The organism is Pseudofrankia coriaricola (genome assembly GCF_001854805.1).
In the GTDB taxonomy this organism is placed as follows: Bacteria; Actinomycetota; Actinomycetes; order Frankiales; family Frankiaceae; genus Pseudofrankia.
Map to the genome: position 1 here is coordinate 1 of NZ_MBLO01000259.1, position 115,343 is coordinate 115,343.

The window sequence follows — 115,343 nt, forward strand, 5'->3', positions numbered from 1 at the left end:
GGTCAGCCAGATCCGCAACGAGATCGAGAAGTCAGACTCGGACTACGACCGCGAGAAGCTGCAGGAGCGGCTGGCCAAGCTCGCCGGCGGCGTCGCCGTCGTCAAGGTGGGCGCGGCGACCGAGGTCGAGCTCAAGGAGAAGAAGCACCGGATCGAGGACGCCGTCTCGAACGCGAAGGCGGCCGTCGAGGAGGGCATCGTCGCCGGCGGTGGCGTCGCCCTGCTCCAGGCCTCGATCAGTGCCTTCGACAAGTTGGACCTCAGCGGCGACGAGCTCACCGGCGCGAACATCGTCAAGCTCGCGCTCGAGGCGCCGATCAAGCAGATCGCCTTCAACAGCGGTCTCGAGGGCGGCGTCGTGGTCGACAAGGTGCGCAACCTGCCGATCGGCCACGGCCTCAACGCGGCCACCGGCGAGTACGTCGACATGCTGGCCACCGGCATCATCGACCCGGCCAAGGTGACCCGCTCGGCGCTGCAGAACGCCGCGTCGATCGCCGGTCTCTTCCTCACCACCGAGGCCGTCATCGCCGACAAGCCCGAGAAGAACGCCGCCCCGGCCATGCCGGGCGGCGGCGGCGAGATGGACTTCTGACGACGGGCTAACCATGCTCGTTGACCTCCGGTCAACTTCGCCGGAGGTCGTCAGAAGATATCTGCTCCGGGGGGGCGACCCCCGGACCCCCGATGTCGCGCTTCGCGCGACGAGGGGTCGGGCTCCCGCCGGGCGGATGCCTCTGACGCGGAAGTTCACAGCAGGACAGCACGTAGGAGGGGCGGTCCCGGGAGGGGCCGCCCCTTCGTGTCTGCTCCGCTCGAAAACCGGTCGACCACAAGAAGTGATCGGGCGCGGGATGTCGCGCGGCCGGCATGGCCTTTGCGACTGGCCAGTGCAAGGCTTGGCGCATGTCGCAGAATTCCCCCACGCCGGGCTGGTACCAGGACCCGTCAGGTGCGCCGGGTCTCCGGTGGTGGGACGGCACCCAGTGGACGACGCACACGCAGCCAGCACCACAGGGCCAGCCGACGCCACCGCACCAGGCGCAGCCGCAGCCCGGCCAGCAAGCGCCGGGTGGGTCCCAGGCCGGCCCATACGCACCCCAGGCTCCTCAGGCACAGCCCCAGCAGCAGCCTGGCGGCTACCCGCCGGGGCCCGGCCAGTCGGGGCCGGGATGGCAGCAAGGGCCCGGGCAGCAGGGGCCTGTTCCGGGGCAGCAGGGGCAGTGGGGGATGGCTCAGGGCGGTCCGGGCGCGCCAGGTGGGTACGCGCCGGCGCCGGTGCAGACGGCCTACACGCCGGACAAGGTCCAGCAGCAGGTCCAGCAGCAGGCCGGGGTCGCTCCGGCCGGCCCGGGCGGAGGCTCGATCTTCTCCGAGCCGGTGCTGGTCGTGAACCAGAAGACCCAGCTCATCGAGGTCACCAACCAGTACGCCGTCTTCGACCAGCAGGGCCGCCAGATCGCCTCGGTGGTCGAGGTCGGGCAGAGCACGGCGAAGAAGGTCGCCCGGGTACTCACGTCGCTCGACCAGTACATGACCCACAAGCTGGAGGTGCGCGACCCGGGCGGCATGGTCCAGCTGGTGCTCACCCGCCCGGCGAAGCTGCTCAAGTCGCGGGTCGTCGTCACCCGGCCCGACGGCTCCGAGATCGGGCAGATCGTCCAGCAGAACGCGATCGGGAAGATCCGGTTCGGCCTGATGGTCGGCGAGCACCAGATCGGCATGATCAAGGCGGAGAACTGGCGTGCCTGGAACTTCGCCATCGTCGACCACAACGACGTCGAGGTCGCCCGGATCACCAAGACCTGGGAGGGGGTGCTGCGCACGATGTTCACGACGGCCGACAACTACGTCGTGCAGATCCACCACCGCCTCGCGGACCCGCTGCTCAGCCTGGTCATCGCCTCGGCCCTGACCGTCGACACCGCGCTCAAGCAGGACTCCCGCGGCTGGAACTAGCGCCGCCACGAGCGTTCGCCCGGCAGCACTCGACTGATTGATCACCACCGGCGTGTCGTCGTGGTCGCGGATCCGACCAGATCCCGACCACAGCGACACCCACAGCGATCATGAATGATCGTGAGTGGGGCGGACGCCTGCTGACGCGGTGCCAGGTGAGTGGTCCGAGCGAGCAGGCAAGACGGCCAGGGCCCGGAAGATCCGGTTGAACCGGAAGATCCGGTTGACCGCCGGTTGCGGGGGGCTGAGGGAGACTCGCGCGGCGGATGCCCACAGCGGGCCGATTGGTTGAAGGTCGCGCGACAGTTGAAGGTCGCGCGACAATAGACGAAACTCGCGCGGCCGGAGGCCCACGGCGGGTCGAAGGCCCGACTTCGGTCAACAACCTCTTAGACAGACGGGCGGGCGGGCGACAGGATGGCCGCGTGATGCAGCAGGCAGTCACACAGGCACGCAAGCACCTTCCCACGGTGATCCTGCCCGCCCCGCCGGTGACGGTGGCCGCGCTGGAGGCGGCCGAGGCTGACGACGGGCGGGTGGAACTCCTCGACGGGCTGTGCGTGCTGCGCCCATGGCCGACACCGCTGCGCACCCGCGTCATCCAGCGGCTCGCCGAGCGGCTCGCCGACGCCGCCCCCTCAGGCGCGTACGTCTACCCGCACGGCGTGAGCATCGAGGTCTCCGCGCGCACGCTGCTCGCCCCGGACATCATCGTCGGCCCAGCCCCCACCCTGGTGTCGGTCCCGTCCCCCACGCCCGTGCCAGGGCCAGGGCCAGGGCTGACGGCCGTGGCGCCGGCGCAGGGCGCCAGCGGGCAGGCGCCCGCGGGCGCAGTCGCGAGGAGCCGGATCGGCGATCTGCCGTTCCTCGTCGTCGAGGTGGCCGACGAGAGCACTCGCCGCTACGACCGGACCCTCAAGCTGGACGTCTACCGGGAACGCGGGATCCCGTCCTGCTGGCTGGTCGACCCGGACCCGGCCGCGGCCACCGCCACCGTCGAGGTGTACGACCTCATCGACGGCGCCTACGTCCGCACCGGCGAGGTCCGCGGCACCGCCCCGCTGACCGTGAGCCGCCCGTTCCCAGTCACGATCGTCCCCGCCGACCTGATCGACCCCCCCGAGTGACCCACGCCCGCAGGGACATCCCATGGGGTACGGCATCAAGCCGCCGGTGGTCGCGATGTCGTTCTGGCGAGCAATGTACGCAACCCAGCCACCGATGGTGACGGCGCATCAGCGCAGCACCCGGGGTCCCTGCCGGATCGACGGACGGGGTCCCTGCCGGATCGGCGAAGCCGATCTGGGAGGTCGTGATCTGGGAGGTCTGCCAGCCACCTCGTCAGCCCGGAGCCAGCCTTACCACCGCCATATGCCAGGACCCGGAACCACGTGGGGAGGGCGCTCAGCGCCCGCGGACCTCCCAGATTGGCTCCGCGAGCTCCGCCAATCCGGCAGGAACCCCGGGCGCTGCCCGGTTGCGGGCGCGGAGCGTCCGGCAACGGGAGCGCCTTAGGCGATGTCGGCGGCGTCGACGATGGTGTAGGCGTAGCCCTGCTCGGCCAGGAAGCGCTGGCGATGGGCGGCGTACTCCTGGTCGAGGGTGTCGCGGGAGACGACCGTGTAGAAGTGCGCGGAGCGGCCGTCGACCTTGGGGCGCAGCACGCGGCCGAGGCGTTGCGCCTCCTCCTGGCGGGAGCCGAACGTGCCGCTGACCTGGATCGCGACGCCCGCCTCCGGCAGGTCGATCGAGACGTTCGCGACCTTGGAGACGACCAGTGTGGTGATCTCGCCGGTCCGGAACGCCTCGAACAGCCGCTCCCGCTCCTTCGTCCGGGTGCTGCCCTGGATGACGGGTGCGTCGAGGTTGCGCCCGAGCGTCTCCAGCTGGTCGAGGTAGGCCCCGATGACGAGCACCCGGTCGTCGGAGTGCTTCCGGACCAGCCGCTCGACCACACCGTGCTTGGACAGCGCCGTCGCGCACATCTTGTAACGCTCGTCGGGCTCGGCGACGGCGTAGGACATCCGTTCGTCCTCGGTGAGGGTCACCCGCACCTCGGTGCATTCCGCCGGCGCGATCCAGCCCTGCGCCTCGATCTCACGCCAGGGCGCGTCGTACCGCTTCGGGCCGATCAGGGAGAACACGTCGCCCTCGCGGCCGTCCTCGCGCACCAGCGTCGCCGTCAGGCCGAGCCGCCGCCTCGACTGGATGTCGGCGGTCATCCGGAACACCGGGGCGGGCAGCAGGTGAACCTCGTCGTAGAGGATGAGACCCCAGTCGCGGGCGCCGAACAGGTCGAGGTGCAGGTATTCGCCACCGCGACGCGCGGTCATGACCTGGTAGGTGGCGATCGTGACCGGCCGGACCTCTTTGCGCTCCCCGGAGTACTCGCCGATCTCGTCCTCGGTCAGCGACGTGCGCCGCAGCAGCTCGCTGCGCCACTGCCGGCCGGCGACCGTGTTGGTGACGAGGATCAGGGTGGTGCTGCTCGCCCTCGCCATCGCCGCGGCGCCGACGATCGTCTTGCCCGCGCCGCTGGGCAGCACGATCACGCCCGAGCCGCCCTCCCAGAAGCCCGCGACGGCGCCCTTCTGGTAGTCGCGCAGCTGCCAGCCTTCCTCACGCAGCTCGATCGCGTGGGCCTCGCCGTCGACGTAGCCGGCCAGGTCGTCGGCCGGCCAGCCGAGCTTGAGCAGCGCCTGCTTGAGCCGGCCCCGCTCGGACGGGTGGACGATGACCGTGTCGTCGTCAACCTTCGCCCCGAGCATCGGCGCGATCCGTTTAGCCCGGGTGACCTCGACCAGCACCGCCCGGTCGATGGCACGCAGCACCAGGCCGTGTACCGGATCGTTCTCCAGGCGCAGCCGGCCGTAGCGGTCCATCGTGTCGGCCACGTCGACTAGCAGTGCGTGCGGCACGGCATAGCGGGAGTAGGTGACCAGCGCGTCGACGACCTGCTCGGCGTCGTGCCCGGCGGCACGGGCGTTCCACAACGCGAGCGGGGTGATCCGATAGGTGTGGACGTGCTCGGGCGAGCGCTCCAGCTCGGCGAACGGCGCGATCCCCGCCCGCGCCTGGGTCGCGAGCGGGTGGTCGACCTCCAGCAGCAGCGTCTTGTCCGACTGGACAATGAGCGGCCCGTCAGCCATATGCTTCCCCACAGATCTGCCAGTGCAGTGGTCCCTGCCCGCCCGTACGTTCCGCCGTCATCCGAACTCGGCAGGCAGATCTGCGGGGACCCCTCGCCTGAACAAACGTCAAAGACGTCATTGGACTTGCGGCCGGGCCTCGGAAAGGCACGCCGACGGGCACGCCGCAGGCTGGGCTGGGCTGGCAAGCATGAGGTCGACGTTACCCGCTCCCGACAACTCGACCGCACGCACACCCTGCGAGGTCGAGGTCGAGAGGCTGGCCACGCACCGAGGGGCGCCCGAGTCCGCGGTGACGCGGCGGTCATGCCCTAGCCTTACGACGTCCAGCCGAAGGCCGCGCGATCGTGGCGAAGCCCGGCGCGACCAGAGGCCGAGATCCATGTCCCGGCCGAAGACCGCGATCGTGGCTAAGCCCCGCGCGGCCGGCGGCCGAGATCCATACCAGCGGACGCCAGCGGAACGGCTGCGTCCTTGACATCGGGAGCCCGCCATCGCTCGCCGAACCGCCCCAGCACCCAGGACCTCCACCGCGGCGAGCGGCGCCCTCGGCAGCGTGCCCGAGGCGGGGCCGCGCCAGCCGTGCCCATGCGGCTCGGGCCGCCGTTACAAGGCCTGCCACGGCGCCAGGACGCGTCCCGCGCCGGTGCTGCGGCCGTTCGTCGGCCGCGCTGACGAGCCGGACCTGGTCGCGCTGCGAGAACTGGTGCCCAGCGCGACCGCGCCGGTGGCCCTGCACCCCGACCACCTCGCCAAGCACCCCGAGCACGCCGGCCGCAAGATCACTATCGGCACGATGCTGCCGCAGGCGGCGCCGGCGCTGGTCCGTGACACCGGCGAGATCCTGCTGGCCACCCAGACCCTCACCCCCGGCCTCGACGCGTCCGCCGACATCGCGGGCGCGCTGCTGGCGGCGCTCGCCGCGGAGCCAGGCACCGTCGTCGACGACGGTCCGGTCTCGGCGCTGGCCGCCGTGGAACGCCTGCCGCAGGGGCTCGCCGGCCTTCCCCGCCTTGTCGACCTGCTCGCCCCGGCCCCGCTGGAGGTCACCGTGCACCCCGGCTTCGGCTGGTGGCTGCCGCCGGCCGAGGACGACTCCCCCGGCCTGTCCAGCGAGGTGCAGGCCAGTCTCGAACGGGCGAACGCCACGGTCGTGCCCACCGCCCGGCTGAGCTCCGTCGAAGCCGCCTACTGGACCCAGCCCGGCGACAAGCGCCACCTGCGCTGGGTGCTGCCATTCCCGGCCGAGGAAGACGGCGGGGCCGGCCTGGCGAGAGCCGGAGCCGAGGAGCAGCTGCTCGACGCGCTCGCCCGGCTCGCCGCCGCCGGCGCGTTGACCGTCGGAGACGGGTCGCGTTTCGTCGGCTCGTTCCGGGCCGACGGGCTGGTCGTCCCGGTCTGGGACCTCGCGCCGGACGCCGACGCGGACAGCTGCGAGGAACCTGCGGCTGCGCTGCGCGCCGCGCTGGACGGCGTGCTGGCCGACCGCCGCCCGCTGACAGGCGAGGAGCGCCGCGTCCGCGCCGGCGTCGTCGGCCGCACCCTGACGCTGCGCTGAGCGCCGTGGTCCCTTGCCGGGGGACGCGAGGATGATGGCGGCGATACCGCCGATGCCGCCGCGACCGAGACGAGGCCACTCCTGATGCCGGACCGTGCCTGATGGCGGACTTCGACGTCGTCGTGATCGGGGCCGGGCCGGCAGGGGCCGCGGCCGCGCGGGTCGCCGCGGCGGCGGGAGCCCGCGTCTGTCTGCTCGAACGCGCCGTGCTGCCGCGTTACAAGACCTGCGGCGGCGGGCTCGTCGGGATGTCCCGCGACCAGATCGCCGCCGCCGGGCTCGACTGGGCCGGCCTCGCGCGCGCCCAGGTCGACGCGCTCACGATGACGCTCGACGGCCGGCTGAAGGTCACCCGGCGCCGCCGCGACGGCCAGCCGATCCTCGCGATGGTGATGCGCCCCGAGTTCGACGCCGCCCTGGTCGACGCGGCCAAGGCGGCGGGCGCCGAGGTGCGGACCGCGACCACGGTCACCGAGGTGCGCGACGCCGGCGCGGACGGGGTCGCGGTGGCGGTGCGCGGCGGGCCCGACCTGGTCGCCTCGGTCGTCGTCGGCGCGGACGGGACGTCCTCGCGCGCGGCCAGCTACGTCGGGGTGCGCTGCGACCAGGTGGACGTGGGCCTGGAAGGCGAGTTCCGGGTGCCGTCCTACCTCGCCGCCCGGTGGGAGCGGCGGATGTTGCTGGACTGGGGCCCGGTGCCCGGTTCATACGGCTGGGTGTTCCCGAAGTTTCGCCGGACAGGGGCCGCCGGAGGTGCGAAGGAAGAGCATTTTCGCACCTCCTTTGGCCCGGAGGGCGACGTCCTGACCGTCGGCGTGATCGGGTCGCGCGACGAGGGCCCCGCGCTGCGCGCCTACTACGAGAAGTTCGTCGCCTCGCTGGGCATCGCGGACCTGCCCCGCCAGCACGACTCCGGACACCTCACCCGGGTGCGCGCCGGCGACTCACCGGTGCGCCGCGGCCGGGTGCTGGTCGCCGGGGACGCCGCCGGCCTGCTCGACCCGTGGACGCGGGAGGGCATCTCGTTCGCGCTGCGCTCCGGCCGGCTCGCGGGCGCGGCGGCGGCCGCGGCGGCGGGCGGCGACCCGGCCGCGCTGGGCACCTACCCGGAGCGGGTCGAGGCCGTGTTCGGCTCAGAACTCGCCGCAGGCCGGGTACTGCTCGGGCTGTACAGCCGCCGGCCGGACCTGATGCACACGATGATGTCGGCCGGCCCAGGTGCGTTCGGCCTGTTCACCCGGATCATCGACGGCCGCTCGACGATCGCCCGCCAGCTGCGCCGCCCCGGCGTCACCGCCACCGTCGCGGCCCTGTCGCGCTAGGGCCAAGGCCACGCGAGACCCGACGCGCGCCGCGCGGGACCTACCAGCATGGCTCGGGCGGTCAGTGGTCGTCGGCGGAGCGCAGCGCTGTGTGTAGCGAGGCTGGGGTCAGGTAGCCGGCGAGGCTGCCGGGGCCGTCGCCGTTCCCGTCGTCGTAGACGGGCAGCCGCGCGTCGGCACGCGCCAGGAGAGCGGTGAGCGCCTCTGAGAGCGTCGCTCCGACGACGATGGGCTGCTCCGGGCGATACGCCGCCGACCCGCCCGCGACCCCGGGGCCGGATCCGCCGGCTACAGCGGCGGCGGACGTGGGAGCCGCCGTGGTCTCCGCGGGCACGGCGCCCGCCGGTTGCGCGGCGCGCGCACCGGCCGCGGGCGGCTCGAGGGCTTCGCGGCGCAGCGGGATGACATCCAGGCGACGCAGGGTGCGTTCGGCGCCGGTGAAGTCGGCGACGAACGGGGTCGCCGGCCGCGCCAGGATCCGAGCGGGGGTGTCGATCTGCTCCAGGCTCCCGCCTTCGGGGCCCGCGCGGAGGACCGCGACCCGGTCGGCGAGCCGGATCGCCTCGTCGATGTCGTGCGTGACGAAGACGATCGTCTTGCTGATCTCCCGGCGCAGCCGGGCGAACTCGTCCTGGAGGCGTGCGCGGGCGATCGGGTCGATGGCGGAGAACGGCTCGTCCATCAGCAGCACCGGCGGGTCGGCGGCGAGCGCCCTGGCGACCCCGACCCGCTGCTGCTGCCCGCCGGACAGCTCATGCGGATAGCGGTCGCCGACGACCGCCGGGTCGAGCCCGACCAGTTCCAGCAGCTCGTCGGCGCGCGCCCGGGTCCTGGCCCGGTTCCAGCGCAGCAGCCTGGGCACGCAGCCCACGTTCGCCCGGACCGTCAGGTGCGGGAACAGGCCCACCTGCTGGATCACGTAGCCGACCCGGCGGCGCAGTTTCACCGGGTCTAGCGCGCGCACGTCCTCGCCGGCGAGCAGGATCCGCCCGGCGGTCGACTCCACCAGCCGGTTGATCATTTTCATGGTCGTGGTCTTGCCGCACCCGGACGGCCCGACCAGACAGACCAGCTCGCCGTCGCCGATCTCGAACGACAGATCCGCGACCGCGACCGTTCCATCCGGGTAGGTCTTCCCTACCCCCTCCAGTACGATCATCGGCTCGGCAGCCGGCACGCGGCCCGCTCCTCAATCCGTGAGGTCGGCGACGGGATCCGCCGACCGCGACGGGACTCGCCCAGACGGGATACGCCCAAGGGAAACAGGCAGTGGCGACGCCGGCCATCCGCTCATTCCGGGCAGGACAGCGGGTATTCGCACCCAGCCGGTCGGATAGCGTGCGGGCATGGCGTCGGCGGGTGGGAACTGCCTCACGCGCAACGAGTGGATCTGCGGCCGGTACCTGAGTACCAGGTCCGACGAGATCCTCGCGGCGCTACGCGAGCACATCGACCTCACGGTCACCTCGGTCGCGCTCGGGGTCGCGGTGGCGGTACCCCTCGTGCTCGTCGCGCGCCGCTGGCGGCCCGCGGTCGGCGTAGTCGGCGGTGCCACCAGCATCCTGTACACGATCCCCTCGCTGGCCTTCTTCGCGCTGTTGCTGCCGGTGTCCGGGCTGTCCACGACGACGGTACGCACCGGCCTGGTGATCTACACGCTCGTCATCCTCTTCCGCGGCTTCATCGCGGGCCTCGACGGGGTCCCGCCGGACGTCCTGGAGTCCGCGCGCGGGATGGGCTACGGCTCGGTGCGGCTGCTGCTCACCGTCGAGCTGCCGCTGGCGCTGCCCGCGATCGTCACCGCGCTGCGGGTCGCCACCGTCTCCACGGTCGCGCTGGTGACGGTAGGCGCGACGATCGGCCACGGCGGCCTCGGCAATCTGATCTACGACGGCCTCGGCAGCACGTTCAGGGCCGAGGTGCTCACCGCCTCGGTCCTGTGCCTGGCGCTCGCCGTGGTCGCGGACCTGCTGCTCGTCGGGCTGGAACGGCTCGTCACCCCGTGGCGGCGGGCGCGCGGCACCCGGCGGCCGGCCGGCGCGGCCACCGCGGCCAAGGCGGCCGCCGCGACGTCCACCGAGGCGCACTCGTGAGCACGGTCGCCGACGCCACCCGCTGGCTGACCGACGGTGCGCACTGGTCCGGCGACGACGGGATCCCGGCGCGCCTCGGCGAGCACCTGATCCTCACGGGAGCGTCGGTCGGGATCGCCGCGGCCGTCGCGTTGCCGGTCGGGATCTGGCTGGGCCACCGTGGGCGAGGCGGGGCACTCGCCGTCAACATCTCGGGCGCGCTGCGCGCGGTGCCGACGTTCGCCGTGCTGGTGCTGCTGGCCATCGGCCCGCTTGGCATCGGTGACCGGACGACGATCGTCGCGCTGGTCATCTTCGCGGTCGCCCCGCTGGTGGCGAACAGCTACGTCGGCGTGCGTGAGGTGGACGCCGGCGCGCGCGAGGCGGCCCGCGGCATGGGCATGTCCGGCTGGCAGCTGCTCACCCGGGTGGAGCTGCCGCTCGCGCTGCCCCTGATCATGCTGGGTGTCCGGCTCGCGGCGGTGCAGGTGGTGGCGACGGCGACCATCGCCGCGCTCATCGGCGGCGGCGGGCTGGGCCGCTTCGTCGTCGACGGCCTCGCCCAGCACGACCAGCCGCAGGTGCTGGGCGGCGCCGTCCTCGTCGCCGTGCTGGCTCTCAGCATGGACGGCCTGCTGCTCGGGCTCACCCGCCTGCTCGCCCCGGCCGGTGCCACCACCCGCCGGGGAGCGAGTCGACGCGGGCATGCCCGCCCGGCCGGCTCCACCGTGAGGTCGGTGACGAACTCGGTGACGAACTCGGTCGCGGGCCCCGCTGTCGGGCCGGCGCCGGCGACCAGGCGTCCGGATCAGCCGTAGGGGCGCCAGCGCACGGTCCGGTCGCCGGTACGCAGGCTCTGGAGGCGGACCCGGAACTGCGCGGCGGCGGTCGGGTTGCTGGAGAGGATCGGCAGCACGCTGGTGACCAGTTTCAGCTCGCGGACGGCCCGCAGCACCGGCCAGCCGTCCCACCGAGTGACGTCCACGCCGTAGGCCGCGGCGAGCTGGGTGTGCGAGCCGGGCGGGTAGGCGAACCGTGTCGCGCCGACGGCCAGGGGGATGAGGTCCCACTCGGCTGGGCCGATGCTCACCGAGTCGAAATCACAGAGCACCACCTGCCCGTCCGGTCGCCTGATGAGGTTGCCGAGATGGGCGTCCCCGTGGATCACCGCGGTCGGCAGCTGGTAGCGGACGGTCCGCAGGCCGGCCTCGACCCGGCCGACCAGCTCTTCGAGGAACACCCGGTCGGCGGCCGGCAGCGCCTCCGCGTCGGACATCCGCCGCCGGACGTCGTCGAGCGGATCCCACCGGGGCAGCGCCGGCCTGGGCGGCGCCAGGGCGTGCAGGCCGCGCAGCGCGGCGCCGAGCTCGGCGGCCGTGGGTGCCGGCGGGGCGCCAGGACCCGCGTCGACCCAGATCGTGGCCTGTGCGCCCCCCGCCGCCACCGGCGCCGGCACCGCCGGCAGCAGCCGGACCGCCGGCACGCCCTCGTCCTCGAGCCAACGGGCGACCTGGACGACCTTGGGTATCCGGTGCGTCATCGCCGCCGAGGTGGCGACACGTACCACGGCGCCGGCCCGCGGCAACCGGTAGACGGAGTTGACGGTGAGCTTGAGCGCGACCGCGTCGGTGTCGTCCAGCCCGGCCACGGCGCAGATCGCCGAGAGGGCCCGGCGGGATGCCTCGGCGGTGAACCGGCCGTCGGCGCCCGGTAACTCGGGATCCCGCTCGGAAGCAGGCGAGTCACCTCGCTCGTCACCCGGTCCGCCCGCCTGCGTTCCCCCCCGGGAACCGCCCGTCAGCCGTTCACTTCCGGGAGCGCCCGAACGGGCATGCCAGGTCCACCGGCCGCCGTGGCGGCACCCGGCGGGCCGTTGCCCGGCCGCTGCTCGGACGCCGAGCGCTGCCATTCGCGGACCAGGGTGGCCAGCTCACGCACCTCCGGCACCTCACCGTGTACGCGGGTCGCCGCCAGCACCTGGTCGGCGCGGCCGGACACCGAGGCGACCGTGCGGCCCCAGGAGATCTGGATCGCCTCGCTGGCCAGCGAGCACACTCGCTCGAGCTCGAGCCGCCCCGCCCTGGCGAGAGCCAGCGACAGGTCGAGGCGGATCACCGAGCGGAAGCCCGGGGCGTCCATCCCGTCCAGCTTCGGCAGCGCCAGCTCGGCATGCTCCTCGGCGGCTCGCGGCCGCCCGAGCAGGCACAGCGCCGTTGTCGCGTTGTACGCGACCTCCACCGGGTTGAACTCGTCGAAGCTTGGGCCGGGCCGTCCCCAGCGGTCCGGCGGGATCTCGTCGGCGAGGTCGTAGGCGTGGTCCAGCGCGCGGGCGGCGCCCTGGACGTCGCCCAGGCCGGCGAGCGCCCTCGCCTCCTGGCAGACCAGCCGGGCGCGCACGGGCCCGCCCGTGGCGTGGCGCTGTCCGTCCCTGGCCAGCCGCAGCGCCTCGTCGGGCCGGCCGTCGTAGAACTCGGCGACGGCGCCGACCTCACGAGCCGAACCGCACAGCTGTCCGTCGCCGGCGGCGAGCCCGGCGGCGTACCCCTGGGCGGTGAGCGCCCGGGCGGCGGTGACGTTGCCCTGCTTGAAGGCGGCGTCGGCGCGCAGCACCGCGACGCGGCCCGCCACCACCCGCAGCCGCTTCCACTGGCCGTCGGCCATCCGGCGGCGAGCCAGCCGCTCCAAGCCGCGGTGCAGCCGCGCGGTCTGGGCGAGGACGTGCGTAGGCGGGATCACCTCGTGCGCGCCGAGCGCCTGGCCGAGGAGGTGCTCGGCCCGATCGAGGGCCAGTTGGACGGGACTGGCGGCGAGCATGCCGGATACCTCCAGGATCTGGCCCTCGAGAAGCAACGCGCCCATGGCCACGCCGACGGCCATCCGATGGAACTGACGGCGATCTGAGGACCCTGTATCGGAATCGTCCTCGCCGCGAGGCGTCGCGACGGCCTCCGACGTGGTCTCACGTGTGGTCTCCGCCGGCGGGTGAGCGGGCGTCCCCTGACGGGGGTCGGTCGTGGGCGCCGGTCGCGGCGCGCTCTCGGCCGGCTGGGATCGCCGACCGCCGGTCAGGCCCGGGTAGTCCCCCGGATGGTCGTCAGGAGACCGCCGGGCGACCGGGATGACCGCCTGCCCGGTGGGGCCTGGCGACGCGGGCCAGCGGGTCGCGCCATCGAGGCCGGCTCCGCCGGCCGCGGCGGGCGCGACGGCACCGTCACGCCCGTCGCGCATGTCGTGCCCGTCGCCGGTGTCGGCCGATGCCGACGGCGCGGCCGCGTCGGCGGCATCGTTCCCAGGGTCCTGGGGCAGTCCACCCGTGGCTTGCGGCATCGGGTGTCCCTCCTGTGAAAGGCCGAATCGCCGATGAACCGGCCGTATGGACTAAAATCGGGCTACTTTTGGGACCTTCGACCCTAGCGAAGAGACTAGATCGCCTTTGTGGCAGCGCATACCTGCTCCCGAGAGGGCCCACGGTCGGACCACGCGCGGCGCGGCCCGGCCGGCCCGACCGCCTCGTGATGCCACCCACGCCATCCCGAGCCATACGGGCCTCGCCGCCCCGCGGAGGCGCGGCCTTGCCTACGGACAGTCAGGAATACTCGCGACGACAGCCGCCGCGGCATCCCCTTCCGGCAGATCGTACGAGCGTCCCTGGACCAGCCTCGCGACCTGTCGATGCCGGACTTGTCCGGCATGGTCCCGACTTGTGACCCGGCAAGGCCGCGTGTGCCCAAGCGGATCCCGTCAGCGAGCCGTTGGCATCCTTCGCATGAATCTGACTACTGAAGGTTATGGGCACGGCCTCTCGGTGGCCGTCGCGGGGCGGCGCGCCCGTTCGGTGCGCCCGATGGCCAGGGCCTGCGCCGCACGCCACAGGCCTCCCAGATCCCGGACGGCGGTGGCCGGCATCACGTCCTCAGCCGCCACCTGGCGGCCGGCGAACCCCGTCTGGCCGAGGGGGTTCTCGGTAGCCTCGGGAGCATGTCGGCTCGTGGGGACGCGGTGAGCTCCGGCCGGGAGCCGGTAGCCACGGACCCACTGGTCGCGCCCCGCCGGTTCACGGATCTCGCCGACCCCGCGGCCGACGCGGCCCTCACCCACACCACCGGGTTCGCGGACCGGGCAGCGCTGGCCGCCCACCTGGAGGTGCTGGCCTTCCGCGGCTGGCCGGCATTACGTACCCAGACGCTCGACGGCTGGGTGCTGCGGGACTCCGCCGGCGCCACCCGCCGCGGCAACTCGGTCTGGACATGCGGCGACGTCGCCGACGCGGCGGCGGCCATCGCCGAGGCCGAACGGTTCTACGCGCGCGCCGGCCGCCCATCGACCTTCCAGCTCACGCCCGTATCGCGGCCCGAAGGGCTGGGCGTCGCGTTGGACACGGCCGGCTACGACGACGACAGCGGCCCGACCGATGTGTGCGTCGCGGACCTGGCCGTCCTCATCGCGGGCGTCGCGGGCATCGCCGAGTACGCGGCCGGCCGGACGCGACCGGGCACGGCCGTCCGGACCTGGCAGGATGACGCGCCGGACGAGAGCTGGCTGGACGTCGGCGCCGCCGGCGGGATGTCGATGTTCGGCCCGTACCGGCCGGCGAGCGTCGCGATCCTGTCCCAGATCACCCTGCCCGTGGTCTACGTCACCGCGGCGCTGGACGGCAGACCGGTCGGGGTGGGCCGAGGCGTCGTCGACGGCGAGTGGCTCGGCATCTACAGCATGGCGACACTGCCGGCCGCGCGCGGCCGAGGCGCGGCTACCGCGGTGCTCGCGGCGCTCGCGCGGTGGTCGGCGGCGCTCGGCGCGCGGCGCGCCTACCTGCAGGTGGAGGAGCGCAGTGCCGCGGCGCGCCGGCTCTACGCCGCCCTCGGCTTCCTCCCGGTCTACCGCTACACCTACCGCCGGCGCCCGGCCGCGCCGATGAGGCCCGCATGACCGGCGCGGAGCGCGATCCGGCCCCCACCGCGGACCTCATGGCGCGGCTGCTCGTGCCGGGGCCGACCCGGGTCATGGGCGTCGTGAACGTCACCCCCGACTCGTTCTCGGACGGCGGCACCTACGCCGACCCGGTCGAGGCCGTGCGTGCCGGGCTGCGGATGGTCGCGGACGGCGCCGACCTGGTCGACGTGGGCGGGGAGTCGACCCGGCCGGGCGCGGCCCGCGTCGACGTGGCGGAGGAGTGCCGCCGGGTGCTGCCGGTGGTCGCCGCGCTCGCCGCCGCCGGGGCCGCGGTCAGCGTCGACACCACCAGGGCGGCCGTCGCCGAGGCGGCGCTAGACGCCGGGGCGGTGCTCGTCAACGACGTGTCCGCGGCGGCCGAGCCCGACCTGCTCGCGCTCGTCGCCGAGCGAAGGGCGTACTACGTGCTCATGCACGCCCGGGGAGCGAGCGTGGACATGGCCAAGCGGGCGTACTACGGGGACGTCGTCGCCGACGTGGTCACCGAGCTCGCCGAGCGCCTGGCCGCCGTGCTCGACGCGGGCGTGCGCCGGGAACGCGTGATCATCGATCCGGGCATCGGGTTCGCCAAGCGCTTCGAGCACAACTGGGCGCTGCTGGCCCATCTCGACGCCGTCGCGGCCCTGGGCCGGCCGCTGCTGGTCGGCACGTCCCGCAAGTCCTTTCTCGGCGCCGTGCTCGCGGCGCCCGACGGCGCGGCGCGCCCGGTGGAGCAACGCGAGGACGCCACCCAGGCGACCACCGCGCTGCTGGCCTACCAGGGCGTGTGGGGCGTGCGGGTACACACAGTGCGGCCGGCGGTGGACGCGGTCCGGGTCGTCGGCGCCTGGCGGGCCGCGGAACGTGACGGTTCGTTTGGCGCCTGACGGCCGAAGGCGTCCGCTCGGGCGAGCCTCCAGCCTCCACTGGCTCACCCGAGGTTCCCGCCGGACCGGCTGCCGCGCGAGGTAGGCGCCAAGTGGACGGGCCGGTGGCCGGACCTCTCCTGGCCGATCGGCGGGGAAGGAAGCGTGGTAGGCATGAGCACGGCCCGCGAGACGTTGAGAGGTGGAGTCCGTGGGCGGGCCGGCGCCCACGGCTTCCGGGTCGGCTTCCGGACCTCCCCGATTGGCTTCGCCGGTCGAGCAGGAACCCCGGATCAGGAAGGAACCCGGGTGCCGACGGCCCTCCAGGCGTGACGCGCACGCCGGGCGCGGGAGGTAGATCAGAGCGGACCGACGAGACAGGTCGGGCCGCAGCGGCGGCACGGGAGCCGGCGACGAGCCGGCGGGAGGCAGGATGGTGGTGCGACGGTGGTGACGGCGCGCGCGGATCAGGCGAACCCGGAGTGGGCGATGGGTCAGCGGCCGGCATGGGCGCTGCCCGCTGACCGGATCGCGCTGACCGGGCTGCGGGTGCGCGGCTGGCATGGTGTCCTCCCGGCCGAGCGTGAGCTCGGCCAGGAGTTCGTCGTCGACGTGACCCTGTGGCTCGACACGGCACCCGCCGCCGCCAGTGACGACGTGACACTCACCGTGCACTACGGCGAACTGGCCGAGGCGCTGGCCCGCGTCGTCGCCGGTGAGCCCGTGGACCTGCTCGAGACGCTCGCGGCCCGGCTCGCGGACGTCTGCCTCGCCGACCCGCGGGTGGAGCGGGCCGAGGTGACCGTCCACAAGCCGGCCGCGCCCATCCCCGTCCCGTTCGGCGACGTCGCGGTCTCCGTCGTCCGGGACCGCCCGTGACCGGTGCTGGGCCGAACGACCCGGCCCGGCCGGAGGTGGAACCCGGGCCGGCCGCGGCGAGTGGACCAGCCGTCCTGGCGCTCGGCTCGAACCTCGGCGATCGAGAGGCGACGCTGCGCGCCGCCGTCGCCCTGCTCGACAAGCGGCTCGGGGTGCTCGCCGTGTCACCGGTCTACGAGACCGTGCCCGTCGGTGGGCCACCGCAGGACGACTACCTCAACGCGGTGCTGCTCGCCGGGGCGGCGTCCCCGCGGGAGCTGCTCGCGGCGGCGCGGGAGGCCGAGCAGGCGGCCGACAGAGTCAGGACCGTGCGCTGGGGGCCGCGCACCCTGGACGTCGACGTGATCGCCTGCGGTCCGGTGGTCAGCGACGATCCGGAGATTCTCCTGCCGCATCCGAGGGCCCACCTGCGTGCGTTCGTCTGCGTGCCGTGGCTGGACGTCGCTCCCGACGCGGCGGTACCCGGCCACGGGCGGGTCGCCGACCTGGTCGCCGGCCTCGCCGCGACCGGGGAGACCGCGGGCCTGCGCCGCACAGCCGTGAACCTCGGCGAGGGCCTCGCGCTCGGATGAGACGTACCCATGGTTCCCGCGCCAGCCGGCCGAGCGGGGCGGCGCGTCTTCGGGGACGGCGCGGATGAGGCCGACGCGGGCACGCGACCTCGTCGGCGCCGCCGTGGTCGCCGGTGTGCTGGCCTACCTGCTGCTGGTCTGGACCTACCGGTCGCTGCCGCAGCTGCCGCGCACCGGCCCGCTGTCGGTGTTCATCGTCGCCCTGCTGGAGGTGCAGACGGCGAGCATCACCCGCCGCAGGCTCGCCGGCAGGCCCGGTACCAAACCCATCATGCCGATCACCGTCGCCCGGCTCGCCGTCCTCGCCAAGGCCAGCTCACTCACCGCCGCGGTCATGGCCGGAGGGTGGGCCGCGCTGCTCGGTTACACCGCGTCCAGGACCGACGAGTTCGGCACCGCCAGCGCCGACCTGGTCACAGCGGGCCTAGGTCTTGGCTCCGCGCTCAGCCTTGTCGCCGCGGCGCTGCTCCTCGAGCACGTCTGCCGCGTCCGCCACCGATAGTCACCACGCACCCCGCCGTCCGGACCAGAACTCGGCCACTTACGCTATGCACTGACTGTGACCGATACGGCCCTGCTCGCCGCGTGCCGCCGAGGTCCGCGCGCGCATGTGGCACCGCCGCCAGGTCGCCGCTTCAGATCGCCGCTTCAGATCGCCGCTGTCACCCGGGCAGGCGGTACGCGTGGACCCAGGAGGTTCCCGCCGTGGTCATCAAGGTCGAGGGGGCTCGGGGCGACAGTTGGGACGACTGGTCGGGTGACGACTGGTCCGACGACCGCCGGGCCGCCGGCCACGCGCCGACGGCCGACCACGCCGCCGGCGGCCGCCGTGGGGACCCGTGGGATGAGCCGCCGCCCTCCTCGCCGGCGGTGCCAGACGCGGCGAACGGCTGGTATGGCTCCCCCAACTGGGACGTGTCCGTCGGCGAAGCTGACGGCGGGTTCGAGCGGCCGCCGTACGCGCCGCCCGGGGAGGACGGGCGCCCGCCGCCCGCCGCCCGGTCCCCACACGCCGACTACCCCGGCCACACCGACTACACCGACTACACGGCCCATGGCGACCATGTCGAGCGCACCGACCGGATCTTGCTTCCCGGCCGCGGGCGCCCCCGCCAGCCCGAGGGCGATGAGTTCCGTGGCGCGGCTGACCGCGACGGCTGGCCCGACCACGGGCGCCAGGCCACCCGGGATGCTCGCGGCGACCAGTCCGACCAGTCCGACCAGTCCGGCTACGGCGGCCGTGGCGGCCGTGGCGGCCGAACCGACGGGTCCACCTGGGACGAGCCTGACGGGAGCGGCGGGACCGGACGGACCGGCGGCACTGGCCGAGCCGGACGAGCTGGCGCGACCAGCCGAACCGAAGCCGCCCACGCCCGCCGCCACGACCGTTCTGAAAGAACCGGGCGAGCCGAGCATGAGGGAACCGGACGGACGGCCGGGACCGGACGAACCGGCGCGACCGGCCGAACCGAAGCCACTCACGCCGACCGCCCGGATCGCTCCGACCGCTCCGACCGCTCCGGGCGTCGTGACAGGACCGGGCGAGCCGAGCGCGAGGGAATCGGGCGGGCGGGACGGGCTGGCGCAACCGGCCGGACCGAAGCCGCTCGGGCCGACCCGGCCGGCGGAACCAGCCGGACCGGACGGACCGGCGGCGCTGGAGGTCCGAGCCGGCCTCGCCGGGCCGACCGCGACGGCCGGGCCGCCCGAGCGAGTGGCGGGGCAGGCGCGCCGGACAACGGGCTGGACGCGGTCAGCGCCACCAACCTCAATCTTTCGATCCGCGGCGACCTCGCCCCGGCGAGGCCGGCCCGTTCGGGCCGTGCGCCGTCGAGCGCGGCCTCGCTCGACGATGCCGAGGCCACCGGCTGGCGGCCCGGAACGGGAGACATGCCGGCCCGGCGGCCCCGGCGCCCGCCTCCCGAGCACCGGCCGATCGCCAGGACGGTGAAGACACTCGTGCTGGTCGGCGTCGCGTCCGTCGGCGTCTCCCTGGGCCGCCAGCTCGCGCTGCCGGGCGACGCGAGCCTGCAGATCCGGATCTCCGACTGGGCCAGGGACCACCGCCTCGGGTTCATCGTCGAGGCGGGTTTCTGACGCGGGCCGTCAGCCCGTGCCGCAGGCCGGGCCGCTGACGACGGGCTTCGACGAGAGCGGCCCGCGGGCCCCACGCCGACGCGCGCCGACGGTCCATAAGGACGCTGGGCTACCGTCGGAGCGTGTCATCGGCGGTCAGGCAGGACGATGAGGAGCCGGCCACGCTCGCGGCGTGGCTGCGCGCCCGCTCTGACGACGAGCTGACCAGGCTGTTCGAGCTACGCCCCGACCTCGCCACCCCGCCACCCCCTGACTTCGACATCCTCGCCGCGCGCCTGGAGATCCGGGTCAGCGTGCTGCGCGCGCTGGACACCCTTGACGCGTTCACCCTCGAGGTCGGCGCCATCCTGACGCTGCTGCCCGCCCCGGTCTCCATTCGGCGGCTGGCCGTGCTCTGCGGTGGCCTCGACGTCGGGCCGTCGGTCGCCGCGCTGCGTGCCCGTGGCCTGCTCTGGGGCCCCGCCGACGCGCTGCGGCTGGTCGCGACGGCGGGCGACGTGCTCGGAGACCGGCCGCTGGGCCTCGGCCGGCCAGCGCGGGACTGCCTGGCCACCTACGGCCCCCCGCAGCTCGCCCGCCTCGCCGCCGCCCTCGGCGTGCCCTCGGGGTCTGACGGCGACGGCCGCGACCGCGGCGCGGCCCGGTCGTCCGAGTCCCGCGGGCCGCTCGTCGCCGCGATCAGCGCCCGGCTCTCGGATGCCGACCTGGTGCGCCGGCTCGCCGCCGAGTGCTCTCCCGCGGCCGGGCGCATCCTGGACCGGCTGGCGCAGGGGCCGGCGCGGGGCGCCACCGCCGACGCGGGCCGCCTGCTCACAGTCTCCGCCGCGCGCACCCCCGTCGAGGAGCTGCTCGCCCGTGGCCTGCTCGTCGGTGTCGAAGCCGAAGAGGTGGAGATGCCCCGCGAGGTCGGGCTGGCCCTGCGCGGCGACACGCCCACCGGGACGCTGCACCCGCATCCGCCCGCCCTGACCGGACGTACCGTCGCCCCGGCCTCCGTCGACCCGGCGGCCGCGCTCGCCGCCGACACGATGGTCCGCCACGTCGCCACCCTGCTGGACGGGTGGGGAACGACGCCGGTGGTCCCGCTGCGCACCGGCGGGCTCAGCGTGCGCGACCTGCGGGCCGTCGCCAAGCTGCTGGACATCCCCGAGCCGGTCGCCGCATTCGTCGTGGAGCTGGCCTCGGCCGCCGGGCTGGTCGACGCCACCGCCGGCGTCGACGTGCGGATCATGCCGACGACCGCGTTCGACAGGTGGAGCGTCGACCTGCCGGCGCATCGGTGGGCGATGCTGGTCGATGGCTGGGTCAGGTCGGCCGCGGTCGCCTCGCTGGTGGGGGAACGGGACGAGCGCGGCCGGCAGATCTCGGCATTGTCGGTCGACGTGCGCCGGGGTGCCGCCGTCACGACCCGCCTGGAGGTGCTGGTGGCGCTGGCGGCCGCGCCGGACGGCGTGGCGCCCGCCCCGGAGTCGGTGCGCGCGCTGCTGGCCTGGCGCGCGCCGAGACGCGGCGGGCCGCTGCTGGACCGGATGGTCGACGCGACCATCCGGGAGGCGGAGCTGCTCGGGCTGACCGGCCGCGGCGTCCCGGCGACGACCGGCCGGCTGCTAGCCGAGCTGCTCACCCCCGCGCGCCCGCCGCTGCCGGGCGGAGCCGGCGGCGCGGCCGGCTCGATCGCGCCTGGTGGCGCGAGCCCGTCGGGGCCGCCGGGGTCGCTCGCCGACGCGCTCGCGGACGCGCTCGCGCCGCTGCTGCCCGAGCCGGTCGAGGAGCTGCTGCTGCAGGCCGACCTGACCGCCGTCGCGCCCGGCCCGCTGGTGCCCCAGGTCGCGGCGGAGCTGGCCCAGCTGGCCGACATCGAGTCGACGGGCGCCGCGACCGTCTACCGGTTCTCGGAGGCGTCGCTGCGCCGTGCGTTCGACGCCGGCCGTGCACCGGCCGACATCCACGACCTGCTCGCCCGGCTCGGCCGGGGCGGCGTGCCGCAGGCGCTCGCCTACCTGGTCGACGACACCGCCCGTCGGCATGGCCGCCTGCGCTCCGGCCCGGCGGAGTCCTACCTGCGCTGCGACGACCCGGTGCTGCTCTCCGAGGTGATGGTCTCCCGGCGCACCCAGGCTCTCGGGCTACGCCGGATCGCCCCCACCGTCGTGATCTCCCGGCTGCAGGTCTCCGACCTGCTGGACGGCCTGCGCGCCGCCGGGTTCGCCCCGGCGGCCGAGGGCCCGGACGGACGGGTCGTCGTCAGCCGGCCAGAGGCGCACCGGACACCGGCACGAGCCCGCGCCGCGGCGGCCGACCCGGCCGCGGTACGCCGCGGCCAGCTGCGCGACGCGGTGCGGCTCGTGCGCCGCGGCGACGAGAACGCGCGGGCACTGCGGCTCGCCGGTGTCGGCCCGGGGGGCACGGGAGGAAGCCAGGTGGACGGCCTGGTCCGGGCCGCGCCGATGATCCTGGTCCGGCTGCAGGCCGCGGTCCGCGACCGGCGCCGGGTGGTGCTCGGCTACGTCGACCAGCAGGGGACGCCGAGCGACCGGATCGTGCGGCCGACCGCGCTCGACGGCGGTTGGCTGACCGCCTGGGACGAGAACAGCGGCGCCCCTCGCCGCTTCGTCCTGCATCGCGTGACCGCCGTCGCCGACGTCGCCGACCCTTTCGCCTTTCCCGACGCCACGGGCTGACCACCACATGCCGCCTCAGCAAGGTGGCCTGCGGATCGTGGACGAGCAGATCTCGGACGCGCTCGCGGCCACGGTTCGGCGTCGCCCAGTCCTACCGACCTGGCCGACCCCCACCGCAAGCCGCCGCTGTCTCAGTCCGGATGCGCCGGGTGGCCCGGGTAGCTGTCCGACAGGGCGTACCGCAGCAGGACGATGTCGTCGATCCTGGTGACCTCGGCGAGACGGGCGGGGCTGACCGGGTTCCACGGGAAGGCGCCGCCGTGGACGAAGCGAGGGGCGCGCGGGTCGCCGACGAAGAACGGCGCGATCGCGAGCTGCAGCTCGTCGGCGAACCCCGCTGTCAGGAACTGGGTGTGGACGGTGCCGCCGCCCTCCACCATGAGCCTTCCGACACCCCTGGACGCCAGGTCGTCGAGCATCCGGCCCAGGTCGGCTGGCTCGCCGACATCGACGATCTCGGCGACCGCGCTGACGCGGTCCCGTGTCTTCTCCAGTGCGGATGTAGTCGCATAGACGACCTTCGGGGCATCTCCGGCCGTGAAGAACAGGGCCTCGGGGTCGAGGTCGCCACGACCGGTGAGAGTTGCCTTCAAGGGGTTCACGGGCCGGCCACGCCGGGCCCGGGCGTCGCGGCGGGCCTGGGAGCGAACGAGCAGCTTCGGGTTGTCCGCCCGGATGGTGCCCGCGCCGATGAGGATCGCGTCGCATCCGGCCCGCGCCTCGTCCACCCGGTCGAAGTCGGCCTCGTTGGACAGCCGCAGCCTGCGCTCACTCGCGTCGTCGATGTACCCGTCGATCGACGCGGCGCAGCTCAACAGCACATACGGCCGGCCGCTCACCCGCGCGTTCCCCATGTCCGCACGCTACGCGGGCCCTGAGCCCTGGCCGCCCGGCCCTGGTGCCCGGCCCCGGCCGGCGGGTCAGGAGAACAGGCGGTCGTTGTAACGGGGCTGAGGAATGGGATAGCCGGCGTCGTCGAGATCTGGTGGGGCGAAGCGCTCGGCGACGGCGGCGGCGAGCTCCTGGTAGGCGCGGCGCGTCTCCCGCTTCAGCTCGTGCAGGTCGATCCGCCCGCCGGTGGCCAGGTGCGGGTCCCATGGCACGCGCACCACCCGGCGAGTGCGCGCGGCGAAGTGCTGCTCGAGCGAGTCGACGTCCACCCCGTCGCCGTTCTGCGGGAACATCGAGATCACCGCGACCGCGTCACGGACCCGGTCGGCGTAGCCGTGCGCGTCCAGCCAGTCCAGCGTGGCGCTGGCGGACGTCCCGCCGTCGGCGCTGGAGCTCGTCACGATGACCAGCGTGTCGGCGAGCCCGAGCACGCCGCCCATGGCGCTGTGCAGCATGCCGGTGCCGCAGTCAGTCAACAGGATCGAGTAGTAGCGCTGCAGCAGATTGTCGACAGCGCGGTAGTCCGAGTCGGCGAACGCCTCGGAGATCTCGGGATCGTCCGCCGAGGCCAGCACGTCCAACCGCGAGTCCGAGCGGGCCATGTACTGACGGATGTCGACGTAGCGATGCAGCCCGGGGGCGTGCTCGAGCAGGTCGCGAACGGTGTACGGAGAGGGCCGTTGCACCTTTGTTCCCAGGGTGCCGCGGTCCGGGTTGGCGTCGATCGCCACGACCCGGTCGTCGCGCAGGTCGGCGAGCGTGGAACCGAGGCCGATCGTGGTCGTCGTCTTGCCGACGCCGCCCTTGAGCGACATCACGGCGATCCGGTGGCAGTCGATCAGCGACGTCCGGATATGCGCGAGCAGCCGATTGTGCCGAGCCTCGTCGGGCGACGGCCCGGGGTTCACCGCGCCGCCGGACATCTGGTAGACGACCTTGCGCCAGCCTCGGGCCGCCGTCTCCTGGGACGGCCCCAGCAGGGCGTCGCTGTAGAGCGCCGCCCCGGGGTGCCCGGTACCGTGCCGGACGCCCGTCCGGCTGGACACGTCGTCGGCGGCGGGTCCGCCCACGTTCCCCGAGCCGTCCGGCATGTTCCGCCGCCGGGGCGGCGAGTAGGGCGCCCCGATGTCGTCCCTGGCCTCCCGGCCCTCTCTGGCGTCGCGGCCGTCCCTGGCCTCCCGGCCCTCTCTGGCGTCGCGGCCGTCCCTGGCCTCCCGGCCGTCCCTGACGTCGCGGCCGTCCCTGACGTCGCGGCCGTCCCTGACGTCGCGGCCGTCCCTGACGTCGCGGCCGTCCCTGACGTCGCGGCCGTCCCTGGCGTCGCGGCCGTCCCTGGCGTCGCGGCCGTCACGGATCGGGCGGCCGCCGCGGTTGTCCGCCGGCGCCGCGCCGGGCCGGCGCCCCGCGACGTCGAACTGGTCCCACGATTCGCGCTGGCCGGGCTGAACCCGGCCGAGGCCTGGCTGAAGGGAGGCCACCGCCCGGCCCGCCTCCGGGTAGCCCGAAGGCTCGTGACCCACCGGCGGAGGGCCGGGCGGCGGCCGGCGCCTCCCGCCGTCGCCCCCGGGGGGCGGGGCCACCGGCGGCCGTGGCGGTGCCACCAAGCCGGCGGCGGCCGCGGTGGGCGGCGGCTGCGCGCCGGGCGGGGCCATGCCCGGTGACGGGGGCGGCGGCTGGGGGAGCGGGCTCGGTGCTGGTGCTGGGAACTGCGTCGACGGTTGGAAGCCGGGCGCCTGGTCGTGCAGCGGGGCGAAGGCGACCGGCGCGCCGGGGACGCTCACCGGCGAGCCGCCCGGCGCGCCAGGAGGCGCCGGCGGCCGCGGTGGGTAGCCCTGGCCCGCCGGCCCATGTGGGCTGGGCGGGACACCAGCGATCCCCGGCTGGGCGCCTGGCGCGCCCGCGCCCGGACGGCCGCCGGCGATGGTCGCACCCGCGGCGCCATACGGGCCGCCCGGCGCCTGGCCGACCGGGAAATCGTCGAACAGTGGGTCGAACGCCTGGGTCGGCAGGCCGGCCGAGGCCGGGCGCTCACCGGGCCCCGGGCGGCCGGCACCGGAACCGGCGCGGTCGCGGCCCGGACTGGCGGGCGGCCTTCCCGCCCTGTCGGCCGAGCCTTCCACCACCCACGGCCCAGCGGCTGGTTGGGGGCGGACGGACGAGCCGGCGTCACCGCCAACGGCGATGCCACCAACGGCGATGCCACCAACCTGGCCCCCGACGCCCTGGCCAGGCCCACCACCGTGCACCAGACCGGCGCCGTGACCCGGCCCGGCCCGGTTGCCCCGCGCGGCTCCGTTGCCCAGTCCGGCGACGGAGCCCAGCCCGGGCCCACGGCCGGCGTTGGAGCCGCCGTCCACACTCATCCCCGGGCCGGCGCCCACGCGCCGCCCGTCATCCGCGCCACCGAAGACGATCGGGCCGCCGGGCTGTGGCGATCCGCCACCGGGACCATCGCCGCGCCCACCGGCTGAGACATCCCAGCCGCGCGGGCGAGCCGGCGGCTCGCCAGGAAACTGGCCGGCGGGCCCGCCGCCGTGCGGCTGGCTCGCGAGCGGCGGCCCGGACGCCGGCCGGCTGCCTGGCGGCGCAGGTGGCACGCCGGGGGGTGAGAAGGCACCGGCCTGCCGGGGGGGGCGCGGCCGGGAAGGCGCGTTGGGGTCCTCCACGGCGAGGCCGGTCGGCCAGGACGGATGCCCCGGCGCGTAGGGAACACCGCGACCAGCGGCCGCCTCCCGCGCCGGCTCACGCGTGCCGGCGGGCCCCCGCCCACCGAGCACGAACGGGTCGCGCGCGGCGACGCCGAACGGGTCGGCGGGCGCCGGCGCCGCCTCGACCCTGGCGGACGACGGGTCTCGGCCCGCGACACGGTCGGCCGGGCCAGCGGGCCTCGCGGCGGGACGGCCTGGCGGTGTGCCGGGAACTGGCGGTGTGCCGGGAAAAGGGTGCGCCGCGTGGTCCAGCTGCCAGTCCTCGACGCGCCCGTCCACGCTGAATGACCCACCGGGGCCCGATGCCGGCACGCCCCGGTAGGGCGACGCCTGGCCAGGCGCGGCGCGCGGCGGGACGGCCGGCCGCGGTGGCGGCGCGGCATGGATGGACGGATGGTCCGGAGCTCCGACCGACCACCCATCGGGCATCGGCCTTGGTGGCCCACTCGGCATCGCCCCCGCGTCGACGGTGAAGCCAGCGAGCGGATCGGGCCGTTGCCCCCGCCCAGCCCCGTTCGGGCTGCCGGCCGCGGGGCCACCGGGCGGCGGGAAACCAGGGCCGGCCGGAGCCGGCGGACCAGACGCGCCAGCCGTGCCGGCCTGGGCCGCGGCCCAGGGGTCGGGGCGCCAGCGGGGGGTGCCCGCCGGCGGGGCGGGCGGATGGCCGGGCATCCTGGAGCCCGCGTCGAGATCGATGGGGCCCTGTCCGGACGCCATCGGGGCAGCCGCCGAGCCAGGCACGAACGCAGGTCGCGCGCCACCCGCGGACGGGAACGGCGCGGGGGGAAGCGATGACGGCCGCGGCGATGACGGCGGCGGGCCGGGCCGCGAGCCGCGAGGGGGCGCACCCCTGGCCTCGTCGGCCGCCGGCCGCCAGCCGGCGGCCCCGGCGCCACCAGATCCGTTCAGCGCCCCCGGTCCGGGTGGGCCGCCGACACCGCCCGGAGCACCGAACCCGCGCGGATCACCATGCCCATCCGGGGCACCGAATCCGTTCGGGGCGCCGTGACCGTGCGACGCGTCGAATCCGTTCGGAGCGTCGAAAGTGCTGGGGGCGCCGAACCCGCCATGCCCGCCCGGCGCCGCCGGTGCCTGCCCGAAGGCGGCGTGCGACGACGGCCACCGCCCGTCCGGGGCGCCGCCAGGCGCGACCGGGCCGGGACCGGCCGGCGCGCCGTACCGCGGGTTCTCTCCGCCGGGCGGCGGAACCGGTGGGGGCGGCGGAGGCTGGCCCGGCAAGCCCACGCCCGGCAGGCGTCCGGCCGGGCGGGTCCCCGGAGGGCCGTCGGCGCCATACGCGCCGGCAACGCCGGTTTCTTGCCCACCAATGGGCTCGCCGGCGGCGGCTCGGCCCAGGTATCCGTCGGCGAAGGGCAGCGCCGTGGGGTCGAGACGGTTCGCGCCCGCGGGCGCCCTGGCGACGTCCACGCGCGGCTGACCGGCGTACCGGGAGGGATACCCGTCGCCGGCGTCGAAGTCCGCGTCGCTCCTCATGATCCCGCCCGGTCCGCCCCGCCATGGGCGGGACACTCACGATCCGGCCTGGCGCCCGCTCGGTCCACAGGAACCCCTTCCGTCGGGGGCTGGACACACCGAGGACTAGAACACCGGTGGGCTAGCCCATGGCGCGGAAATGGCCAAAGATCACTATAAGCACCCACCCCATAGTCCCATGCCACACTCTGGTCGGCCTACCCGAGGGGCTTAGCTCGCCTCGGTTGCGGTCACGGTTGCGGCTTCGCCTTGCCCAGCGCCCCCACACCTTCTCACGGCTCACCCATGCCCACCCGGCCGTGGAGATCACCACCAGCCCGCCCCGCGCCAGCGCCGAGCCACAGCGCGGCCGGCGCGGGGCCAGGTCGGGCAGCGCCGGTCAGGTCGGTGCGGGGCCGCCGTCGGCGGGCTCGGAGACGCCCGACCACTCGCCGCGGTGCGCGAGCGCGTTCGCCGCCGCGAGCACTCGGCGGGCAGGCCAGCCGAGCTGATCCGCGACCAGCGCCACGTCCTCCCACTCGGGCTGGGCCACGCCTCCGGCACCCCGGTCACCGGCGTCCTGGTCCCCGGCACCGTGGTCCCCGGCGCGGGCGCTGGGGAGACCGGGCGAGACCTTGACCCGGATCGGGTGGCCGGCGACCTCGACCACACGCACGCCGCGGGCCAGCGCGCGCTTGCGCACCGCCGTCTCGCGCAGCCCCAGGGTCGAGGTATGCGCGAAGACGGCGGCCCGCACGGCGGGCGCGGCCGCGAGGGGCACCAGTGCGCGCAGGGTGTGCGCCGGGCGGCCCTTCTTCATCAGGATCGGAGTGAGCCACGCGTCCACGGCGCCCGCCGCGAGCAGCGCCGCGAGCACCGACGGCCATACCCGCGGGTCGAGATCGTCGACGTTGGCCTCGAGCACCAGTTCGTCGGTCGCGACGAGATCGCCCGGCTCGCCGGGTCCGCCGGGCTCGCCGGGTCCGCCGGGCTCGCCCAGTCCTCCGGGCTCGCCCAGTCCTCCGGGTCCGCCGTGGTCGGCGATCTCGGCGGCCTGGTCTGTCAGCTCGGGCGCCGGAACGGTATAGCCGCCATGATCGTGGCCGCCACGCGAGTGGCCATCATGATCGTGACCATCATGCGAGTGGCCGTCATGCGCCCGACCAGCGGATGGCGGCACCATGGGCGCGGCGGAGGAGGCGCCGCCCCGCCGGCCACGGCCGCCGTCCGCGTCCTCGAGCGCCTCACCGACGACGACACGGACGATGTTGGGGCGGCCGGGCAGGTCCCGGGTGCCGGCCCCCGCGCCGACGGCGGTGACACGCAGCGGCGGCAGGTAGCCGTAGCCGGTCGCCGCCGTGACGACGATGGCGGCGCCGGTCGGCGTGCACAGCTCGACCTGGGCCGGGCCGCCGGCGGCCGGCGCGCCGGCGGCTCGCAGCAGCTCCAGCACGGCCGGCACGGGAACCGGCAGCACGCCGTGCGCCGTCGCGGCCCGCCCACCGCCGAGCGCGACCGGAGTGGCCACCAGCTCGTCCAGCCCGAGGTGGGCGAGGCCGGCACTCGCGCCCACCACGTCGGCGATGGCGTCCAGCGCGCCGACCTCGTGGAAGTGGACCTCGTCCGGCGCGATTCCATGCACCCGTGCCTCGGCCGCCGCGAGCGCGGCGAAGATGGCCGTCGCGCGGTCCCTGACCGGCTCGGCCAGGGGCGCGCCGGCGAGCAGCGCGCGGATGTCGGCCCAGGTGCGGACGGTGTCGCCCGGGGGCACGACGACGTCGATCTTGGTCGCGGCGAGGCCCGCGCGCCGTACCTGGCGAACCTCGAACCGGACGGGCAGCCCCAGCGTGTCGACGGCGGCGGCGATGACGTCGAGCGGCACCCCGGCACCGACCAGGGCGCCCAGCAGCATGTCGCCGCTCGCGCCGCAGGACAGGTCCAGCCAGCCAACCCGCCGCGTCACCGCGGTCCGATCGGGCCCACCGGCACCGCGACGGCGGCGGCCGTGCCCTCCGGCTCGTTACCGTCACCGGCGGCATCGACGCCGGCGGTATCAGCGCCGGCAGCGGTGACGGCGGTCGCGGCGCGGGCGACGGCGGCGGCGCGGGCGACGCGGGCGGCGAACAGGCCGGCGCCGAAGCCGTTGTCGATGTTGCAGACGGCGATCCCCGGCGCGCATGCGGTCAGCATCCCGAGCAGCGCCGCGATCCCGCCGAACGCGGCGCCGTACCCGACGCTGGTGGGAACGGCGATGAGTGGCACCCCGACCAGGCCGCCGATGACGCTGGGCAGGGCACCTTCCATCCCGGCGACCACCACGAGGCAGTCGGCGCTCGCGAGCACGTCGCGCACCGCGAGCAGCCGGTGCAGCCCGGCCACGCCGACGTCGCGCAGCGTCTCGACACCCGCGCCGCTGGCCGCGGCCGTCAGGGCGGCCTCGTCGGCGACCGGAGCGTCGGAGGTGCCCGCGCAGACGACGACGACCCGGCCGCGCGCCGGCGGGAACTGGCCGACGGCGACGCTCGTGAGCGGGCGGGCCGTGTCGGTCGCCGTGGCGTCCGGCCAGCGGGCGAGCAGAGCGTCGACCGTCTCCCTGCCGGCCCTGGTGACCAGGGTGGGCCGGCCGTCACCGCTCGCCGCGCGCAGCGCGGTCACGATCCCGACCGTCTCGGTCGCCGTCTTGCCGGCCGCGTAGACGACCTCCGGGTCGCCGGTGCGCACGCCGCGGTGGGTGTCGACCCGCGCGTACCCAAGATCGACAAAACCTGCGCCGTCGCCGAGCGGCCCGGCCGCGAGCCGGGCCATCGCCTCGTCCGTGTCGACCCGCCCGGCGGCCACCTCGGTCAACAGCGTGCGCAGCTGCTCTGTGTCCATCGGTGTCAGTCTCACCTCCGCCGCCGATCCGCTGCCGCCTGCCCGGCGCCCGATCGTACGTTCGCTCGCCGGCAGCCGGCAGCCGGCAGCCGGCGTCCGGCGCTGACGGAGTTGACGGAGCTGACAACGTGCCCTCACCCGGCGGCTACTCCTCACCACCGTTCGTCCGCGTCCCGCGACCGCACTCGCTTCTATTACACGAGAATTACAGTTCTGTGGTTCTGCACCGGGATTAGGCAGCATCTGGTTGCGTCGCCTCGGTCTGCCGGACAACGTCATGCGGAACGTTGTCCAGCACGCTCCCACTATGACGAAGCCTGGCCAGCCACCGGCGCGCCAGGCAGGGCACAGGGCGCCCCATACCCAGGAGAGTTACCTGTGGCAGAAACGACACAGTTCGCCGAAGATCCCCGGCCGCGGCGCCGCGACCGCCCACGCCTCGGCCGGCTCCTCGGCCGCGGCATCGGGCCACGCGCTGTCGGTGTCGCGGCCGTGCTGGCAGTCACCCTCGGCGCGGCAGCCTGCGGCGGCTCCGACGGCTCCGGGCAGACCGGCGCCGCCAGCACCGGTGGCCCCAAAGGGACTCTGACGATCGCTGACGCCGGCTTCACCGAGAGCAAGATCCTGGCCGACATGTACGGCGAGCTGCTCACCAAGGCCGGCTACAAGGTGGACCGCACATCGGTGCAGAGCACCGAGATCGCCCAGTCGTCGCTGGAGAGCGGCCAGATCGACGTCATGCCGCAGTACGTCGCCACCTACGCCGACCTGCTCAACTCGCTGGTCAACGGGAAGGACGCGGCGTCGGTCTCGTCGTCGGACCTGGACACGTCGATGGCGGCGCTGCGCAAGCTCGCCACCGGCAAGGGCCTGACCGCGCTGGACCCGGCGGACGCCGTCGACCAGAACGCCTTCGCCGTCAGCAAGGACCTCGCGACCAAGAACAACCTCAAGACGCTGTCGGACCTGGGCGCCAGCGGCCTCGAGGTGAAGATCGCCGCCGGTCCCGAGTGCGCCACCCGGCCGTTCTGCCAGCCTGGCCTGGAGAAGACCTACAACATCAAGGTCTCCGGGATCGTCGAGACCGGCGTCGACACAGCGCAGACGAAGTCCGCGGTCAAGGACGGCACCGCCCAGCTCGGCCTGGTGCTGACCACGGACGCCACCGTCGACGACTACGACCTGGTCGTGCTCGACGACGACAAGAAGCTGCAGAACGCCGACAACCTGGTTCCGATCGTCAACACCAAGTCGCTCACGCCGGAGATCAGCGCGGCGCTGAACGCGCTGGCGCCGGTGCTGACCACCGCCGACCTCGCCGACCTGAACAAGAAGGTCGACTCCGACCGGGAGCGCAGCTCCGACGTCGCCAAGGAGTACCTGAAGAGCAAGAACCTGCTCACATAAGGCGGTCCCGCCGGGCGCCGCCGGTCGGGCGCTGAGCCTAACCTCCCGGATCGTTAACCTCCCAGATCGGCTCCGCCGATCCAGCAGGGACCCTGTCGCCGATCCGGCAGAGACCCTGCTCCCCGCGTGGTGCCGGGCCCTGGGCATATGACGGTGGTCTGGCTGGTCGCGAGGTGGACGATGTGGGTGCGTCCGCGCCAGCGCTGATGCGCGGTCGCCTTCTGTGATCATGTTGCGCGAACAAGTCACTATGGCGACGCACCTTGCCTGGCAGCAAAGCCGGGACAGGGAACGCTAGTCAGTAGGAAGATCGGCCCTGGGCGGCGGCATCGATGGGTGCCGCCGTTCCTCGTTGAGCGGGAGGGTCGTGTCCGAATCGAGGCCGTCCGCCCGCGTACCGGCGCGCGGGCCCCACCGCCGGCGGCGGGCCGGCAGGGTCACGTCCGGGTCGAGGGCGGGCGCCCCGGCGCCCGGCCAGCCGGCACCTCCACCCGGGCCCATGCCGGCCGCCGGCGGCAGGTCCGCGGACTGCCCGGGCTGACCGGGCTGACCGGGCTGGGCCCAGTCCGGTGTCGTCGGTGGCACCCGAACCGCTCCTGGCCGCGTGCGGCCTCTCCATCGCCGGGTGGGCCTCGGCTCGTCCCTGGGAGACGCGACGGTCGGTGACCAGGCGGCCGGCGGCGACTGGTCACCGGGCGGCGGCATCATCGTCGGAAGGACGGCCGGGTCGGCCCGCCAGGACGGGTCGGCTGACCAGGACGGATCGGACGGCCAGTCGCGCGCCGTCTCCGGCGCGGCGGCCCCGGCCCGGCGGGCCGCGCGGACCCGCCGTAGCTCCCGTGCCTGGCCGAACACGGTCGCGCCGGCCGCCACGGCGGCCAGGACGAAGCCCAGCGGGCCGGGCATCTCTATCAGCCCGACCGCGCCGCCACCGACCCAACCAAGTTGCAGGACGGTCTCCGAGCGGGCGAACGCCGAGTTGCGCACGTCCTCAGCGGTGTCCCGCTGGATGATCGCGTCCAGGGCGAGCTTGGCCATCGAGGCGGCCAGCATCGCCAGCAGCGCGGCGAGCAGCGCCGTGAGCTTCGCGTAGGTGACCGCCGCCAGCGCGCAGCCGCCGGTCGTCAGCAGCAGCGCGAGCGTCAGGAGGCGCTCGGGGCGGCGCCGGCCGAGCCGCCCGCCGATGACGACGCCCAGCCCGCTGCCGACCGCCGCCGCGGCGGCCAGCACGCCGAGCCACAGGGAGGTGCCGCCCTCGGCGCGCAGCAGGAAGGCCAGGTAGAAGGTCAGGAATCCCACGATCGTGCGCAGCACCAGGGTCGAGCGCAGCGCCGCCGGCGACCCCCCGAGCACCGCCCTGATCGCGGCGTGCGCCCGGGCCGACCGGCTCTGCTTCCCCGGTCCGGCGAGCATGGGGGCCCGCGGCCCGGTCGCTGAGGCGACCACGTCCCGCAGCCGGCGCTCCCCCTCGCTCGAGTCGACCCTCTTCGGCAGCTTGAACGCGTACGGCACGCCGGCCAGGTAGAGCACCGCGCAGACCCGCAGCACCCATGGGTAGCCGACGTAGGGGATCTGCGCGATGCCCAGGCCGATGGGCGCGGCGACGGTGCCGGCGACGATGTTGACCATCGACAGCCGTGAGTTGACCTTGACGAGTGTCAGCTCAGGCGGCGCTACTCGCGGGATGACCGCGCTGCGCGCGACCCCGAACGCCCGAGAGAGCATGAGCAGGCCGAGCGCGAGCGGGTAGACCGCGATCCCGGTCAGCGAGGTGGCCAGCTGCCAGGCAAGCATCCCGCGCCCGAGGCAGAGGGCGGCGAGCGCCGAGCGCCGCCCGTAGGAGAACCGGTCGAGCACCGGCCCGATCACGGGCGCGAGCAGCACGAACGGAACCATCGTGATCAGCAGGTAGAGGGCGACCTTGGAACGAGCCTCACCCGTCGGGACGGAGAAGAACAGCGCCCCGGCCAGCACCACGGTGACCAGCGCGTCGCCCGCGGCATTGATCACGGAGAGGTCGAGCAGGGCGGCGAGCCCTGACCGGTCCGCGCCATCGCGCCTTGTCGACGCGCGCAGCCGTGTGATGCCCGTGCCCATCCCGGCGCGGGCCTTTCCCACCGTTCGGCCGATCCCGCCAGTGCCCACCCTGCAGAGTGTGCCCGCGAAACAGCCGCAGGGCCACGACCACGCCGGGCGTACTGGTCACGACTAGGCGACAATGTATCCGTGGACGACGTGACAGGCGCTGACAACCAGGCAAGCGCACCCCCGGCGACGCCGGAGGTGGTTTCGGCTACACCTGAGACCGCGCCGCCGGATATGTCGGACGCAACCGGGGCGCCAGACCCCGCTGCCGACGAGGAGGCCCCGGGCACACTCACCGATGAGGCCACCAAGGCGGCCGCTCCCTCGGCCTCGTCTGCTGAGGCACCGACGGGGGATCCCTCGGTTCCCGAGGCCCCGGCCGTTGAGCCCCCTGCCCTGGAAGCCCTACCGGTCGAGCAGCCAACCGCCGACCAGGCTCCGGCTGAGTGGGACACGCGGCCAGCCGGGACGCCGCCGGAGCTGGCCGCCTCCGCGGCGGCCACCGAGGCCGCTGAGGCCGCCGCGCGGCCCGAGCCGGTCGCGGCGGCCACCATCGAACCCGGGCCGGAACCGGCCCCCGCGCCGACGGCCGAGCCCGAAGCACTGCCCGAGCCCGCAACGGTCCCGGAGACGGCAACGGTCCCGGCGACGGCAACGCTGCCCGAGACCGCAACGCCGGCTGGATCCGCAACGCTGCCCGAGACCGCAACGGTGTCCGGATCTGTACCGGTGCCCCAGCCGACCGCCAAGGCCTCCACGGAACCCGAGACGGCCGCGCTGGCCGGACCGGAGTCGGCCACCGAGACCGAGACCCGGGCGGCGGTGGACGACGACGAGACGGTCGACGAAGGGGGCCGCGGTCGCGCGGTGCGGGCCGTCCGGGGGCCCGACCCGGTCTGCGCGGCCGCGGTCGACGTCGCGCGCGAGGCAGCCATCGAGGAGGCCGGCGGCGCGGACGCGGTCGGCGAGCACCTCGGCGTCGAGGCCGAGGGCGAACGGCTCGCGCTGCACCGGTTCGCCTGCCTGACGCCCGCATACCGGGGCTGGGTATGGGCCGTCGTCACCGCGAGGGCGCCGCGGGTCCGCAGGGTGACCATCGACGACGTGGTCCTGATGCCCGGCGAGGGCGCGCTGCTCGCGCCGCCCTGGGTGCCGTGGTCGCAGCGGCTGCGCCCGGGTGACGTCGGCGTCGGGGATCTGCTGCCGACCGCCGTCGATGACCCTCGTCTGGCGCTGCGCCGCAGCGATGTCGAGGAGTTCGCCGACACTGACGCCTTCCTGGAGCTCGGCCTCGGCCGGCCGCGGGTGCTGTCCATCTTCGGTCGCGAGGAGGCCAGCACGCGTTGGTACGCCGGGGATCCCGGCCCGGACGCGCATGTGGCGAAGGTCGCCCCGGCGACCTGCCTTACCTGCGGCTTCCACGTCCGGTTGGCCGGCGGGCTCGGCCGCCTGTTCGGCGTATGCGCCAACGAGCTGGCGCCGGACGACGCCAAGGTGACCTCCATCGACCACGGCTGCGGCGCCCACTCCGAGGCCTTGGTCGCGCCCTCGGCGCATCCCGAGCCGGTTCCCTTCGACGAGGACCCCTCCGACCTGGAGCCCACGGACGTCGAACTGGTCGGCGCGGCGGCGGGTGGCGCAGGCCAGGACGCCGCCGGCGCCGGCCATGGTGGCCGCCCGGAGCCCTACGGTCACGCCTGAGCTGTGTTTCTGGTTCGCTCCGTGCGGGCACGGCGCTACGGCCCCTTACTCGCTTCGCTCCCAAGGGACCTCCGCGCCGTGTCCTCCTCCGCTCACGTGCGCTCCGGCGACCTCCGCTGCGGCCCAACCACTTCGCTTCGCTCGTGGCCGGGCCTCCGCGGAGGCGCGCCTCCGCGCCAGCCCGGGTGCTTGCCGCTGTGACGTCACCAACCCGAAACCGCCATCACGGGGGGCCACTTCGCCGCGCTCGTAGGGCCTTCGCGGAGGCGCGCCGCCGCGGCCAGCTCGGTCGCTCGCCGCTGTGACGTCGCAGTCCACGATCGCCCGCCCGAAACCGGACCTCTGCCTCGGCGACATGACCGCTGCCGCGATTCGAACGGGCGGTGACGACGTGTTCGGGCAGGCGGGCGACCTGTGCGGGTGACGATTCGGGAGCCGGTGGGCGCCCCGCACCCCGCCACGCACCGTCGACGGCGATGCTAAGGTCCGTCAGCAAAGTCCTGTTTGCCCTCCTTGGAAACCCCGTGCTGTCACCGCGCCGTCCGACACGGTGGCGCTTCCCGGCGGGTCTGCTGATTCCTTCGATGGCGCACGGAACCGACCATCGGGCACCAGGCGGGCCCCGGACCGCGAAGGAACCTGACAGGACAGGGCCGACTACATGCTCAAAGCGTAACAATAGTGCAACGCAACGTAACAGCGATACGAAAGCCAGGAACCATGCCTCGGACACGCCGATGAGCCGCACCTTGATCGTCACCGCTGTGCAGGCGGAGGCGGACGCGGTGTGCGCGGGCCTGATGGGTAGCTGGTCGCGCTCCCGCGGACGTTCCACCGAGGCGCCGAGCGCGCCCGTCTCGCCCGACTGGGACCGCCAGCTTCTGACCACGTCCACTCTCGGCCCCTACGTCGGGCGCCGCCGCGGCCCGGTGACGGTGCTCGCCGCCGGCACCGGCGGGCCCGCGGCCGCGGCCGGCACGGCGGTGGCGCTCGCCGTCGCGCAGGCGGCGGGCGACCCGTTCACCCTCGTGCTGTCGATGGGGGTCGCCGGCGGGTTTCGTGGCTGGGCCGAGATCGGCGATCTGGTGGTCGCCGGGCGGCTCGTCGCCGCCGATCTGGGCGCCGAATCCGGCCTCGACGACCTGCGCGAGCCGCAGGGCCAGATCCACGAGATGGACCGCAGCCTCGGCTTCCACAGCACCGGCGCGCCACCGCTGCCACGCACCACCAGCTCGTCCATCGACGGCAAGTTCCTCACCCTGGATGACCTCGGCCTCGGCTCTTCCACGATCGTCCCGGATCCCGAGCTGGTGGAACGGCTGCGCACGGTGCTCGGGCTGACCGGACGGCGGGTGGCCACCGGCCCGGTGCTCACCGTCGCCACCGTCACCGGCACCGAACTGCGCGCGGCAACCCTGACCGCCCGCCTCGACCCGGTCGCGGAGGGGATGGAGGGCTACGCGGTCGGCGTCGCCGCCGCGGCCTTCGGGGTGCCCGTCAGCGAGATCCGCGCGATCAGCAACCAGGTGGGCCGGCGCGACCGGAGCAGTTGGAACATGCCGGGCGCGCTCGCCAGCCTGCGCACCGCGGCGGGCGCCCTGGTCGCCCACCCCGAGGGCCTGCTTCAGCCGCTGCGCACCTGACTGGTTTCTTGGTTCGGCTCCGTCCGGGCGGCGCGCGGAGGTCCCGTGGGAGCGAAGCGAGTACGGGGCCGGAGCGCCGCGCCCGGACGGAGCGAACCAAAATAAACAGCATGACGGCAACCGAGGTGACCCAGCCCAACACGACCGCCGAGCCTCAGGGCATGGCGCCGCTGAGTCTGGCGATCTCGCCGTGCCCGAACGACACATTCGTGTTCCACGCGCTGGCGCACGGTCTGGTGGCGGGAACGCCACCTGTGTCGGTGACGTTTGCCGACATCGACGTGCTCAACACCCGGGCGGCCGACGGCCTGGACCATCTGGTGAAGGTTTCCTATGCCGCGCTGCCGTGGCTGCTCGACGGCTACCGGCTCCTGCCGTCGGGCGGTGCGCTCGGCCGTGGCTGCGGCCCGCTGGTCCTCATGGCCCCCGGCCGCGCCGCCGGCGGCGACCCGGGCGGTGACCGGACACCGGGCGCCACGGGGCCGGGGATCCTGCGTGGCGCGAGGGTCGCCATCCCCGGCATCCGCACCACCGCATACCTGCTGTTCCGGCTGTGGGCGGCCGGCGTCGACGTCGCCTCGATCGACGTGCTCCCGTTCGATCAGATCATGCCCGCGGTCCGTGACGGCCGCTACGACGCGGGCCTGGTGATCCACGAGTCCCGGTTCACCTATCCGTCCTACGGACTGGTCTCGGTGGCCGACCTCGGCGACTGGTGGGAGGGAACCACCGGCCTGCCGATCCCGCTCGGCGCGATCCTCGCCCGCCGGGATCTGCCGGCCGGCGCCGGCGACCTGGGCGCCGCCGTCAGGGACAGCGTCGCGGCCGCCTTCGCCGACCGGACGGCGTCCGCCGACTGGGTGCTCGCGCACTCCCAGGAACTGGCGCCGGAGGTCGCCGAGGCGCACATCAACCTCTACGTCAACGACTTCAGCCTCGACCTCGGTGACGAGGGCTACGCCGCCGTCGAGGAGCTCCTCGGCCGCGCCGCCGCCGAAGACCTCGTCCCCCGCCTCTCCACCCCCCTACGCTGAACCACCATCGACCCGCGCTGGGGCTATGCCATTCCGGTGAGGAATGCGCGCAACCCAGCCACAGCTGGTGACGGCGCCTCAGCGCAGTACCAACTCAGCCACCTCGCCAGCATCGACCCGCGCTGGGGCTACGCCGTTCCGGTGAGAAATGCGCGCAACCCAGGCACAGCTGGTGACGGCGCCTCAGCGCAGTACCAACTCAGCCACCTCGCCAGCTCGGACCCAGCCGGACCACCGCCATATGCCAGGGCCCGGCACCACGCGAGGAGGGCGCTCAGCGCCCGACACGGGGCGAGCGCGCCCAGCGCCTCGCCCCGACAGGCGCCGCCCGGGTGCGGGCGCGGAGCGTCCGGCACCGGGAGCGCCCTAGGCTTCGAACTCGCTGGCTACGGCGTGGACGACCTTGGCGACGCGCTGGGCGACGCGGCGGTCGGGGTAGCGACCGCGTCGCAAATCACGCTGGACCTCGTCGAGCATCTTGATCATGTCCTCGACCATGCTGTGCAGCTCGTCCGGGCTACGCCGGGCGGCCTGTGCCGCCGCCTTCGCGACCGACGGGGGCGCGGCGAGCACCCGGACGGACAGGGCCTGGTCGCCTTTGCGGCCGGCGGCGATGCCGAACTCGACGCGGTCGCCCGCGCGGAGCTTCTCGACACCGGGTGGAAGAGCCTCCTTGTGGACGAACACGTCGCCGCCGTCGTCACGGCTTAGAAAGCCAAATCCCTTGTCGACGTCATACCACTTGACCTTGCCGGTGGGCACGGGCGACCTCGTTCTGCGACACGACGGGATGGAACAGGGCCAAAGAAGGCGCGGCCACACGTACTTGGCCGCGCCTTCGCCGGCCTTCGCCCCAGGAAACCGGGACGGCTCGACCAGCCAACGACGGTCATCAGGCTATAGGGCGAGCGCCCGTCAGGCGCAGAGATTCCTTCTCCCCGCAGATCGGCTGGCCCGCGGCCGGCTCGGCTCGAAGCAGGAGCCAGGAGCCAACGGTCAGGAAAGTAGCTCGTTCATCGCGCCGGAACGGAAGCCACGCCGGTCGACCTCGACGGCGGGGAAACCCTCCACGACGGCGACCAGGTCCGGCCGGTCGGCGAGCACCGCCACCAGCCCGGCGTCCACCTCGATCCGCGCGCGATCGCCCAGGTCGCGCACCCGCAGGTCGCGGACGTCGAGCCCGGCCTCCGCCAGCGCGTGCCGCAGCGCCCCCTCGGCCCGCTCGACCCGCTCGAGCCTGCGGGGCGTCACCTCGATGCCATAGGCGATCCGGCTGGCGAGGCAGGCGGCGGCCGGCTTGTCAGCGGTGACGAGCCCGAGCCGGCGCGAGGCGGCACGCACCTGGCGCTTCGTCAGACCGGCGTCGAGCAGCGGGGTGGCGGCCCCGCGCTCGGCCGCCGCCCGGATGCCGGGGCGGAACCCGGCGACGGCGTCGTCGGCGTTGGTCCCGGTGACGACATGCGCGAGGCCCAGCTCGGCCGCGAACGGCAGGAGAGTCTCGGTGAGCTCCGCCTTGCAGAAGTAGCACCGGTCGGCACCGTTCGCCCGGTAGCCGGGCCGGGACTGCTCGTCGGTCGCGGGCAGTACGTGGCGCACGCCCAGGTCGCTGGCGAGCGCGCGCGCGCCGGCGAGCTCCGCCGCTGGCAGCGACGGCGAGACGGCGGTCGCCGCGACGACGGCGTCCGGACCGAGCGTGCGCGCCGCCCACGCGAGCAGGAAGGCGGAGTCGGCGCCGCCGGAGAAGGCTACGAGTACCGAGCCAAGGTCGGTCAGCCGCGCGGACAGGTCCGCGAGCCGCCGGTCGAGCACGGTGTCGGCCAGCCAGTCGGGAAACTCGGCGAGCGCGCCCAGCACCACGTCGGCGCCCGCGGCCGCGAGGGCGGCCGCGTCGTGCGGCCCAGTTGTCAGCCCGATGGCCAGCGCGCCACCGGCTCGAGCCCCGATCATGTCGCCCTCATGGTCGCCGACGAAGATGTTGACGCCGTATTCGCGGATCGCGTCACCCTTGGCGGTGGCATACCGGTTACCGACGACGACGTCCGGCTCGATGCCGATCGCCGCGAGACTGGCGCGTGCCTGCGGCTCGTTCTTGGCGGTGACCACGACCATCCGGCCGCCCTCCCGGCGCACCGCCTCAACGGCTTCCCTGGCGCCAGGCATCCGCTCGGAGACCGGGACAGCGTGCACCGTGTACAGCTCGCGGTACAGCGCGGCGGCCGCGGCGACCTCGCCGGGCGGGAACCAGTTCGCGAGCTCGTCCTCCAGCGGCGGCCCCAGCCGGCTGACGGCCAGCTCCCCGTCGACCGCGACGCCCGTACGCGCCGAGAGCTCGACGAATGTCGCCACGATGCCGCGGCGCGCGTCCAACAGCGTCAGGTCGAGGTCGAACCCGACAACCAGCGAAGAAGAAGCACCGTCTGACACCCCCTGAGCGTAACGACCGCTCTCCTCGGTCCGACCTGTTCGATGCGGCGGCGGGCGCTGGACGCGCCGCCCGCCGTCGGACGCTGAGCGTCCTCCCAGCGTGGTGCCGGGCACAGGCGTATGGCCGTGGTTCAGGTGGTGCCAGGTTGAGGACGTAGCTGGGTTGACGCAGCGCTAATGGCGCTGTCACGTTCTATGGCTGGTCGCGCGGACTAGTCGCGAGCGAGGCGGATCGCGGGCATGGGGTTCGGTCCGGCGGTGCCTCAGAGCTGGATGGTCACACCATCGCCGAGAAGGCCGTCGTGCAGCTCGAGACGCGATGGATGGGCGTCCGACGGGATGTCGAACACGAGCGTCCCGCTGACCTCCCCGCCCGGCTTGATCGAGTTCCAGAGGCTCTCCAAGAAGTACCAGCGGGAGCCCGAGTAGGCCTCGTGCTTGCCGCCGCTCTGGTCGAACATGAACTGCTGGTTGGCCACCAGACCACGCGCGGTGTTCCCGGTGTTGTGGACGCTCACCTTGACCAGGCAGTACTGCCCGTCCGGATGCTTCTTGATGATCACACCGATCTCGGTCACGCCGCAGCGCAGGTCCTTGATGATGAACTCCAGCGATCCGTCGCGGTAGACCCGCTCGGTGGGCGTCGGCGTCCCGGGCGCCGTCGGCTTCGACGTCCCGGACGAGCCAGAACCGTCGTCGCTGGACGCACCCGGGTTCAGCGCGATCGCGGCGATCGCCGCCGCTCCCAGGACGAGCAGCAGGACGGTGAGCCACAGCCCGACGCGGCTGCCACGGTTGCCCGGCCCACGCCGTCGCGCAGGCGGCGGACCGCCTGGCCCGCCGCCCGGTGGGCCGCCTCCAGGCCAGCGCCGTTCCCCCCCGACGGGGGTCGACGGCCGTCGCGGCGACACGATCTCCCCGGGGGCTCCGGGGTGGGCGGCCTGGCCCCGGTTGGGTGGGACGTACCCCTGGGCCGCTTCCCGGCTGCCCGGTGGGCGCTGACCCGTCGGGCCGTTGTTGGTGGCGCCGTAGCCGGGCGGCGCGACCCGCGTCCTGGGCAGCGCTCGGCCCTGGCCCGCGCCGCCTTGGTCCTGGCCTTGCTGACCGGGGCCTTGCTGACCGGGGCCGTGCAGATCTGGGCCGTGCAGATCTGGGCCGTGCAGATCTGGGCCGGTCAGTGCCGCCACGACGGGACCGGCCATCACGTCCGCCCGATCCGCGGCGAGCCCGAGCAGTTCTTCCCCGGGGGCGAGGCCCGCGCCGCCGGTCGGGCCCGTCTCGACGAGGGCGAGCAGCAGGTCGCGAGCGCTGGGGCGGGCGTCGGGGTCCTTCGCGAGCGCCGCGGCGACCACGCCGTACAGCGGCGGCACGAGGCCGGTCAGGTCGGGTTCGGCCGAGACGGTCCGGTAGGCGAGGTCGATGTCCTGCCCCTCGCCGAAGGGGTGCCGGCCGGTACCGGCGTAGGCCATGAGGATGCCCCAGGTGAACACGTCCGCGGCCGGCCCGATCGACTGCCCGTTGATCTGTTCGGGCGCCATCCAGCCCGCGGAGCCGAACCCCCACGACGTCGGCTTGGCCTTGCTGTCCGCCGCCACCGCCTGGGCGATGCCGAAGTCGATGACCCGGGGACCGGACAGTGACAGCAGCACGTTGCTCGGCTTGAGGTCACGGTGGATCAGCCCGGCCCGGTGGATCGCGGTCAGCGCGGTGGCCACCCCGACCGCGAGGCCGGTCAGCGTCGACGACATGAGCGGGCCGCCCCTGGCGATCGCCTGGTCCAGACGCAGGCCGTCGATGAACTCGGTCACCAGGTACGGCGCGGCCGCGTCGGGGTCGGCGTCGAGCACCTCGGCGGTGCAGAACGGGGCGACCCGGCGGGCGGCGGCCACCTCCTGGCGGAACCGGCGGCGGAACTCCTCGTCCGCCGCCAGGTCAGGCCGGATGACCTTCACCGCGACCAGCCGGCCGGCCGGCCCCCGGCCGAGGTAGACCGTCCCCATCCCGCCGGTTCCCAGCCGGCTGAGCAGGGCATACGGGCCGATCCGGCGCGGGTCGTGCGAGGCGAGATGCTCGCCCGGCACCCCGGAGGCCGGGCGTCGCGCCGCGCCCGCCACGTCCTCCGTCACCCGCGCCCCCGGTCTCCTGGCCCGATGACCCCGGTCACCCTCGCCGTCGTCCCGCCTGTTCTCGCATCCGCCTCGCCACGTCGCCTGCCAGTGAACACCGCCCGACCCGGCGCGACCCGCCAGCCGCAGTCTCCCTCATCACCCCGCTTCTCCGCCCCCCGCGTTCAGGTAGCCGACACACCGTCCCGTCCTCGTCCGCTGTTTCCTCGTCGTTACACGGCCTCTGCCCGTTCAGCCACGACTCCGGTTCGGCCGCCCCTTCGCCGCGGAGGCAACGGAGACTTCACAGAAATCCGAAGATTGGCTCAGGACGCCGGCAGATCGGGCAACGGCCTGTTGGGCTCCTCTGGCGGGAGGAACGAGACACGGCGACCGCAGCCCTCGCAGACAGCGTTCACGGTTCCCGGCTCCTCGTCAGAGGGAACGAGGTGAGCCAGCGGGACGATCCCCGAGCACCAGGGGCAGGCCAGCCACGGGCCATCAGTCAAGCCGTCATGGACCGAACCGCCAGCTGTCATACCTCCACGATCGCACGCGGTAGGGGACACTGGCCTCATGCCGGAGCTGCCCTGACCTTCCTGCCCCTGGGTCCCGTCTCCTGCTTCTGAATGAGTTGCCCGCGGGGTCCCCGCCGATTGGCTGCCGACTGGCACAGGCGCCGAACGCGCCGGCGGGCGCCAAACCCCGACCTAGCCAATCGGTGGGGGAGGTCCCATGCCGGAGCTGCCGGAGATGGAAGCGCTTGCGTCGGTCCTGAGGGAACGCGCGGTCGGCAAGGTGGTCGCGCGGGCGGAGCCGGTGGCGATCAACGCGCTGCGCACCGTATCTCCAGGGCCGGGCGACCTGCTGGACGCGACACTGGTCGACGCCACCCGGCACGGAAAGTTCCTGGATCTGGTCTTCGCCGCGGCGGGCGGCGAGCGGCTCGACCTGGTCGCCCACCTGTCCAGGGCCGGCTGGCTGCGCTGGAAGGAGAACCAACCGGCCGCGCCGGGCCGGGGCGGCCGCGGGGGTCTCGCCTTCCGGCTGGTGTTCACCGACGGGTCCGGCTTCGACCTGACGGAGGCGGGTACCCAGAAACGCCTCGCCGTCTACCTGGTGCGTGACCCGGCCCAGGTGCCGGGCGTCGCCCGGCTTGGGATCGACCCACTCGACGACGCGTTCACCGTCGACGCGCTCGCGGGACTGCTCGCCGCCGCCGGGCGCGCCCAGACAAAAGGGGTTCTCACCGACCAGTCGGTGCTTGCCGGCGTGGGTAACGCCTATTCCGACGAGGCGCTGTGGGCGGCACGGCTCTCGCCGTTCGCGCCGGCGAGCGGTCTTGGCGCCGAGCAGGTCTCGGCGCTGCACGCCGCGCTGGTCGGGGTGCTGCGCGCCGCGGTCGACGCGGCCGGCGGCCTGGGCGCCGCCGACCTGAAGGCGGAGAAGAAGGCGAACCTGGCCGTCCACGGCCGCACCGGGCAGGCCTGCCCGCGGTGCGGCGACACCGTACGCCAGGTCTCCTTCGCGGACCGGAGCCTGCAGTACTGCCCCACCTGCCAGACGGGCGGTCGGGTCCTCGCCGACCGCCGCCTGTCGCGCCTCCTCAAGTAGCGAAGGCCGAGGCACCTCCCCGCGCCATCGGCGGAGTGGCGCGCGGCGGGCCGGCCCCAGTCGCGAGACTGCCGCGGCGGGGTGCGAGGATGGCGACGTGGGATCTGACCAGGTGCCGACCGTCACGGTCGCCGACATTCCACCGGGAACCCCGGGCGAGCTGTTCCTGCTCGACGTGCGCGAGCCGGAGGAGTGGGCGGCCGGCCACATCGACGGGGCGGCCCACATCCCGATGGGGGAGCTCACCGGCCGTCTCGGCGAGGTCCCGCGCTCGGCGCGCGTGGTCGCGGTCTGCCGCTCCGGCAACCGTTCAGCCAGGGTCACCGCCTACCTGGTCGGCGGCGGCTGGGACGCCCACAACCTTGAGGGCGGCATGATGGCCTGGGCCGCGCTCGGCCGCCCGATGACGGCCGACACGTCCGTCCCACCCTTCGTCCTGTAGACGGCGGGTCTGCCCGCCGCGGACGTCTGCCGGCGGCTGCCCGCGTTCTCCCACCGGGCGGCTTACCCGAGCTCGGCGGTGGTCAGGGGCGCACCGGCCAGCTGGGCGAGCGAGACCGGCGGATCGTCGAGGCGGCTGTTGTGGTCGCTGGGACGCAGCGCATCGAGCATCAGGTCGACATAGCGGCGCCACGTGCCCTCGGCCGACGCGTCCGTGAGTTCGAGGATCACCCGCAACGCGCGTAGCAGGACGATCAGGTCCGCCAGCACCACATCCGGGCGCAGCAGTCTGACACGCTGAGCATCGGCGAACATCTCCCCGATCAGCGGCACCACCTCGTCGAAGACGGCCGCGCGGGTGCGTCCGGTCCAGAGCCGGCGGGAGACGAATGCCCAGCGGCAGGCGTCGTCACTCAGCCCGGTCACCAGGAACTCGCGCAGCGCCCGCCCGGGAGGCTGCGCCTCAAGAGCGGCGACGGCGAGTTCGCGCACCCGCGCGACCGCCGTCACGAGCGTCTCCTCCACGAGCGCGTCCTTGTTCGGGAACCGGCGGTACAGCGTTCCCATGCCGACGCCGGCGCGCCGCGCTATCTCGTCCACGCCGACGCTCAGGCCCTGCTCGACGAACAGTTCGCGGGCCGCCCGTAGGATGCGCTCCCGGTTCCGTTCCGCGTCGCGGCGCAACGGCCGGCCTGGCACAACCACCTTGACCACCTGCGAGCCCCCCACGTGCATGCGGCCACTGTAAGGGCCCCAAGCCGGCGGGATCGACCCGTTCGATCACACACCCGAATTCGTGGGTCGCAACCAGCACCAGAGGTGCCAAAGCTCACGATGGGGGCGGCTCGTGCATCTCGTCGGCTACCCGGAAAACTGGACCGATGAGGCAGACTGCCCACGGACGATCGGGCGGCAGCCGCACGGGCGGCGGACAAAGGACAGGCGGGCCTAGATGAGCAAGTTGGTGTCGCGACGAGTGAGCGTGGCGGCCGCCGTGGCATTGGTGGCCAGTGTGGTCGCCGCGATGCTGTTGACCTCGTGCGATGGGGTCCAGCAGGCCGTCGACAGTCTCGCGAGCGCGTCGCCCACGCCCGCGGACGGCGCGGCGACGGGCGGCGGGGGCGGAGTAGCCGCGGATGGCTCGGCGCTGGCGGTGCTGGCCACCTTGCAGGTGCAGCCGCTGAGCACCGAGAAGAAGTACCAGCGCGACGAGTTCGGCACCGCCTGGAAGGACGTCGACCACAACAGCTGTGACACCCGCAACGACATCCTGCACCGCGACCTGCGCTCGGTCACGGTCGGTAAGAGCGACGACTGCATCGTCCTCACGGGCGAGCTGACCGACCCGTACACCAACCGGATCATCCGCTTCAACCGGTCCAGGGACGCCTCGGCGGTACAGATCGATCACGTCGTCGCGCTCGCCGACGCCTGGCGCACCGGCGCGTACGCCTGGACCGACGACACGCGGCTGGCGTTCGCCAACGATCCGCAGAACCTGCTCGCCGTCGACGGCCCGACAAACATCAAGAAGAGCGACCAGGACGCGGGCGAGTGGCTCCCGCCCGCCAAGGGCTACCAGTGCACCTACGTCGCACGTCAGGTCGGCCTGAAGGCCCGCTACCACCTTTGGGTCACCCAGGCCGAGGCCGACGCCATGCGCGGCGTCCTGTCCACCTGCCCCGCCCAGCCCGAGCTCGGCGAATAACCCGAGCCGACGCCACCGGCGGCGCGAAGGATCAACGCCTTCGCGCCGCCCTCGGCCGGATCTCCTCCTCGGACGCACGCGCCGACGGACTGGCTCTCCGTGGTCCATGCGGGATGCGTCGACCAAGGCAGCGAACTCGTCCTTCAGCGGTCGAGACGGCGGCGGCTGGGCGGGTCACGGGTCGGTGTGCTGGTGTCGCCCCGCGCACCGGTGGCGAGCCGGTCCGAAGTCCGCGGACCGCCGTCGGCGCGTGGCGCGTCACGTAGGCCACCCGCGAGGTACCGGCGGTCACCGCCAGCCGTCCTTACCTCGGCAGCAGTCACCCGATTTCGAACACACCCGCAACAACCGCCCTCGATTCCACTCAGGTATCGGCGACGGCGACGAATTCTCCATCCCTGTCATCACGCCTCCCCCACCGGCAGCAATTCCATCCCCGCAATTCGGGATAAACACCCCGACCAGGCCCGTCTCGACAGGCGGGCCCGAATCGAAAGAAAGAAGGAAAGCAGCCAAACCGGCAAAATCGCCGCCGGCTCCACCCATCAGGGCCACCGGCACTCCGACGGCGGAGCCTGGTCCGACCGCCGCCCTTCACCCGTCGGAGATCGCCGGCAACCATTCGGCCGCGATCTCCAACACCCGCCTGGGTCCAGCGTCCCGACGGGTCAGAAACCACAGCCCGCTCTGGCACCCCCCGCGAGCCCGGGACGAACACGGAGCGAAACCCAGGACCGATCTCCGCCACCGCGCCACCACGGCCGACCGCACCCGCGCTGAAAACGGCATCCCAGCCAGGCCCCAGCCTTCTCCACGCCAGCCACTTGGCCGCCCAGCCCGGCGGGACCGGGAGGCAAAGCCCCAGCTCGACGCACGCCGCCCCACGACGACCGCGGGCACTCCACCCGAGAAACCAAGACCACCCACAGCACCGGCACCCGGTAACGCCAGCCTCAGTACCACCCCAATCAATGGACCAGGAGAAACAATCCCTCCACTCAGCCCCTGAACCTCACCCTCAAATCAACACCACAACCAAGACTCGAAGCACAGCAAGGAAGCACACCCAGCCAAACCTCAATTTCCGCAATGCTCAGAAAAACTCATCGCAACCCAAAAATTCAACCTGAACCAGCCACCACAAAAAGGCAAGGAACCAAAAAACGAAACCCACCCAAATCGTTCCGGGGGGTCCAGGGGGACGAAGCCCTCCCTGGCGCGGGGACCGGGGCTCGGCCCCGGAGCAATATAACGCGGGAGCCCGGGAGCAAATCCAAAGGATTCGCGAACAGGGAAGCCCGATCGCGTGGGCGAGGGGGGAGTTGAACCCCCACGTCCTTTCGGACACACGGACCTGAACCGTGCGCGTCTGCCATTCCGCCACTCGCCCGAGTGGTCTTATCTCGTGACCGGAGCTACCGTACCACGTCAGCGTGGGGCGCAGACGTGGGCCGCCCTCGCCGTCGGGCGCCGGGCGCGTGCCGGGACTGGCTGCGGGTCAGGCTGTATGGCGTGGGCGGCTGGGCTCGGGCCGACGCGGGCCGGCGGCGGACCGTGCGCTCCGGGGCGGACCTATGGCACCGGGGTCGGCGGGGTATCGATGAGACGACCTGCGCGAAGCGCCCGAAGACGGTGGCGCCCGGCGCCTCGTCCGATAGCGTCCCCTGCCGACCAGCGTCCCCTGCCGACCAGGCTGGCCACCACCCCGGCCCCAGACCACGACCGGCCCCGCCTACACACTGAACCTGTAACCAGTCCCGTCGGGCGCTCGACACCCGACGACGGGGGCGTTCTCACGCCCCCGTCATACGATCCACAGATCGGGCGAAGGGAGGTCGGGCATGGGCGTGCTGCAGCGCTTCGAACGCCGCCTGGGCGGCCTCGTGGAGGGCGCGTTCGCGAAGGTCTTCAAGGGCGGCGTCGAACCGGTCGAGATCGCGGGTGCCCTGGCGCGGGAGACCGACGACCGGCGGGCGATCAGTTCGAACCGGGTGCTGGTGCCGAACCAGTTCGCGGTGGAGCTGGCGAGCGGAGACTATACGCGTCTGGCGCCCTATTCCCGGGCGCTGTGTGACGAGCTGGCGGAGATGGTCCGTGAGCACGCGGCCGAGCAGCGGTACACGTTCGTCGGGCCGTTGAGCGTGAAGCTGTCGGAGGCGCAGGATCTCGACGTCGGTGTGTTCCGGATCCGCAGCAGCGTGGCCTCGGCCGATCCGGGGGTTGTCGCTGGCCCGCGCGGCGCCGGCCCGCGCGGCGGCGGCCCACGCGCGACGCCAGGTACCCCCCACCTGATGATCACGAGCAAGGATGCGCCGCCGGGGACGGAGCGGGAGTACGCGCTGACGGGCGAGTCGACGCTGATCGGCCGCAGTGTGGAATGCGATATCCGGCTTACGGACACCGGGGTGTCACGCCAGCACGGCGAGATCCGGAGCATGCCGGACGGCCATTTCCTCTATGTCGACGCCGGTTCGACGAACGGCAGCATCGTGAACGGCCGTCCGGCGACGCAGGTGAAGCTGGTCAACGGGGATCTGATCGAGCTCGGCAACGCGCTGATCACGTTCGTTCGGGAGGACGCGCGGCCGGCTCGGACGTCGACGCCGCCACCGGCGGACCCCTCCCGCCGCCCCGGCGGCCAGGAGCCGTATCGCCCACGTGAACGGGATCGCCGCCCCGAGCCGCCCTACGCGGACCGTTCCAACCCGCGCGCGGAGCCCTACCAGGACGCGCCGCCCGCCGGCCGGCCGGACCCGTACGCGGACCGGGATCGTCCCCACCCGCGTGGCGAGCCGTATCGAGACCGTTCCAACCTCCATGGAGAGCCCTTCCAGGACGCACCGACGCCGCCACCGCCACCGGCGGCGGCGGCGGCCCGGTCGGAACGGCCCATCCGGCCCGTCCGACCCGTCCGGCCCGTCCGACCGGATCGGCCAGGTCGGCCGGATCCATATGCCGACCGCTCCAGTCCGCCGCCGCGGGGTGAGCGCCATCGCGAGGACGCCCCCGGAACCCCGTCAAGCCCACGTAACGAGCCGTATCGAGATGCGGGCGGCCGGGACCCGCGCGACGGACGGGATGCCCGGGATGCCCGCTCCCGTCAGGATGCGGACGCCGATCTGTACCCTGATCGGGGAGACAACTATGGCTCCGGTCGCCGTGCCGACGGGCACCCCCGTGGACGCCCGGGCTCTGAACGCTATGGTTCTGAGCGGTTCAGCACCGAACGTCCCGGTGCTGAACGTCCCAGTACGGAACGTCCCGGTGCGCCGCGGGGAGCGAACGGTTTCGGCGGCCCCCCGGCCGACCGAGGTGGGCCCGGCCGCGGTGGTCGCGATGACCGTGCTCCCGACGAGATCTACGATGCCGACACCGAACTGCCCAGCGGGACCCCTGCTCGTCCTCGGCCCGACGACCACCGACGTCGGCCCGGCCCACCCCCTCCGAGCGACCGGAGCTGGTAAAGCCTGATGGATCCAACCCAGCCGAACGAGCTCGTCCTGCTGCTGGTGAAAATCGGTTACCTGACGTTGCTCTGGGCGTTCGTCCTGCTGGCGGTCCGCGCGGTGCGGGCGGACGTGCTCGGCCCGACGCGCCGACAGGCACGGCGTGGCGCGGGCGCGCCTGTCGGCCGTGGCCCCACCCCGCGAGGGCCGGCGAGGCCGCGAGTGGCTCAGCCACGGGCGGGCATACAGGTCCCGTCAGCACTGAACGCACCCAATGCATACCCGCCAAGCAAGCTCGTGGTCACAAAGGGCCCCCTAGCGGGCACAGTGATCCCACTAACTGGCGAACCGATCACCATCGGACGCGCGCCGGACTCGACGTTGGTTCTCGACGATGACTTCGCGTCCGGTCGACATGCGAGACTCGTCCCTCACGACGGGCGGTGGTTCGTCGAAGATCTCAACTCCACCAACGGAACGTTTCTCGAACACACGAAAGTGACCACGCCCATGCCGGTATCCCTCGGCGCGCCGGTCAGGATCGGCAAGACGGTCCTGGAGTTCCGCCGGTGAGCCTTCGGCTTCACTACGCGATCCGCTCGGACGTCGGCCACGTCCGAGAGGGCAACGAGGACTCGGCCTACGCCGGTCCCTACCTGCTTGCCGTCGCCGACGGCATGGGTGGTCACGCCGCCGGTGAGGTGGCGAGTTCGACGGTTATCTCCGCGCTCGCCGACCTGGATACCGAGATCGACGCCGACGACCTCCTCGAGGCCCTCGTCGCCGCCATGCATGACGCGAACGCGCAGCTACGCGCGATGGCTGCCCGGGACGGGACGCTCGACGGGATGGGCACCACGGTCACCGCGCTGCTCGCCTCCGGCGACCAGCTCGGCGTGCTGCACGTCGGGGACTCTCGCTGCTACCTCCTGCGCGACGAGGTGCTCAGCCAGGTCACGCACGACCACACGCTGGTGCAGGATCTCGTCGACCAGGGCCGGATCACTCCGGAGCAGGCGAACACCCATCCGCAGCGCTCGCTGCTCATGCGCGCGCTCGACGGCCGGGAGGTCGAGCCGGACCTCTCGGTGCGCCAGGTCCGGGTGGGCGACCGCTATCTGCTGTGCAGCGACGGCCTGTCCGGCGTCGTCAGCGGCGAGACGATCCTCGAGGCCCTGCTCGGGACGACCCCGCGGGACGCCGTGGACCGTCTGGTCGAGCTGGCGCTGAAGGGCGGCGGCCCGGACAACATCACGGTGGTCGTCGCGGACATCGTCGACGACGAGGAGTCGATGGAGGGCGCGCTGGTCGCCGGCGCCGCCGCGGAGAAGGGCACGGTCCCGGGCGCGACCGCCGCGCGGGTCGGCCCGAACCCCCGCGACCCGGACACCGACTCGGCTGCGGCCAAGGCCGCGCGGATCGGACGAGGCACCCAGCGCGGCGGATTGTCCGCCGAGGACTTCGCCGAGGGAGCGGGGCGGGGCCGCGGCGGGCGGCGCCTCATCTTCATCGGCGTGACGGTCGTCGTGCTGCTGGTCGTCACCGCGGTGGCGGGCCTGGCGTGGATGCGCGACCAGTACTACGTCGGCGTGCAGGACGACAAGGTCGCGATCTTCCAGGGCATCCCGAGTCTCGGCGCGCTGGCCCACCTCCACGCCACCTACGACCCGATCTCCACGATCGCTGAGCCGGACCGCAGCGCCGTGCGGTCCGGGGTGCGCGTGGACGACCTCAACGAGGCGCTGGACAAGGTCCATGGGCTGAAGAAGGTCCAGGACACTGACACCGACGAGTCCAACACGTCGACGTCCCCGAGTCCGAGCCCGACCGCGTCAGCGACCGTTCCGGGCTCCCCGGACCCGAGCGCGGCGGCGGCCTCGGCGGCCGCGTGCGCCACCAACCCGGCCTCCTGCCAGAGCGCACCCGTCTCGTTCCCATGACCCTGCCGCCTCGCCGGCAATGGTCCGCGAACCTCACGTCAGCCTTCGCCCGCGTCCCTTCGCCGCAGGGGGTAGAGCTACCCCCTTACCGGCGGAGCGAGCTGGTTCTGTTGGTGGCCGCGGGCATCCTGACGACCGCGGCGCTCTCCGCGCTGACGCTGGCGCATGACGGCCATCTGACCTACCACATCGCCACGTACGCGCTCGGGTTCTACGTGCTGTGGGGCTTTGTCCACCTGGCGATGCGCCGGTTCGCGCCGGCCGCAGATCCACTGCTGATGCCGCTGTGCGCTGCGCTCAACGGGCTCGGGCTCGTCATGATCTACCGGCTAGACCTGGCCAGGTCCGACGCCGCGAAGCAGGCCGGTCGCGCCATCCCACCCAGCGCGGCGCACACCCAGATCGTCTGGACCGCGCTGTCGGTCATCGTGTTCGCGCTGGTCCTGGCGCTGGTGCGCAACCACAGCACGCTCGCCCGCTACACGTTCACCGCGGGCCTGGCCGGCCTGGTGTTCCTGTGCCTGCCGGCGCTGCCGGGCATCGGCGCGACGATCAACGGCGCCAGGCTGTGGCTGCGGGTCGGCCCGTTCTCCTTCCAGCCGAGCGAGATCTCGAAGATCCTGCTGGCCATCTTCTTCGCCGGCTACCTGCGGACCTTCGGCGCGCTGATGTCGGCGCACGTGGTGACGAAGGCACGCAGGCGCTCGACCGGCAACGCCGCCGCCGCCCTCACCGGCGCGATCAGGCGGCTGCGGCCGGGGGCGCACGGCCCGGGCGAGCCGGCGGCGCCCGCCGACGTCACCGACTCGAGCGGCACGTACACCGGCGTCATCAGCCGGGTGTGGTCGAAGGGGCCACGTTTCTACGTGCCGGCGATCCTCACCTGGGTCGCCGGGCTCGGCGTGCTGGTCATCGAACGTGACCTGGGCTCGTCGCTGCTGTTCTTCGGGATGTTCCTGGTCGTCCTGTACGTCGCCAGCGAGCGGGCCCGGTTCGTCGTCGTGGGCCTTGGCCTGTTCATCGCCGCGGCCCTCGCCGCCTACCACCTGTTCAGCCATGTGCAGGTGCGGGTGGACATCTGGCTGCACGCGTTCGACGGGACGAACCCGAGCAACAAGTCCTACCAGTTGGTCCAAGGCCTTTACGGCTTTGCCGCGGGCGGGATCACCGGCACCGGCCTCGGCCGGGGCCATCCGAACAAGGTGCCGTTCGCGAACACCGACTTCATCATGGCCAGCCTCGGCGAGGAGCTGGGGCTCACCGGGGTCATGGCGATCCTGATGATGTACCTGCTGATCGTCGTGCGCGGGATGCGGGTGGCGCTGACCGCCCCGGACCCGTTCGGCAAGCTGCTGGCCACCGCGCTGGCCGCGACGCTGGGCATCCAGGTCTTCGTGCAGGTCGGCGGCGTGATGCGGCTGATCCCGCTGACCGGGGTCACGCTGCCGTTCGTCTCGTACGGTGGGTCGTCGCTGGTCGCGAACGCCGCGATCATCGCCCTGCTGCTGCGGATCAGCGATACGGTCCGCCGTCGTCAGGCAGAGGCGCAGGAGGTCCTGGAGGTCGAGCCCGACCAGGTCGCGAACGTGCAGACCGAGATCGTCCGCAGGGTCGAGGTTCCGGAGACCCAGGAGACCCATGAGCCAGCCGAGTAGTCCAGGCGACGCGCGGCGGTCCGGTCCGGACCAGCGCGCCGCGCACATGAACCGGCCGATCCGACGGGTCATGCTGGTCTGCGGCGCGCTGTTCGCCGGCCTGCTCGTCAACGCGAACTGGGTGCAGGTCGGCGAGCAGCGCAGTCTCAAGCAGGAGCCCACGAACAGCCGCGAGATCGCCGCCCGCCTGGACCGCCAGCGCGGGATGATCCTCGCCGGCTCCACCACGATCGCGTCGTCCACGCCGGTGGACGACGAGTTCAAGTACCTGCGTCAGTACGCGGACGGCCCGCTCTACGCGCCGTTGACCGGCTATTACGCGCTCTACAGCGCGACTGGGCTCGAGAGCACGCAGAACCTGTTCCTCAGCGGTGACGACGACCGGCTGCTGGCCAGCCGGGTGAGCTCGCTGTTCTCCGGCTCGGAGCGCAAGGGCGGTTCGGTGGTCACCACGATCGACCCGGCGATCCAGCAGGCCGCCTCGCAGGCGCTGGCGGGCCGCAAGGGCGCGGTGGTCGCTCTCGACCCACGCACCGGCGCGATCCTCGCCATGGTGACGGCGCCGACGTACGACCCGAACTCGCTGGCCAGCCACGACGTGGACACCGTCCAGCAGCAGTACAACACCCTCAGCGGCGACAAGGCCGAGCCACTGTTGAACCGGGCCGCGCAGCAGACCTACCCGCCCGGCTCCACTTTTAAGATCATTACTGCCGCCGCGGCCCTCTCCACCGGGAACTACAACCCGGATTCCGTGGTCCCGGCACCGGACCGGCTACCGCTGCCGCAGAGCACCGTCGAGCTGCCGAACTTCGGCGGCGAGCGGTGCGGCAACGGCCAGACCGACACGCTGATTCACGCCCTGGCGATCTCCTGCAACACCGCGTTCGCGCAGCTCGGCATGGACCTCGGCGGCGACAAGCTGCGGGAACAGGCCGATGCGTTCGGTTTCGACACCACGATCGACGGGTTCGAGCTGCCACAGGCCAAGAGCGTCTTCCCGGAGTCCCTGGACAAGCCGCAGACCGCCCAGTCCGCGATCGGCCAGTACAACGTGCGGGTCACCCCGCTGCAGATGGCACAGGTGGTCGCGGCGATCGCGAACGACGGGCGGATGATGAAGCCGTACGTCGTACAGGAGCTTCAGGGACCTGACCTCAAGCGGATTGCCCAGACCGAGCCGAAGGAACTCGGCCAGCCCATCAGCTCTCAGGTGGCCGACCAGCTGACTACCATGATGAAGTCCGTGGTCACGTCGGGTACTGGCCGGAAAGCACAGATCAGCGGCGTGTCCGTGGCAGGGAAGACCGGTACCGCCGAACATGGGGCGAACGAGCCGCCACACGCGTGGTTCGTTGGTTTCGCCCCAGCCGACAACCCCACCATCGCCATCGCCGTCGTCGTTGAGGACGGCGGCGGAGAAGTCGGGACCGGCGGTGCCATCGCTGCCCCGATCGCGCAGAAGGTCATGCAGACCGCATTGGACGTTCGAGGATGAACAACCCGTCGGGTCAGCCCACCCACCAGCCATCCCAGCCGTTCGCCGGAGCCGTTCCGCCGAACACCGTTCTCGACAACCGCTACCGCCTCGACGGCCGGATCGCCACCGGCGGCATGGGCGAGGTATGGCGGGGCGTCGACCAGACCCTCGGCCGGCCGGTCGCGGTCAAGCTGCTGCGCCCGGAGTATGCCAGCGACGAGTCCTTCCTCGTCCGCTTCCGCGGCGAGGCCCGCCATGCCGCCCGGCTCTCGCATCCGGGCATCGCCTCCGTCTACGACTACGGCGAGGTCGCGACCGTCGACGACCACCCGACGGCCTACCTGGTGATGGAGCTGGTCGAGGGCGAGCCGCTGTCGGCGGTCCTGCACCGGGAGAAACGGCTCTCGCCCGAGCGGATGCTCGACATCCTCGGGCAGGCGGCGGACGCGCTGGAGGCCGCGCACGCGCTCGGCATCGTGCACCGCGACATCAAGCCGGGCAACCTGCTGATCCGCACCGACGGCGCGGTCAAGGTCACCGACTTCGGCATCGCGCGGGCAGTCGACGCAGCCCCGCTGACGGCGACCGGGATCATGATGGGCACGGCGTACTACGTCTCGCCCGAGCAGGCGTCCGGACGCCCGGTCACCCCGGCCAGCGACGTGTACTCGCTGGGCGTGGTCGCCTACGAGTGCCTCGCCGGGCGCCGGCCGTTCGACGACCGCAACCCGATCGTCGTCGTCATGGCGCACCAGCAGGACACGCCGCCGCCGCTGCCGGCCGACATGCCCTACCAGGTGCGCGCGCTGGTCGAACAGGCGATGGCGAAGAACCCGGCGCGCCGGCCGTCGTCCGCCGGCGCGTTCGCGCGCAGCGCCGCCGGCATCCGCCGCGAGGTGTTCGCCTCCGAGCCGCGCTGGGCCGCCGGCGCCGGCGTGAGCCCCGACATGACGGCACGCCACCCAGGCCCCTCGGGGCCGCCGCCGCGCGGCCGGACCAGAACGCCCTCCTGGGTGGCCGACAGTCCCTCCGGCGTTCCCGCCGGAGACTCGGCGGCTTACCCCGGCGGTGCGCGCCCCGGCTACCCCGTCGCGGCGCCCGTGGCCCAGGGTGGTCACGCCAATGCTGGAGGCCCCGGACGGGGCATCCCCAGCCCGGCGACGGCGCACCAGCCCGGCGCCACCGGCTACCAGCAGGGCGCGCCGGGCTACCAGCCTGGAGCGACGGCCTACCAGCCGGGCGGCGGCTACCAGCAGCGCGGCGGGACCGGTTACCAGCAGGGCGCCAACGGCTATCAACCCGCCGCCTACCAGCAGGAGCAGCCAGGGCACGCCGCCTACCAGCCGCCCCCGACGGCCTACCAGCCGGCCGCCGCCGGTTCCTGGCCACCCGGTGAGGCCGACGACCAGCTGGCCGAGACCGGGCTCGCGGTGGCACACCCGGCGGCGGCCGACGCCGAGGACGCCGAGCCGGGCGGCTGGCAGCCGGGCCGGGCGGCGAGCCGTCGGGCCGGCGCCGGCCGGGCGGGAGCCGGACGGGCCGGAGCCGCCGGCAGGCAGCGCCGGAGGCTGACCCTGCCGGTGTTGATCGTCCTGCTGGTGATCACAGTGGCTGTCACCGCGCTCATCACGCGCTCCCTCGCCGGCTCGAGAGGTTCCTCGCATGCGGCGGCCTCCATCACACAGGCGGTGACGACCGGCCCCGGTGGTGGTGGGATCGTCGTCGGGGAGGGAATCGCTGGTGTCTGATGTGACAGAGATGTACGGAACGGAGCCACGGATCATCGGTGGCCGGTACGAGCTGGGTGCCGGCATCGGCTACGGCGGCATGGCCGAGGTCTACCGCGGCCGCGACATCCGCCTGGGCCGGGACGTGGCCGTCAAGGTGCTGCGCTCGGACCTCGCACGTGACCCGAACTTCCTCAAGCGCTTCCAGCGGGAGGCGCAGTCCGCCGCCGGTCTGAACCATCCGGCGATCGTGTCGACCTACGACACCGGCGAGGACGTCATCAACGGCGTCCATCTGCCGTACATCGTCATGGAGTTCATCGAGGGACGCACGCTGCGCGAGGTGCTCCAGCAGGAGGGGCCGTTCCCCGAGCGCCGGGCGATGGAGATCACGTCCGACATCTGCGCCGCGCTCGACTACAGCCACCGCCTGGGCATCATCCACCGGGACATCAAGCCGGCGAACGTGATGCTCAGCCCGGACGGCTCGATCAAGGTGATGGACTTCGGCATCGCCAAGGCCAACAACGCGACGTCGTCGACGATGACGGCCACGCAGGCCGTCATCGGCACCGCCCAGTACCTCTCCCCGGAGCAGGCGCGCGGCGCCAAGGTCGACGCGCGCAGCGACGTCTACTCGACCGGTGTGCTGATCTACGAACTGATCACCGGCGAGCCGCCGTTCCGCGGCGACAACCCGGTCGCCGTCGCCTACCAGCACGTCCGGGAGCTGCCGGACCCGCCGTCGCGGCGCAACCCGCAGCTGTCCGCCACCGTGGACGCGGTCACGCTCAAGGCGCTGGAGAAGGAGCCGGACGACCGGTACGCGACTGCCGGGGAGATGCGCGACGACCTCGAGCGCGCGATCGCCGGCCGGCGTGTCTTCGCGCAGCTGCCCTCACCGCGGCCGGCCGCCGGCGGCGGGGCCTCCGCGGCGGCCACCCAGCTGGCCCCGGGCGGCTACGGCGACGACTACCGGGGTGGCGGCGGCGCCCGCTACGGCGACACCGGGTACCGCGACACCGGGTACCGCGACACCGGCTACGACGACCAGACGGGCCCCTACCCGAGCGGTAGCTACGGCGGTGGCGGCGACTACGACGACCAGCACACGCGGATCGGCGGCTACGGCGGCCGCTACGACGACGAGTTCGACCGAGCCGGCGCCCCCGGCGCGTCCGACCGCTACGGCCCAGGAGGCGGTCCGGCCGCACCGGAGCCCAGGCGCGGCTCCAACGCGTGGAAGTGGGTGCTCGCCGGGCTCGCGGTCGTGCTCACCTTCGTCGTCGTGTCGCTGGTAGCGACGTCGCTGTTCAGCAACAAGGGGGGCGGCGGCGACGGCGCGACCGGCGCTACCCAGGCGACGATCCCGCAGGGCCTGCTCCTCCAGTCGCGGGAGGTGGTACAGAACCAGCTGAGCGACCTGGGCTTCACCAACATCACGGTCGACCGGGTCAAAACCGCCGACGCTCCGACGGACGTGACCGAGCCCGTCACCAAGATCGACCCGGTCGAAGGCAGCAAGATCGACAAAACGGCGAAGATCACGCTGACAGTCGCGGTCCCGCCGGACTCGGTCGAGGTCCCGGATGTCACCGGCATGAGCAGGAACGACGCGGTGAACATCCTGACCCAGAAGGGCTTCCAGCCCGATCCCGAGGACTTCATCGGCCAGGCCACCCAAAAGGCGGGCACGGTGGAGAAGACCGACCCGGCGGGCGGCCAGCCATGGCCCAAGGGCAGCAGCGTCAAGGTCTACGTCGTCAGTTCGAAGGTCAACGTCGGCGACTACGTCGGCCGGGATGTCTCCATCGCGCAGTCGGAGCTGACCAGCCTCGGCCTGAAGTACACGATCAGCGAGCGGGCCATCGCCGACCAGCCGGCGGGCACCGTCCTCGACCAGAACCCGAGGAACGCGACCGTCAACCGCGGCGACACGATCACTCTGGTCGTCGCGGCGCAGGCGGCCCCGACCGAGACGCCCTCGCCGACGGTCACGCCAAGCACCAAGCCGCCCACCAGCGGGCCGCCGACCGAGACGCCCACCTCGCCCGCCGGCGGCACCGGGGCGCCCACCACCGCCGCGACTGGCGGGTAGCGACAACAGGCACTGACGCATCGGCGGCTCGGCCCTGGTCCGCCAGGGCCGAGCCACCGGGATTACCCGGAAGACAAGTGGGAAGCGGGAGCGGCATGCGCATCCTGGTCGTCGACAACTACGACTCCTTCGTCTTCAACCTCGTTCAATACCTGGGGCAGCTTGAGGCGGAGTGCCTGGTGCGACGCAACGACGAGGTGGAGCCGGAGCTCGTCGGCGAGCTGGGGGTGGACGGCGTGCTGCTCTCCCCCGGTCCGGGCACGCCAGAGGCGGCGGGCGCCACCATCCCGATGGTGATGGCCGCCGGGTCGGCCGGCCTGCCCGTGTTCGGCGTCTGCCTCGGGCACCAGGCGATCGGGGTCGCGTTCGGCGCGACCGTCGACCGCGCGCCCGAACTGCTGCACGGCAAGACCTCGGTCGTCCACCACGACGGCGCCGGGGTGCTCGCGGACCTGCCGAGCCCGTTCATCGCGACCCGCTACCACTCGCTCGCGGTGGAGGAGTCGACCCTGCCGGCGGAGATCGAGGTCACCGCCCGGACGGAGAGCGGCGTCGTGATGGCCATGCGGCACCGGACGCTGCCGATCGAGGGCGTGCAGTTCCACCCCGAGTCGGTGCTCACCCAGGGCGGCCACCTGATGCTCGCCCGCTGGCTCGAGTCCTGCGGTGACGGCGGTGCCGCCCGCCGGCTGGCGCCCGGGCTGTCCACCGAGGTCGAGACCCTGCGCCAGGCCGCCTTCGCCTGAACCTGGCAGACATGATCGCGGTTTCAGCCCTCAGGTGGTTGTAATCACCGCCGTTCACGACCATCAGAGGACGCTACCGGCGATCACGCCAACGGACTGATCTGGCGGTCACGGCACTACTCGGGCAGCGGGGTGGCGTAGCGCGCGCTGGGCAGGCTCGCGGCCGGGAAGGTGGCGTTCGTGACCATCTCGACGTCGTAGCCGAGGCCATAAGCGGCGACGTACTGGCGGTACAGCGCCACGTCGGCGTCGTCCTCAAGGGCGGTGCTGAGGCGGTTCTGATCGCCGATCGCCGAGATCACAAACGGCGGGGCGTAGACGCCGTCCTCCAGCCGCAGTGTGTTCCCGACGCACCGGACCGCGGTGCGCGCGGTCACCCGTATCCCCATGATCGTCATGGCCCGTGCCCCGCCGGCCCAGAGCGCGTTGACGACCGCCTGCACATCCTGCTGGTGCACGACGAGGTCGTCCGCGACCGGCGGTCGCAACCCGGGCTGCCATGGCCCGGCGCGCCGCTCCCGCGGGGTGTCATCCAGCGTCACGGTCACCGCCGCTCCGTGAGTCTCGGCGAGGCCCGCCTGTTCCAGCGCACCGGCTGGAGGTGCCTGCGCGGCCCTGGTAGGAGCGGCGGTGGCGGGCGGCGTGCCCGGGCCGTCCGCGCGTAGCTGGGCGAGCCGCCCGCGCGCCCGGTCGACACCCGCCCGGTCGGCGGCGACGACGTCGGCGAGACCGGCCCCGTAGGAGCGCGGATCGCCACGGACGGACGCGCTCCCGCCGTCCTCGCCCGCGGTCACCCCGGCGAGCGCGACGACGAGACCGGTGAGCCCGGCGCCAAGCACCCCCGCCAGCCGGCGCCGTGGGGAGGCACCCAGCGGGTGTAGCCGGTCCACCCGCCGCGCCGTCCACCGCACACGCGTCACCCTCCTACGGTGAGGACAGTCGCGTCCATCTTGCCGGCCCGCACGGAGCGTCCTTCCCGCGCTGGTCGCCAAGCCCTTTCCGGCCTGGTCGACTCCGGCCTGTCCGGCCTGGTCGACGCCTTGTCCCCGACCGAGTGGTTCGCGGCACCCCGGGTTCCCCCCGGCGGACCCGGTGAGAGCCCCGGACTGGCTGCCTCGCGATGCCGACACCGAAGGCGCCGATAGCGGCCAAGCCCTTACATAGCGAGTCGGTGGGGGTGGGAGGGTAGCCTTCTCGCAGTGTTTGTGTAGCCCCCGACGAGGAGAATCTTCCGTGCCCGAGTCGCGACGTCGCAAGCCGAAGAAGTCCACCTCGGCCCGTCCCACCACGACCGTCGCCGCGAAGCGCCGGGCGCCCTCGCCACGCTGGTTCGGCGGTATGATCCTGGCGTTCTTCCTGATCGGGATCGCCTACCTGCTGACGTACTACTTCTCCAACGGCGGCGTCCTGGGGATGGAGTCGCTGGGTGGGTGGAACATCCTGATCGGATTCGGTTTTGTGGTAATTGGCCTGGGCGTGGCCACCCAGTGGCACTAGTCGCCATCGCGCGACACCAGGAAACGTCCGGCGCCGCGGCCCGGCTGGTCGTGGCGCCCCCGGCGAAGTTGCACGGCTGAGATTTATCCACAACCGTTGTCCACATGTGTGGATAGAGGTCCACCATAACGACGGAACACAAAGTAGTGGCCTAGCTACCCAATGTGGTCACGTCCGAACGCCTCAGCCGATCCCGACGCTCGCGTCGGTACCCTCACGGCCCCAAACACCGTGCACGCCAAGAGCCCGGGCCCGGGGCGGCCGAGCGCGAGCGCGCGGGAGGCGTCAGAGCACGGACGCGGGGGTCGTGCCGGGAGCGATCGCGGCGAGGATCCTGGCCACCGTCTCGTCCGGGTCCTCGACGCCGATGATGAGGCGCTCGAACTCGCTGCCGGGGGCGAGCACGACGACGACCGCCGGCCGGCCGCGGTAGATGGCGACGAAGTCCTTGCCGCCGCGATGGCGCCAGGTGCCGATCGCTATCACCGCGGGCACCCCCGTCCCCGGGGCGCGGATGCCGCGCAGCTCGCCGAACGGGTGCGGCGAGACGCGCACGTCGGCGATCTCCCCGAGGGCCGCCGACACGTCCCCGCGCAGCGCGGCGAGCCGCTCCTTCTGACTGAGAACGACCTCGACCCGGCCGCCCGCGACCTCCACCTTCGCCACGCGTCCATGCTAGAAGCAGCGCGGCCATACGCAGTAATCGACGCGTCTGCGCGTTATGCCGGTTCGGGCCACCCGGCTGCCGCGGCACAGCCTCGGGTCGGGTCGGACGGGGTTCGGGTCGGGTCGGACGGGGTTGGGCGGGAAGGTTGCTTGCTGGTTCGCTCCGTCCGGGCACGGCCCTCCGGCAGCCCGCTCGCCTGGCGGCTCGCGGGCTACCTCCGCGCCGTGTCCTCCTGCGCTCACGGGCGCTGCGGCGACCTCGCTGCGGCCCCCCTACATCGCTTCGCTCGTAGGAGGGCCTCCGCGAGGCGCGCCTCCGCGCCCAGCACGGTCACCCGCCGCTGAACGTCACGTCCGAAGCAGACCCATCCGTAGCGCCACTTCGCTTCGCTCGTAGAGACGTCCCGGAGCCCCGCCCACGAGCGCAGCGAAGTGGCCCCGCCCGGTGCGCGGCTTCGGCTTGGTGACGTACGACGGCACGCAACCGAGCTGGGCGCGGAGGCGCACCTCGCGGAGGCCCGGCCCACGAGCGAAGCGACGTGGGCCGGGCCGCAGCGAGGTCGCCGGAGCGCCCGTGAGCGCAGGAGGACACGGCGCGGAGGTCCCTTGGGAGCGAAGCGAGTAAGGGGCCGTAGCGCCGTGCCCGCACGGAGCGAACCAGCAACAACCTTCCCGACCGGCCCGAGACTCGTTCCAGAGCGAACCAGAAACAACCTTCCCGCCCAACCCCGGCCGACTCCGACCCCGACCCATCTCCGCCAACCAACTCGACGGGAAGCGAAGCGAGTACGGGGCCGGAGCGCGCCGCCCGCACGGAGCGAACCAGCAAGCAACCTTCCGGACGGAGCGAACCAGAAATTAGGTGGAGGGCGACGGTCGGGCGTAGGCTTCGGCGTCCTCGGCGCGAATGACGTACATCACCGCGGTGATCAGCGCAAGGTGGGTGAACGCCTGCGGGAAGTTGCCCAGATGGCGCCCGGTCGCCGGGTCGACCTCCTCGGCGAACAGGTCCAGCGGGCTCGCCATGGACAGCAGGCGCTCGCACAGCTGCCGGGCGCGGTGCAGCTCGCCGATCTCCACCATCGCGGACACCAGCCAGAACGAGCAGATCAGGAATGCACCCTCCTCGCCGCCCACGCCGTCGTCGGTCTCGTCCGTGCGGTAACGCAGCACGAGGCCGTCGACGGTCAGCTCGTCGGCGATCGCCAGCACCGTCGCCTTCACCCGGTCGTCGGAGGCGGGCAGGAAGCCGAGCAGCGGCACGAGCAGGGCGGACGCATCCAGCGACGTCGACCCGTAGTACTGGGTGAACACGCCGCGCTCGTCGACACCGTGCGCGCAGACGTCGGCGTGGATCTCCTCGGCGATGGTCTTCCAGCGGGCCGCGGACTTCAGGTCGCCGCGCATCTGCGCGAGCCGGCGGCCCCGGTCGAGCGCGACCCAGCACATCACCTTCGATGTGGTGAAGTGTCTGGGCTCGCCGCGCACCTCCCAGATGCCGCGGTCCGGTTCCCGCCAGTGGGTGGCCGCGGACTCGACGAGCCGGGCGAGCACCGGCCACAGCCGCTCCGAGAGGTAGTCACGCGACTTGGTGTGCAGGTAGACCGAGTCGAGCACGGTGCCCCACACATCGTGCTGGCGTTGCTTGTAGGCGTCGTTGCCGACGCGGACAGGGGTGGCCCCGTCGTAGCCGGACAGGTGCCCGAGCACCTGCTCCTGCAGGTCGGACTCGCCGCCGACCCGGTACATCACCTGGATGTCGCCGTTCTCCTCGCAGACGTCGGCGATGAACGAGAAGAAGTCGTTCGCCTCGTAGTCGAGCCCGAGCGTGTACAGGCCCCACAGCGCGAACGTCGAGTCGCGGATCCAGCTGTACCGGTAGTCCCAGTTGCGCTGGCCCCGGGGAGTCTCGGGCAGCGAGGTGGTCGCGGCCGCCAGCAGCGCGCCGGTGGGGGCGTAGGTGAGGCCCTTGAGGGCGAGCGCGCTGCGCTGCAGGTGCCGCCGCCAGGGATGGTCGGGGAACATGCCGCGCGAGAGCCACTGCCGCCAGAACTCGGTGGTGGACTCGACGGCCGCCATGGCCTGCGCGTAGGTCGCGGGCAGCATCGGCTCCTGCGCCCGCCAGGTGAGCGCCACGAACGCCGTGTCGCCCTCCTTGAGGGTGGTGCGCACCAGCGCGCGGCGGCCGTCGAAGCCGAGCCGCAGGTCGGTGCGCAGCCGCAGCGTGAGGCCGGTGTGGGCGTTGGAGATGACCCCGGACGCGTAGCCCTCGCCCTCGTACTCCCAGGACTCGGGCTGGCGGCCGTAGTCGAAGTTCGGCTCGCAGACGAGGCTCAGATCGACCTCGCCATGCTCGCAGCGCGCCGTGCGCAGCAGCACGTGCTCGGCATCCCAGTCCATCGGGGTGCGCCGGAGGGTCTTGGACCGGGCCGCGGTGCGGTGCCAGCGGCCGACGACCAGGCAGTCGGTGACGATCAGCCAGCCGTTCGGCGTCTGCCAGGTCGTCTCCATGACGTTGGTCCCCGGCAGGTAACGCCGGCCAGCCGGAATCATGATCCGTTCGGGGCCGAACCGAAATCCGCCGGCCGAGCGGTCCAGGATCGAGCCGAACACGCTGGGGGCGTCCGGCCGCGGCACGCACATCCACTCGACGTTGCCGCTGGGGGCCACCAGGCAGGACGTCTCGCAGTCCGACAGGAACGCGTACTCGGCGATCGGCGGGAATGGGCTGCCCCCGAGCCGACGTGTCGGTGAGTGTGCCACCGCGACCACCCCGTCTTTCCGCGGCCCGCGGGGACGCCGGGAAGAACCCTGTGCCTCGCGTGGCCCGCCCACTGCCTAATCCGTCGCCGGTCCTCGCGGCCCGTCACCCACCGGGGCCTCACCAGCCCCAGAACCATCGCTCATTGTATCGACCACGAGAGCGCATGGTAATCATGTGGACCGTGGCTGTGGATGGCTCCCGCGACCCGGGCGATTCCGGACGACTTTGCGGAGAAAACTGGCATCCAGGTCGGGGGTAAGCCCTTATTCACGGCGGCGCGACACACGGATAATCTGTCCCCGCGCACGGTGAGGGACCGCATGCTCGGCCGCACCCGATGGGTCGGCCTCCGCAGAGGTAGCAGGAATGCCAGCATCACGCTCATTCCCGCCCAGGCATGCGGTCAGCGGCTGGCTCCGCCCGCGGCTATCACTGGCTGTGCGTCCGCAGTCCCGGCGACGTTCGGACCCGTGCCCCGAACGCCGCCGGTCCGTGTCCGGTTCCGCCCTCGGGCCCTCGGCCTGCTGGTCGGGCCGCTGTCCGGGGTTCGTCCCGTGGCCCGCGTGCCCGTCGTCGGCGACCGGAGGATCCGACCACGGCGTCCACCGCCCCGGCCGGTGGTCGCCGACTCGCAGGTAGTGAAAGGTGACGACATGACGTCCACCGGGCCCATGCTCGCCAGAAGGCACGGCGGCAGCATGCCCATAGCCGCGTCGCTCCCCGCGCGCTCCAGCGGCCGGGAGCGTGGCCTGGGCGACGGCCCAGTCCGCGCGACCCAGCCAGCGCGTCAGGGGGACTTCCCGGCCGTCGGCCCGCTCAGGTCCGGCGGCGCGTCGCGGACGGTCGAACCCCGCGGCCCGGCCGGCCCGCTCCGGGTCTCGAACATCATCGATGCCTCCGGCCCGTTCTGGCAGCGCGGGCAGGACGAGCCGATGAGGCCCGTCGGACCGGTGCGCCCGGTCGAGCAGACCGGCCCGGACGGCGCCCTCACCGTCCCGATCCCACCCGAGTTCCACCCCGAGGGAGACCTGAACGAGCTCCCCACCCCGGCTGGCATCTACGACGCGCTGCTCGGCGGCACATCCCATCGCCGGGCGGACCGGCGGTGGGCGCTGCGGATCCTGCTGGAATGGCCGGAGGCGCCGGCCGCCGCGCGCGCGTCCAAGGAGTTTCTCGTCCGGGCTGTGCGGTTCGCCGCCCGCAACGGGGTGAACCAGTTCCTCGCCCTCGGCTGCGGCATGCAGACCGCCGACCCGGTCCACGAGATCGCCTGCTCGGTCGCGCCGGAAAGCCAGACGGTCTACGTCGATCCGAGCCCGCTGACGGTGATCCGCGCGACGCGCGACGTGCCGACGGAGCAGGCCGCCGTCGTGCGGGCCGACATCGCGCACCCGGCGGAGGTCCTGGCGCACCCGGGCGTGCGCGCCCGGCTGAACGTCACCCGGCCGCTCGCCCTCGTCGCCGTGCCCGGGATGCCACAGATCGCCGACCACGAGGACCCGCGCGGCATGCTGCTCGGCTACCGGGAGGCCACCGCCCGGGGCAGCCTGCTGATCTTCTCCCAGCTCTGCGACGAGACCTCCGCGCGCGGGCTGCGAGGGGTGCTCACGCGGGCCGGCCTGCCTGGCTGTCCTCGGCCGCACGCGCAGACCGTCGACCTGGTCAGTACCTGGGAGCCGATCGAGCCGGGCCTGGTCCCGGCCGAGGAGTGGCACGCGCCGGATGAGCGCTCACGCCCCCACTTCGGCCGGCTTCCCGTCTACGCCTCGATCGGCTGGCACTGACGTCCATCACCGGTCGGCCGAAGATCAGCTACCGGTGATGGATGTCAGGCTCTGGGAGTTCAGGACCGCGGCGGCCAGCAGCACGGCCACGACGGCGCCGGTGCCGAGCGCCTGCAGAACGACGCGGCGCGCCGGGACGTAGGCGTAGAGCAGGCCCAGCAGCAGTCCGGTGCCGAGGCCGCCGAGATGTCCCCACTTGTCGATGCCGGAGATCGTGAACGTGATCACCAGGTTGATCCCGACGACGATGAGGATCTGGTTGGTGTTCAGCCGCAGCCGACGCGCGATCAGGTAGTAGGCGGCGAAGAACCCGAAGATCGCCGTGGACGCGCCGTACGAGAACGTCTGCTCGCCGGACATCAGGTAGCTGAACGTGTTACCACCGATAGCGCAGGCGAAGAACAGCGCCAGGTACCGCGCCCGGCCGAGGACCGTCTCGAGCTGCATTCCAAGCAGGAACAGCGCGTACATGTTGAACAGGATGTGCAGGACGCTGCCGTGCAGGAACGCGGCGGTGATCAGGCGCCAGTACTCGTGGTTCTCGGCAATTTTGAAGCCGATCAGCGAGTAGTCGACGGTGAACTGGTTGGCCCGGCTGGTGCCCGTCAGCCCTGGCAAGCCCTGCAGCACGTACGCGACGAGACACAGACCGATCAGGATCTTCGTGACCAGACCCGGCGACGCCTGGGCGCGGCCGCCGAGGTCGGTGCGCGGCGCCTGCTTCGCCGAGCCTTCCTCCTCCGGGCAGTGGAAGCCGACCGAGGCCGGGCGCATGCAGTCCGGGCAGATCGGACGCCCGCAGCGCTGGCAGAAGACGTACGCCTCCCGCTGTGGGTGGCGGTAGCAGCGCGCCTGCTGCCCGGACAGTTCGGGGCCTGATCCCTGGCCGGGGCCACCCTCGCCGGTGGGCCGCGCGTCCTGGCCGGCTCCCCACACCTCGGCACCGTCAACCCGCGGCGCGCTCCAGGACACCTGGGGAGGCTGGGTCGCGGGTGGCGCCGCCCAGCCGGGATGCCCCGGCGGCGGGGCGCCCGGTTGCCCGGCACCGTCCGCCGGGGGGACCTGCCGGCCGGGGTCGGCCGAGACGTCCCGCCCGGGTGACACGGTCGGGGAGGCCTGCGCGGACGCGGCCCCTGCCGACGACTCCCCCACGGTCGGACGAGCCCAAGGGGAGTGCTCGCCGCCCGCGGGCGGCGCGCCCTGCCCGGGCCCCGCGTCGCCGGCGCCCGATGCCGCCAGCCCCGAGCCGGTCGCCGGCTCGGGCTCGGTGCCCTGCGCGGTCACCACGCCACCCCCTCCGGGCCAGCCGGCCCGCGGTCCTGTCCGTCCGAGTCCTTCGGCCTGTCCATGCTGTCCTGCTCGAGCCTCCAGTCGCGCGAGGCCCGGTCATCGTCACGCTGCCTTCGGCGACGTCGACGAATGCCTCCGGCCGAGGTCGGCACCAGGGAGGCGTGGGCATGGTCACGGCCACGCCTCCCAGGCGGTACGGCCAGCTAGACGGGGCGGCGCTCGACGGCGATCTCCTCGATCACCACGTCGGTGCGCGGCCGGTCCTGCTGCCCGGTCGGGGCCTTGACGATCGCGTCGACGACGTCGGTGCCCCGGGTGACCTCGCCGAAGATGGTGTGCTTGCGGTTCAACCAGTCGGTCGGGGCGACGGTGATGAAGAACTGCGAGCCGTTCGTGCCGGGGCCGGCGTTCGCCATGGCCAGCAGGTACGGCCGGTTGAACGACAGGTCCGGGTGGAACTCGTCGGCGAACTTGTAGCCCGGGCCGCCGCGGCCGCTGCCCAGCGGGTCGCCGCCCTGGATCATGAAGTTCGGGATGACACGGTGGAAGATCGTGCCGCTGTAGAGCGGGGTGCCGGTCTTCTTCGCACCGGTGGTCGGGTCGGTCCACTCCTGGTCGCCGGTGGCGAGACCGACGAAGTTGCGGACCGTCTTCGGAGCGTGATCCGGGAACAGCCGGATCTCGATGTCGCCCTGAGTCGTCCGCAGCGTCGCGTACAGCTCCTCGGCCATGTGTCTCTCTTCTCTTCGTGTCCGCGGGCCGCCTGACCCGCGTCGGATTGGCGTCACCGGCCGCATACCCATCCGGAAGACGACTGCGCGCCGCGCGGCGTTCCGGCGGCGCATGACGCTCTTCCCTCAGGACTGCGGCTCCCTTGTGTCGGCTCGGCTCGGCCGAGCGCTGGGCCCGGCAGCGAGGCTCGCCCGCCGGCGAAGCTCGCGGGCTCGAGGCAGGCTGACCAGACATCAGCGGACCCGCCGGCCCGACCTCGCCCCGGCACGGCCGCCCCGAACCGGCCGCACTGACGACGATCGTATGTGCCGCTCGCGCACCTCGGTGCGACAGCAGGAAGGCACCAAGCGCCCGACATCCCATGGGCCATGGCGTCAAGCCGCCGGTGGTCGCGATGTCGTTCTGGCGACCAATACGCGCAACCAAGCCACCGACGGTGACGGCGCATCAGCGCAGCACCAACCAGCCACCTCGTCGCCGCCGCTGGTCGCCACGTCGTTCTGGCGACCAATACGCGCAACCAAGCCACCGATGGCGACGGCGCATCAGCGCAGCACCAACCAGCCACCTCGTCTGCCCATCCCCAGCGCGACCACCGCCATATGCCAGTACCCGGTACCACGCGGGGAGGGCGCCCAGCGCCCGACACGCGGCGAGCGCGCCCAGCGCCTCGCCGCGACAGGAGCAGGCAGAGGCGCGAGAGTGCTACCAGCACTACACAGAGTGAAGGTGATGTTTGGCGGCGGTCGGGGGATATCCCCGGGGCAGACATCGCTGGCCCCGGGTTCTGGCCACCGTGCCGGCCCGCTCGATCCGTCACGCGGACCGGCGGAGGCCAGGCGGCGGGCAGACGGGGCCAGCTCGTCCCACCACGCCAAGAGGCAACGCCAGGAGAGGGAGACCGATGGGTAGCAGTTTGCGGAACCGGCTCTCGCGCGTCACCGGGGCGGCGCCGAGCGACACGAGGCGAGGCCGGGACGCACGCGGCCAGGAGCGCGGCGGCGTCAGGCGCCGCCTGCGCCCCGGCGGCATGGTCGAGCAGCGATCCGGCCGCGGCCACGAGGGCGGCGGGCCCATCTCGGGCCTGCTCGGCACGTCGCAGTTGTTCGGCGGTGCCGGCTCGGGCGCTCCCGGCCACGCGGGGATCCGCGCGGCCTTCGGCGACGGCGGGCAGGAGTGGCAGGCCGGCCTCCAGACGGCCGCGCGAGGCGCCGCGGGCAGGGCTGGCTCGGCGGTCACCGGCGCGGCGGGACTGGCGGCCCGCGCCAGCCAGTCGGCGGCCTCCGCGACCCGGGACGCCAGCAGCACCCTGGCCCACCGGATGTCCGACGCCTCCAGCCGCATGTCGGAGCGGTCCGACCGGATGTCGGAGCGTTCCGACGCCGACCTGGGCTGGGCGGCGAGCAGGATCGGCGAGCGGCCGAGGCGCGAGCGTGGGCGGGCCTGGGACGAGCGGCGCGACCGGCCGTCGTGGGAAACACCCGGCCAGCGGCCGTGGGGCGAGCCGGACGGCGGGGGACGGACGGGCCGCACGGCCCACGTGGGGCGGCGGCGGGCAACGACGGCGCCCGGCGAGGAGATCGCCGGCCGCGTCGAGGAACGGACCGGCCGCCTGCCTGGGCGCGGCCAGCCGTGGGGCGAGGAGGGCCGCCAGGAGCGGTTCTCGGGGGAAGGGGGCCAGCGCCGGGAGCAGCCCAGCGGGCGCGGCCGGGGCGCGGGCCGGCGCGGGGAGCGGGGCGAGCAAGCCCGCTCTGGCGACCTCGCGTTGCGGGAGCGGGGCGGCGAGCCGTCGCGGTGGGCCATTCCGGAGGGGCTTTCCTGGGAGGAGATCAGCGGCGGGCAGGACCGGGTGCGCGGCGTGTCCAAGCGGCACCAGCGGCGGATCGAGAAGGCCCAGTCCGCGGCCGACGACCTCACCCAGCGTGCCTACGAGGCCAGCGAGCGGGCCATGCGGCACAGCCACTCGCGCCGCGCGCGCCGGTCGGAGCGCAAGACGACGGTGCAGGCCGACCGCGCCCAGCGCCTGCTGGAGCAGCACCTCACCCGCGCCGAGCGCCGGATGGCCCAGTCGCACCAGCGCCGTCGGCGTGGGGTGGGCCTGCTGCTCCTGGCGGGAGCGGGGGCCGGCGCCGCCGTGGCCGCCCGCCGGTACCTGGGACAGCAGGGAACCGGCCAGCCGGCCATGCCGCTCGAGGAGCAGGCCGGTCAGCGGCCGATGCCGACGGCCCCTGGCGGGTTCCCGGGCACCGACCGGCTGTCGGAGCGGATGGCGAGCGAGGCCACCTCCGGCCGGGTCGAGGAGATGCCCGGCGTCGACACGATGAGTGACCCCTCGGCGCCCCGTCGCTTCTAAGACTGGGGCGCGGAGCCCTCCAGCCATCGGACGCTCCGTCCTACCGGCTAAGTGGATGGGAGGGGACCCGCGCGGTCGACGCCGCGCGGGTCCCCTCTGCCACCTGCGGCCAACGTCAGCGCCTTTCGGCCTCCGGGACGCGGGTAACGACCGGCAGGCCGCCAATCCGGTAGGCGGCGGGGGCGAATGTCGGGACGGCGGGACGACGCGGCGTCACCGGGTCGATCCGGCGGTATGGGGCGCCCAACGGGGGACGTGGGTCGGAGTCGCCCTTGTTCGGCCAGAAGGACATCGCGCGCTCCGCCTGCGCGGTGATGGTCAGCGACGGGTTCACCCCCAGGTTCGCGCAGACCGCGGCGCCGTCCGCGACGTGCAGCCCGGGGTGCCCGAACACTCGTTGGTAGGCATCGACGACCCCATGCTCGGGGCTCTCCCCGATCGGCGCCCCGCCCAGGATGTGCGCCGTCAGCGGGATGTTCGCGACCTCGGTGATCGAGCCGGCCGGATGCCCGCCAATCCTGGCGGCGATCCGCCTGGTCGCGTCGTTGCCCGCTGGGATCCAGGTCGGGTTCGGCTCACCGTGGCCCTGGCGGCTGGTCAGCCAGCTCGTCCCGAACGGGCCGCGCCGGCGGCGCACGACCAGCGAGTTGTCCTGGGACTGCATCACCAGGACGATCATCGTCCGCTCCGACCATCGCCACGGCAGGCCGGCCGCGACGGCCAGGTGCGGCCGGCGCAGGCAGGCACCGAGGAACCGTGCCCACCGCGGCAGCCGCCCGCCGCCGTCGGTCATAGGGGAGGCAAGCGGCGCGAGGAGGTTGCTCCCGCGGCCGTAGCGGACCGGCTCGACGTGGGTGTGCGGATTCGGGTAGAAGCTCGACGTGATCGCGACGCCACGGGTGATCCGCTCGTCGGGGCGCGTCTTCACCGCCCCGAGGATGGCCTCCGAGTTCGTCCTGGTCAGGTGGCCGAGGCGTTCGGACAGGCCGGGCAGCTGACCGCCCGCCCGCATCGCGTGCAGCAGCTGCTGGGTGCCGAGCGCGCCGGCGGCGAACACCACCTGCCCGGCTCGCCAGCGGTGCTGGCGCCTCCGAGCCCTCGCCCGGCCCCACGGAGTGACCGCCGGCCAGGCGCCGGTCGGCTCGCCGACGACCTCGTAGCCGCCGCCCGGCAGCGGCGTCACCGAGCGGATGGTGGTGTCGGCGACGATCGTGACGCCAAGCCGCTCCGCCAGGTACAGGTAGTTGCGGTCGAGAGTGTTCTTGGCGTCGTGCCGGCAGCCACTCATACATTCGCCGCACTGCAGGCAGCCCACCCGCCGCGGGCCCGCCCCGCCGAAGTACGGGTCCTCGGCGGGCTCGCCCGGCGCCGGCCGCCCCTCGGGTCCGAAGTACACGCCGACGTCGGCCAGCTGGAACGTGTCGCCGACGCCCATCTCCTCGGCGACCGTCTGGAACACCTTGTCGGCGTAGGTGGCCGTCGGGTTGTGGACGACGCCGAGCATCCGCTCGGCCTGGTCGTAGTACGGCGCGAGCTCGGCCCGCCAGTCGGCCAGGCCGGCCCATTGCGGGTCGGCGTAGAACGGCTCCAGCGGGCGGTACAGCGTGTTCGCGTAGACCATCGAGCCACCGCCGACGGCGGCCCCCGAGAGCACCAGCACCCTGCCAAGCAGAGTGATCTTCTGGATGCCGTGACAGCCAAGCCATGGCATCCAGAGATAGCGACGAATGTCCATGCTGGTCCGGGGCAGCGTCGCGACCGCGCCACCGCGAGAACGCTCTTCCTTCGGCGCGCCGGAGGCCTCCGGCGGTGCCTGGCCGAAGGCGCCGCGAGAATGCTCCTCCCTCGCGGCGCCGGAGGCCTCCGGTGGTGCCTGGCCGAAGGCGCCGCGAGAATGCTCCTCCCTCGCGGCGCCGGAGGCCTCCGGTGGTGCGCTGTAACGGCGGCCGGCCTCGACGACCGTCACTCGATAGCCCTTCTCGGCCAGCCGCAGCGCGGTGACGCTGCCGCCGAACCCGCTCCCGATGACCAGGACGTCCACATCGAGACCGCCGGCCCCGTCAAGCTCGGTATCTGAGCTGGTGTTGCCCATGGCTCCATCATCCCGCCCGCCCTGGTATCCGGCAGGCGGGCGGGCCGTCGGGTCAGGAGGCGCGAGCTCGGGCGAGCAGGGCCGCCTGCTCGGCGCCGACGGCGGCGGCCCGCTCGATCTCGGCCAGGCCGGGCGGCGCGGACGCTGACCCGTCCCCGTCGGCGCCGGGCGGGCCGGACGCGGCACGTGGCTCGGATTCGGCCGTGCGCCAGGACCGGCAGGCGCCACAGGGACATTCGTCGCTGGTCCTCGGCAAGTGCTTCAGCCGCCAGGTGAGGCCGTCGGCGGGGCTGTCGGAACCGACCTTCACCCCGCCGACCACCAGGTGGACGAGGTGGGTGGCGAGTGTGGGCGGCGACCAGCCGCCTTCGTTGAGGATGTCGGTGAGCTGGCCTACGCAGTCGGCAAAGACCTCCGGTTCACAGCGCATCGCGCTGGCCAGGGTGCCGACCAACTGCGCCGCCGCCTCGGCCACAGGATCGCGCGGCGCCTGGATCACCGGCTCCGCGGGTACGGGCGGCTCCCCCGGCGCGGGTGGGTCCGAGGGTGACGCGGTTGCCGGCTTCGTGTCCACTGAGGGCGGCCCGCCCGCGCGCTCGCCGGCGGAGGGCGGCGAACCTCCGGCCACCGACCCGGATGAGATGCCACTGGGCACCACGTCCGCGGGGACAACACCCCCGGACGCGACGCTCTCGGGCATGACGTCCCCAGGCCCCGCATACCCGGCGTTCGTGGGCGGGGCATCCAGGCCCGCGGCATCCCGGGCCGCCGAACCCCCGCCATGGCCGGCACCAGACGACGCGGTGGGCCCGGCGGGCGCCACGGGCGCCACGGGCCCGGCGGGCGCCATGGGCCCGGCGGCCGAGGCGGGCCACGTCGGCCTGGGGGCGACGGGCAGCGTGGGCAACGGCGACCAGCGCGGCGCCGCACGGCGGCCGACGGTGCCGGTCAGCAGGCTGAACGGGTCGGGCAGGACGTTTGGCGGCAGCGCATCCACGTCCTCGGTGAACTCCATGCGGGAGCCCGGGGCGCTCGGCCGCGCGCCGAGGCGCATCAGCGTGCCGGCGATCCTGGCCCGCCCTCGCTCCCCCGGAGCCGGCCGCGCCGGCCGCGCCCGCCCGCCCGCCCGGCGGCGCAGGTGTCCGCCGGCGGTGACCGCGGCGCCGGCGCCGGCGCCGGCCGCGGTGGGCGCCAGCTCGGCGTCGGCCGCGGCAATCGCTGCCACCCCGTCGGGCGCCTCCTGACGGGCCGCGCCGACGCGGGTCGGGCCGTCCGCCGCGTCCTCGGTGGCGCCGACGGCCGCGAGCCGGCCGTACGCCGGTTCCGCCGGGTCCGCGGTGGCGGCCGGGGCGCCCGTGGCCGCCATGACGTCAGCGGCATCGTGGGCCTTGGCCTGCTCGGATGGCGTGGCCAGCCCTACTCCGGCGGACCGGGCGACGTCCCGCGGCAGCGTCAGCACGAACCGCGCCGGACGGCCGGCGGCGGGCCGGCCCACCGAGGTGAGCCAGCCCAGCTTGCGCAACTGCGCGAGCTGACGCTGGACGTGGGTCCGGCTGTACTTGGTCTGCGTCACCAGCACCCGCAGGCCGGGCGCGCAGACGGCGGAGCCCGCCGGCAGCTCCGGATCGGCCCCGCTGGCCGGTTCGACGTGACTCGCCAGGATGAGCGCGACCAGCTTGGCCGCGGGCGGGAGCCCCGCCTGCGCGACGGCACGCTGCCAGCCCACGTTGTCGGCGACGATCGCGCTGGTGGACGGCGTGGAGACCAGGACGAGGACTCCGGGAAGCGGGAGCTGACGCATCGGGTCGGTTACCACGGAGCCTCGCCTCCTTCCTGCGCGCTGAGCTGCTGGCCGCGTGGCGGGTGGACATCAGGCCTGCGAGCCTGGGAACGGCCGGGCCAAGGGACTCTGGGTCGGTTCGGGTCGGTGTCGGGCGTCGGCGGTCTGTGCGACGCGCTGGCTGGCTATGCCGGTTGAGGAACGTTACCCCGCGCTGGCGGGGCGGTAAGAGGAGCGCGGCCAAGGGGCACACATAACGGCAACATGCCTGCGCGAGCGCGCAGAGAGCGCTTGACCAGCGCTTATGCACGTCCGCGATGCGCTTGCGACGGGTCCAGTCGACAGCCAGTCCGCCCCCGGCCCGACGAGAACCGACGCCGGGAAACACCGGCCCACCGACAGCCCACCCGGCCGCAACCGTCTACCTACGACGGCCCCGCGGCCTTCGACCGCACGCGGGCCGGTGAGCGGCCAGACCGTCGAGCCGCGACGACGGCGAAGCCGGAAACCGCCGGAAGGTGTCAGAGGTCCCCGGTAGCGTCGAGACATGTCCGCCGAGCAGGCCGGCCAGGCCGGCGAGGGCCCAGCCGTCGCGAGCACGGTGGACGCGGGTGATGTCTCACCACCGGCCGACCGCGTCGACGTCGCCGCCCTCGCCCGTGTGCTGGTGGCGGCTCCTCTCGAGCGGCACTGGCTCGACCGGACATCCTGGGTGGACATCGGTCGTGGCTGGCTGCCAGGCGCGGACGAGCTCTACCAGCGGGTCCGTGACGCCACGCAGTGGCGGGCCGGCGCGATGTGGCGCTACGAGAAATACGTGGTCCCGCCACGGCTGAGTGCCTGGTACGACGCGGGCCGGCCGCCGCCCGTCCCCGAGCTGACGGCCGCGCATGCGGCGTTGCGGCGCCGCTACGGCATCGAGTTCGACGGCTACGGCATGTCCTACTACCGCGACGGCGCGGACTCGGTGGCGGTACACCGCGACAAGGAGCTGCGGTGGCTCGACGACACCGTGATCGCGATCCTCACGCTGGGGGCCCGCCGGCCGTGGACCGTGAAGCCGGTGCGGCTCGCCCCAGGCCGCCGCATCCTGAACGACCCGAGCGACGCCACCGGCCTGCTCGATCTCGCGCCAGGCTCGGGCGACCTGCTCGTGCTGGGCGGGCGCGCCCAGGCGGACTGGCTGCACGGCGTGCCCAAGGTCGCCGGCCACGTCAGCGGCCGGATCTCGGTGCAGTGGCGATGGACGTCCCGTACCGGCAAGCCACTGCAGGGCGCCGGCTACGCGGCCGCCCGACACTTCGGCCGCTGAGCGGGACGCGCGACGAACCATAGGTGAACCATAGGTGAGCGGTAGGCGAGCGGTAGATGAGCGCTCGACCTTCGGTGGGGCGAGCGGTGATCGAGATGGCCGGCGAGCGCGCGGCGAGCGCGCGTCGCGCGCTCGCCGCGACGCGGCCGCACCATCGCGACCGCAACCAGCGGACGTATATGCCCAACGGGCATACGCGAGTCGTGCTCACGGGCCCACGACGGGGCGTGGCGGACCACCTGAGGTGGGTTCCCAGCAACATCCAGTCGGCACAACTCGCCCTGAGCGAGCTGCCAAGCCCTGACCCCAACCTCAACCGCCGGCCGGAGCAGCCCTAGGCGGCTCGCGTCAGGACGTCGGGGTCAGGGTGACTGCCCGGAGGCACGAGCGCAGCTCGTCCCAGCGGTACCAGCGGGCCAGTTCCTCGCCGGGGCTGCTCCACGGGTTGCGCAGCAGCAGCCGTCCACCCGCGACGTCCGCGGCCAGAACCGTGTAGGCGTGCTGGCCCACAAGACCAGCCGCCGACCCGGCCGCCGGCTCGTCCGCCACACCCGGGCGGGTGGAGACCGTGATCACGTCGCCCGCGGCCAGCCGCGACGCGACACCCGCGACGCTGACGGAGCCCGGCGGCACCGCGCGATGTGGGTGTCCGGTGAGGTCGGTTGCGGCCGCGCCGGGATCGCCGCCGTTGATCGCGTCGTAGCCGCCGTAGAGCCGTGCGTAGGCCTTCTCGTAGACGGCGGCCCACAGCTCCGGCCGCCCGGCGAGGTCGAACGCGGCCATCGTGGGCACCGGCCGCGCGCCGCCGGCCCCGCCGCCTCCCGCTCCGCCCGCGGCGTCGCCGGTGGGCAGGCCGGGCAGCGCGCGCGTCACGGTGACCGGAAAGGGCCGGCCGTCGCGGTAGAAGGTGACGGTGAGCGTGCCGTTCGGGTTCTCCCGGATCCCCTCGACAAGCAGATCGGGGCGCTGTCTGGCCAGACCGATCAGCACCGCGGCGAGGTAGCAGTCACCGAGGCCGCCCTGGCCGACATCGGAGGTGCTGACGCCGTCTCGGACGACCGGGTCGGCCCGGTTCGCCTCATCCACGTCCACGCCGTCGGAGCTCGGAGTTCCGGTTCCAGGAGGTGCCGGTTCGAGGACGGGCAGCAGGCGGACGAGCTCGGTGAGCATGGCGGCCGGCGCGCTCGCGAGCAGCAGGTCCGGCACCGCGGCCAGGGCCTCGAGCTCGTCGTCCGAGCCTGCCGCCACGTGCCGCAGCAGGCGGGCGAGCGCCCCCGTCAGCACCTGTAGCGGCTGGCCGCGCAGCCGGCTGACCACCGCCTCGCGGGCGGCCGGCGGCAGCGCTGCCAGCCGCCGGCCGACCTCCCGCATGTCCGCGGCGGACAGCGCGCCGGGGTCGGTCCCGACCAGCGCGACGAGCCCGGCGGCGGCCGTCCTGATCCAGCCGAGGCTCGGCGGCGGAGCGTCGTCGAACCAGGCGCGCGGGTCGATCAGCACGCCGCCGGCCCGCACCGCCTCCTCGGCCGCCACGAAGTGAGCCGTCCGACGCTCGATCGCCGCCGCGAGATCTGGCCCGCCGACCGCGACGGCGTGCGCGCCCAGCCGGAGCACGTCGGTCGTCGTGGGCAGGCCGGCCAGCCGGAAGGTGCCCGGCGGACTCGCGGACACGGCGGCGCCGAGTGCCTGGGCGAGGCCGCCGCCCGTCGCCGCGGCCGCCGCGCCGAGAACGGCGACGACCGTGTCCAGGGCTGTCTCGTCCGTTCGCCCGACGGCGGTGGCTAGCCCGGCCGCGGCGGTGCCCGCGGCGCGTAGCCTGCCGGCCAGCGCGCCGAGCAGGCCGGGGTCAAAGGAGACCGGACCGCCTCCACCCAGGTCGCCACCGTGGGCGCCGCCGTCCACGCCGCGGCCGGCGGGGCCCACACCGGCCCAGACGTCCACCGCCCAGGCGTCGCCCGAGGGTGAGGGGCGGCTGCCCTGCCAGCCGCCAGCACCCAGCGGCCCGGCGAGGAACGGGTCCGCCGAGCCCGTCCCGGTGCCTGTCCCGGTGCCGGTGGCCAGCTCACGCAGCAGTGCCGTGTCGGGAATGTCCCAGCCGGGAGGCATCTCCGGCAGGCGTGGCACGAGCCCTACGTGCGGAGCCCCCGGCGGGCCGGCCCCGTCGCCCGCGCCGCCCTCCCCCGCCGCGCCGCCGGCTCCCACGGCGGTGGGCCCAACCGCGGCGGCGGCCTCGAACGCGTCGGCGGCCCTGATGTACCAGCGGGCGCGGGCGGCCATCGCCTCGACACCGCCGCCCAGCGCCCGCAGCCAGCCGTCGACCCGTGCCGTCGCGCGCCGCTGCCACGGCGACGACCAGGTCTCGGGGGTGTCCAGGCTCAGCACGGGGCCGAGCAGGCCGGAAGCTGTCGCGGCGAGCCCACGCAGCTCGAGCGCGGCGGCCCGCAGCTCGGCGGCCGCGCTCCCGAGCGCGGCCGGAGCCCGCCGTTCCAGGGCACTCCCGTATCCGGAAGGCATCGCGTCACCGACCTCCTGGCGGCCGCGCGGCCATGGCCGCCGGCGCGCGGCCCGCGCCACCGGCGCTACGCCGACGGCGACGCCCACGCATCGCGCCGGTCGGAGCAGGCCGCACGGAAGGATCATGCTGCGCCGATCGAGGTCAGGCTAGGACACGGCGGAGGTGATGTCGCGGGGCTACATGATCGCGGTCGGGTCGGATCACAGGCTCGAGAGGGCGAACTGCGCTAGCTTGGGCGAGGTGCCCGTTGCCCGGCGACGGCCCATTCCGGCCGGCGGGGCGAGCCCGGCGGGGCCGGTACGGGAGAACACCGAGGCGGGCCGTGCGGCCCCTACGCCCGGACACCGTGGAAGGAGCCCAACGTGCCCGAGGCTGTCATCGTCGCCACCGGCCGGTCCCCGATCGGCCGCGCCTACAAGGGATCGCTCAAGGATCTACGGCCGGACGACCTGGCCGCGACCGTCGTGCGGGCTGTCCTCGACAAGCTGCCCGAACTCGATCCCACGACGATCGACGACCTGATGCTCGGCTGCGCGCAGCCGGCCGGTGAGCAGGGCTTCAACATGGCGCGCGCGGTCGCGGTCGAGCTCGGCATGGACTTCCTGCCCGGTACCACGGTGAACCGTTACTGCTCCTCGTCGCTGCAGACCACCCGGATGGCCTTCCACGCGATCAGGGCTGGTGAGGGCGACGTCTTCATCTCGGCCGGCGTCGAGATGGTCAGCCGGTTCGTGAAGGGCAGCGCCGACGGCCTGCCCGACACCCACAACCCGCTCTACGCCGACGCCGAGGCCCGCACCAAGGCCCGGGCCGAAGCCAGCGCCCCGGTCTGGACCGACCCGCACGCCGACGGGCTACTGCCCGACATCTACATCGCGATGGGCCAGACGGCCGAGAACGTCGTCCAGCACACCGGGCTCACCCGGGCCGACCAGGACGAGTTCGCGCTGCGCTCCCAGCAGAACGCGGCCAAGGCCATCGCGGACGGGTTCTTCGAGCGGGAGATCATCCCGGTCACCCTGCCGGACGGCACGGTCGTCCGGGCGGACGACGGCCCGCGGCCGAGCACCACCCTCGAGGCGCTCGCCGGCCTGAAGCCGGTGTTCCGCCCGGACGGCACGGTGACCGCCGGCAACGCCTGCCCGCTCAACGACGGCGCCGCCGCGGTGGTCATCATGAGTGACACCAGGGCCCGCGAGCTGGGCCTGACCCCGCTGGCCCGGATCGTGGCGACCGGCGTGACCGGCCTGTCGCCGGAGATCATGGGCCTTGGGCCGATCGAGGCGGTGCGGCAGGTGCTCGGCCGCGCCGGCATGACGATCGACGACATCGACCTCGTCGAGATCAACGAGGCGTTCGCCGCCCAGGTCGTGCCGTCGGCGCGCGAGCTCGGCATCGACTTCGACAAGCTCAACGTGCACGGCGGCGCCATCGCGCTGGGCCACCCGTTCGGCATGACCGGCGCCCGCATCCTGACCACGCTGCTCAACGGCCTGCGCACCAGGGACAAGACCATCGGCCTCGAGACCATGTGCGTTGGCGGTGGCCAGGGCATGGCCATGGTCATCGAGCGGCTCAACTAACTGGTTCGCTCCGTGCGGGCGGCGCGCTCCGGCCCCGTACTCGCTTCGCTCCCACGGGACCTCCGCGCGCCGTCCTCCTCCGCTCACGGGCGCTCCGGCGACCTCCGCTGCGGCCCGACCACGTCGCTTCGCTCGTGGCCGGGCCTCCGCGGAGGCGCGCCTCCGCGCCAGCTCGGTTGCGACCCGTTTGACCCGCCCCAACCCGGGAGCCGGACCCCGTCCGGGCGGCGCGCTCCGGCCCCGTATTCGCTTCGCTCCCACGGGGCCTCCGCGGAGGCGCGCCTCGGCGCCCAGCTCGGTTGCTCGCCGCTGTAACGTCACCAATCCGAGGCCACGGCGTTCGCGGGGCCACCTGGCATCGCTCGTGGCACGCCTCCGCGCCCAGCTCGGTAACACCGCCGCTGTAACGTCACCAACCCGAAGCCGCAGCAGTCGCATAGCCGTCAATCCAGCGACCGGTTCGATCCGAAACCAGATGGCTAGACGGCTCCGGGAGTTACGTCGCTTCGCTCGTGGTGGGGCGCCGCGGCAGCCGGCTCAGAACTGGCTTGCGGGTCGTCCTCGGTGGTCTCGGGTTGGCGGTGGACCCGTATCCTGGCCGACGCCTGCGCGAGGGCGAAGGGGGCGGTGCCGCTGCTCGCCTGACGGGCAGGCGGGATCGGTCTCGCCATGGCGGCCACCAGGTCGAGCGACGGCGGACCAGCCGGCGGGTGTTCGGCTGGCAGGCGGTGGCGCAGCGCGGCGCGGACGCGTCGGGCTGGGGCGAGGGTGACCGCGGTGACACGGTCCCAGCGAGGCTGCCGGGTCAGGACGATGGCACCCCAGACCAGCCCGCCGCCTATCAGGCCGTCGAGCCAGTAGTGGTTCGCCGTGATCACGACCACAAGCGCGGTGACGATCGGGTGTGCGACGGCGAGCCAGCGCGCCCGCCAGCGCAGGATCGTGATGACCCCCCAGGCCTCCAGGATCGCCCAGCCGATGTGCAGGCTCGGCATCGCCGCGTACTGGTTCGCCTGAGCGGCGCCCACCTCGTTGTAGGCCGACGGGCCGATCACGACGCCGGTGTCGACGAAGGGGATGTTCGGGCTCACGGCCGGCAGGAACCGCGGTGGGGCCAGCGGGTAAAGGATGTGAATCACGAGCGCGACGCCCGTCGACAGCATGATCACGTTTCGGACCCGCCGCCAGTGCGCCCGCTGGAAAAGCATGACCCAGAGCAGGAACGCGATGGCGGCCGGGAAGTGCACGGTTATGTAGAAGCGGTTCGCGAACTCCAGCAGGTCGGTGGAGCGCAGCGCTAGCTGCTGGATCGATGACTCGTCGGGCAGGTCCAGCAACCGCTCGAAGTGCCAGACCGCCAGCGCGTGCCGCAGCGCCTCGACCCGCCGGCCATCCGCCAGGGTCCTGCCCAGCCGGTAGACCATGAACAGCCCGCCCAGCAGGGCAATCTGGCCGAGAAGATAGGAGGACGTCAGGAACGCGCGGCGCGCTCGCGACGGCGGGGGACGCTCGGAGCCGACAACTTCGGCCGGGCCGCGGAACCGAATGCCATCACCCGCTCGCGGGCCCGATGGACACGGAATGCTCGCCACATCGCACTCCTACGCATCAGATCACCTCCCCACCCCCCTGGGGACCCGCTCTACACCGTCCTACTAACCGACAGGTAAGCACAACCCGTCCGCCGGTGACACATCTCTCCGCCCCGATACGAAGGAGACGATCGCCCTGCGCGATGAATCCCGTCGACATGGCGACGCTCTGGAGTTCAAGCGATACTTTCCGTCAATAGTCAGTCACGAATTTGCCTCACCACTCGGTCTCGACGACGACAGAGAATCGGTCAATCACAACAAGTAGCGATTCCTGCCTCGCTCGCGGCTGGGTCGAGGTAACACAACAGCAAACTTCGGGCGACTATTTCCGCAAGATCTCCTGAATGGCCGTCCATCGACGCTCGCGGCTGTCATCCATCGGACACCCAGCCGCCATCCATGCCACCCGTCAGACACCTGAAGACGGCCGAGCTGTGACCCGAGTGCCGCGAATGCGCACTCTCGAGACCGAACACACGTTCCCGAGACGCGGCGAGCGGCACCCATCCCGGAGCACGGTGAACTGCGCCGTCCCGAACCATGACAGTGCCGCCATGCCGGGGGTCATCGCAGGCGCCCACCCGAACACACAAGGGCAAAACGGACGCACGCCCGACGCCGTCCACGGCCACCGCCCGGTCGGCGTTACTACGAGGAAGCACTGGGTAACTATCTTCGTGTGATCGCCTAAAGTCCTGCCGGCGACCATGTGCGCCCAACTCAGCCAAGATCCCGCCCCAGACCCGGGCCACCCGGTTGTCCGCACTGACCCGGAACCAGGCAGTCGGGCACGCCAGCGCCCGACAGGCAAGGCGCGAGCGGCACGCTCCGCGCCTTCGAGCGACCGCCGCACAGTCGAGGAGGATCGCGATGCACGCGAAGGTCGGCGACCGCGTATGCGTCCACAGCCGTACCATCGGCCAGCCCGAACGGCACGGCGTCGTCTTGGAGGCCCGCGGTGAGACCGGGCCGCCCTATCTGATCCGCTGGGACGACGGCCACGAGGGGCTGTTCTTCCCAGGCGCAGACTCCGTCCTGGAGATCTTCGTCGTCCAACACGCCGGGGTCTGAAGTCCGGCCAGAGCGGCCCGACAGCGGTGAGGGCCGTTCCCGCAGGTGGGAACGGCCCTCACGTCAAACGATGGGCGGCCGCCGTCGACGTCGACGGCGGCCGGCCGGGGATCAGTAGCGGTAGTGGTCGGCCTTGTAGGGGCCGTCGACGTCGACGCCGATGTACTCCGCCTGGGCCTTGGTGAGCTTGGTGAGCTTCACACCGAGGGCGTCCAGGTGCAGCCGAGCGACCTTCTCGTCGAGGTGCTTGGGCAGCGTGTAGACGCCGACCGGGTACTGGTCGGTCTTCGTGAACAGCTCGATCTGGGCGATCACCTGGTTGGTGAAGCTGTTCGACATCACGAAGCTCGGGTGGCCGGTGGCGCAGCCGAGGTTCATCAGCCGGCCCTCGGCCAGCACGATGACCGAGTGGCCGTCCGGGAAGACCCACTCGTCGACCTGCGGCTTGATGTTGATCTTCTCGACGCCCGCGATCTTGCCCAGGCCGGCCATGTCGATCTCGTTGTCGAAGTGGCCGATGTTGGACACGATCGCCTGGTGCTTCATCGACGCCATGTGGTCGGCGGTGATGATGTTGAAGTTACCGGTGGTCGAGACGAAGATGTCGGCGATCCCGACGACGTCCTCGAGCACGGTGACCTGGAAGCCGTCCATCGCGGCCTGCAGCGCGCAGATCGGGTCGATCTCGGTGACGATGACCCGGGCGCCCTGGCCGCGCAGCGCGTCCGCGCAGCCCTTGCCGACGTCGCCGTAACCGGCGACGACCGCGACCTTGCCGCCGATGAGCACGTCGGTCGCCCGGTTGAGGCCATCGATGACGGAGTGCCGGCAGCCGTACTTGTTGTCGAACTTGCTCTTGGTCACCGAGTCGTTGACGTTGATCGCCGGGAAGAGCAGCGTGCCGCCCTTGTGCATCTCGTAGAGGCGATGCACGCCGGTGGTGGTCTCCTCGGTGACGCCCTTGATCGCCTCGGCGGCCGCGGTCCAGCGGCCGGGCTTCGCCGCGATCGTGCTGCGCAGCGTGTCGAGGATGATCGCGTACTCGTCGGAGTCCGAGGGGTCGGTCGCCGGCACGGCGCCCGCCTTCTCGAACTCGGCGCCCTTGTGGACGAGCAGCGTGGCGTCACCGCCGTCGTCGAGGATCATGTTGGGGGCGCCGCCGTCCGGCCAGGCCAGCGCCTGGTCGGTGCACCACCAGTACTCCTCGAGCGTCTCGCCCTTCCAGGCGAACACCGGGACGCCGGCCGGGGCGTCCTTGGTGCCGTTCGGGCCGACGACGACCGCGGCGGCGGCGTGGTCCTGGGTGGAGAAGATGTTGCAGGAGACCCAGCGGACGTCGGCACCGAGCGCGACGAGGGTCTCGATGAGCACGGCGGTCTGGATCGTCATGTGCAGCGATCCCATGATCCGCGCGCCCTTGAGCGGCTGGCTCGCGGCGTACTCGGCACGGGTCGCCATCAAGCCCGGCATCTCGTGCTCGGCCAGCCGGATCTCCTTGCGGCCGAACTCGGCCAGCGCAAGGTCCGCGACCTTGAAGTCGAAGCTCATCTCTCTCCTTCAGCGCTCGAAGCGCGCCCTGACCCCGGGGTCAGGGCGCGCGCGAGCGCGGGTAAACCGTGCCCGTGCCGTACCGCACACGGTACTGGGTGGCACTGGGCGCCACGCCCTCGGGCGCGTAGCGCCACCCGACACATTCACCGGCCCGCCGCCGCCTCAGCACAGCGCCAACCACCCCGCTGACCCGGACCGGGCAAGGCCACCGTCATATGCCTCGACCCCGAACCACCCGGGCGGGCCGCCCGGCACCCGACAGCGCGGTCTGGCCGCGAGGCGCCGAGCGCCTCGCGGCCAGACCCGCCTCAGGAACGTGCGTCCCCGGCGACCGGCGACCCCTGCGTCAGAGTCTCGCCCGTCGGTGACTGGTCTGGCACCCGCGGGCCGGTGCCCTTCGGCCGGTAGACCCAGCCGCGGTCATCCATCCACACCAGCAGCGGCGGGAGCACAACCAGGGCGGACAGCAGCGCCACCGCGACGTTGACGGCGACCAGCAGGCCGAAGTCCCGCAGCAGCGGCAACGAGCTGAACGCCAGCACCAGGATGCCGATGACCGCAGCGGCCGCGGACACGAGGAACGCCCGCCCTGTGCGCGCCGCCGCCTCGTCGACCGCCGCGCGGGGTGAGAGCCCGCGCGCCCGTTCCTCGAGATGGCGCTGCACGATCAGCGCGGTGAACTCGGTGCACAGGGCGATGACCAGCGGGCCGCTGACGACGGTCAGTGGCGAGAGCTCCAGGCCGGATACCCAGGCGATCAGCGAGGTGAGCCCGACCGCGATCAGGACGGGCACCACCGACAACAGTGCCTTGACCGGTCCCCGGTAGCGCAGCAGCAGCACCAGGAAGACGCCGATCAGCGCGAAGTAGGTGAGCTCGACCCGCTTCTTCTCGATGTTGTCCAGCAGGCCGGTGCCGACGACGGCGAGGCCCGACGGAGTGGCCCGCACGCCCTCCGGCGGGTTCACCGTCGCCCTGATGTCCTTGACGACGACCGCGCGCTGCTCGAGCGAGCGCGGGCCGGTCTGGAAGATCAGGTTGAGCGAGCCGGCGTCGCCGTTCGTGCTCGCGAGGTTCACCGTGCTGCGCTTGATCGCCTCGGGGGCGACCTGGTAGGCCGCGCGGACGTCGTCACCGGTCGGCGGCACCGTCTTCGCGCCCGGGACGTCGAGCAGGAAGCCGACCGTCGTGACCAGACTCGAGGCGTTGGTCAGGTCCTCGTGGTGCTTCGCGAGCTGCTCGCGGGCGAAGCCGTCGACGAACGCCACCGTCTGGTCGTCGAAGACGTTGTTCGACTGGATGAAGACACCGAGCTCGCTGGTCGTGCCTGTGTGGTCGCTCAGGTAGTCGAGGTCCTTGACGACCTGGCTGTTCTGGTTGACCCACTTCTGCGGGTCCGTCTGCACCTTGAGCTTGCCCTCGGTGGCCGCGCCACCGGCGAACAGCGCGACCGCGATGACGACCAGCGGAATGGCCGCGGCCCGCGGGATCGAGCCGAGCACGACCGTGGCGCGCCCCAGCGGCCCGCGGGTGTAGTCCTTGGCGGGCGTCGGCCTGCGCTGCTCGCGCCACGCCAGCGACGCGGACGTCAGCAGTATGGTCGCGATGACGATCACCGGCAGGCCCAGAGCCAGCAGCACACCGAAGTCACGGATCATCGGCACCGCGCTGAACTCCAGCGCGAGGAAGGCGACGACGGCGGCGACGGTGGCCAGCGCCAGGCCCGGCACCAGCCGGCGCAGCGTCTCGGCGACCGGATGGTCGGCGCGGTCGAGCTGTGCCTCCTCCTCCACCCGGCTGTGCAGCTGCACGGCGAAGTCGATGCCCACGCCGAGCAGCACGGGCAGGCCGCTGATCGTCACGATGTTCAGTGGGAGGCCCAGGTAGCCGGCGAGACCGAACGCCCAGACCTGGCCGACCACGACGACGCCCAGGGACAGCAGACGCCACCGCACGGCGAAGGCCACCAGCAGCAGCGCGATCATCAGCGCCGCCGCGATCGCGCCGAGGGTGAGGAACCCGCCGCGCAGGTAGTCGTTGATGTCGCGCAGCAGCACGGTGGCGCCGGTGGTGACGACGTGGGCGTTGTCGAAGTGCCGCGCCGCCATCGCCTTCTGCACTAGGGACGCCGCCGCCCCCGCGTCCTTGATGTCCGCGTTGCCGGCCAGCCGGACGACCATCTGAGCGTTGTCGTCGTTCGGGAAGAACGGCAGCAGCGAGGCGCGTACCTTGCCGGTGTTGTCATGGAGCAGGAAGTCGACCCAGGCCGGGTTGCTGAGGGTCTGCTGCGCGGGCGGGATCTGGTTGATCCGGCCCAGGGTCGCGATCGAGTCCTGGAGGCGCTTGGCCTGCGAGGTGGGATCGGTGTCCCGCTGCTGCGCGCTGAGCAGCATCTTCCCGGCCGGGCTGTTCACCGGGTTGCCGTCGGAGCTGGTGACCAGGTTGTGGGTGAACTGCAGGGCGGTCACCGGGGTGATCACGGCGACGATCCGCGGGTCGGCCTCGAGCTGCTTGGTCACCGCGTCGAACTCGGCGAGGTTGTGCTGGGTGAACAGGTCGGTGAGTTTCTTGCCCTTATCGACGGTCAGGTCGGAGATCATCGCCTCGCCGCCGAACAAGGACTGGTAGGAGACGTTGTCCTTGGCGATCTGCGAGTCGGAGTTCAGGTAGTTGCTCTGGTCGGTGCTGAACTCCAGCTGGGTGATGCCGAAGCCAAGGCCCACCGTTAGCAGGACCGCGATGATCGCGACAATGCCGCCACGCTTCCCGGCCTCCTGCGCGACCGACGTCCAGAAGGCGCTGGAGCGGCCAGTTGGCTCGGGTCCGCGCGGCTCGGCGGGACCTGGGGGTGTGGACACGAGCGGGCTCCCAGCGGATCAGTGGGGCGACGGTGGCGGCCCCGCAGGTTACTTGTGAGTTAGGCAACAGGTTCCAAGCTGTATAGCCCAGAAGACGCCGACGTGTGGAGCCCTGACGGACCAACCAGCACAACAACTTCGCGATGCAGCAAGAGCATTACAATACGAACCGGTCAGGGTTGCGACAGTAGCTCTCTGGTATACCGGAACTCCGTTGTGTTGGAGAGGTCACGAAGCTCGCGGGCCTCTCCTGTCGCTACGTAACCAAGTCGTTCGTACAAGCGATGCGCGTCGGTGAACCTCGTGTCGGTCCACAACTCGACGACCGAGGCACCCCGTCGACGCGCCTCGCGTTCCACCAGGCGCGTCAGCGCCGCGCCCAGGCCGCGCCGACGGGCGGTGGCGGCCACGTAGAGCGACTTCAGCTCGACCCGGCCCGGCCCGGTCTCCCGCACCGCGACGCAACCCGCGAGCGGCGCCCCATCGGCGGCGCTGTCTTCCTCGGCGACCACCCACATCGCACCGCGATAGCGGCCGGGGAGGGCGTCACCGGCGTAGGTGGCGGCTGGGGCACGCAGCCACGGCTCCTCGCCGTCGACGTCGAGCACGCAGCCCGGATACTCGGCCCAGATCCCGCCGATCATGTGCTCCAGCGCCGGTCCGTCGGCGTCCCTGACCGCCCGCAGGCCCGGCAGGATCGAGCGGGCCATCCAGACGTGCTCGATCCCCGCGGTCAGATCACGCGGCCCGAACGCGTGATAGCCGAGCCCGACGTAGAGCCCGACGACCGCGGCCTGCGCGTGCAGCCGGATCACCGGCAGGCCACGCTCGGCTGCCCGCCGCTCCAGCGCCGCCATCACAACCCGCGCGAGGCCCCGCCCGCGCGCCTCCGGCCGGACCGCGACCCGCCCGATCACCCCGGCCAGCTCCGCCGGCAGGCCGCCGGGCACCGCCTCGTCCGGACCCGGCTCGGGACCCGTGTCCAGGCCCGGAACCGACGCCGGGTCAAGCAGGCGGCCGGTCGCGAGCGCCCGACCGCCGGCGTCCCAGACAACCGCGTGGTCGGCGTACGCGTCAGCGTCGTCGTGCTCGAGCTCGGCGGGGACCCTCTGTTCGTCCACGAACACGGCGGTCCGCAGCGCCCGCACCGCGGCGGGCGGCGGACCGGGCAGGACGGCGACCTCGGCGACAGCCTGGTCGTCAGCATGCGGACTGGTAGAAGCCGGCACAACCATGCGCCGAAGTCTAGAAAGAGGCGGGGCGGCGGCCAGGCTGGTTCCAGATCGACGAGACGGCTGGTATGGCGCTGTGCTGATGCGCCGTCACTGGCGGTATCCAAGCTGTGCCGGCTGGGCGCATGCATGGCATCGGGGCGGATCTCACGGGCGGGGTGCTCTACCGTCTACCCAGCCGATTTCGGGCAGGATCGCCACCGTTCGGGTCATGAGTGAACTACTTCGTGACGTCAGCGCGGGCCGCGCGAGTCAGACCGGCGGAATGCATCTCCGCTGGTACCGGACGTATCGGCCACTGGCCCGTTGAGCCGACACCCAGAAACGTGATGGACACCACAGCCGATGTTTGCGCAAGTTGCGCTTTTCTGGGCAGGGCCGGCGACGGTGCAGTCATCGGGTCAGACAGGGTTCCAAAACAGGCAACGGTGGTAATAGAGGTTTTTATGGACACACGGACCAGCACGGCGAGGGCGGCAACGGGCTCGCGCGGCGCGGTGGTCACGGCCGCCATGCCGCGACGGCGAGGGCGGTAACCGTGGCTGCCACCCGATATGCGCCCGCCGCCTGGCGCCCAGTCCGCAACACGTCCGGCGCGATGGTGCAGCCGACCCGGGGCCTGATCCCGCACGTCCAGGTGGGCAACGGCTCGCTGTACGGGATGTTCAACAACCCGGCGACCGAGGTCTCCAGCCACCTGTGGGTGTCCAAGGGTGGCGCGCTCGAGCAGTACGTCGCACTGGACCAACGCGCCTGGGCGCAGGCGGCCGGCAACCCGTACTGGATCTCGGTGGAGTGCGAGGGCTACGACACCGAGGACTACGCCCCCATCCAGATCCAGCGGCTCGCCGAGCTGTACGCGTGGGGAATGGCCGAGTTCGGCTGGAAGGCCGAGATCACCGACAGCGTGAACGGGTACGGCATCGGCACCCACCGCATGGGCGGCGTGCCCTGGGGCAACCACTCCTGCCCCGGCACCATCCGCGCGAACCGCCGGCCGGACATCCTCGCGGCCGCGCTGGCGATGAGCGGGGACCTCGGCACCACGCAGGCGCAGCAGCGCTACGTCTCGATGCCGACGCTGCGGCAGGGTGACCGCGGCCCGGCGGTCGTCACCCTCCAGAACGCACTGAACATCATCTTCGGCCACGAGGCGCCGACCGGAGACCCGAACCGGCTCACGCCCGATGGCGCCTTCGGCCCGAAGACCGTGGCCAGGGTCGGCTCGCTGCAGCGGCTCAACTCGCCGTACTACGGCCCGATCGCCCCGGACGGCGTCGTCGGCCGGGAGTCCTGGCTGAAGATCGGCTACATCCTCACCGGCATGAACCGCTGGGTCTAAGGCGGGCTCGGTGAGGCGCTGGGCGCCTCGCCCGAGCCGCCTTAGGAGTTCAGATAGGCGAGGACGGCGAGGACCCGGCGGTTGTCGTCGGCGGACGGCGGCAGGCCCAACTTGCTGAAGATGTTGTTGGTGTGCTTGCCGACGGCCTTCTCGGTGACGAACATGCGGCCGGCGATGGCAGCGTTCGAGCGCCCCTCGGCCATGAGCCCGAGAACCTCGCGCTCGCGGGCCGTCAGGGTGCGCAGGGGCTCGTCCCGGGAGCGCCTGGTCAGCAGCTCGGCCACGACCTCCGGGTCCATCGCGGACCCGCCGGCGGCGACCCTGCGAACCGCGTCGACGAACTGGCCGACGTCGCTGATCCGGTCCTTGAGCAGGTAGCCGACCCCGCCGCCGGGGCTGGCCAGCAGCTCCCGGGCGTACAGCGGCTGCACGTCCTGCGAAAGGACAAGCACGGGCAGCCCAGGAACGTGCGAGCGTGCCTCGATCGCCGCCAGTAGGCCTTCGTCGGTGAAGGTCGGCGGCAGCCGGACGTCGACCACGGCGACGTCGGGCCGGTGCGTGGTCAGCGCGCGCAGCAGCGACGGCCCGTTGTCGACCGCCTCGACCACCTCGAAGTCGAAGGCCGTCAACAGCCTGATCAACCCGTCACGCAACAGGGCCAGGTCCTCGGCGAGCACGACGCGCACGCTCACAGCCTTCCACCTCACCCGCCCCGTCCGTCATTCAGCCCAAATTGACCGGTTCGGTCGCCGCCACTCTTCCCGGTAGGTCCGCCGGGCGATGGTCGACCGCCCCTGTCAGCCTGGTCAGGCCGGGTCATCCTCCGGCACTGTGCGCGGCCTCCTGGTCCCGGATGACCTTGCGCAGGGCGGGACCGATTGGTGCGATGGACGCGGTGAGCTCGCCGATACGGGCCTTGTACGCGCGCCGCTCCCGCGAGGTGGCCAGGACGCGGATCTCGGCGAGGGCGCCGAGTGCGGTGAGTTGGCGGTTGTGGTCGTTGAGGCGGTTTACCGGTGTCGGGCCGCGCAGCGCGCGGCGCACGTCGTTGATCAGCGCCCGCACCGTGCGCGGGTCGCGAACAGTGACGACCGTGCGCGGGAAGATCCCGATCACCCGCGTCCGGTCCACCCGGACCCAGCGGCCCGCTTCCAGGTAGTCACGGGCACACCGGGTGGTGCGCCGGTTGTCCCTGCCGATCCAGTGCTTCCAGGAGCGCGGACGCCCGGACGCCTCGACCTGCTCCAGCACCCGCGTCACGATCGGGTCGTCGAGCGTCAGCGCTCCCGCACCACCGGCGCCGGGCGGGCGGGCCCTGCCCGCGCCACGGGCTCCCGAGACCAGGACCACCTTGCCGGCCTCGTCGATGATCCGGCCGCGTCGGCGCAGTTCCAGCAGGGCCGCCGCGCGCAGCGCCGGTCCCAGGTGGCCGCTGGCAACGCGGCCGTCCATCCGCTCCTTCTCCGGGTTGTAGGTCAGCAGGTAAAGCCGGGCTGGCAGCGAGTCGGGCAACTCCACGGCATGCTCCTCGGGTCCTTGCGGTGTTACGAGCTATGAGTCGCCGTCATCGGCGGGGTAGTCGCCGGCCGCGTCGAGATCCGCCGCGTCGAGATCCGCCTCGTCGGCACCGCCGCTGGCGAGTTCCTCCTCACCGTTCGGCGGCGCCTCGGTGGCCGATTTGGGCGGCCGGCCGCGGCGCGGTATCCGGCCGACGGCACTTGGCAGGCGGCCGGCGGATGACAGCGCCCCCCGCAGCAGGAACTCGATCTGGGCGTTCGTGCTGCGCAGCTCGTCGCCGGCCCACCGCGCCAGCGCGTCGTGCACGGCCGGGTCGAGCCGTAGCAGGATCTTCTTCCGTTCCGTCACGGGCCGCGGATCAGTGGTAGAGCGAGCCGGCGTTCACCACCGGCTGGGTCGACTGCTCACTGCACAGCACGACGAGCAGGTTGCTGACCATGGTCGCCTTTCGCTCCTCGTCCAGTTCGACGACGTCCTGGCTCTCCAGCCGGGCCAATGCCGTCTCCACCATGCCGACCGCGCCCTCGACGATCCGGGCCCTGGCGGCGACGACCGCGTTCGCCTGCTGGCGGCGCAGCATCGCCTGAGCGATCTCGGGGGCATAGGCGAGCCGGGTGATCCGCGACTCGATGACATGGACGCCGGCCGACGCCACCCGCAGCGCGATCTCGGCCGAGAGCTTGCCGGTGATCTCGTCGGCGTTCTCGCGCAGCGACATCTGTCCCGTGTCGTGCGCGTCGTACGGGTATCGGGTGGCGATGTGCCGAACGGCGCTCTCGGTCTGGATGGCGACGAACTCTACGAAGTCGTCGACCTCGAACAGGGCCTGCGCGGTGTCGGCGACCTGCCACACCACCACGGCCGAGATCTCGACCGGGCTGCCGTCGGCGTCGTTGACCTTGGCCACACCGGTCTCGTGGTTGCGGATCCGTGTCGAGATCTTGCGCCGGCTGGTGAGCGGGTTCACCCAGCGCAGGCCGGTAACCCGGATCGTCCCGATATAGCGGCCGAACAGCGTCACCACCCGCGCCTGCCCCGGGGCGACGGCGGTCAGGCCGCCGAGGAACACGAAGCTGGCGATAAAAACGAGGATGCCGACGACCAGCGCGGCCGCGCCGGCGCCGCCCGAGCCGTCGTCGAACAGCAGGCCCGCGAGCACGATCAGCGCCACCCCGATCACAGAGATCAGGAGCGCACTGAAGAACCCGATCGCGCCCGAGAGGCCTGTCATCGCGCGCTCCCGCACCCGCGGCTGGGGCATGTCGACCACGTCGCCCGGCTCGAGGGTGTCCCGGCGCGGATCCAGGCCGCCTAGGTTGATCGGCACCTGGGGCGGGTTACCCGTGGTCATAGCGCTCTCTCCTCCGATCCGACGAGCGAGCCACCCCGATGGTGGCACCCGCTCGTCGTCTATCAAAGTGATATCACTTTTTTGCGGGCCTCGTAAGCCCGTGTCGCGCTGCTCGCGCCGTCGCGCACCGGACAACCGTGCGGCAGCGCTGTCGGCGGCCGGATGCGGGTGGCGCGAGCAGGCGGGCGCGGTGCGCGCACGGCGCGCGGAAGGGTGTGTCCGGGTGGTAAATACCGGGCGACGAGGTCCCGGACAGGCGGTTCGGTCCGTACCGTCGTCGCAGGCCCGCCACCACGGGCTGACGCGGCCCCGCCGGCTCGTCAGTTCGGCGCGCGGGCGTCATCTCGGCGGCGACCTGACCACGCGGCGTGAGGATTGGTAATGCGAGACCTGCGCGACCTGCCCAAGGGGCATCTGCATCTGCACTTCGAGCTCGGCATGCGTCCATCGACGCTGGCCGAGCTCGCCGCGCGGGGCGGCCTGCCGACGCCCCGGACCACCGGCTTCACGGAATTCGGCGGCTTTGGCGAGGTAGTCGGAGGCATCCTGCCGATTTTTCGGGAGGTGGCCGACTTCGAGCGGCTCGTTGACGAAATGGTCGAGGACGCCGCGAGCGAGGGCATCGTCTACCTGGAGCCGAGCTTCTACCCGTACCCGTACCTGGAGATCTTCGGTAGCGCCGAGGCGGCATGGGAGGCCGTGCTCAACCGCGGCGAGGAGGCCGGCGCCCGCCACGGCGTGACCGTCCGCTGGATGGCGGCCGTCGACCGGGTCCTGGACACTCCCGAGCACGGGGTGGAGGTCGCCAAGACGGCCGTCCGCTTCCGGGACGCCGGCATCGTCGCGCTCGGACTGCACAACGACGAGAACGGCTACCCGCCGGAGCCGTTCGTCGACGCGTTCCGCTACGCGAAGGACGCCGGGCTGCTGTCCACCCCGCACGCCGGCGAGCTCGACGGCCCGGCCTCCGTACGCGGCGCCATCGACGTCCTGGACGCCGACCGGCTCCAGCACGGTATCCGCGCGATCGAGGACCCGGCGCTGGTCGAGGTGCTCGCCGAACGGGGAACAACGCTCGACGTCTGCCCGACCTCGAACGTGCAGCTGTCGGTGGTGCCGTCGCTGGCCGAGCACCCGCTCCCGGCGCTGCTGGCCGCCGGCGTGCGGTGCTCGATCAACGCCGACGACCCGCTCCTTTTCGGGCCGACCTGCCTGCAGGAGTACGAGCTGTGCCGGGAGGCACTCGGCCTGACCGACGAGCAGCTCGCCACCTGCGCCCGCAGCTCGATCACCGGCGGCGCCGCCCCCGCCGACGTCCAGGCGCGCGCCCTCGCCGGCATCGACACCTGGCTGTGCTAATTGGTTCGCTGTATTTCTGGTTCGCTCCGTCCGGGCACGGCGCTCCGGCCCCGTACTCGCTTCGCTCCCACGGGACCTCCGCGCCGTGTCCTCCTCCGCGAACGGGCGCTCCGGCGACCTCGCTGCGGCCCGGCCCACGTCGCTTCGCTCGTGGGCCGGGCCTCCGCGAGGCGCGCCTCCGCGCCTGCACGGTCACCTTGCGCTGAACGTCACCAAACCGAAGCGGGCCCATCCGTCGGGCCACTTCGCTGCGCTCGTGGGGTGGCTGAACAGGGGCGAAGACCGCCACGAGCGAAGCGAAGTGCCCATACGAGCGCTGTGGTTTCGGTTGGCGACGTCACAGCGGCGGATTGACCCATGGCCAGCTTCTGCGGGGCCACGTCGCTTCGCTCGTAAGCGGCGTTCACACCTGATCGGCACAGAATCTGCGACCAGCACCAGTCCAGACGTCCCACGAGCGAAGCGACGTGGTTCCCGCGAGGGTCTGGCACTGGATCGGGCCGTCTTGGATTGGTGACGTTCAGCGCAAGGTGACCGTGCAGGCGCGGAGGCGCGCCTCCGCGGAGGCCCTCCTACGAGCGCAGCGACGTAGGGGGGCCGCAGCGGAGGTCGCCGCAGCGCACGTTCGCGGAGGAGGACGCGGCACGGAGGTCCCGTGGGAGCGAAGCGAGTACGGGGCCGGAGTGCCGTGCCCGGACGGAGCGAACCAGAATTACAGCATGGATCGTCGGCTGAAGGTCGTGATCGCGCCGGACTCGTTCAAGGGGTCGCTCGCGGCCGACCGGGTGGCGGCGGCGCTGGCGGACGGCTGGCTGTCGGCCCGGCCCGGTGACGAGGTCGTTCGGCTGCCCATCGCGGACGGCGGCGAGGGCACCCTCGACGTGTTCGCGGCCGCTGTGCCCGGCGCGCGCCGTAGACCCCTCAAGGTCACCGGCCCCGACGGCGCCCCGGACAGCCGCCTGGTAGACGCCGAGTGGCTCTCGCTGCCGGGCGGGACAGCCGTCGTCGAGCTCGCCAGGGGCAGCGGCCTGCCGCTGCTCGGTGCCCGGCGCGACCCGCTCGGAGCGCACACCGTCGGCCTCGGCCAGCTGCTCGCCGCGGCGCTGGACGACCCGGCGACGCGCCAGATCATCGTCACCCTGGGCGGCTCCGCGTCGACCGACGGCGGCACCGGGGCGCTGGCGGCCCTCGGCGCCCGCTTCCTCGACGACGCGAGCGCCCCGCTGCCACCGGGTGGCGGGGCGCTCTCCCGGCTCGCCGCCGTGGATGCGCGCGGGCTACGCCTCGCGCCGCCCGGCGGTGTGCTCTGCCTGACCGACGTCGACGCGCCCCTGTGCGGTCCTCATGGGGCCGCGGCCGTCTTCGGCCCGCAGAAGGGCGCAACCCCCGACGGCATACGCCTGCTCGATGGCGGCCTGCGCCGGCTCGCCACGCTGCTCGGCGGCGAACCCGACGCGCCGGGCGCCGGCGCGGCCGGCGGCACCGGTTACGGCCTGGCCGCCGCCTGGGGCGCCCGGCTCGTCCCCGGTGCCGCGACGGTGGCCGAGCACGCCGGGCTGCCCGCCGCGCTGGCGGACGCAGACCTCGTCATCACCGGTGAGGGCCGCTTCGACGCGACCTCGATGTCCGGCAAGGTCGTCGGCGGGGTTCTGCGCCTCGCCGCCGCCCGGGTCGGCGAGGCCGGCCCCGTGCCGGTCCTGCTGGTCGCCGGCCAGCTGGGTGCGCCGCCGCCACCCGGTATCGACGCGGCCCTCGCGATCGCCACGCTGGCCCGCGGCGTCGCCGCGGCGACCGCCGAGCCCGAGCGATGGCTCGCCGCCGCGGCGGCTCAGCTGGCCGCCGCGAGGGTGGACGGCCGGCGAGCTCAGGACGCGGCGCGCGCGCCAGAGCAGACCTGAACAGCGGCGGGCGGCGACCCACGCTCGCCGGTCGAGCGCCCGCTCTGGAGACCGGTCGGGTTCCACCGCGGCCCGGCGGCTTGGAGATGACCGGGGATCGCCGAGAGAATCGAGACATGGCCGACGATCGGGACCCTCTGACGGAGCTGCGCCAGATCTGCCGCGCGTTGCCGGAGGTGACCGAACGGCCGAGCCACAGTTCGCCGACCTGGTTCATCGGCGACAAGAAGACGTTCGTCAGCTTTGTCGGCGAGCACCACGGCAAGCGCCTGGCCTTCTGGTGCGCCGCCCCGCCCGGCGCCGCCGCCGAGCTGATCAGCGAGGATCCGGACCGGTTCTTCCGCCCGCCCTACGTCGGCCACCGGGGCTGGCTTGGCGTCTACGTCGACACCCCGGTCGACTGGGACGAGATGGCCGAAATCATCCTCGACGCCTACCGGACCGTCGCTCCCAAGCGTCTGCTCACCCAGCTGCCCGACCCGTCCACCGCCTAGGCACCCGGCCGGCGCGACATGCTCCAGACCGAACGGCTCTCGCTCCGCCCGCTGCGGGTCGACGACGTGGATGCCTACGTCAGCCTCCACGCCCACGAACAGGTGAGCCGTTTCCTCGGCCCGTACTCCCGGTCGCAGGCGCTGGACCGCCTGACGGCGATCGAACGGCAGTGGGCCGAGCGAGGCCACGGGCGCTGCGCCGTCGAACTCAGGTCGACCGGGGAGCTCATCGGCGTGTCCGGCCTGCAGCACTGGGAGTCGTTCGACGAGGTCGAGATCGGCTGGACCCTGCGGCCCGACCGCTGGGGCCACGGCTACGCGACCGAGGCGGCCGGCGCCTGGCTCGACTGGGGCTTCCGCAACCTGCCGGACCCCTACTTCACCGCGATGATCCGGCCGGCGAACGTCCGCTCCATCCGCGTCGCCGAACGCCTCGGCTTTCACCACCTGCGCGCCGACACCCTCTTCGACCGACCCACGACCGTTTACGCCCTTCCCCGGCCGGAGCGCCGGAATGGCGAAGTGTCGTGACCGTCGCGCGACCCGACCTCTCGCGGGCCTCGTAGCCGCCGGTGAGATCGCGGGCCCGGCCGGCGAGGCGCCCGGAGCCGCGGGCAGCGGGTCCTCGAACGCGGCGACCGTCCTGCTGCTGGTGCTAGGCCCAGGGACTCGGCGGCAGATCTCGGCCGGGTAGCGGCGCGGCACCGCTGTTCGCCGTGACGGAGTCGCGACGCGGGAGGCCGGAAAAGATCAGGGGTGGTCTCGCGCGGGGCGGCTGGCGGGGCCGGGCTGGTTGGTGGCGCAGCGGGGGCAGACGACGGTGGCGGCGGCGGCCGGGACGGCGAAGCGGTGAGTGCAGGCGCCGAGCCAGCGGCGGGTGAGCCAGCGGTCAGGGACGAACCGGCCTACCGGCCAGGGGCGTGGTCCACGGGTAGCGCAGGTCAGCTCGGTGTCGAGCGGCGGTTCGTCATCGACCACGCGCGGGTGTACCGAGGCGCAGATGCCGCAGACCACCTCGGGCGGCGACGCGATGAAGGTGGGGTCCTGGGAGGTCGCCGAGAAGATCTGGACCTCGGCGTGATGCGGGGTCGGGCCTCCGCAGGCGTCACACTGGATGTACCGGACCGTCATCGATCCGTCGCCACGGGTATCCCGCACGAGGGCGACCAGCGCGGACAGCATGCCGCGCCCGGCCGGATCGACGCGCGCCGGGTCCTGGTCGTCACTGTGTCTGGGCCCCACACTGTCCATGGTCGCCGACCCGAGGCCTCCCGGTCGCACCGCCCGGCGGAACGGGCGGCGAACTCCGCCGGTCCCAACGGCGGTTGGGCGGGGAAACCTCGCCACGTGGCCATCGGGACCGCCGCGAGCCCAACCGGCGACCGGGACGACGGCAACATCCTCGGTCGCGCGGGGCGGGCACGGACCGGCGGCAAGCTGGGTAGTGAGGCAGTTGCTCGCCACCCACCAGGAGACCGGGATCGTCAGCCGGCGGGAAGGGCCTGCCGGCAGACAGCGATCAGTCCGCTCGCGAGGAAGGGTGCGAACCGCCGGGCGGCGCGTTCAGCCGCGAGCGCGAGCCGCGCCCCACCTCGCGCCTCGTACTCGGAGGACTCGTACGGGTGAAAGGAGACGACCCGCCAGGAATGTCTTTCCAGCACATTGACGAAGGTGTACCAAGAATAGCGGGAAACGTCGCCCGGATGCGCCAGTTCGCGGCCGGTCAGCGTGGCGGCGACGTTCATCAGCCGGAATGCGTTCGTGGTGGTGACAATCATCGTCCCGGCTGGCGCGGTGAGGGCGCGCAGGCCGTCGAGGAACACGCCGACATCGTCGACACGCTCGATCACCTCGCCGACGACGAGGAGTTCGGCCGGACGGATCGCCGCCCGGGCGATGTCGGCCGGGTCGCCGCAGTCGACCAGATGGGCCTCGTAGCCAGCTGCCCTCGCCTCGGCGACGCCGTCCGCGTCGATGTCGACACCGACCAGGCCGCGCGCGACGGTGGCCAGCCGGGCATGCAGCCAGCGGCCATCACGGCGCGCCACGCCGCGCATGCCGGCGTCGGCGAACCCGACGTGTGTCACCGCCCTCCCGGCCGCCGCGCCGAGCAGGAACTCGTCGCGGTCCACCACGCGCACCCGCGGCAGTCGATGTGTCCTGACGAGCGCCCGATCGCCCACGCGTCCGCCCCGCGGCTGCGCCGGGACCCACGTGGCCGCCCCGGGGACACCCGTGGCGGAGGCCTGCCCGGCCACCGTCCGGGCATCCCGCGACCCCGGCGCCACGGGCCGGTCCCCTGCATTCGGATTTCTTCCGGGAATTGTCGTCGCATCGTCCATCACGACTCCCTCCACCCGCCGTCACCGCACTCCCTGGATTTACCAGGAATCCAGCGGAGGGCGTCGCCTGGGAGAAGTCCCGCGTTTCGCCGGTCCGCCGCTGTCGGTCTGCTGGCGCCGCGTCAGGCGCTCAGGGGGCCGATCAGGAGTTGGCGGACGTCGGTGGAGACGCACGCTGTTACGCCGCCGGACAGTTCGACCGACACGGTGCCTGTTCCGCCGGGAGGTGTCACACCCAGGGCGGACGCCTCCCTGGTCACGTCCGAGGTGAGGCAGCCCTGCTGGACGCCCGGCTGGGTGATGCGCAGCACGGCCGTCGCCGTGCCACCCGGTGCCAGCAGCGCCGGCCCTGGCACGGGCCTGGAGTCGTCGTGGTCCGCCGGCGCGCCGAACTCGGCCCCGCGGGCGTCGACGAACCGGACGTCGGGGAAGCCGTTCAGCTTGCAGGTAGCCGGGCCCGCGTTGGTGAGCACCAGCTTTCCGTACACCTGCCCGGCCGCGCCCTCGATGTCGTCGAGCTTGCCGGTCAGGGCGCCTGCCGCGCAGACGGGCGCGGCCGCCACCTCCTTGGGCGCGGCACTGGATCCGGCCGCGGCCGCCGCCACGCCGGAACCGCCAATGCCGCCCCCCCGGCCGGACGCCGAGGGGGCGACGGATTGCGCGGGCCCTCGCGAACCCGCTCCCGACGAGCCCGCGGCCACGGTCGCGGGACCGCCGCCGGCCACCGTCGAGCCACACCCGGACCCGGCCAAGACCAGCCCGAACGCGACCGCGGCCACCGCGGCGGCCTTCGCCCTTCCGGCGCGGGGCGCCCCGGCATGCCACCGGCACGCCGGCGCCCTGACCCGATCCGTCCGCATCGCGGGCTCCTTGGTCTGGCAGGCGGCAGCCTCGCGACATGCTGCTGACGCACCGCATTCAAATGCTGACGGAAACGACCGTAGCCAGCGATCGGCGACCGGGAAAGCTCCACGCACCGTAAAACGCGTGTCGCGCCAAGTTCCGAGTTCCCACGGTTGCGATCACGGCCCTGATCGAGACAGCGGAACGCCGCGTCAGCGGCGCAGGCGGGCTCGCCATGACGGCGCCGCGGCGGGCAGCAGCACGGCCGTGGTGATGTTGTCCCCGGCGCCGGCGGTCCCGGCCCGGCCGACGAGGGCGCGAGCGACCGCGGGCGCGTCGGGAGCGGACCGCCCGTCGCCGCGCAGAACGGCCCCCACCGCTTCGGGGAAAGCGCGGCCCAGGTAGTCGGGCACGCCGTCGGAGACGATCAGAACGACGTCTCCGGGACGGCGGCGGCGGCGCTCGACGGACCGGCCCTCGTCCTGGCTCCCTCGGGTACCCGGGCCGAGGAACTCGGACGGCGTGCTGATCACCCGTGGGCGGCCTCGACGCACCAGCGCCGTCAGTGTGTCGCCGTAGCCGATCGAGAAGATCGACTCGTCGACGGCGAGCACGAGACCCAGCGCGGTGCGCGCCGGCTCGGCGACGTCCGAAACGCCGTCTACGGCGGCCGCGGCGAGCGCGCGCACGAGTCGGGCGCCGCCGCGGCAACCGGCCCCTTCCACGGGAGCGGCGAGTAGGTTGGCCGCCGCGACGGCCAGCGCGCGCAGGGCCGCGGTCGCGGCGGCCGAACCGCCGTGGCCGTCCGCCACCGCGAGCAGCAGCCCACCGGGGCCGGCCGCCAGCATGACGCCGTCCTCGTTGGGCTCGACGGACGGCACCGCCTTCGGCAGCCAGCCGGCCGACAGCGCCGCGCCGAGTGCGGCCGGGTCGCCCCGACGGTTATCGGTGCCGTCGACGCACGCGGACATGCCGGCGATGACCGTCTCGCGCAGGGTCGGATGGTCCGGGCCCAGCAACAGCACCGAACGGACCGTCGACGCCGGGCACGGGGGGCGGGCCGCCACGTCGGTCACGTGCTCAGGGCCGGCACGGCCGTCGTGGCATCCTCAGTCATCACGGTCCGCGTCGTTTCGCGCCATGATCTGTTCGACGAGTTCGTCGAGCATCGCGTCCCAGCCGGGGGCGGTGTAGCCGGTCGCGTCGGCGAACCGGTCGGCCACCAGGCCGTGGTCGCGGGCCGGGCCGTCGACGGCCACTACCTCGGCTACCGCCCGCCCGGCCCGGCGCAGCCGGTCGGCCAGGCGGACAAGCAGGTCGTACTCCGTGATTGCCTCGGAGGTGGCGACATGCCACAGCCCCGCCAGGTCCTCGTGCTTGACGAGCACCCGGTCAACGAGCCGGGAGAGCTCCACCGTCGTCAGTCCGGTGCAGGTCGCCCGACGGTTGCCGGGCACCCGGCCGCGCTGGCTGAGGAACCACTCAACCAGACCGTTGGACCGCCCAGCTGGCTCCAGCCCGATGATCGAAGTCCGCAGCGTCACGGCCGGCGCCTCACGTACCTCTCCGAGCAGCTTGGACATGCCATGGACGTCAACCGGGTCCGGCTGATCATCCTCGGTGTACCGGCCGCGCCGGCCGGAGAACACGCAGGCGGTGCTGATGTGAACAAGCCGGACGGCGGCGACCCGGCACAGCCGAGCAAGCCGGTGCGGGAACACCGTGTTGACCTCGACGGCAGGCAGCGCCAGCTGCCCCTCCGGACGCTGCTGGACCAGACCGATGGCGTTGACCACCGCGTCCGGCCGGAACCGCTCGAGCAGCGCGGCCACGTCATCATGACATCGGGCATCGATCCCGCCGAAGACCCGCTCGGGCGGCGGCCCGGCGCCAGCCGCCAGCCATCCGCCGGCGGCGGCGCGGACACCACCGGCTCGATCTCCCGGGGTATCCGCGACCGCCCGGGCACCGACGCCAGTTTGGAACGTCGCCGCGGTCGCGCGACCGCGGACGATATCCGCTGGGGTGTCCGACACATCGTGAGGCTGTGCCGTCATCGCGGGGCCGTGGACAGTAACGGCGACGTGGTGCTGGGCGGCGAGCGTGCCGGCGAGCTCGTGCCCGAGCATCCCATCGCCGCCGAGAACGAGGACTCTCATCCTCTCCTCCCCGGCATGGCGCCCGCGGCCGGCCGGCCTGGCCGCGCCTGCCCGGCCGGCTGATCCTCAGCCGATACCGCCCGAGGCCGGCGGTCCAGGTCGACGCGCGCCGCGGGCGCCCGCGGCCCCGCGGCCCTGGCCGCCGGCCTACCGGCCGGCACCCGCTCCGGCGCGGCTGACAGACCCGCGGCGGCGCGCAGATGCCGCTCGACCCGGTCGAGCAAGGCGGCCCGCTCGTAATGGGTCACGTAGTACTGCCGGGCGGCGACACCCATCGCCGCCCGTTCGGCCGGCCCGAGCGCCGCCACCTTCGCGATCGCGTCGGCGAGTGCCGCCGGGTCCTCGGCCGGCACCGCGATCCCGCCAGCCGCGGCGACCACCCGGGCCGTCGCGCCGGCGGCCGATGACACCATCGGCCGGCCGCAGGCGAGGAACGAATGCACCCGGCTCGGAACCGTCAACGCCCACACGGGATCGCGGCGCAGTGTCGTGACCAGCACGTCCGCGTGCGCCAGCAGTTCCGGCATCCGCTCGGGCGGGGCACACCCCAGCAAGTGGACCCGGTCGCTGAGGCCTCTTCGGCGCACCTCACCCGCCAGCCACTCAGCGCGCGATCCGTCGCCGATCACCACCCAGTGCACCTGCGCGCCGTGGGAATCCGCACGCAGCCGCTCGGCCGCCGCGACCAGCGTCTCCAGCGCCTGGGCGACGCCGAGGTTGGCGGCGAACATCGCGACGAACCCGTCGGGGATACCCGCCGCGCGGCGGACCTCCGCGTCCGCCGGAACGGGGCGGTAATGCTTCTCCGCCCAGTTCGGCAAGTAGTCGAGCCGGTCGGCCGGGACGGCGGCCTCCCGCAGCAGCGGCAGGAAGTCCTCGGACCGTCCGAGCACCCGGGCGCAGCGCCGGTAACCGGCGCGAACCAGCCAGTCGAGCAGCGTGAGCACCCGTTCGGAGCGGACCGCGCCGGTCGCGTGCATGGTGTGCGGCCACAGGTCCTGCAGCCACACCACCACCGGAGTGCCCCGGACACGTCGCAGCAGCAGCGCCGGTACCAGCGTCGCCACCGGCGAGATCTGGTAGACGAGCACCACGTCGGACGGTGGCAGCCGGGGCACGCCGAGCACACTGGCGCTGGCCGCGAAGGAGAGGTGGTTCAATCCGAGTCGCCACCGCTCGCCACCACCGCGGGAGGCCCGCGGCACCCGCAGCACCTCGACGCCCTCGTGCCATTCCCTGGCCGGGCGCCGGCGGCTCGCGAACACGTCCCGGTGCGGGTAGCTCGGCTGCCCGGTCAGCACCGTCACCCGGTGGCCGCGCTCGCGCAGGCCCACAGCGAGATCGTTGACCCGAAACTGCTCGGGCCAGAAGTACTGACTGACGATCGTCACCCGCATCGGCTCGCGCTTCCTCGCGGCGCCGCGCGCGCTCCGGCCTCGCGGCCCGCGGGGACGGGCCGCCGCCCCGGACACGCTGGGCGGCCTGGACTTGCCCGGCCCGGCCGCGAGCGGCGCACGGCCGGGTCGGCCGTCATCGGTTGGCCTCGACCCGGCTGCCCTCATCGAGCCGCTGGCCGGGGATCCGGTGGCGGCCGGACGGCGCCGCCATGGCGGCGGGCCGGGTCGCGTGGCGCCCGTAGCCGTGGCCATAGCCGTAGCCGTAGCGCCGCCCGGACACGACCGACCTGTTGAAGACGTAGCCGAGCACCGGCGTGCCGATGAACTCCAGCCGGTGCTGGACGTCGGAGAGCACCCGCAGCGGCGTGCCGCGCCCGACCACCAGCACCACCCCGTCGGCCTGCGAGGCGATCGCGGCCGCGTCGCTGACCGCGAGCAGCGGCGGCGAGTCGACGATGACGACGTCGGCGTGCTCCCGCAGCCGGCCGACCGCGCGGCGGAACCGGCCGGTCCGAAAGAAGCTGGCCGGGTCGTCGAGCGCCGCCCCGGCCGAGACCACGTCGAGCGCCTCGGTGCCGTCGAGGTCGAGGTCGCGCACAGCGGCGCTTACCGGCAGGTCGCCCCCCAGGTCGGACAGGCCCGGCTCGTCGGCGACGTCGGCGAGCCTGGTCAGCCCGCGCATCCGCTCGTCGCCGTCGACGACCGCCACCTTGCGGTCGTCGCGGGCCATCGCGATCGCGAGGTTGAGCGCGGTCACCGTCTTGCCGTCGCCGGAGCGTGGGCTGGTCACCGCGACGACGCTGCCGCCGCCCCCGGCTGCGAGCGCGAACCCGATGCTCTCGACGAGGAAGTTGTAGGCCTCCCCGGCCGGGGAGGAAGGCTCGTACGCGGCGGGCAGCGCCCGGCCGTCAGCGGACACGGGGAACTCGGGGACCTCGCCGAGCAGCGGAACGCCGAGGACAGCCGCCGGGTCCTGCTTCTGGTCCGCCCTACGGCGGAACTCGTCGCGCCACCACACGACGCCGGCCGCCAGCAGCAGCCCGAGGAATGCGCCGACGGCGACCGAACGGAGTGGCCTGGGCTGCGACGGCGCGCTCGGTGGGTACGCCTGCTCGAACATCTGCACGCCGTCGCCGTATGTCGCGGTATCCACCGCGATCTCGTCGGCCCGGCTCTGCACGGTCAGCAGCTGGGTGGCGGCGGCCTGGCGGGCAGCGGACAGACTCGGGTCGGCCGGGCCCTCACTCCCGTTCAGCTGCTCGTCCAGGTTGCTGATGCGATCGCGCAGGTTGGCGATCGTCTGGTCGAGCTCGTCGGTGGTGGACTTCGCGTTCGCCTGGGTCAGGTTCCGGACTGCCTCGCGGTAGGCCTGGCAGACGGCGTTGGCCACGGCGGAGGCGCCCTCGGCCGTCGAGTCGGTGGCGGTCACGCTGACCTGGTTGAGCTGGTCCGAGGGGGTTGCCTTCACCAGGCCACGCAGCTGATCGACGGTGAGCCGGTTGTGAAGGAGCGAACGGGTGATCGTCAGCACCTCGGTGGAAGTGAGGTAGCGCGCCTGCGTGCGGACGTACCGCTGCGGGTCGCTGGCGACACGGTTGTCGCTGAACACGCTGGTGGTGCGCGGGTCGTTGAGAAGCATCGTCGCGCTACTCGAGTACAGCGTCGACTGGAGCGAGGCGAACAGGAACCCGACCGCGCCAAACAGGATGGTCACGGTGAGTAGCAGGTGCCACCGTCGCGCAAGCAAGGCGACCAGGCTCCGGCCATTGCGGACAGCGCTGTCCGTCTCCACAGGCTCGCTTCTCCTTCCCGCGGTGGTAGGTGCGACCGACGCCGGCCTTACCCGCCACTCCGATCGCTTTAAGCGATATGATGACTACCTAGAGTGACAATAGAGCCAACATCCCGAAGCCGGTGGAGGCGCGCCGTAGGGCGACTACCACACGCGACGGATGACCGCATCCCGAGGGCCGGAACACCGACGGCAATGGGACATGACGTCGGGCGTTCGAGTCGCTACTTCGAGGAGTACTCAACGCTGGCGAGCGGCACGTGCGCTATCCGCGAACCCGTCAGCGGAGCGAGGTCGACGGAGGGTGAGGGCACCGCGGGCGGATGACCACCCGCTCGGCGTTTACGCGGTCATCGGTCCTCAGAGCGACTCCACCAGCGGCGGGCTGGCCAGCCCCCCCGCGGCTGGGTCGAGGCGCTCGGCGCCCGGCGTGGGCCGCTGCTCGGGGATGCGCGGGGTGGCAGGCAGCCAGCGGCGGGTGTCGAGCACGGCACGGGCATGGCGCGTGACCGAGTCGCGCGGGAACCGGTCGTGGTCGACGAGGACGACGACGAGGTCGGCGGCGGCCAGCTCCGTCCCGTCGAGAGCGACGAGACGGACCGCGGCCGGCACCCGCGCCGGGTCGACGTGCGGGTCCGTGGCGCGGACATCGGCGCCGAGGTCGGCGAGCAGGCTCGCGACCCGGATGGCCGGCGACTCGCGGGCGTCGCCGCTGTTCTTCTTGTACGCGAGACCGAGCAGCAGGATCCGGCTGCCCAGCACCGGCCGGCCACGCCGGTTGAGCATCTCGGTGGCACGGGCGACGACGTGGTCAGGCATGTGGTCGTTGATGTCGTTGGCGAGCTCGACGAACCGGAAGTTACGACCGAGGCTTCGCCGTACCCGCCAGGACAGATAGGAGGGGTCGATTGGCAGGCAGTGGCCGCCGACGCCTGGGCCGGGGGTGAAGCGCATGAAGCCGTACGGCTTCGTCGACGCAGCCTCGATCGCCTCCCAGACATCCACACCCAGCCGATCGGCGACCATCGCCAACTCGTTGACCAGGGCGATGTTGACGTGCCGGAAGGTGTTTTCCAGCAGCTTGGTGAGCTCGGCGGTCCGGGTGGAGCTGACCGGGACGGTCTGGGTGACGATCGTGTCGAAGAAGGCGCGGACAGCGGCGAGCGACGCCTCGTCGACGCCGGAGACGACCTTGGGAGTGTTCACCAGGTTCCAGGTCCGGTTCCCCGGGTCGATGCGCTCCGGCGAGTAGCCAAGCCTGAAGTCCCGGCCGGCGACCAGGCCGGAGCCGGCCTCCAGCAGCGGGCCGAACAGTTCCTCGGTGGTGCCAGGGTAGGTGGTGGACTCGAGCACCACGGTGGCGTCCGGCCGCACCAGTCGGGCAAGGCTGCGGCCGGCTTCGGCGATGTAGGACAGGTCGGGCGCGCCCTCGGCGAGCGGCGTCGGCACGGTCACCACGGCGACGTCGAACCCGGCCGCCGGGCCGTATTCGGCCACCGGCCGATAGCGGCCGGTATCCAGCGCCGCGCGCAGGTCATCGTCGGTGACGTCGTCGACGTAGGACTCACCGGCCGCGAGCCGCCTCACCCGACGCTCGTCCACGTCGACGCCGACAACCCGCCAGCCCACCTCCATGGCGCGCATGGACAGCGGCAGGCCCACGTAGCCCTGTCCGACGACGACCAGCTTCCCGAGGTCCTCCATATACATAGTGTCGCTCAACAATTACGTAAAGCTAGGTAGCGGTTCCTCGTGTCGCTCACCCGTCCCGCCAGCCGCGCCACCGAGGGCTTGGGCGCGCGGGCTAGAACGGCGCAGGCGCCCGACGGGGCAGGTGGCCGAGGACGTCGGCGATGCGGCGGCCGGCCTGGCCGTCCCACAGCGCCGGGCGGCGGGGTGGCGGCGGGGTGCGCAGGACCTCCCGCGCGACGGCGACGATCGTGTCTGGCGAGCGGCCCACCACCCGGTTGGTGCCATCGGTGACCGTGATCGGACGTTCGGTGTTGTCACGTAGGGTCAGACATGGAACGCCGAGGACCGTCGTCTCCTCCTGCACACCGCCGGAGTCGGTGAGCACCAGCCTCGCGCCCGCCTGCAGGGCGAGGAAGTCGAGGTATCCGGTGGGCGGCAGCGGCTGGACCCCTGCCGGCAGCCGGCCGCCCAGGCGGGCCGCGGTCCGCGGGTGCACCGGGAACAGAAGGGGGCACTCGCGCGCGACAACGCCAAGCGCGGCGAGCAGCCCGTCGAGCACGGCCGGGTCGTCGACGTTCGCGGGCCGGTGCAGGGTCACCAGTCCGTACTCGCCGGGCCGCAGGCCGAGGCCCGCGAGAGTCGGACGGGCGAGCGCCGCGTCGAGCGAGGCCAGCAGCGTGTCGACCATGACATTGCCGACCAGGTGGACCGCGTCCGGGGCGGCGCCCTCGCGCAGCAGGTTGTCGACGGCCTCCGCCGACGGCGCGAACAGATGCTCGCAGAGGCGGTCCGTGACGATCCTGTTGATCTCCTCCGGCATCGAGCGGTCGCCGCTGCGCAGGCCAGCCTCGACGTGCGCGGCCGGCACTCCGGCCTTCGCCGCGACCAGCGCGCAGGCCAGCGTCGAGTTGACGTCGCCGACCACGACGACCAGGTCCGGCGCGAGCTTGTCGAGCAGCGGCTCGAACGCGGTCATCACGGCGGCGGTCTGGGCAGCGTGCGAACCGGACCCGGCGCCCAGGTGGTGGTCGGGGCGCGGGATGCCGAGCTCCGCGAAGAAGACACCGCTCATCGCCTCGTCATAGTGCTGCCCGGTATGCACCAGCGTGGGCAGCGCGCCGTCGGCCGCGAGCGCGTCCAGGATTGGTTTGATCTTCATGAAGTTCGGCCGGGCGCCGGCGACGACGGCGGCGCGCAGCCCGGCGCACGGCCCGCGCCGCTCGCGCCCGGCCTGCGCCGGCACCGTCCGCGCCGGCACTCCCGCCGTCTGTCCCGCCACCGCGCCGCCAGCCGGGCCGCCAGCCGGGCCGCCAGCCGGGCCGGCCACGGCGCGAGGGACTGGACCAGCCATCGGACCATCCACGGCGCGGCTCATCGTCCCGCCTCCGAGACGCTCGGCGGGACCTGATCGAGCGCCGGCCGGGGCGCCGGGACTCCGGGGTGCGTGCCGGGTTCCCCGCCGGTAGCGGCCAGGTCGGCCGGCGCACCCAGGCCAAGAGCGACCGCCGCCGTCAGAGTGGCCCGACTGGACGCGAGCAGCTGCGCGGTCAGCCTGAGCTCGCCGCCCGGCCCGATCGGGTCGCCGGATCCGGTCGGACCGTCCGCGGCCAGGCACAGGGACCGGAAGTGTTCGACAGCGGCCCGGTGGCCCTTGTCCTGCGGGCCGCGCCAGCTCACGTGGCCGTTCACGACGAGCCGGCGGAAGTCGTCGATGCGCAGGTGGTCGCCGCCCGCGACTGCCTCGACCGCCTCCTTGCCCGCGTCGGCCGGCCGGGCGGAGCTGTAGGCGATCGTGGACAGCGTCCCGTCGGCGTGCCGCATGGCGACCGCGACGTCCGGGGCGAGCAGTGCCTCGGCCTCCCGGCCCGCGAGCGCGGTGACCGCCTCGACGGGGCTGCCGGCGAGCACCGCGCAGGTGTCGACGAAGTGGCAGACCTCGCCGAGCAGCCGGCCACCCTGGCGTCGGTCCGCGTACCAGTGGTCGGGCGGCACCGGCCCGGCGGCGACCCGGTAGACGATGGTCAGCGGCCCGTCGCGGCGGGCGAGCGCGCGGGCGCCGCCAAGCACAGCCGGCGAGAACCGCCGGTTGTAGCCGAGCATCAGCACCCCACCGCCCTCCGCGGCGGCACGCTCGACCTGGTCGAGCTCGGCCAGCGTGAGCGCCGGCGGCTTCTCGCACCAGACGTGCCGGCCGCGTTCCAGCGCGGCGACGGTGAGCGCGGCGTGGCTGTCGTGCGCGGACGCGATGACGACGACGCCGGTCCGGTCGTCGTCGATGACCTCCCAGGCGTCCGCGGCGACGCCGGCGAAGCCATGCCGCTCGGCGAACGCGCCAGCGGTGCGCCCGCCCGCCGAGGCGACGGTGGTGAACCGGCTGAACCCGGCGGCGCGGAAGGCGGGCAGCAGTACCGACCCGGAGAACGCTCCGGCCCCGACCCAGCCGACCCCGTCCCCCCGCCCGCCGGCCGGCCCCACGGCCCGCCGGGGCCTGTCGGCGGCGAGGGCGCGGGAGACCTGGCCGGAGTCGCCGGGGGCGGCGGCGAGGTCCTCGGCGGCCGGGGCATCGTCGGTGGGCGGGTAGCGGAACCGGATGGCCAGGTAGGGCTCCGAGCGGGTGGCGACGAGCTGGTAGGCGGCCGGGGCATCATCGACCTCGAAGGTGTGGGTGACGAGGTCCGCGGCCTTCAGCCGACCGCTGGCCAGCAGGTCCAGCACCGCCTCCTGGTTGCGCCCCTCCGTCCAGCGCACCTGGCCGGCGGGGTAGTCGACCCCCCAGTCCTCGTAGCCGCGGTCGTATCGTCCAGGCCCGTAGGAGCGGGCGAAGCGCAGCGAGAGCTCCCGTTCGTAGAACGGGGTCCTGGCAAGGTTCAGGTCGACGTCGCCGACGACGACCAGCTGGGCGCGGTCGCGGGCGAGCTCGGTGGCACGCGCCACCGGGTTGCCCGCCCGGCCGGCGGCGCAGATGAGCACCGCGTCGGCGCCACGGCCTCGGCTCCAGGACCGGATCCGCGCCGTCGTGGCGGGGCCTGACTCCTTCAGCGCCAGCACACCGGCACCGGCGGCGGTGGCGAGCGGGAGCTCGGCGAGGTCGATGCCGGCGACGTCGCAGCCGCTGGCGAGCGCGAGCCGGGCGGCGAGCTGCCCGACGAGCCCGAGCCCGATCACCACCACCTTGGCTCCCGGGCCGACCTCGGCCAGGCGCAGGCCGTGCAGCGCGATCGACGCGATCGTGGCGAAGGCGGCGTCGGCAGCGGGCAGGCCGTCGGGGACCCGGGCGCACAGCAGTCCGGGGACGGCCTGGAAGTCGGCATGGTTGGCACGGCCCGCGCCGCCGGTCGCGACCAGGTCGCCTGGGCGGATGCCGGCGACCGCGTCGCCGACGGCCACCGCCCGGCCGCATCCGCTGTAGCCGAGCGGCAGGTCGGAGCCGAGCCGGGCGCGCACCGAGCGCGCCGCCGCGCCGACGCCCTCGACGCGGGCCTTGTCGGCAACCTTTCGCACCAGGTCGGGGCGTGCCCTGGCCTTGGCGAGCAGACCCGCGCGGGCCAGCTCCGTGACGGCCCGCTCGGTGCCGGCGGACACGATCGTCACGTCGGTGCGCACCAGCACCTCGGCCGGGCCAATCGTCGGGGCGGGCACGTCGACCACGCGCACGCCACCACCGGACACAGCCTGGACGACCTGCCTCACCGCCCGACCCGCCCATCGCGGACGGCGCGCGCGTCGCGCCCTGGAGCCTGGTAACAGTCGCCGTCAGCGTCACCGTGGGTAACACATCCGCCAGACATTCGCGGTCGCCTCATGCCGGTCATCGTAGTTGCCCAATTACATTAGGTCACGAAGCCTGGCCATCGGGCGTCGCATCGTCCGGACGACACGCAGGACGCAGAGACCCCACCCGCTAACCAGATAGCCCTACGCTCGATCACTACCAGTAGTCAACTGATCACACGGGTGTTCTCCCCCCTGACCGGAGGTCGACGGTGCGATGAGCCCGTACAGCAACGCCGCAGGGACCCCAGACGACGACCCGGCAGTGATCCTGGGGACAACCGGACCTCCCAGATCGCTTCGCGATCAGGCAGGAACCCCGGCCGGGCGTGCGAAGGAAGATCATTTTCGCACGCCCTTTGGCCCTCCAGCTGGCGGGCGCGACGGTGCCCGCCGGCCCCGGGTCCTGCTGGTCACCCACTACTTCCCGCCGGAGATCGGCGCACCCCAGGCCCGGCTGTCGGAAACCGCGCGTGCGTGGGCCGCGAGCGGCCTCGACGTCACCGTCCTGACCGGCATGCCGAACCACCCGACCGGCGTCGTACCGCCGGCCTACCGCGGCGCGGTCCGGCGGGTGGAGTGGGTCGACGGCTACCGCGTGGTCAGGACCTGGCTGTACGCGACCCCGAACGAGGGAGTCGTCCGCAAGACGCTGGGCCACCTGTCGTTCATGGTCAGCGGCGTGCTGCTCGGCGCGGGGATCGTCGGCCCGGCGGACGTCGTCGTGGTCTCGTCGCCGACGTTCTTCTCCCTTGGCTCGGCCTGGCTGCTCGCCCGGCTGCGGCGCGCCAGACTCGTCGTCGAAGTACGCGACCTGTGGCCGGCAATATTCGTCCAGCTGGGCGTCATCACCAACCGGCGGGTCATCGCCGCGTTGGAGCGCTGCGAGCTCGCCGCCTACCAGGCAGCGGACGCCGTTGTGACGGTGACGGAGGGCTTCCGCGACGACATCGTGCGCCGCGGAATTCCGGCCACGAAGGTGCATGTCATCCCCAATGGCGTCGACCTCGAGCGATTCCGCCCGGCCGAGTCGGAGACGAAACCAGACGCCGTCAGTGATCCTGGGGACAACGGCCGCCGGGCGTGCGAAGGAGGATCATTTTCGCACGCCCTTTGGCCCTCTAGTGATCCTGGGGACAACGGCCGCCGGCCCTCTAGGCCAGCGGCGCGCGAGACGACACGGGCCCGGCTGGGGGCCAGGCCCGCGGACACACTGGTCGTCTACATCGGCGCGCACGGCATCTCGCAGGGGTTGACGGCGGTCGCCGACGCCGCGGCGCTGCTCACCGATACACCGGTCCGGTTCGCCTTCGTCGGCGACGGCGCCGACAAGGAGCGGATCGCCGTACACCTCGCCTGGCTCGGGCTCAGGAACACCACACTCGCGCCGGCGGTGCCGCGCGACGAGGTAGGCAGTGTGCTGGCCGCCGCTGACATCTGTGTGGTGCCGCTGCGAGCCGTGCCGCTGTTCGACACGTTCATCCCGTCGAAGATGTTCGAGATGCTCGCCGCCGGGCGGCCGGTGGTCGGCGCGGTGCGCGGCGAGGCGGCGCGGATCCTGACCGCGGCCGGCGCGGTCGTCGTGCCGCCGGAGGACCCGGCGGCGCTCGCCGACGCGATCCGCGCGCTGGCCGCGGACCCGGCCAGGCGGACCGCGATGGCGCGTGCCGGGCGGGCGTATGTGGCGGCGCACTTCGACCGCGCCCGCCTGGCCGACCGCTACCGCCGCATCCTCCTCGGCCTCCTCGGCATACCCGAGCCAACGGCCCCGGCCGCCGTCAGTGATACCGACGCTGACCGAGGCGAGGACGAGGACATTGCCGTCGGCCTTCACGAGGGCCTTTCCGATGACGCCGGCATTCGGCCCGACGACAGCGGTCATCGTCACGACGACATCCCCGGCAGCACCGGCGATGGCCCGCGCGAGGAGGTCGGCGATGGCCATCGGGATGGCGCCGACGACAGCCTGAGCGAGCACGACGTGGATCCGCCCACGGCCCCGACCGTGCTGCCAGACGACCCGGTCGAGGTGCCGGCGGCCCGACTGCCAGCGGACGAGCCACCGGCGAAGGCGGGCGACAGACGGACCGGTCGCGGCCGGCCGCGGCGGAGGTGACGCGGTGAGGCTCCTCGTCACCGGCGGCAGCGGCTTCCTCGGCCGCCGGGTCGTCGCTACCGCGGTGGCACGCGGCGACAAGGTGATCGGGCTGGCGAGGTCCGCTGCCGCGGCGGCCACCCTGGCGGAGCTCGGCGCCTCGGCCGTCCGCGCCGACCTCGACGACGCGGCCGGTACCCGGGCCGCGTTCGCCTCGGCCGGCGCCGACGCGCTGCTCAACCTGGCATCGCTGGGGTTCGGGCACGCCGGCACGATCGTCGACGCGGCGGGCGCGGCCGGCCTGCGCCGCGCCGTGTTCGTCTCGACCACCGCGGTCACGACGACGTTGAACGCGCCGTCGAAACGGGTCCGGCTGGCGGCCGAGGAGACGATCCGAGCCAGCGGCCTCGACTGGACGATCATCCGGCCGACCATGATCTACGGCGGGCCGGACGACCGGAACATGTGCCGGCTGCTGGCGCTGCTGCGTCGCTCGCCGGTAATGCCGCTGCCCGGCGACGGGCGCGGCCTGCACCAGCCGGTGCACGTCGAGGACCTTGCGGACGTGCTGCTGCGCGCGGTCGAGTCGGACATCGCCGTCGGACGCCGCTACGACGTCGCCGGGCCGCGGGCGCTGCCGCTGCGCGAGATCGTCGACGAGTCGGCGGCCGCGCTCGGCCGGCGGGTGACCTGCGTACCGGTGCCGCTCGGGCCGACGATCCGCCTCGCCGAGCTCGTCGGCCGGCTCGCCGGCCCGTCACGGGGTTCGGCGCGGGGCACGACCTGGAACTCCTCGCCGCGGCTCGCGCCGAGCCCGCGCGGCGGGCGACGGTGGATCAGTGCCGAGCAGATCGCCCGGCTGGCCGAGGACAAGGCCTTCTCGATCGAGGCGGCGGCGGCCGACCTGAGGTTCGCCCCCCGTTCGTTCGCCGACGGCATCCGGGCACAGGCGGGCCACCGGTGACCGCGCGAGAGGTGAGCCAACCAACCGCGGGCCGCCCGAGCTTGGCCCATCCGGACGAGCGCCAACCCAGCGCCGGCCAGCCGCGTGATGGCCGCCCGCCCGCTGACCGCCGCGCCCACCGGCCAGGCGTCGCGAGCGGCACGCTCGCCGGTTCCGTCGGCCGGTACGCGCGGACGGTCCGCGGCCTGCGGCCCGAACAGGTCGCGGCACGGGTCCGACTGCGCGGGCAGCGGGCGCTGGCCGACCGGCTTCCCGGCCTGTCCGCGGCGCTCATCCGCCGTGGCCCGCCCGTGGGCGGCTGGCCACCCGGCTTCCTGCCCTTCGACGGCCGTTGCCAGGCACTGTGGCCGGACGCGACGCAGCTGGTTGCCGGCCGGCTCAGCCTCCTCGGCCACGTCAGGACACTGCATCCGCCGGACCCCGACGCGGGCCTGGCCACGGCGGACTGGGCACAGGCGCGGGCGCCGCTGCTGTGGCGTTACCACCTGCACTACTGGGACTGGGCCTGGACGCTTACCGGGCTGACCGACCGCGACGCCGCGCGCGACCGGTTCGGCGCGCTCTACGCGTCCTGGCGGGCGGCGACGATGCCAGGACAGGGTGTGCCCTGGTCGCCCTACGTCGTGTCGCTGCGCGCGTGGTCGCTGTGCGGACTACGCGGCCCGCTCGCCGCGGGCACGCCGACCGACCGGTGGCTGGCGGCCGATCTCGGTCATCACCGTGCCTTCCTGCGCGCGCATCTGGAAACCGACGTGGGCGGCAACCACCTGGTCAAGAACCTGAAGGCGCTGATCGGTCTCGGCATCGCCGCCGGGGACCGCGCCGACACCGAGCGTTGGACGTGCGCGCTGCTACGCCAGCTCGACCGGCAGGTGCTCGCCGACGGTGGCCATGTCGAGCGGGCGCCGGCCTACCACTGCCAGGTTCTCGCGGACCTGCGCGACGTCGCCGACCTGCTCACCGCCGCGGGCCGCCCACTGCCAGGCGAGCTGGTCGACGCGATCGCCAGAATGCGCGGCTGGCTGTCGGCGGTGCTCGGTCCGCTCGGCACGGTACCGCTGCTCAATGACGGTTTTCCCCTGCCGTCAGCGGCCACGCGGATGCTGCTGGCGAGTCCCCCGCCGCGTGTCGCGGCCCGCACGGACGTCCACGAGGACAGGCGAGCGGACGAGAACGGCGGTGCGGGCCGAAACGGCAGTGCGAGCCGAAACGGCAGTGAGCAGAAGAAGAACGGGAACGAGGACGCCGTAGCGGACCCCGAACCGGTCTCGCGGGCCGGGACCGGCCGGGACGGCGCTGTCCGGCTGCTCGCGCCCAGTGGCCTCGCCGTGCTGCGCGCCGGCCGATGGCACCTGCTCACCGACGTCGGCGCGCCCTGCCCCGACGATCTCCCCGCGCACGCCCATGCCGACACCCTGTCGTTCCTGCTCTGGCACGACGACACACCGCTGATCGTCGACACGGCCACCTCCACATATGCGCCAGGACCTGACCGGGCGCTGGAACGCTCCACCCGGGCGCACAACACCGTCGTGGTCGACGGCCAGGACTCGACCGAGGTGTGGGGCGCCTTTCGGGCAGGCCGCCGCGCGCGGGTGACCATCGGCGAGGCGGGCTACCTGCCCGCGGCCGGAACCGCGACGGCCCACGCGCGGCTCACCGCGTCGCACGACGGCTACCGCTGGCTCCCGGGCGCCCCGAGCCACCAGCGGACCTGGCGGCTCGACGCCGACGGCCCGCGGATCGACGACCTGGTCACCGGCCATGGCCGCCACCGGGTCGAGGTCCTGTTCCACCTGGCGCCGGGCATGACGGCCCGCGCCGATGCCGAGGGCCTGCTGTTCGGCCACCCCGGCGACCCGGGCCGCATCTACGTCCTGCGCGCCGCGGGCGGCGGCTGGCGCACCGAGGCAAGCCGGGTCGCCACCGGGTGGGGCCGGACCGAACCCGCCGTCGTCGCCGTGTACGAGCTCACCGCCGATCTTCCGGTCCGGCTGCGTACCAGCATGGAGCGGTGGCAGACGCCGGCCTCGCGGATGCCACCCGGACAGGCCACGAGCCCCGACCAGCGGGTCCCCGAACCGGGGGACGCGGCATGCACAGCGGAGCGACTACATGCCTGAGACGGACGCGCTGACCTCCTGCCAGGTGGCGACGACCCGGACCGACGATGCCCGCTATCCCGAGGAGCCGCCGTACTCCCCGAGCCACGCATACCCGGAGTACCGGCTGAGCCATCTCGCCGACGAGCCGAACCACGTGTACGCGGCGGTCCGTCGGGTGCTCAGGCTCGCCGGACTCGACCCATCCCGCGTCGACACCGCCCACTGGAACCCGTTCGGTGACCTCGTAGGTCCTGGCGGGACG

The 115,343-nt window shown here is 73.2% G+C and carries 84 protein-coding genes, 1 tRNA gene and 1 pseudogene (1 of these 86 running past the window's edge); 46 read left to right on the top strand and 40 right to left on the bottom strand.

Annotation, left to right across the window (positions count from 1 at the left end):
• The 4 genes and pseudogenes from BCD48_RS38175 to BCD48_RS38185 form a co-directional block, all read left to right on the top strand.
• On the top strand, positions 1–595 hold a 595-nt coding region (locus tag BCD48_RS38175; protein WP_274536626.1), incomplete at its 5' end, for a TCP-1/cpn60 chaperonin family protein.
• 311 nt (positions 596–906) lie between these two features.
• Positions 907–1,014: pseudogene (locus BCD48_RS57005) on the top strand (DUF2510 domain-containing protein); the annotation flags it as partial.
• Between the two features lie 216 nt (positions 1,015–1,230).
• Positions 1,231–1,959, top strand: coding sequence for an LURP-one-related/scramblase family protein (locus BCD48_RS38180; RefSeq protein ID WP_312629123.1), 729 nt, complete (start codon positions 1,231–1,233; stop codon positions 1,957–1,959).
• A gap of 428 nt (positions 1,960–2,387) precedes the next feature.
• Positions 2,388–3,086 carry a Uma2 family endonuclease gene (locus BCD48_RS38185; protein ID WP_083419823.1) on the top strand — a complete coding sequence of 233 codons (699 nt, stop codon included), beginning with the start codon at positions 2,388–2,390 and terminating at the stop codon, positions 3,084–3,086.
• A 384-nt stretch (positions 3,087–3,470) separates the two neighbouring features.
• On the opposite strand, the gene BCD48_RS38190 is transcribed toward BCD48_RS38185, so the two are convergent.
• Complete coding sequence (locus tag BCD48_RS38190) at positions 3,471–5,108, bottom strand: DNA repair helicase XPB (protein ID WP_071053282.1); 1,638 nt, start codon at positions 5,106–5,108, stop codon at positions 3,471–3,473.
• A 493-nt stretch (positions 5,109–5,601) separates the two neighbouring features.
• Here BCD48_RS38190 and BCD48_RS38195 point away from each other — a divergent pair, with 493 nt between their 5' ends.
• Both BCD48_RS38195 and BCD48_RS38200 read left to right on the top strand, forming a co-directional pair.
• Positions 5,602–6,666 (top strand): DUF5926 family protein, encoded by a 1,065-nt coding sequence (locus BCD48_RS38195; RefSeq protein ID WP_083419824.1) that lies wholly within the window; start codon positions 5,602–5,604, stop codon positions 6,664–6,666.
• A 101-nt stretch (positions 6,667–6,767) separates the two neighbouring features.
• A complete protein-coding gene (locus tag BCD48_RS38200; protein ID WP_071053284.1) occupies positions 6,768–7,988 on the top strand; it encodes an FAD-dependent monooxygenase in 1,221 nt (406 codons plus the stop codon).
• A 61-nt stretch (positions 7,989–8,049) separates the two neighbouring features.
• Here BCD48_RS38200 and BCD48_RS38205 read toward each other — a convergent pair whose 3' ends face one another.
• Positions 8,050–9,165: an ABC transporter ATP-binding protein gene (locus BCD48_RS38205; protein ID WP_198543574.1), complete on the bottom strand. Its 1,116-nt coding sequence runs from the start codon at positions 9,163–9,165 to the stop codon at positions 8,050–8,052.
• A 169-nt stretch (positions 9,166–9,334) separates the two neighbouring features.
• On the opposite strand from BCD48_RS38205, the gene BCD48_RS38210 reads away from it, so the two are divergent.
• Positions 9,335–10,081, top strand: a complete 747-nt coding sequence (locus BCD48_RS38210; RefSeq protein ID WP_071053285.1) for an ABC transporter permease — start codon at positions 9,335–9,337, stop codon at positions 10,079–10,081.
• On the top strand, positions 10,078–10,878 hold the full coding sequence (locus BCD48_RS38215) for an ABC transporter permease (RefSeq protein ID WP_083419876.1): 801 nt from the start codon (positions 10,078–10,080) through the stop codon (positions 10,876–10,878). The genes BCD48_RS38210 and BCD48_RS38215 overlap by 4 nt, the downstream gene beginning before the upstream one ends.
• Here BCD48_RS38215 and BCD48_RS38220 read toward each other — a convergent pair.
• Entirely contained in the window at positions 10,869–11,717 is an 849-nt protein-coding gene (locus BCD48_RS38220; protein WP_274536628.1) for a phosphotransferase family protein, read from the bottom strand. The two genes, BCD48_RS38215 and BCD48_RS38220, sit on opposite strands and share 10 nt — an antisense overlap.
• A 140-nt stretch (positions 11,718–11,857) precedes the next feature.
• On the bottom strand, positions 11,858–13,387 hold the full coding sequence (locus tag BCD48_RS38225) for an NsdA family TPR-like regulatory protein (protein ID WP_083419826.1): 1,530 nt from the start codon (positions 13,385–13,387) through the stop codon (positions 11,858–11,860).
• A gap of 651 nt (positions 13,388–14,038) precedes the next feature.
• Here BCD48_RS38225 and BCD48_RS38230 point away from each other — a divergent pair.
• The 7 genes from BCD48_RS38230 (at position 14,039) to BCD48_RS38260 (ending at position 22,087) form a co-directional block, all read left to right on the top strand.
• On the top strand, positions 14,039–14,989 hold the full coding sequence (locus BCD48_RS38230; protein WP_071053286.1) for a GNAT family N-acetyltransferase: 951 nt from the start codon (positions 14,039–14,041) through the stop codon (positions 14,987–14,989).
• Positions 14,986–15,879 (top strand): dihydropteroate synthase, encoded by an 894-nt coding sequence (gene folP / locus BCD48_RS38235; protein ID WP_083419828.1) that lies wholly within the window; start codon positions 14,986–14,988, stop codon positions 15,877–15,879. Before BCD48_RS38230 ends, folP begins: the two co-directional genes overlap by 4 nt.
• Positions 15,880–16,347: 468 nt before the next feature.
• Entirely contained in the window at positions 16,348–16,737 is a 390-nt protein-coding gene (folB, locus tag BCD48_RS38240) for a dihydroneopterin aldolase (RefSeq protein WP_071053426.1), read from the top strand.
• Positions 16,734–17,309, top strand: a complete 576-nt coding sequence (gene folK / locus BCD48_RS38245) for a 2-amino-4-hydroxy-6-hydroxymethyldihydropteridine diphosphokinase (protein WP_083419829.1) — start codon at positions 16,734–16,736, stop codon at positions 17,307–17,309. Before folB ends, folK begins: the two co-directional genes overlap by 4 nt.
• Before the next feature lie 64 nt (positions 17,310–17,373).
• Complete coding sequence (locus BCD48_RS38250) at positions 17,374–17,811, top strand: DUF3180 domain-containing protein (RefSeq protein WP_071053287.1); 438 nt, start codon at positions 17,374–17,376, stop codon at positions 17,809–17,811.
• A gap of 203 nt (positions 17,812–18,014) precedes the next feature.
• On the top strand, positions 18,015–19,406 hold the full coding sequence (locus BCD48_RS38255; RefSeq protein WP_071053288.1) for a chromosomal replication initiator protein DnaA: 1,392 nt from the start codon (positions 18,015–18,017) through the stop codon (positions 19,404–19,406).
• Between the two features lie 122 nt (positions 19,407–19,528).
• Positions 19,529–22,087 carry a helicase C-terminal domain-containing protein gene (locus BCD48_RS38260; protein WP_071053289.1) on the top strand — a complete coding sequence of 853 codons (2,559 nt, stop codon included), beginning with the start codon at positions 19,529–19,531 and terminating at the stop codon, positions 22,085–22,087.
• 131 nt (positions 22,088–22,218) lie between these two features.
• Here BCD48_RS38260 and BCD48_RS38265 read toward each other — a convergent pair whose 3' ends face one another.
• The 4 genes from BCD48_RS38265 to larB form a co-directional block, all read right to left on the bottom strand.
• A complete protein-coding gene (locus BCD48_RS38265; RefSeq protein ID WP_198543575.1) occupies positions 22,219–22,941 on the bottom strand; it encodes a RibD family protein in 723 nt (240 codons plus the stop codon).
• A 66-nt stretch (positions 22,942–23,007) separates the two neighbouring features.
• Positions 23,008–25,965, bottom strand: a complete 2,958-nt coding sequence (locus BCD48_RS38270; protein WP_241842319.1) for a nucleotide-binding protein — start codon at positions 25,963–25,965, stop codon at positions 23,008–23,010.
• Positions 25,966–27,559: 1,594 nt separating this feature from the next.
• The gene (larC, locus tag BCD48_RS38280; RefSeq protein WP_071053292.1) at positions 27,560–29,122 is read right to left on the bottom strand and encodes a nickel pincer cofactor biosynthesis protein LarC; all 1,563 of its coding nucleotides are present in this window, start codon (positions 29,120–29,122) and stop codon (positions 27,560–27,562) included.
• Complete coding sequence (gene larB, locus BCD48_RS38285) at positions 29,119–30,033, bottom strand: nickel pincer cofactor biosynthesis protein LarB (RefSeq protein ID WP_071053293.1); 915 nt, start codon at positions 30,031–30,033, stop codon at positions 29,119–29,121. The genes larC and larB overlap by 4 nt, the downstream gene beginning before the upstream one ends.
• A gap of 378 nt (positions 30,034–30,411) precedes the next feature.
• Here larB and BCD48_RS38290 point away from each other — a divergent pair, with 378 nt between their 5' ends.
• Positions 30,412–31,440 carry an ABC transporter substrate-binding protein gene (locus BCD48_RS38290; protein WP_083419830.1) on the top strand — a complete coding sequence of 343 codons (1,029 nt, stop codon included), beginning with the start codon at positions 30,412–30,414 and terminating at the stop codon, positions 31,438–31,440.
• A 294-nt stretch (positions 31,441–31,734) separates the two neighbouring features.
• Here the strand turns inward: BCD48_RS38290 and BCD48_RS38295 are convergent, their stop codons facing one another.
• Positions 31,735–33,558 (bottom strand): MFS transporter, encoded by a 1,824-nt coding sequence (locus BCD48_RS38295; protein ID WP_397428929.1) that lies wholly within the window; start codon positions 33,556–33,558, stop codon positions 31,735–31,737.
• A 201-nt stretch (positions 33,559–33,759) separates the two neighbouring features.
• On the opposite strand from BCD48_RS38295, the gene BCD48_RS38300 reads away from it, so the two are divergent.
• The 3 genes from BCD48_RS38300 to BCD48_RS38310 all read left to right on the top strand — a co-directional run bounded on the left by BCD48_RS38300 (position 33,760) and on the right by BCD48_RS38310 (position 37,903).
• Entirely contained in the window at positions 33,760–35,226 is a 1,467-nt protein-coding gene (locus BCD48_RS38300) for a DUF3027 domain-containing protein (RefSeq protein ID WP_491677200.1), read from the top strand.
• Positions 35,227–35,963: 737 nt separating this feature from the next.
• The gene (mqnB, locus tag BCD48_RS38305) at positions 35,964–36,869 is read left to right on the top strand and encodes a futalosine hydrolase (protein WP_071053295.1); all 906 of its coding nucleotides are present in this window, start codon (positions 35,964–35,966) and stop codon (positions 36,867–36,869) included.
• 110 nt (positions 36,870–36,979) lie between these two features.
• The gene (locus BCD48_RS38310) at positions 36,980–37,903 is read left to right on the top strand and encodes a 1,4-dihydroxy-6-naphtoate synthase (protein ID WP_241842320.1); all 924 of its coding nucleotides are present in this window, start codon (positions 36,980–36,982) and stop codon (positions 37,901–37,903) included.
• Between the two features lie 366 nt (positions 37,904–38,269).
• Here the strand turns inward: BCD48_RS38310 and BCD48_RS38315 are convergent, their stop codons facing one another.
• The 3 genes from BCD48_RS38315 to BCD48_RS38325 form a co-directional block, all read right to left on the bottom strand.
• Entirely contained in the window at positions 38,270–38,665 is a 396-nt protein-coding gene (locus tag BCD48_RS38315; RefSeq protein ID WP_071053296.1) for a cold-shock protein, read from the bottom strand.
• A gap of 234 nt (positions 38,666–38,899) precedes the next feature.
• A complete protein-coding gene (gene larE / locus BCD48_RS38320) occupies positions 38,900–40,327 on the bottom strand; it encodes an ATP-dependent sacrificial sulfur transferase LarE (protein ID WP_071053297.1) in 1,428 nt (475 codons plus the stop codon).
• 263 nt (positions 40,328–40,590) lie between these two features.
• Positions 40,591–42,453, bottom strand: a complete 1,863-nt coding sequence (locus BCD48_RS38325; RefSeq protein WP_071053298.1) for a serine/threonine-protein kinase — start codon at positions 42,451–42,453, stop codon at positions 40,591–40,593.
• Between the two features lie 714 nt (positions 42,454–43,167).
• Here BCD48_RS38325 and BCD48_RS38330 point away from each other — a divergent pair.
• Together BCD48_RS38330 and BCD48_RS38335 are read left to right on the top strand one after the other, a co-directional pair.
• Entirely contained in the window at positions 43,168–44,046 is an 879-nt protein-coding gene (locus tag BCD48_RS38330) for a DNA-formamidopyrimidine glycosylase family protein (RefSeq protein WP_071053299.1), read from the top strand.
• 97 nt (positions 44,047–44,143) lie between these two features.
• Positions 44,144–44,488 carry a rhodanese-like domain-containing protein gene (locus BCD48_RS38335; protein WP_071053300.1) on the top strand — a complete coding sequence of 115 codons (345 nt, stop codon included), beginning with the start codon at positions 44,144–44,146 and terminating at the stop codon, positions 44,486–44,488.
• Between the two features lie 62 nt (positions 44,489–44,550).
• Here the strand turns inward: BCD48_RS38335 and BCD48_RS38340 are convergent, their stop codons facing one another.
• Positions 44,551–45,192, bottom strand: coding sequence for a TetR/AcrR family transcriptional regulator (locus BCD48_RS38340; protein WP_241842321.1), 642 nt, complete (start codon positions 45,190–45,192; stop codon positions 44,551–44,553).
• 247 nt (positions 45,193–45,439) lie between these two features.
• On the opposite strand from BCD48_RS38340, the gene BCD48_RS38345 reads away from it, so the two are divergent.
• Positions 45,440–46,195 (top strand): HNH endonuclease family protein, encoded by a 756-nt coding sequence (locus BCD48_RS38345; RefSeq protein ID WP_071053302.1) that lies wholly within the window; start codon positions 45,440–45,442, stop codon positions 46,193–46,195.
• Between the two features lie 1,307 nt (positions 46,196–47,502).
• Here BCD48_RS38345 and BCD48_RS38350 read toward each other — a convergent pair.
• A tRNA-Leu gene (locus BCD48_RS38350) sits at positions 47,503–47,585 on the bottom strand.
• Positions 47,586–48,036: 451 nt separating this feature from the next.
• On the opposite strand from BCD48_RS38350, the gene BCD48_RS38355 reads away from it, so the two are divergent.
• The 8 genes from BCD48_RS38355 to BCD48_RS38390 all read left to right on the top strand — a co-directional run bounded on the left by BCD48_RS38355 (position 48,037) and on the right by BCD48_RS38390 (position 59,287).
• Positions 48,037–49,659: an FhaA domain-containing protein gene (locus BCD48_RS38355; protein ID WP_071053303.1), complete on the top strand. Its 1,623-nt coding sequence runs from the start codon at positions 48,037–48,039 to the stop codon at positions 49,657–49,659.
• Positions 49,660–49,665: 6 nt separating this feature from the next.
• Positions 49,666–50,214 carry an FHA domain-containing protein FhaB/FipA gene (locus BCD48_RS38360; RefSeq protein WP_071053304.1) on the top strand — a complete coding sequence of 183 codons (549 nt, stop codon included), beginning with the start codon at positions 49,666–49,668 and terminating at the stop codon, positions 50,212–50,214.
• Positions 50,211–51,581, top strand: coding sequence for a PP2C family protein-serine/threonine phosphatase (locus tag BCD48_RS38365; RefSeq protein ID WP_071053305.1), 1,371 nt, complete (start codon positions 50,211–50,213; stop codon positions 51,579–51,581). The genes BCD48_RS38360 and BCD48_RS38365 overlap by 4 nt, the downstream gene beginning before the upstream one ends.
• A complete protein-coding gene (locus BCD48_RS47865; protein ID WP_083419834.1) occupies positions 51,578–53,236 on the top strand; it encodes an FtsW/RodA/SpoVE family cell cycle protein in 1,659 nt (552 codons plus the stop codon). The genes BCD48_RS38365 and BCD48_RS47865 overlap by 4 nt, the downstream gene beginning before the upstream one ends.
• Positions 53,237–53,282: 46 nt before the next feature.
• Positions 53,283–54,734 (top strand): peptidoglycan D,D-transpeptidase FtsI family protein, encoded by a 1,452-nt coding sequence (locus BCD48_RS38375; protein ID WP_071053306.1) that lies wholly within the window; start codon positions 53,283–53,285, stop codon positions 54,732–54,734.
• Positions 54,731–56,464 (top strand): serine/threonine-protein kinase, encoded by a 1,734-nt coding sequence (locus BCD48_RS38380; RefSeq protein WP_071053307.1) that lies wholly within the window; start codon positions 54,731–54,733, stop codon positions 56,462–56,464. Before BCD48_RS38375 ends, BCD48_RS38380 begins: the two co-directional genes overlap by 4 nt.
• Entirely contained in the window at positions 56,457–58,541 is a 2,085-nt protein-coding gene (gene pknB, locus BCD48_RS38385) for a Stk1 family PASTA domain-containing Ser/Thr kinase (protein WP_071053308.1), read from the top strand. Before BCD48_RS38380 ends, pknB begins: the two co-directional genes overlap by 8 nt.
• Before the next feature lie 95 nt (positions 58,542–58,636).
• Entirely contained in the window at positions 58,637–59,287 is a 651-nt protein-coding gene (locus BCD48_RS38390; RefSeq protein WP_071053309.1) for an aminodeoxychorismate/anthranilate synthase component II, read from the top strand.
• Between the two features lie 116 nt (positions 59,288–59,403).
• Here the strand turns inward: BCD48_RS38390 and BCD48_RS38395 are convergent, their stop codons facing one another.
• The gene (locus BCD48_RS38395; RefSeq protein WP_083419835.1) at positions 59,404–60,198 is read right to left on the bottom strand and encodes a DUF881 domain-containing protein; all 795 of its coding nucleotides are present in this window, start codon (positions 60,196–60,198) and stop codon (positions 59,404–59,406) included.
• 322 nt (positions 60,199–60,520) lie between these two features.
• On the opposite strand from BCD48_RS38395, the gene BCD48_RS38400 reads away from it, so the two are divergent.
• Entirely contained in the window at positions 60,521–60,784 is a 264-nt protein-coding gene (locus tag BCD48_RS38400) for a cell division protein CrgA (protein WP_071053310.1), read from the top strand.
• A gap of 285 nt (positions 60,785–61,069) precedes the next feature.
• On the opposite strand, the gene BCD48_RS38405 is transcribed toward BCD48_RS38400, so the two are convergent.
• Both BCD48_RS38405 and BCD48_RS38410 read right to left on the bottom strand, forming a co-directional pair.
• Entirely contained in the window at positions 61,070–61,450 is a 381-nt protein-coding gene (locus BCD48_RS38405; protein WP_071053311.1) for a hypothetical protein, read from the bottom strand.
• Positions 61,451–62,308: 858 nt separating this feature from the next.
• A complete protein-coding gene (locus BCD48_RS38410; RefSeq protein ID WP_071053433.1) occupies positions 62,309–64,213 on the bottom strand; it encodes a glycoside hydrolase family 15 protein in 1,905 nt (634 codons plus the stop codon).
• A 654-nt stretch (positions 64,214–64,867) separates the two neighbouring features.
• Here BCD48_RS38410 and BCD48_RS38415 point away from each other — a divergent pair.
• Positions 64,868–65,998 (top strand): SAM-dependent methyltransferase, encoded by a 1,131-nt coding sequence (locus BCD48_RS38415; protein WP_071053434.1) that lies wholly within the window; start codon positions 64,868–64,870, stop codon positions 65,996–65,998.
• A gap of 24 nt (positions 65,999–66,022) precedes the next feature.
• Here BCD48_RS38415 and BCD48_RS38420 read toward each other — a convergent pair whose 3' ends face one another.
• Positions 66,023–67,282 carry a rhomboid family intramembrane serine protease gene (locus BCD48_RS38420; protein WP_083419878.1) on the bottom strand — a complete coding sequence of 420 codons (1,260 nt, stop codon included), beginning with the start codon at positions 67,280–67,282 and terminating at the stop codon, positions 66,023–66,025.
• A 209-nt stretch (positions 67,283–67,491) separates the two neighbouring features.
• On the bottom strand, positions 67,492–68,019 hold the full coding sequence (locus BCD48_RS38425; protein WP_071053312.1) for a peptidylprolyl isomerase: 528 nt from the start codon (positions 68,017–68,019) through the stop codon (positions 67,492–67,494).
• 905 nt (positions 68,020–68,924) lie between these two features.
• Here BCD48_RS38425 and BCD48_RS38430 point away from each other — a divergent pair.
• Positions 68,925–70,373, top strand: a complete 1,449-nt coding sequence (locus BCD48_RS38430; RefSeq protein WP_071053313.1) for a hypothetical protein — start codon at positions 68,925–68,927, stop codon at positions 70,371–70,373.
• 115 nt (positions 70,374–70,488) lie between these two features.
• Here BCD48_RS38430 and BCD48_RS38435 read toward each other — a convergent pair whose 3' ends face one another.
• Positions 70,489–72,465 carry an FAD-dependent oxidoreductase gene (locus BCD48_RS38435; RefSeq protein ID WP_071053314.1) on the bottom strand — a complete coding sequence of 659 codons (1,977 nt, stop codon included), beginning with the start codon at positions 72,463–72,465 and terminating at the stop codon, positions 70,489–70,491.
• Positions 72,466–72,517: 52 nt separating this feature from the next.
• Positions 72,518–74,281, bottom strand: coding sequence for a helix-turn-helix domain-containing protein (locus BCD48_RS38440; RefSeq protein ID WP_071053315.1), 1,764 nt, complete (start codon positions 74,279–74,281; stop codon positions 72,518–72,520).
• Between the two features lie 511 nt (positions 74,282–74,792).
• On the opposite strand from BCD48_RS38440, the gene BCD48_RS38445 reads away from it, so the two are divergent.
• Both BCD48_RS38445 and BCD48_RS38450 read left to right on the top strand, forming a co-directional pair.
• Positions 74,793–75,557: an alpha-ketoglutarate-dependent dioxygenase AlkB gene (locus BCD48_RS38445; protein ID WP_083419836.1), complete on the top strand. Its 765-nt coding sequence runs from the start codon at positions 74,793–74,795 to the stop codon at positions 75,555–75,557.
• Between the two features lie 56 nt (positions 75,558–75,613).
• Positions 75,614–75,895, top strand: coding sequence for a hypothetical protein (locus BCD48_RS38450; protein WP_131804190.1), 282 nt, complete (start codon positions 75,614–75,616; stop codon positions 75,893–75,895).
• A 10-nt stretch (positions 75,896–75,905) separates the two neighbouring features.
• Here BCD48_RS38450 and BCD48_RS38455 read toward each other — a convergent pair whose 3' ends face one another.
• Complete coding sequence (locus BCD48_RS38455; protein WP_071053437.1) at positions 75,906–78,068, bottom strand: C2 family cysteine protease; 2,163 nt, start codon at positions 78,066–78,068, stop codon at positions 75,906–75,908.
• A 363-nt stretch (positions 78,069–78,431) separates the two neighbouring features.
• Between BCD48_RS38455 and BCD48_RS38460 the strand changes: the two genes are divergently transcribed.
• On the top strand, positions 78,432–79,652 hold the full coding sequence (locus BCD48_RS38460; RefSeq protein ID WP_071053317.1) for an acetyl-CoA C-acetyltransferase: 1,221 nt from the start codon (positions 78,432–78,434) through the stop codon (positions 79,650–79,652).
• Between the two features lie 479 nt (positions 79,653–80,131).
• On the opposite strand, the gene BCD48_RS38465 is transcribed toward BCD48_RS38460, so the two are convergent.
• Positions 80,132–81,244 carry a phosphatase PAP2 family protein gene (locus BCD48_RS38465; RefSeq protein ID WP_241842322.1) on the bottom strand — a complete coding sequence of 371 codons (1,113 nt, stop codon included), beginning with the start codon at positions 81,242–81,244 and terminating at the stop codon, positions 80,132–80,134.
• Between the two features lie 873 nt (positions 81,245–82,117).
• Here BCD48_RS38465 and BCD48_RS38470 point away from each other — a divergent pair.
• Entirely contained in the window at positions 82,118–82,318 is a 201-nt protein-coding gene (locus BCD48_RS38470) for a DUF1918 domain-containing protein (protein WP_071053318.1), read from the top strand.
• A gap of 111 nt (positions 82,319–82,429) precedes the next feature.
• Here the strand turns inward: BCD48_RS38470 and ahcY are convergent, their stop codons facing one another.
• The 3 genes from ahcY to BCD48_RS47870 form a co-directional block, all read right to left on the bottom strand.
• Positions 82,430–83,866 carry an adenosylhomocysteinase gene (gene ahcY / locus BCD48_RS38475; RefSeq protein ID WP_071053319.1) on the bottom strand — a complete coding sequence of 479 codons (1,437 nt, stop codon included), beginning with the start codon at positions 83,864–83,866 and terminating at the stop codon, positions 82,430–82,432.
• Between the two features lie 311 nt (positions 83,867–84,177).
• Positions 84,178–86,727, bottom strand: coding sequence for an efflux RND transporter permease subunit (locus BCD48_RS38480; RefSeq protein WP_083419837.1), 2,550 nt, complete (start codon positions 86,725–86,727; stop codon positions 84,178–84,180).
• 173 nt (positions 86,728–86,900) lie between these two features.
• Complete coding sequence (locus BCD48_RS47870) at positions 86,901–87,962, bottom strand: GNAT family N-acetyltransferase (RefSeq protein ID WP_198543576.1); 1,062 nt, start codon at positions 87,960–87,962, stop codon at positions 86,901–86,903.
• 535 nt (positions 87,963–88,497) lie between these two features.
• Between BCD48_RS47870 and BCD48_RS38490 the strand changes: the two genes are divergently transcribed.
• On the top strand, positions 88,498–89,301 hold the full coding sequence (locus BCD48_RS38490) for a peptidoglycan recognition protein family protein (RefSeq protein WP_071053320.1): 804 nt from the start codon (positions 88,498–88,500) through the stop codon (positions 89,299–89,301).
• Between the two features lie 41 nt (positions 89,302–89,342).
• Here BCD48_RS38490 and BCD48_RS38495 read toward each other — a convergent pair whose 3' ends face one another.
• From BCD48_RS38495 to BCD48_RS38510, 4 genes are all read right to left on the bottom strand, one after another.
• On the bottom strand, positions 89,343–89,987 hold the full coding sequence (locus BCD48_RS38495; RefSeq protein WP_071053439.1) for a LuxR C-terminal-related transcriptional regulator: 645 nt from the start codon (positions 89,985–89,987) through the stop codon (positions 89,343–89,345).
• A gap of 130 nt (positions 89,988–90,117) precedes the next feature.
• Positions 90,118–90,819, bottom strand: a complete 702-nt coding sequence (locus tag BCD48_RS38500; protein WP_071053321.1) for a GOLPH3/VPS74 family protein — start codon at positions 90,817–90,819, stop codon at positions 90,118–90,120.
• 33 nt (positions 90,820–90,852) lie between these two features.
• Positions 90,853–91,167 (bottom strand): type II toxin-antitoxin system antitoxin, encoded by a 315-nt coding sequence (locus tag BCD48_RS38505; protein ID WP_071053322.1) that lies wholly within the window; start codon positions 91,165–91,167, stop codon positions 90,853–90,855.
• 10 nt (positions 91,168–91,177) lie between these two features.
• Entirely contained in the window at positions 91,178–92,170 is a 993-nt protein-coding gene (locus BCD48_RS38510) for an SPFH domain-containing protein (RefSeq protein WP_198543577.1), read from the bottom strand.
• Positions 92,171–92,551: 381 nt separating this feature from the next.
• On the opposite strand from BCD48_RS38510, the gene add reads away from it, so the two are divergent.
• The 4 genes from add (at position 92,552) to BCD48_RS38530 (ending at position 96,452) form a co-directional block, all read left to right on the top strand.
• Positions 92,552–93,529: an adenosine deaminase gene (gene add, locus BCD48_RS38515; protein ID WP_071053323.1), complete on the top strand. Its 978-nt coding sequence runs from the start codon at positions 92,552–92,554 to the stop codon at positions 93,527–93,529.
• Positions 93,530–94,248: 719 nt separating this feature from the next.
• The gene (locus BCD48_RS38520) at positions 94,249–95,427 is read left to right on the top strand and encodes a glycerate kinase (RefSeq protein WP_071053324.1); all 1,179 of its coding nucleotides are present in this window, start codon (positions 94,249–94,251) and stop codon (positions 95,425–95,427) included.
• Positions 95,428–95,543: 116 nt separating this feature from the next.
• Positions 95,544–95,921, top strand: a complete 378-nt coding sequence (locus BCD48_RS38525; RefSeq protein WP_071053325.1) for an MmcQ/YjbR family DNA-binding protein — start codon at positions 95,544–95,546, stop codon at positions 95,919–95,921.
• An 18-nt stretch (positions 95,922–95,939) separates the two neighbouring features.
• Positions 95,940–96,452, top strand: coding sequence for a GNAT family N-acetyltransferase (locus BCD48_RS38530; protein ID WP_071053326.1), 513 nt, complete (start codon positions 95,940–95,942; stop codon positions 96,450–96,452).
• A gap of 219 nt (positions 96,453–96,671) precedes the next feature.
• Here BCD48_RS38530 and BCD48_RS38535 read toward each other — a convergent pair whose 3' ends face one another.
• From BCD48_RS38535 to BCD48_RS38580, 10 genes are all read right to left on the bottom strand, one after another.
• The gene (locus BCD48_RS38535) at positions 96,672–97,172 is read right to left on the bottom strand and encodes a hypothetical protein (protein ID WP_071053327.1); all 501 of its coding nucleotides are present in this window, start codon (positions 97,170–97,172) and stop codon (positions 96,672–96,674) included.
• Positions 97,173–97,405: 233 nt separating this feature from the next.
• A complete protein-coding gene (locus BCD48_RS38540) occupies positions 97,406–98,062 on the bottom strand; it encodes a class I SAM-dependent methyltransferase (RefSeq protein WP_071053328.1) in 657 nt (218 codons plus the stop codon).
• A gap of 323 nt (positions 98,063–98,385) precedes the next feature.
• Positions 98,386–99,123 carry a DUF4232 domain-containing protein gene (locus tag BCD48_RS38545; protein ID WP_071053329.1) on the bottom strand — a complete coding sequence of 246 codons (738 nt, stop codon included), beginning with the start codon at positions 99,121–99,123 and terminating at the stop codon, positions 98,386–98,388.
• 195 nt (positions 99,124–99,318) lie between these two features.
• A complete protein-coding gene (locus BCD48_RS38550; RefSeq protein WP_131804191.1) occupies positions 99,319–100,131 on the bottom strand; it encodes a protein phosphatase 2C domain-containing protein in 813 nt (270 codons plus the stop codon).
• An 84-nt stretch (positions 100,132–100,215) separates the two neighbouring features.
• Positions 100,216–101,265 carry a sugar nucleotide-binding protein gene (locus BCD48_RS38555; RefSeq protein WP_083419838.1) on the bottom strand — a complete coding sequence of 350 codons (1,050 nt, stop codon included), beginning with the start codon at positions 101,263–101,265 and terminating at the stop codon, positions 100,216–100,218.
• Complete coding sequence (locus BCD48_RS38560; RefSeq protein WP_083419839.1) at positions 101,262–102,662, bottom strand: glycosyltransferase family 4 protein; 1,401 nt, start codon at positions 102,660–102,662, stop codon at positions 101,262–101,264. The genes BCD48_RS38555 and BCD48_RS38560 overlap by 4 nt, the downstream gene beginning before the upstream one ends.
• 133 nt (positions 102,663–102,795) lie before the next feature.
• Positions 102,796–104,454, bottom strand: a complete 1,659-nt coding sequence (locus BCD48_RS38565) for a polysaccharide biosynthesis tyrosine autokinase (protein ID WP_071053331.1) — start codon at positions 104,452–104,454, stop codon at positions 102,796–102,798.
• Positions 104,455–104,814: 360 nt separating this feature from the next.
• Positions 104,815–106,158 carry a nucleotide sugar dehydrogenase gene (locus BCD48_RS38570; RefSeq protein WP_071053332.1) on the bottom strand — a complete coding sequence of 448 codons (1,344 nt, stop codon included), beginning with the start codon at positions 106,156–106,158 and terminating at the stop codon, positions 104,815–104,817.
• 100 nt (positions 106,159–106,258) lie between these two features.
• Positions 106,259–107,497: a non-hydrolyzing UDP-N-acetylglucosamine 2-epimerase gene (gene wecB / locus BCD48_RS38575; RefSeq protein WP_083419841.1), complete on the bottom strand. Its 1,239-nt coding sequence runs from the start codon at positions 107,495–107,497 to the stop codon at positions 106,259–106,261.
• A 20-nt stretch (positions 107,498–107,517) separates the two neighbouring features.
• A complete protein-coding gene (locus BCD48_RS38580) occupies positions 107,518–109,800 on the bottom strand; it encodes a bi-domain-containing oxidoreductase (protein ID WP_491677201.1) in 2,283 nt (760 codons plus the stop codon).
• A 334-nt stretch (positions 109,801–110,134) separates the two neighbouring features.
• Here BCD48_RS38580 and BCD48_RS50195 point away from each other — a divergent pair, with 334 nt between their 5' ends.
• The 4 genes in view from BCD48_RS50195 to BCD48_RS38605 are tightly spaced (at most 11 nt apart) and all read left to right on the top strand, a layout consistent with a single transcriptional unit that may run on beyond the window.
• Complete coding sequence (locus BCD48_RS50195) at positions 110,135–112,033, top strand: glycosyltransferase family 4 protein (protein ID WP_241842323.1); 1,899 nt, start codon at positions 110,135–110,137, stop codon at positions 112,031–112,033.
• Positions 112,034–112,037: 4 nt separating this feature from the next.
• A complete protein-coding gene (locus BCD48_RS38595) occupies positions 112,038–112,976 on the top strand; it encodes an NAD(P)H-binding protein (protein WP_071053333.1) in 939 nt (312 codons plus the stop codon).
• Between the two features lie 11 nt (positions 112,977–112,987).
• The gene (locus tag BCD48_RS54490; RefSeq protein ID WP_131804192.1) at positions 112,988–115,099 is read left to right on the top strand and encodes a heparinase II/III family protein; all 2,112 of its coding nucleotides are present in this window, start codon (positions 112,988–112,990) and stop codon (positions 115,097–115,099) included.
• Positions 115,092–115,343, top strand: partial view of a DUF362 domain-containing protein gene (locus BCD48_RS38605; RefSeq protein WP_071053335.1) — the 5' portion only. Its footprint extends 1,251 nt past the window's final position; 252 of the gene's 1,503 nt are visible here — the first part of the coding sequence; the start codon lies at positions 115,092–115,094; its stop codon lies off the right edge, out of view. The genes BCD48_RS54490 and BCD48_RS38605 overlap by 8 nt, the downstream gene beginning before the upstream one ends.

Coding starts and splice junctions, on each gene's coding strand:
- wecB (WP_083419841.1), bottom strand. CDS start 107,497: ATGGCTGGTCCAGTCCCTCGCGCCGTGGCCGGCCCGGCTGGCGGCCCG.
- BCD48_RS38250 (WP_071053287.1), top strand. CDS start 17,374: ATGAGGCCGACGCGGGCACGCGACCTCGTCGGCGCCGCCGTGGTCGCC.
- BCD48_RS38230 (WP_071053286.1), top strand. CDS start 14,039: ATGTCGGCTCGTGGGGACGCGGTGAGCTCCGGCCGGGAGCCGGTAGCC.
- BCD48_RS38185 (WP_083419823.1), top strand. CDS start 2,388: ATGCAGCAGGCAGTCACACAGGCACGCAAGCACCTTCCCACGGTGATC.
- BCD48_RS38560 (WP_083419839.1), bottom strand. CDS start 102,662: ATGCGGGTGACGATCGTCAGTCAGTACTTCTGGCCCGAGCAGTTTCGG.
- BCD48_RS38545 (WP_071053329.1), bottom strand. CDS start 99,123: ATGCGGACGGATCGGGTCAGGGCGCCGGCGTGCCGGTGGCATGCCGGG.
- BCD48_RS38180 (WP_312629123.1), top strand. CDS start 1,231: ATGGCTCAGGGCGGTCCGGGCGCGCCAGGTGGGTACGCGCCGGCGCCG.
- folP (WP_083419828.1), top strand. CDS start 14,986: ATGACCGGCGCGGAGCGCGATCCGGCCCCCACCGCGGACCTCATGGCG.
- BCD48_RS38535 (WP_071053327.1), bottom strand. CDS start 97,172: ATGGACAGTGTGGGGCCCAGACACAGTGACGACCAGGACCCGGCGCGC.
- BCD48_RS38375 (WP_071053306.1), top strand. CDS start 53,283: ATGAACCGGCCGATCCGACGGGTCATGCTGGTCTGCGGCGCGCTGTTC.
- BCD48_RS38425 (WP_071053312.1), bottom strand. CDS start 68,019: ATGGCCGAGGAGCTGTACGCGACGCTGCGGACGACTCAGGGCGACATC.
- BCD48_RS38330 (WP_071053299.1), top strand. CDS start 43,168: ATGCCGGAGCTGCCGGAGATGGAAGCGCTTGCGTCGGTCCTGAGGGAA.
- BCD48_RS38300 (WP_491677200.1), top strand. CDS start 33,760: ATGTCGGACGCAACCGGGGCGCCAGACCCCGCTGCCGACGAGGAGGCC.
- BCD48_RS47870 (WP_198543576.1), bottom strand. CDS start 87,962: ATGGTTGTGCCGGCTTCTACCAGTCCGCATGCTGACGACCAGGCTGTC.
- folB (WP_071053426.1), top strand. CDS start 16,348: ATGGGTCAGCGGCCGGCATGGGCGCTGCCCGCTGACCGGATCGCGCTG.
- BCD48_RS38265 (WP_198543575.1), bottom strand. CDS start 22,941: ATGGGGAACGCGCGGGTGAGCGGCCGGCCGTATGTGCTGTTGAGCTGC.
- add (WP_071053323.1), top strand. CDS start 92,552: ATGCGAGACCTGCGCGACCTGCCCAAGGGGCATCTGCATCTGCACTTC.
- BCD48_RS38455 (WP_071053437.1), bottom strand. CDS start 78,068: ATGCCTTCCGGATACGGGAGTGCCCTGGAACGGCGGGCTCCGGCCGCG.
- BCD48_RS38310 (WP_241842320.1), top strand. CDS start 36,980: ATGACGGCAACCGAGGTGACCCAGCCCAACACGACCGCCGAGCCTCAG.
- BCD48_RS38450 (WP_131804190.1), top strand. CDS start 75,614: ATGAGCGCTCGACCTTCGGTGGGGCGAGCGGTGATCGAGATGGCCGGC.
- BCD48_RS38430 (WP_071053313.1), top strand. CDS start 68,925: ATGGGTAGCAGTTTGCGGAACCGGCTCTCGCGCGTCACCGGGGCGGCG.
- BCD48_RS50195 (WP_241842323.1), top strand. CDS start 110,135: ATGAGCCCGTACAGCAACGCCGCAGGGACCCCAGACGACGACCCGGCA.
- larB (WP_071053293.1), bottom strand. CDS start 30,033: ATGGACACAGAGCAGCTGCGCACGCTGTTGACCGAGGTGGCCGCCGGG.
- BCD48_RS38415 (WP_071053434.1), top strand. CDS start 64,868: ATGACGTCCACCGGGCCCATGCTCGCCAGAAGGCACGGCGGCAGCATG.
- BCD48_RS38200 (WP_071053284.1), top strand. CDS start 6,768: ATGGCGGACTTCGACGTCGTCGTGATCGGGGCCGGGCCGGCAGGGGCC.
- BCD48_RS38520 (WP_071053324.1), top strand. CDS start 94,249: ATGGATCGTCGGCTGAAGGTCGTGATCGCGCCGGACTCGTTCAAGGGG.
- BCD48_RS38210 (WP_071053285.1), top strand. CDS start 9,335: ATGGCGTCGGCGGGTGGGAACTGCCTCACGCGCAACGAGTGGATCTGC.
- BCD48_RS38360 (WP_071053304.1), top strand. CDS start 49,666: ATGGATCCAACCCAGCCGAACGAGCTCGTCCTGCTGCTGGTGAAAATC.
- BCD48_RS38570 (WP_071053332.1), bottom strand. CDS start 106,158: ATGGAGGACCTCGGGAAGCTGGTCGTCGTCGGACAGGGCTACGTGGGC.
- BCD48_RS38190 (WP_071053282.1), bottom strand. CDS start 5,108: ATGGCTGACGGGCCGCTCATTGTCCAGTCGGACAAGACGCTGCTGCTG.
- BCD48_RS38555 (WP_083419838.1), bottom strand. CDS start 101,265: ATGAGAGTCCTCGTTCTCGGCGGCGATGGGATGCTCGGGCACGAGCTC.
- BCD48_RS47865 (WP_083419834.1), top strand. CDS start 51,578: ATGACCCTGCCGCCTCGCCGGCAATGGTCCGCGAACCTCACGTCAGCC.
- BCD48_RS38525 (WP_071053325.1), top strand. CDS start 95,544: ATGGCCGACGATCGGGACCCTCTGACGGAGCTGCGCCAGATCTGCCGC.
- BCD48_RS38345 (WP_071053302.1), top strand. CDS start 45,440: ATGAGCAAGTTGGTGTCGCGACGAGTGAGCGTGGCGGCCGCCGTGGCA.
- BCD48_RS38390 (WP_071053309.1), top strand. CDS start 58,637: ATGCGCATCCTGGTCGTCGACAACTACGACTCCTTCGTCTTCAACCTC.
- BCD48_RS38470 (WP_071053318.1), top strand. CDS start 82,118: ATGCACGCGAAGGTCGGCGACCGCGTATGCGTCCACAGCCGTACCATC.
- BCD48_RS38530 (WP_071053326.1), top strand. CDS start 95,940: ATGCTCCAGACCGAACGGCTCTCGCTCCGCCCGCTGCGGGTCGACGAC.
- BCD48_RS38380 (WP_071053307.1), top strand. CDS start 54,731: ATGAACAACCCGTCGGGTCAGCCCACCCACCAGCCATCCCAGCCGTTC.
- ahcY (WP_071053319.1), bottom strand. CDS start 83,866: ATGAGCTTCGACTTCAAGGTCGCGGACCTTGCGCTGGCCGAGTTCGGC.
- BCD48_RS38355 (WP_071053303.1), top strand. CDS start 48,037: ATGGGCGTGCTGCAGCGCTTCGAACGCCGCCTGGGCGGCCTCGTGGAG.
- BCD48_RS38445 (WP_083419836.1), top strand. CDS start 74,793: ATGTCCGCCGAGCAGGCCGGCCAGGCCGGCGAGGGCCCAGCCGTCGCG.
- mqnB (WP_071053295.1), top strand. CDS start 35,964: ATGAGCCGCACCTTGATCGTCACCGCTGTGCAGGCGGAGGCGGACGCG.
- BCD48_RS38225 (WP_083419826.1), bottom strand. CDS start 13,387: ATGCCGCAAGCCACGGGTGGACTGCCCCAGGACCCTGGGAACGATGCC.
- BCD48_RS38510 (WP_198543577.1), bottom strand. CDS start 92,170: ATGACCACGGGTAACCCGCCCCAGGTGCCGATCAACCTAGGCGGCCTG.
- BCD48_RS38435 (WP_071053314.1), bottom strand. CDS start 72,465: ATGGGCAACACCAGCTCAGATACCGAGCTTGACGGGGCCGGCGGTCTC.